The sequence below is a fragment of the Acinetobacter sp. ANC 3832 genome, assembly GCF_002135415.1.
In the GTDB taxonomy this organism is placed as follows: domain Bacteria; phylum Pseudomonadota; class Gammaproteobacteria; order Pseudomonadales; family Moraxellaceae; genus Acinetobacter.
Genome location: NZ_NEGJ01000012.1, coordinates 1 through 101896, shown reverse-complemented (window position 1 = coordinate 101896; position 101896 = coordinate 1). Strand labels below are relative to the sequence as shown.

Sequence of the window (101896 nt, the reverse complement as noted above, 5' to 3'; positions counted from 1 at the left end):
CTGAACCCATATCCAACCAGTGATATTACTGGAGGAGTAGGTGATGAAGATACCGACATTACGGGCAATATTGGTGGTAAAGATAGCGGAAACACATCTGATCCGAGTAAGGATGTTATTTATGAAGTAACAGAACAACCGAAGCACGGAACTGTAGAAGTAAATCCAGATGGTAGTTATACGTATAAACCGAACCCAGATTACAACGGTGAGGACAAGTTTACAGTAACGATAACGGATAAGGATGGAGCAACAACAGTTGTAGAAATTCCTGTAACTATCGATCCAGTAAATGATGATCCGACAGCGGTTGATGATGTAGCAATCGCACAAGAAGGCCAACCGTTTACTTCGACTGAATCTGTATTGAAAAATGACACAGATAAAGATTGGGCATTACAGCCGGAAGGTGAAAAAGACCAATTAACTGTGACTACTGGGGCTGTTACGACAACTGGAGGTGGCACAATTACCTTTAATCCAGATGGTAGCTATACTTACACACCTGCAGAAGGTTTTAGTGGTACAGATACAGTTAAATATGAAATTTCAGATGGTCAAGGTGGTACAGCGACAGGTACATTGACAATAAAAGTTAATCCAAAACCAATTGCTGAAAATGATGAACTTGTTGTTAAAGATTTAAGTTCGACAGGTAATATCTTAAGCAATGACAGTGATAAAGATGAAAATGGTGCAGATAAGAAATCTGAACTTAAGATTATTATTAACGGTCAAGAGGTGCCAGTAGGCGAAAATGGTTATACATTTACGACTGCACAAGGCGGTACGGTTACTGTTAAAGCAGATGGTTCATATATCTATACACGCCCAAATACAGATAAAGCGAAACAATGGACATCTGACAGCTTTACTTACCAAGTAAAGGATGGCTCAGGTCTATTATCAGATTCTGCGACAGTAGATATTAAACTGAACCCATATCCAACCAGTGATATTACTGGAGGAGTAGGTGATGAAGATACCGACATTACGGGCAATATTGGTGGTAAAGATAGCGGAAACACATCTGATCCGAGTAAGGATGTTATTTATGAAGTAACAGAACAACCGAAGCACGGAACTGTAGAAGTAAATCCAGATGGTAGTTATACGTATAAACCGAACCCAGATTACAACGGTGAGGACAAGTTTACAGTAACGATAACGGATAAGGATGGAGCAACAACAGTTGTAGAAATTCCTGTAACTATAAATCCAGTCGACGATCCACTCGAAGCAGACTTAGATCAACCCTTGATTACAGACTCTGGTAAATCCGTTACAAGTTTCATTGCGGTGAAAGATGTTGATGGTGATGATTTAACATTTAAATTCAATACAGCTGGCTCAAAACATATCATTACTGAAGGTGGCGCTATTCAAACAGTGGCATTGAAAGATGATGCTGGTCAAGATATTGGCACATTAATCTTAGATACAAAAACGGGCGTGTATACCTTCACACCAGATGCCAATTACAAAGGTGATGGCTTCAATGGTAAAGTGCAAGACTTCTTTAATGTGACCGTTTCAGATGGTGTAAATACAGCTAATGATCTCATTGTTAAAGTTGATATTTGGGTAAATGATAAACCAGTCTTTGTTGAAGGTTCTGAAATTATCTTAAATACATTTGATGAAGATACATACGATAAAGACTCTCCGCTGACAGGTAAAGTAACAGGTAAAGATGAAGATAACTTCGCGACTGAGTTGACTTATTCTGTAAGTAAGCAACCTACACAAGGTCGTGTTGAAGTTGATCCAAAAACGGGTGAATATAAATTCTATCCAAATGACAATGCAAATGGCGCTTATGAATTCACGATTAAAGTGAGTGACCCACGAGGTTTATCTTCTGAGATCGTGATCAAAGGTGAAATTACACCTGTAGATGATCCATTAACTGCTGAAGCTGATCAGCCAATTGCAATTCAGGAAAATGAAACCCAAACAGGCAAGATTGAAGTTATGGACGTTGATGGTGATACATTAACGTACACTGTAAAAGGCTTGACACCTGTGACTGGTGAAGACAATACATTCACAACGCCTAAAGGCGGTAAAGTGACTGTTGATCCTAATACAGGCGACTACACTTATACGCCACCTAAGGACTATTATGGTGATGATGACTCATTCACTGTAAGTGTAAGTGATGGACATGGTAGTACTGTTGATGTAACAGTTAAAGTCGATATTAATGAAGCACCAACGTTGACGGCAGAAGATACTGTAACCAATGCCAATACTTCTGTTACAGGTACTTATACAGGTGCAGACAGAGATGGAGATACCTTAAACTATTCTGTTTCAGAGCCACCGAAGAATGGTACTGTTGTGTTAAATACAGACGGTACTTATACCTACACACCAAATGAAGGCTTCGACGGGCCAGATAATTTTGTGATTACTGTGAGTGATGGTAAAGGTGGAACCACGACTACAGAAGTAAATGTGAAAGTGAATGCCTTACCTGAGGTTGAGCTTGCAGTCGGTTTTGATGAATTACATGTCACAGAAGATAAGCCATTAACCATCAAAATTGATGATTTAATTAAAATTTCTGACAAAGAGACAAACGCTGAAGATATTTTAATTGATATTGCGAACCAACCATCTAATGGTACTGTTCGTTACGATGAAGCGTCAAAATCATTTATTTACACCCCGAATAAAGATTATTTTGGGAAAGATAATTTTGTTATCCGTGTCAAAGATGAGCATGGCGGTATTGTCGAAGTCATCATTCCTGTAGAAGTTGCACCAGTCAATGATGCACCGATTGGAGAGGATGATGAGCGTAATACCACTGAAGGCCAAGCCGTTTATGGTGAGGTAGTTGCCACTGATGTAGACAGTAATAAATTCACATTCAAACCTGCTGATGTTAAAAATATCACAGAAAATGATGGTCGTTATATTACGGTTACAACAGATAAAGGTGTATTAAAACTTGATACGTTGACAGGTAAATACTCGTACAAGCCTAAAGCAGGGGCGCATGGTGAAGATGTGATCCAAATCATTGTTACAGATGATGAGGGTGCAAACTCACTCCCAGATACGTTAAATATTACGATTAATATTGATTACTTATTAACAGCATCTGCGGAAGCGAAAACCACTAAAGAAAATGTGGCTATAGACGGAACTGTTGATGGTCGCCAGTTAGACGATATTTCTTATAACTATACTGAAAAAACTGGCCCTGCTCATGGTTCAATTGTTTTAGATCCTTTGACAGGTAAATATACGTATACACCAGATGCTGATTTTTATGGTCAAGATAGCTTTGTTGTTACGGTCACAGATCGAGATAATCCAGGTAAAACAATTGATGTTGTGGTCAATATCACTGTTACGGCTGCGGGTGTAACAGGTGGTGAAGACATCAAAGATGGAACAGAAATTCCAGATGATTCACCTGTAGATCCAGATAAAAAGCCAACTTATGAGCTTGATCCAAATAATCCAGGGCAAGGTACGGTTGTCGTAGATCCTGATACTGGTGATTACACATATACACCAAAACCAGGTGCAGAAGATCAAGGTGATGATTTCACAATTATTGTGAAAGATACGGATGGTAATGAAAGTAAAATTGATATTACTATTGCGCCAACTGTAAAAGATGAAACTGAAGAAGATACAGCGATTACAGATGGTCAGATTGATTTCAATGGTGGTACGTTCAGCTCTGTAACAAACCCATCATACGGTAAAGTGACAGTTGATGCTGATGGTAAATATCAGTACACACCGAATGAGAACTTCAATGGTAAAGATAGTTTCTATGTCACAGTAAAAAATGCTGATGGCTCGATCACTAAAATTCCAGTGCTCATTGATGTTACACCTGTAAATGATGCACCAGATGTAGTGAATGAAACAATCGAAACCAATACGGATGTGATGGTTTCAGGCCAACTTAAAGCAACTGATGTGGATGGTGATAAGTTAACTTATAGTTTCAATGATCCGTCAAAAGGTGGTGTATTAGAAACTGAGTTTACAACTGAAAACGGCGGTAAATTGGTGATTGATTCTGTAACAGGTCAATATACTTATACACCACCTACAATGGATACCGAGTCAACATCTGTGACTGTGTATGTGAATGATGGCCAAGGTGGCGTCACACCGTTAGTGATTGATATTCATGTCACTGGTGTGCCAGATGCAGTAGCTGAGTTGATTACTGTTGATGAGGATAATTCGATACTTGATATTTCGACTTATATCAAACTCAATGGTGCGATTGCGGATGACTTTGTTATCAAGACTCAACCGAAGAACGGTACATTGACGCAAGTTGATGGCAAATGGGTATATACACCAAATGCGAACTATTTTGGTAAAGACAACTTTATCGTTGAAGTGAGCGATGGTAAAGGTGGCACGATTAAAGTGATGGTGCCTGTAGAAGTTAACTCTATAAATGATTTACCAGTTGGTCATGATTCTTCTATTACAGTACTTGAAGATCGTAGTTATAAAGGCAATGTCACAGCGTCTGATGTGGACAGTAACCGTTTAACCTTTAGTGCTGGAACAGCGCCTAAGCACGGTACAGTCACTGTAAATGCTGATGGTACTTATGTTTATAAGCCAAGTGAGAATTATAGTGGTGCTGACGAATTTACCATTACAGTGACAGATGAGCAGGATGGTTCTTCTTCTATCAAAGTGACCGTAAATGTCCTTGAGGTGAATGATGCACCAGAAGTTGAAGTCATTAAAAATGTTGAAGCAGTTGAAGAAGCATCTATTAGCTTTAAGTTAAGTGATCACTTGAAAGTTACGGATATTGATACACCATTAGAACAACTGATTTATAGCGTGAGTGCTGGGCATGGCGTTGTCTCAATTGATAAGAATGGTAACATTACGTATACAGGCAATAAAGACTACTTCGGTGTAGATAAAATTACAGTCACCATCAATGATGGTCAGGGTGGAATTACCAAAGTTGATTTACCTGTTCATGTTGAAAACGTGAATGATGTACCAACAGCAACACAACCAGTGATTAATAACACTGTTATGCAATCTGGTTCTGTGACGGGTTCATTGGGTGTAACTGATGTGGATGGTGATATATTAAATTACCCATCAACTGTCACATCGAAAAATGGTTTGACAGTTAAAATTGATAAAGATGGTAACTATAATTACGAGCCTGGAACGAGCTATAAATATCAATCAGATAGTTTTGTCGTGACAGTAAATGATGGTCATGGTGGCTCAGTCGAGGTAACTGTTAATATGGCGATTGAACCTAAGCCACTTGAACAATCTACTGCAAAAATGAGTACATTTATGACAGATGATTTGGTAGATGACATTTTAATCAATGATCAGTTAATGAAAACTAAGTCTGTACAAACCAGTGATATCATTTTTAATGTATTAAATGACGACAACCTTGGTGGTCATCTCACAACAACTGAAAATGATTTTATTGTTGGTTCAGCGCAGAAAATTAACTTATCACATCTTCTTGATTCGACAGCAACTACATTGAACATTCACGATTATTTAGATGTTCAATATGATGAAAGCACTCAAACTGCAACACTAACGATTGATCGTGATGGACAAGGTACGCATTATCAAACTGAAAATTTATTGTTATTAACTCAGCAAAACACTAAGTTTGATTTAGATGAGCTACTTAAAAATAATCAAATTATTTTTTAATGATTTGATTTAAAATTTACACAGTAAAAAAGCTCCTTCGGGAGCTTTTTTGTAGTCAAAATTAATGTGAATATTCTACATAAATATTCACAAGCTCTTTATTTTAGCTTATAAGAAGCAATAGAAATGAGTTATGCAAAATCACTTTAGATAATCTACTGCTTGAGTTCTTTTAAAATTGGACAACTATTTTCTGAAGTGGTTTTACATTCATCAACCCAAGTGCTTAACCGAGATTTTAAGGCATTTAATTCATGAATACGTTGATCTATTTTTTCTAAGCGTTGTTCAATTACATGACGAACTTGCTCACGATCATTCAGTTGCAAATTGAGCAACTCTTGTACTTCGCTCAGTTGTAAGCCTGCATCCTTGGCTTTTTGAATAAAGCTTAATGTTTCAATATCTTGTTCATTATAATAACGATAACTGGTATGACTTTCTGGGATACGCATTAAACCAATCCGTTGGTAATAACGAATCGTTTCAACATTCACATGACACTGTTTTGCCAATTTTCCAATCGTGATCATAAAAACCTCATAAAAAACTTGACACTGTACCTGGGTACGGACTTTATTCTAACACAATCAAAAAAGAAAATAGGTGAATTGGATGAATGAGCAACATAAGTCTTCCTGCTGTTCAGGGCAAGATTCAACAATTGAAGTGGTTAAGCTAGATCCTGTTTGTGGTATGACCGTGGCTGAAGATTCATCACATTCTTTTGAATATGATGGGAAAAAATATCTATTCTGTTGTGATGGTTGTAAGCAAAAATTTGCACAAAATCCAGAACATTATTTACAGAATAAAGAAGTATCTAAAAAGGGATGTGGCTGTGGTAGTAAAGCCATATATGAAAATCGAACGCAGATTAAAGCAGAAGAAAAAGCATCTTCTTGCTGTGGTAGCAAAGAGAAACAACCTGAAGTTAAAAGTTCTAGCTGTTGTGGAAGTGAGCATTCACATATCACGGAAGATTCTATCCTTGTTGCACAAACAGTGATTGATCCAGTTTGTGGTATGCAGGTAAAAACCGATTCTAAACATCGCAGTATTTATAAAGGAAAAGAATATTATTTTTGTTCAGAAAGTTGCGTGAATAAATTTAATGCTGAACCTGAAAAATATTTGCAAATTGAGCCACAAACATCGTCATGTTGTGGTTCAAAACCTGAGGTGAAAGCTGAAGTTAAAAAGTCATCTTGCTGTGGTTCGGATCATAAAGACCATCCACATGTGCATCATCATTCCATGCCTATGGATGCTGATACTGCTATAGATCCTGTATGTGGTATGTCGGTCAAAACTAGTACGAATTTAAAAACAGATTATCAAGGTCAAACTTATTATTTTTGCAATCCATCTTGTGTGGATAAATTTAAAAATGACCCTGAACCCTATCTGATTCCAATGGATCAACGTGTTGCGCCCGAAGGTATGGATGATGTGCTGTTCACTTGCCCAATGGATCCTGAAATTGTACAGAAAGGACCGGGAACATGCCCAATTTGTGGCATGGCTTTAGAGCCGATGCAACCGAGTTTGGATGAAGGTCCAAATCCTGAATTGGTTGATTTTACCAATCGTTTTTGGAAAACACTGCCATTCACACTCATCGTTTTTGTTTTAGCCATGGGTTCACATATTCATGCCTTTATTCCACAACATATTCAACCATGGATTGAGTTGGTTTTATCTTTACCTGTGGTGCTGTGGGCAGGGTGGCCATTCTTAGAGCGCTGTTGGATTTCTTACAAAACTTGGCATTTAAATATGTGGAGTTTAATTGGTGTCGGAATTTTAGCTGCATTTATTTACAGTGTGATTGCTACGATTTTTCCATCTCTCATTCCAATGGAAGCGAAAACAGGACATGGCGTCGCTGTTTATTTTGAAGCCGCTTGTATGATCGTCACGCTCAGTTTACTTGGGCAAATGATGGAGTTGAAAGCACGTTCAAAAACAGCAGATTCATTGCGATCATTATTGAAATTACAGCCGAGTACAGCCAAACGGATTGAAAATGGTCAAGCTGTGGAAGTTGAAATTAGTCAGATCAAACAAGGCGATATATTACAAATTTCATCAGGTGAACAAATTCCATTAGATGGTGTTGTTATTGATGGAAAAACCTATGTTGATGAATCAATGATGACAGGTGAGCCTGCGCCTGTGAAAAAGGAAAAAGATGATCAAGTCATTGGTGGTACAGTCAACCAACAAGGCAGTATTCGAATAGAAACGACGGCTGTTGGTACACAAACCACACTGGCAAAAATGATTCAAACTGTGGCGGATGCACAACGTTCAAAAGCACCATTGCAAAGAATGGCAGATGTGGTTGCTAAATATTTTGTGATGATTGTACTTGCGATTAGTGTGCTTACTTTTGCTGCTTGGATGTTCTTCGGTCAAGGAAATTTTGACCTCGCATTAATGTGTGCAGTTGCTGTTTTAATTATTGCTTGCCCATGTGCTTTGGGTTTAGCAACGCCGATGTCTGTGATGGCAACCACAGGGCGTGCTGCACAAAAAGGCGTATTATTTAAAAATGCTGAAGCCATTGAAGCTTTAAGTAAAGTGAATGTGGTGATTGTTGATAAAACAGGAACATTGACTGAAGGTAAACCTAGCCTAAAAGAAATTAAAGTACTGTCTAGCAATATCAATCAAACACAAGCTGAGCTTTGGATTGCATCTTTAGAGCAATATTCAACTCATCCAATTGCGCAAACTTTGACGAAGCTTGTACCGAGAGCGCAATTATTACAGATTCAAGATTTTGAAGATGTGACGGGATTTGGCGTAAAAGGTTTACTTGATGGTCAGATGGTTTATGTCGGCAGTCAAAAGTTATTGAGTAATATTGGTATTCATATTGATTCAGCTTTAGAGCAACATTTAAGCCAATTGCGTGAAGAAAGTAATGCATCACTCAGCTTTCTCGCAAATGACCAAGAAGTATTGGCATATATTGCTATTCACGATGCCATTAAATCCAATGCTAAACAATTGATTAATCAGCTACATGCTGATGGGATCGAAGTGATTATGGCAACTGGTGATCATGAGCAAAATGCGAAAATTGTGGCGAAAGAATTAGGCATTCAACATGTTTATGGCAATTGTGATCCAACTGAAAAGTTAAATATTGTGAAGCAATATCAAGCTCAAGGTAAATTCGTTGCCATGGCAGGTGATGGTATTAATGATGCACCTGCACTCGCTCAAGCCGATGTGGGTATTGCCATGGGCAATGGAACCGATATTGCGAAACAAACAGCTCAAGTGACGTTGGTGAAAGGTGATATTCGTGGTGTGGCGGATGCTTTACATTTAGCAAAAGCAGGTGTGAAAAACATGAAGCAAAATCTCGCATTTTCATTTTTATATAATGGCTTAGGTGTTCCTATTGCTGCGGGTATTTTCTTTCCATTTACAGGATGGTTACTCACACCGATGGTCGCAGCCATTGCCATGTCATTAAGTTCATTATCGGTCGTGTTAAATGCACTACGTTTAAGTAAATCTTAAATTTTTATTGGTTAGATAAATAGGCTACTTTCAAGTAGCCTATTTATCTTTTAAGTCTTTGATAAAAATAAATGTACATTATGCAAAGCATCAATGGCTTAAGTTAAAAAATTAAACAGCCAAATCAGCTAAAATTTAAAGGAATCAACTCAAAGCTATCTTTTCTGACAAAAGTTGGATTTTAATAAGTCAATTTATTGTGTCTAAAAAATGAGTAATGTAGTACTAAGTTCACGTGAGTGATACATAGGAATAATTGGATTATCCTTTGGATAAGATTGTGGGATTAAATAATCAGGGAATAATAATGTTAAATATTAAAAAAAATGAACCACATAAACAGGTAAAACGAGGCTTTCAATCATCTTTACTTGTGATTTCAATGTTAGGAATGATGGGTTTAGCACAGATGACACAGGCTGCACCTGTAGCACCAAAACTTGATTTAACCTTATCAGAACATTCTAAAAAGAAAATTAGGACGTTGATGGATGATCCTAAAATTTGGCAACAGATTCCAAAAGTGGTGACTCTATGTGTTTATTCACCAGATGGTGCAAGTGGTGAAGCATTTGAGCAAGCAACTACTTATATCAGTGAATTACCACGAATTGCACAAGTAGCCAAAGAATTTGGCGTGGACATGAAAATTACTCGTCCATCCAAATTACAAATGAATATTGATTTGAATTATCCGAAACTTAAAAAATCAGCTTCAACAACACTGAATTTGCGTGTGTATACCGATGAACGTGTGCTGACTGAAGACTTCCGTAGTAAAAAATGTGATGGTGCAGGCATTAGTAACCTACGTGCTCGTCAATTTAACTCATTCGTCGGAAGTATTGATGCGATTGGCGCACTGCAAAACTATAAACAACTTTCAGCTGTTATCCAACTACTTACTCGTCCAGAATTCGATGCCAAAATGGTCAATAATGACTATGAAGTTGTGGGGATTGTGCCATTAGGTGCAGCTTATATTATGGTGACAGATCGTCGAATTGATACTTTAGCCAAAGCAGCAGGTAAGAAAGTTGCGGTGATGAATTTTGATGGTACGCAGAAAAAATTGGTGCAAAATGTGGGTGCCCAACCTGTATCTGTTGATCTACTCAGTGTCGGGGGTAAGTTCAATAATAAAGAAGTGGATATTATGGCAGGTCCCGCTTTACTTTATAAACCGTTGGAACTTTATAAAGGAATGACGGATAAATCAGGTAAAGTTGTAGGTGGAATCATTAAATTCCCACTAATTCAAGTCACAGGAACACTCATCATGCACCGCAATAAATTCCCTGTGGGAATGGGGTCGATTGCACGTGAAATGATTTCTAAACAATTAAGTCCAGCATTCCAATTTGTAGATAAAATGGAAAATGAAATCCCTGATAAATATTGGATGGAAATGCGCGAAGCAGATAAACCTGGTTATATCAAGATTATGCGTGAAGCCCGTATTCAGATGACCAAAGAAGGTTTTTATGATCCTGCAATGATGAAAATTTTGAAAAAAGTTCGTTGTGGTCAAAATCCAAGTAGCTTTGAATGTGCATTGACGGATGAATAAATAGTTGGGTTTAAGCTTTATATTGTGTGGACGTGTATTGATAAAGTACCGTTCATAAAAATGAATTCAATAACTTATTTTAATTTGATAGGGGGTAAGTTTTATAAGTAGGTGATTTAGAAAACTATCTAACTGAATTAACGCAAAAATTAATGTTAGTATTGATTTACTTTGATCAAGTTAATAATTGAAATGATGAAAAAAATATTACCAATTCTAACATTAGCAATTTGTACACAAGGTTTTGCAAGTACAAATGTGCTACCTACCTCGATAGATGTGGTTAAGTTTGTAGAAAAAGTAACAAAGGCTAAACAAGATCCTGATTTTTTAGATTTTGATGTTCAACGTTTTGAAGCGGAGAGTACGGAATATATTCAAGCAACATTTCGTGAGAAATCTTTTGATGGCAAAAGTGCTCAAATCAATAAAGTAGGGGCTGTTGGTTACTTGGTTTCTAGAAATATAAAAACGGGTAATGCTTCATATGCCTATATAGAATATATGTTTGAATGTGAAACACCTACATTTGTCACGATTGAAAAGAATTTTGATACAAATGGAAACTATAAGAGGGCCAGTATTACGTCGCGTTTAATCAGCATTTTTAAGTTTGAAAAAGGAATTAAGCAAAAAGCTTGTTCTATGGTTTTAGATAATATAGCTAAAAAAACGACTTAAAAGATTTTAAGAGTAAAGCATTTAATACTAATTTTTATTGAGTATTGAATACTTTAAGTGCGTTCTATAAAAATTAATCTGATGAAATAGTATTAATTCTCTGCTTTCTAAATTTTTAGGATCGCTAGTCTTATATCCAAATGAGACTAGCTTTTTTTGTTCTAGCACTGTCATTTTAAGCTTAAAAACCCACTGGTTTATATATTTTTTAAAATCAGTGTCTTGTATATTTTTAATTTTGAACTATAAATTCATTTAGCTTATTACTTGTAATCTATTTAATTTTTATTCAGCAAAGTTCAATTTATTTACAGTAAAATATTTGACATAAGATATAAACATATATATGATTATATGTATATCGAGACGCTGTAGTTTCTTTTTTATTCTCTCTCTAGTTTTTAGTCCTCATGCAACCTTTTTGCATGAGGTTTTTTTTGCCTTTCATTTAGAGTTTTTTTGTATAAGAGAAATTTTCTGTAAGATAACCTAAAATTACAAGGAGATCCGTATCATCTAAGTTATACCAATGGTTAAAAAAGAAAATACATATTGGTTGATATAAAAAAGTAATATAAAGCGTGATTCACTAAATTTTATTGTTGAAAAATGTGAAATAAGTCATATAATTCAAATCAAGGGAGCATTAGAACTTCTTTTAAAATAAAATAATAAAAAAACACCAAATGTTGTAATTTAGAATCTTGTTATTTATTCCCCAAATAACAAGATTTTTTTTGTCTAAAATTTCACTCTAAATCGACTAACAAATGATGATTATGAGCAAAATAAAAGACGAATTATTTACATCACTCGTCTTTTATAAAAGGATAGCTTTATCTCTGAACTTAGATTGACGTTATAAGAGAAATTCTAGCAAGATACTGATGATCAGAATGATGATGCATCCTAGAACAAGAATTTTCATTTTATTTGCAAAATAAGTTAAAGCATAGGCAACGACTAAAGCAACCAAGGTTAAAGCACCGATCCAATAGCTCATTCCAATGCTGACATTACTTTGCCAGATACATGCAATTAAGCTAAGAATCAAACATGACCAACCGATTACGAGAGCAATACGTGTCTTCTGCGTATTAAGTTCATAACCAAAAATTTGTTTTTGATGTTTAGACATACTGCTTGCTAGGGCAATAAAGCCTAAGCTACTTAGAGACCAAATGAGTAAAAACCAAATCATGTTTCAATCTCCTTAGCTACCACATTAGAAGTAATTGTTGTTGATTTGCCTTTTTTAGTTGCTAAGCCCTGATGCTTTTTCACTTTATAAAAGGAATAAAGGAATAAAATTGCCAGCAACCATGACATTAAATCAAAAGTTGCAATCATCCATTGATCATTTGCAATACTGTTCCAAATGGCTTGACCACCTGTCATAAAGTTGATGATCGGTAACAGTGCAAAGGCAATAGAAGCAAACATGAGTTGTTCAAGCCATGCCTGTTTATGAACTCTAAAACTTGCATGAATAATACTGAGTAACCATACGATAAAGAAAATACGAATTTCCCAATTCAGACGCATATCCATTTCAGCAGGAATAAAACGGTTCGCATAAAAATATGCTGCACAGGCAATCGGTAAGCCAATAATAGCTGCAATATTGGTGACTTCAACCAAACGATATCCGAAAGATTTATAGCCTTGTTTCTGCTGTTGAGGTGCACGTTTTACACACCATAAAATAAGCCCAGTTGCGACCATAAGGGTGCCAAAGACACCTGAGACAAACAACAACCAGCGTAAAGCCAAATCTACACCACGTGCTTCATGAAGAACAGTCACAACATTATAAATGCCCATTGGAACTGACGTTTGCTGTGAAACATTGTCCTTTCTCTCTATTTGCCCTGTTACGCCATTAAATTTAAAGCTTGGCATAATATTGCGTGTGACTAAACTTTCAGAATAGAGCGCTTTGAGCTCTACTGTGGCTTTATTTGTATTGGGAGCAATAATATTGATGGATGCAATTGGATTGTCTTTCCATTGCGATTGAGCATAGGTCAGCATGGGTGCTAAATCAGTAAGTGGGGCAGCTTGTATCTGCTTCTGATCGCCTTGTCGCTCTCGTCCCTCACCATGTTGATTTTTTTGCCCTTCATGATTTGAACCACGATTTCCTTGGCGTGTAGATTGTTCTCCCTGAGCCTGATTGTCACGACCTTCGGATCGTTGTTTATTTTGCTGAGCCGTTGTCGTTCTTTGATCTTGTAAAAACTCTTGACGACTTTCATACACTTGGTTGATTCCCCAAGGCATGAGAGTAAACATAAGCAATAGTAAGCCGCTAAAAGTGATCATAATATGAAAGGGCAGTGCGAAAACAGCTGTGGCATTATGTGCATCTAACCAAGAACGCTGACCTTTACCTGAGCGAAATGTAAAGAAATCTTTAAAGATTTTTTTATGTGTAATCACACCACTAATAATGGCAACAAGCATTAACATGGTGGCTAAGCCAACAATCCAACGTGCCCAAATACGTGGTAAACCATAAAGTTCGAAGTGAAAGCGATACAAGAAACTACCACCGCGTGTTTCACGTGCTTTAAGTACTGCCCCTGTAGCACTGTCTAATGTAATTCGCTCTCCACCACGTCGCGCATTTAAATCTTCGCCTTGTTTTCGAATATTAATTTCGGTTGTGGTTTGTCTTGAATTGGGGAGTTGAATATTCCAACTCCCAGCATTTGGATAATTTTTTTGAAGATAATTCAACGCAACTTGAGTTTGCTGAACTTGTGACTGACTTGGAATTGATTGATGAAGCTCAGGCTTCATCCACACAGAGATTTCATTTTGAAAAAAACTAAGGGTTCCTGTTAGGAAAATAGCATAAAGTAACCATCCTAGAATTAAACTCGCCCATGTATGTAGCCAAGACATGGACTGACGAGGACCCTCAACTTTACTATCGACTCTCATTCTATTTTCCTAAAACTTGGGAGATCATAAATAAAACAATGCTCGGAATAATGATTCCTAAACTTGCTTTTAATGTTTTATTCACCATAAACACCCAAATAAAGGCGCAACAATGTACTGTAAATGCGAGTAAAGTTGCTGTCATGACTGCACTAGCGCGGTAGTCAGCAAAAACTTGAGCTGTGACAATTGCCACTAATGTAGAGAGTATATATCCGCCAAAAATTGCTAAAATGAAGCGATATAAAATCATCAATCGATAAGTCATGAGCGAAGCCCGTGATTTAATCTTGTTTGATACAGTCGGATTTGAAACTATCGCATCAAGCGTAGGCAGTTCAGTCTGGCTATTCATAGGCGTGGCGTCTAAATAGAGTAAAAGTAAATCAATAATATAAATGATAACAATTATTATTAACTTTTAAAACCTAGCTGATTAAAATTTAAGACTTTATTTTTAGAGTTTTTGCATATAAATGTTTAGGAAAGGGTTTTGACGTTATATTATTTGAAATTTTTAAGAGTTTATTTTTTGTTTTTATAACAATTTGTTTAACTTCTTAAGCCTTAATTATTATATAAAACTCCCTGTACCAAAATGAAAATACAAGGAGGTTTGATCAACTTATTTACTCAACGTCTTATCGATTAATCTTGTTCCAGTCATCGTCTGTAACTCTTCAAAACTTAACCCTTCAACTTTTTCAATGACTTGTAAACCTTCAGTTGTTACATCGATTACACATAAATCAGTATAAATACGGTCTACACATTTCAAGCCCGTTGCAGGATAGGTTAATTCCGCGACAATCTTAGGTTCACCATTTTTAGTGACATGGTCTGTAGTTACAAAAACTTTTTTAGCACCAATTGCCAAGTCCATTGCTCCGCCGACTGCAGGAATTGCATCAGTAGCACCCGTATGCCAATTTGCTAGATCGCCATTTTCTGCAACTTGAAATGCACCAAGTACGCAAATATCTAAGTGTCCGCCACGCATGATGGCAAATGAATCGCCATGATGAAAATAAGCGCCACCTTTCAGTAACGTCACAAATTCTTTACCTGCATTAATTAATTCAGAATCTTCATCTTCTTTTTTAGGAGGGGGGCCAAAAGCTAAAATTCCATTTTCAGAATGTAAAAATACATCTTTATCGGCAGGTAAATATTTTGAAATTTTGGTGGGTAAACCAATGCCTAAATTGACGTAAGCACCATCTGGAATATCTTGTGCCACACGTTCAGCAATTTGGTCACGACTTAATTTTGTATAGCTCATTTTAAAATCTCCAATGCTGATGATTGTTCAGGTGTAACTTGAATAACGTGTTGAACAAAAATACCTGGGGTAATGATGTGTTCAGGATCTAACTGACCAAGTTCAATCACTTCAGAGACTTGTGCAATTGTACAATCAGCCGCCATTGCCATAATTGGACCGAAGTTACGAGCAGCTTTTCGATAGACCAAATTTCCCCAACGATCACCTTGTTGCGCTTTAATTAATGCAAAGTCAGCATGGATAGGATTTTCTAAAACAAAATCTTTACCCTCATAATTCAGTGTCGGTTTACCTTCGGCTAATAATGTTCCAAAACCCGTGGGTGTATAAATAGGACCGAGTCCCATCCCCGTAGCTTGAATGCGACAAGCAAGATTACCTTGAGGAACGAGTTCTAATTCAATTTTTCCTGCACGATATAATTCATCAAAAATATAAGAATCAGCTTGACGTGGGAAAGAACAAATGAGTTTTCGAACAGCACCTGCTTTAAGCAGTTGGGCCAGCCCATATTCACCATTACTGGCATTGTTATTAATAATGACCAAGTCTTTCAGACCTAATTCGACTAAACCATAAATGAGTTCGGCTGGCTGACCTGCTGTACCAAACCCACTGATCATGATTGTTGAGCCATCTTTAATTTGGGACAGTGCTTCCATTAATAAAGCTGAGGTTTTATCAATCACAAAAACAACTCCATTTGTATAATGTATAAATAGTAGATTTCTTACATAAAGCTTTTGAGTTTCACTGCTCAATAGAAAATCAAAGAGGTTGTAGATACTGATGCAAGATGTCTAGCGAAATGAATAAAGATAGATATGATTGAGGAATCATGATGTATTCTACTTTTCCAAAAATAATTCAAATTATCTTGATCCAATTGTTCTAAAAATCATGTTTTAGCTGTTTAGCTAAGATATAAGTGAATCGATGCTTTTTTTTGTCTTTGTGTCATCTTAATTTGTCTTTAGGTCACTAATTCTTATTTATTTTTTGTGTTTTATATACATGTATTTCTAATGAGTTTGATCAATTAAAGTTTGAAATATTGAAGCTTTAACCATCAATCAAATATAAAAATATCACTTAGATTCTCGCTTTATTTATTCAGGATTCATGGTATAGGGTGAATATATCCCTACTTAATTTATTTCATATTTTTCATTTTAATACTTTGATTTTTAAATATATTAAAAAATTTACTCTTCCTATTCTGAATTTTATTTTCATGCGGGATTTATCTTTTTATTCAAATTTTTATGCCATATTCGTTTATAAAAAAAACCTCTATGACAAGTCAAAAAGTACTTAAGCTATTTATTTTATTATTAATTCTTCTTATTAAGTAGTAATCAAAATATGAGTCATTAAAAAAAAGAATAAGTAATAGTGACCTAAAGACAAATTTGGATGACTTAAGGACAAAAACCTATATCTATCCGTCTGTAATTTATAGGTAGAAGCAATGGATGACATTTAACACAGTGCCACCCAAAACAATACTGTTGTCGTTAAAGGATAAGTATGCGTCGTCATATGTAAAGTGGCGTATATCCAGAGTGTTGTAGTTTGGGTTATTGCGCTTGCAAGCACTGAATAAAAACCAAAAGATGGATTTAAAAATGACTTTGACTAAAGCTGTACGTTTCTATGAAACAGGAACACCTGACGTAATGCGTTATGAAGATGTAGAAGTGGGTAACCCTGGATTGGGAGAAGTACGTCTACGTCATGTCGCAGTTGGTTTAAATTATGCTGATACTTATTTCCGTAATGGTACTTATCAAATTCCGCTACCAAATGGTATGGGTGTGGAAGCTTCAGGTGTAGTAGAAGCTGTGGGTGAGGGTATTACTGATCTTGTTGTCGGTGATCGTGTGACTTATACAGGTTTTATCAATACTTTGGGTGCATATAGCGAAGAACGTTTAGTTCCTGCCAATGCCTTAATTAAATTACCTGAAGGCATTTCTTGTGAAACAGCGGCTGCGATGACAATGCGTGGGCTAACTGCATCTTATTTGATGCGACGCATTTATGACTTTAAAGCAGGCGATACGATTCTATTACATGCCGCTGCAGGTGGTGTTGGATTGATCGTTTCACAATGGGCGAAATTACTGGGTTTAACAGTGATTGGTACAACTTCATCAGAAGAAAAAGCGGCTGTCGCACGGGCACATGGTTGTGATCATGTGATTAATTATAGCCATGAAAATGTTGCTGAACGTGTCCGTGAATTGACCAAAGGTGTCGGTGTGAATGTGGTGTTTGATAGTGTGGGTAAAGATACTTTTATGGGTTCTTTAGACTCATTAAAACGTCGTGGTTTATTGGTTTGTGTCGGTACTGCTTCAGGTCCGATTCCTGCTTTTGATCCTGTTTTACTGGCGTTGAAAGGCTCACTTTATGTTACCCGTCCCGCTTTAGCCGATTATATTGCTGACCCTGCTGAGAAGAAAGCATTGGCAAATGAGCTGTTTGATCATGTGAGTAGTGGACGTATCAAAATTGAAATTAATCAACGTTATGCATTAGCAGATGCAGTCCAAGCACATCGTGATTTAGAAGCACGTAAAACAATAGGTTCATCAATTTTTGTTATTTAATCTCATTATTTAAGTTTGTACTTGGAAAGGATTTCTTATGCAAATTGAACAGTTAACTTGCAATATAGGCGCAGAGCTACATGGCGTAAATATAGCAGATGCCATTCAGGATGATGGTCTGTTTTCTGAAATTCGGACGCAATTGTTAAAACATCGTGTTTTATTTTTACGAGATCAGAACTTAACTCGAGCTGAGCATGTCGCATTTGCAGAACGTTTTGGACAGTTAGAAGATCATCCCGCAGTAGGTAGCCATCCAGATCACCCAGGATTGGTGCAGATTTATAAAAGCCCCGATAGTCCAATTGATCGTTATGAAAATGCTTGGCATAGCGATGCAAGCTGGCGAAAAATTCCGCCAATGGGAGCTGTACTTCGCTGTGTTGAGTGTCCAACAGTGGGTGGCGACACCATGTGGACGAACATGGTGATGGCATATGAAAACTTGCCTGAAGACATCAAAGTAAAGATTGCAGATTTACGTGCTTATCACAGCATAGAAGCAAGCTTTGGTGCAGCAATGCCCATCGAAAAACGTTTGGCATTAAAAGAGAAATTTCCTGATGCAGAACATCCAGTGGTTCGGACTCATCCTGAAACAGGTGAGAAAATTCTGTATGTAAATTCATTTACCACTCATTTTAGTAATTACCATACTAAAGACCGCGTACGGTTTGGACAAGATGCTAATCCAGGAGCGGCAGATTTACTGCGCTATTTAATTACTCAAGCAGCAATTCCAGAATTTCAAGTGCGTTGGAGCTGGCAACCGAACAGTATTGCTATTTGGGATAATCGCTGTACGCAACATTACGCAGTTATGGATTACCCAGCCTGTCATCGAAAAATGGAACGAGCAGGCATTATTGGTGATTTGACTTACTAGATGTGTAAGTTAAATCACACGATCTCATCAATAACTTAAGAAAATAGAATAGGAAATCAATATGCAATTCTTTGATGATTCTTTGCATCCAGAAAATATGGATAAAGTGGTTATTACTGTTGCGCCTTATGGTCCAGAATGGATGCCGGAAGATTTTCCTGAAGACATTCCAGTGACCATGGATGAGCAAATTCAAAAGGCAGTGGAATGCTACGAAGCAGGTGCAACTGTACTGCATTTACATGTGCGTGAGCTTGATGGTAAAGGTTCTAAGCGTTTATCCAAGTTTAATGAACTGATTGCAGGTGTACGTGCAGAAGTTCCTGACATGATTATTCAAGTGGGTGGTTCAATTTCATTTGCACCTGAAAGTGACGGTGAAGCTGCGGTATGGCTGAGTGATGATACTCGCCATAAATTGGCAGAATTAGATCCTAAACCAGACCAAGTAACAGTTGCGGTCAATACGACGCAAATGAATATTATGGAATTATTATATCCAGAATATTTAAAAGGGACTTCGCTTGAGCATCCTGCAATTCAAGCCGCTTATGCAGAAATGACGGTTCCCGCAGGTCCAGAATGGCTGATTGAGCATTTGAAACGTTTAACAGCAAATGGTATCCAACCACATTTCCAATTGACAGGGATGCACGGTTTGGAAACGCTTGAGCGTATGGTGCGTAAAGGTCAATACATGGGTCCAATGAACTTAACTTGGATTGGGATTGGCGGTGGTTTTGATGGTCCAAATCCATTTAACTTCTTTAATTTCCTGAACCGTGTTCCAGATGGTTGCACTTTAACCTCTGAGTCATTGTTAAAAAATGTCTTACCGTTTAACACCATGTCTATGGCAATGGGTATGCATGCGCGCGTGGGTAATGAAGATACAATCATTGACCATAAAGGTGAGCGTTTCGGTTCTGTTGATCAGATCAAACAAACAGTGCGTATCGCGCATGAGTTAGGTCGTGAAATTGCATCAGGTCAAGAAGCACGTGAAATTTACCGTATTGGTGTACAGTACGACAGCATTGAAGAAACCTTGCTTGAAAATGGTATGGCACCAAATCGCCAAGCTGGACAAAAGGGTGTTCCTTTACGTAAGTAAGGGATCAAGTCAAAAGGAATTTAGACTTGAATCAGTATTAAAAGCGTAAATAGCGAAGATCACGTTTCTGAGAGGAAATGGGCCTTCGCTGACTAGATAAAATTATAAAAACACAAGGAGGTCGTATGAATGCTCATCATTATACAGCTCATACGAGCAGTGTAGATACATCATTAAGTGTACCCCGTCGCTATGCATGGCTAGTTTTTGCCCTCACATTTGGTTTGCTTATCTCCGACTATATGTCGCGCCAAGTGTTAAATGCAGTTTTCCCTTTACTGAAAAGTGAATGGGCACTCAGTGATAGCCAATTGGGTTTATTAAGTGGCATTGTGGCACTCATGGTCGGTTTATTAACCGTTCCATTGTCATTATTGGCAGACCGTTTTGGTCGAGTCAAAAGCTTAACTATCATGGCGATATTGTGGAGCGTAGCAACATTAGGTTGCGCGCTCGCAGAAAACTATCAACAGATGTTTATCGCTCGCTTCATGGTTGGTGTTGGCGAAGCTGCGTATGGCAGTGTCGGTATTGCGGTGGTCATGGCTGTTTTTCCAAAAGAAATGCGCGCAACACTAGCCAGTGCTTTTATGGCTGGCGGAATGTGTGGCTCTTTTTTAGGTATGGCATTGGGTGGCGTACTTGCAGAACATTTTGGCTGGCGTTGGGCATTTGGTGGGATGGCGATTTTTGGTCTGGCTTTAGCATTTTTATATCCCATTATTGTCAAAGAAAATAGAATTGCTTCATCTGGCCTCACAGATTCGGCTGGGCAAAAAATTATTCAAATCAAAAATCCTCTTAGAACTTTGTACTCTAGTCCTTCAGTGATTGCCACGTATATTGGAAGTGGTTTACAGTTGTTTGTTGGCGGTGCCGTTATTGTCTGGATGCCGAGTTATCTGAACCGATATTATGCAATGAGTACTGATTCTGCAGGAATGATGGCTGCGATTATTGTTCTGTGTGGAGCAGTCGGGACGATTTTATGTGGCATGTTGTGTGACCGTATGGGGCGTGATCGCCCAGAGCGGAAAGCAATTTTAGCGATCACATATTGTTTAGGTAGTTGTCTGCTGCTATCAATTGCATTTGCCTTACCTGCAGGTTCTACTCAATTGGTTGTGATTTGTCTCGGTGTCTTTATTGTCATTGGTACCAATGGACCATCTATGGCGATGGTTGCCAATCTTACTCATAACTCAGTACATAGCTCAGCTTTTGCAACCTTAACGTTAGCCAATAATCTACTTGGATTAGCACTTGGACCACTGGTGGTTGGCAAGGTGTCTGATGCGATTGGTTTACACAATGCATTTCAATTAATGCCATTGGTGAGTATCGCTTCAGCAGCCGTATTTTTCTATGCAAAATCTCACTATAACCGAGATATAGCACGATTAAACGAGCAAGCGTTGGCACAGTTGAATGAACATAACGTGGATAATAAATGATGACCCATCAATTGCATATAGACGTGTTTTTTGACTTTATTTGCCCTTGGTGTCTGATTGGAAAACGTCAGTTACAGATTGCGATAAAGCAACTACAGCGAACTCATCCTAATGTTGAAGTGAAATTGCTTTGGCATGGGGTGCAGTTAATACCGCAGTTAGCTGCCGAAGGTGTTCCTTTTAATGAGTTTTATCTTAACAGATTAGGCAGTGCTTCTGCGGTACGTGCGCGTCAGGCTCAAGTGCATCAGGCAGCAGAAGCGGTAGGTGTTGAGATTAATTTTGATCGTATTGAGCGCATGCCGAATACTGCTAAAGCACACTATTTGTTTGAAACTGCCTTAAACGTGGGTAGTGCAGAGCAGTGTGATCTGTTGTTAGAACGACTCTTTTCTGCTTATTTTCATCACTCTGAAGATATTGGCGATACAGCGGTCTTAGTTAAAATTTCAGAAGCTTGTGGCTTTACGGATGATGCTTTAAAAAATAGCTTGGCTAAGCATGAACCTTTTGAATCTGCGAATACAGGAGGTAATGGTGTGCCTTACTTCATTTTTAATGAACGTTTGGCATTAGCGGGCGCACATCCAGCAGATGTACTTTATAAAGCGATGCTAGAAGCACTTGCAACACAAGGATAAGTGAAAATGACAGGTCGTTTTGAAGTACCACAAGAAAAAATACCTACTTCGGGTGCACGTGCATTTATTAAAGTGGGAGATAAATTTCTTGTACTGTTTAATATAGATAGCCAATTTTATGCGATTGATGATAGTTGTCCGCATCAGGGGGCTTCATTATTCAATGGGAAATTGGAAGGTCAAGTTATTCAGTGCTGTGCACATGGTTTACGTTTTGATTTAGCCAGTGGTTATTTATTAAATTCCACTCATCTTAAAGTTGCTTCATATCCAGTAGAAGTGATTGGAGAGCAAGTATTTATTGTGATAGAGAAAGTCATGGAGCAAGGAGTGCGACATGAATAGCTTACGATTTTTAGATTTGAGTCAACGCACACGTGAGTTGATGCCAGGTTTTATTGTTAGTGTTGTTGTTGCCGCCGCTGCTTGTTTTTTATCGGAGCACTATGGTGCTCCAGTGATGCTATTTGCACTACTTTTAGGTATGGCACTTAATTTCCTTGCTGCAGACAGCAAATGTAAGGCAGGGATTGAGTTTACGGCACGCACAGTATTACGTGTTGGTATTGCCTTACTTGGGATGCGGATTACGTTAGGTCAGATTACAGCATTGGGGTGGCAACCTGTTGCATTGGTTATAACGCTCGTTGTAGTTACGATTTCAGTTTCGGTTATCGCAGCTAAAATGTTGGGCTTTCAGAAACTATTTGGCATGTTGACTGGCGGTGCGACTGCGATTTGTGGTGCATCAGCAGCATTGGCATTATCAGCAGCATTTCCAAATCATCCACAAAAAGAAAAAGCCACTTTATTTACAGTGATTGGTGTTTCTGCACTTTCGACTTTAGCAATGATTGTTTATCCAATGATTGCAAGATGGTTAGAATTGTCTCCACAACTTGCGGGGGTATTTTTAGGTGCAACAATTCATGATGTCGCACAAGTGGTCGGTGCTGGTTACAGCATGTCAACAGAAACTGGTGATACAGCAACAGTTGTAAAACTAATGCGCGTTGCGATGCTACTTCCAGTGATTGTCTGTGCAGCAATGATCACACGTATGCAAGGTGCAGATTCAGGTGGTGAACGACCACCATTATTGCCTTGGTTTGCCGTTGGTTTTTTAATTCTTGCTTGTATTAATAGTACAGGTTGGGTACCCACCGTTGTGCAAGGTGGTGTCAATGAAATGTCTCGTTGGGCTTTAATTATTGCGATCAGCGCATTGGGCATGAAGACTCAAATTAAAGAGCTTGCATCTGTAGGAATAAAGCCAATTCTGTTGATGATCGGGGAAAGTGTTTTTCTTGTGGTATTGGTCTTATTATTAATGCATTGGTGGTTTTAGTCTTTAAAATTATTTTACAGAGGTTTTGCTGTGATGAATATAAATATAAAACTTTCAACAGCAAAATCGATTAATGAACTTCTTGCATTACATCTTTTAATTTCTCAGAGAAAGAAACTAAAAAAAGTTGGATGCAAGAAATCAATTCTTTTATCTTAGCTCATCAATCGAGCAAAGCTTTATTCGAATTACGCCAAGTCGTTGGTGCCATTTTAAATTGACTAATAAACCATCGTGTAAATGAACTTGGGGTAGAGTAACCCAAAATATCAGAAACTTGCCCAAGTGAATAATTCAGGTTATTCAAATAGCGAAACACCAGATTTCGCCGTACATCATTCATTAAATCACTAAAACTGGTTTGAGATGCTTCAAGACGTCGTTGCAATGTTCGTACGTTAATACCATGGGTATGTGCGATTTGATCAATCGTGGCACGGCCCATCGGTAAAAGGAGATAGATACTTTTACGGATATCAAAAATAATCGAAGATTCACTATCATTCTGTAAAATATCAAGATAACGCTGAGCATGATCAGCCATCGCCGTATTGGCTTGAGGATTGGTCGTATCCAGATCTGTCGCTGTACAGACGATACCATTGAACTCACTGCCAAATTCCAATGAGCATCCAAAAAAGCGCTTATGAGCAGCGAGATCACTCGGTGCGCTATGTGTAAAGTGTATGCTCAACGGTTTCCATTTTTGAGACAATAAAGCAGCACATAAACGATGTGTAATTCCCAGTGCCAGCTCAGTTGATTGGCGACTATACACAGAAGCAGTGGTCACCACTTCTTCTCGAATGATGACGGTATTGCCAACTTCTTCAATATAAATCGCAAGGGCATTATTCAATAAATTACGGTAGCGAACGATCGTTTGCAATGCGTCACGTAGAGTATGCTGATAACTCAACAATAAACTAATTTCTCCAAAATCTGAGAGTTGGCGTTGTTCAGCCATGCGTAAACCAAATACTTCACAACCGCTGATTTGAGCTGACTGTTCTAGTAAATCAATGGCTTTATCTACTGGAATACGTTGTTTGGTGTCATTTAATTGAGTGAGGTTAAGGCCAACACTGGATAATAAATGGTGGGCATTAACGTCTAATTGTTGGCTCACATCCAAATAGTTCTTTAGAACGGCAGCATGCGCAAGAGGTACCATTTTATTATCTCCATATTTTTAAATTAACCATCCTGATTAACCTTGATTTTTAAACAAAATACTCAGCCTTGTATAGTACTTACTTTCGGCATAAAGCAATGCTGTGTATTTGTTCGTTTTGAGTTTTTTAGCCGTTGTTAGGAAGTTGATGACTCAATATAAAACACTTTAAAACGATTTGTCATCAAATGAAAAGAGAGTGACACCTAAAGTACATCATTTAAAAAGCTAACTCTTTAATCTGAATAAAAATTTAGATCACACATTATTTTTAGAAGACTATTCAGGTGAAAGGTGTAGAGATGGAAAAAATACTGACTAAGGCGACTGTTTTAATCATTCCTGGCTTACGTGATCATGTTGCCGAACATTGGCAAACCTTACTTGAGGCTCGTTTGCTTAAAGTACGTTCTGTGCCACCTCTACAAGTAGACAAACTTAATTGTGCAAAACGCGTTGTAGCGATTCAAGAACAACTAGAACAAATAGAAGGTCCCGTTATTTTGGTTGCACACAGTGCAGGTGTTTTGATGACGATTCATTGGGCAGCTCAGCATCAACATAATATTAAAGGTGCATTGCTTGTTACTCCACCTGATTTGTCTGAAAGTTGGCCTGAAAACTACCCAAGTCCAGATACGCTTCGGCTAGAAGGTTGGAGTCCACTACCGAATCAAGTCTTGCCTTTTCCAAGTATCGTTATTGCCAGTACCAATGATCCTTTAGCTCAGCATGATGCAGTTGCTGAAATGGCAAAAACATGGGGCAGTCGGTTAGTGAACTTAGGCGCTGTGGGGCATCTTAACCCAGCTGCTGGTTTTGGTCCTTGGCCACAGGCTGAAGAATTTATTCAGCAACTTGATGATTGAGTTGATCATTAAGGCTGATTTAGGCTATCAGGAAAAAAGATGAAATGAATGAGAAATAATGACTAAAAGACTAATTTAGATGACCTAAAGACAAAAGAGAGTGTCTTGAAACAGGTAGTTTACATTTCAAGCCAAAGGATGGCTTCGAAAAATAAAGATTGAATATGTAGAAAAAAATATGTGTTTTTGGATGATTACTTTTCTTGGTTCCCAGGAAAAGCCTGTCATTTAAATTGATCATATAGTGATGAAGAACAAACCCATCAAACAATAAATCATATCTAAATGGAGCTGGTATGGTACATAAATCTGTATGTGTAAATGGAATTAGAAATAATATATTGATCATCCAAAAGTTTGGTGTCTTGTGTGGTTTGGTTTTTTCAATATCAGAAGTTTCAGCGGCTAGTTTTGAGCTTAATCAGGATTGGAAATTGGAAACCAATACCAGTTTAAGCATTGGGCAAAGTTGGAGTACAGCCAACCCTGATGCTGCATTGCTCTATAGACCTGATGCACTCAGCATTGGCAAAGAAGGTTCGAGTATTGATATTAATGGTGATAATGGTCGTGCCAATTTTGAAAAAGGGGATGCAATTTCGCAAATTATTAAAGGTTTTACTGAATTTAAATTAAATGGTAAACAACAAGGTGCTGTACTGAGTGCCAAATATTGGTATGACCATGCCTATGAAACAAGTAAAGGTGATTTTACAGCATTTGATGATTCGGCATGGCCACGTTTGGTTAAATTCAAAGGTGTTGATCTTTGGGATGCTTATATTTGGAAAAATTTTAATTTTGAAAATTCAAAAAGTTTAGAATTGAAATTGGGTAAACATGCTTTGAATTGGGGTAAATCACAATTCTTTCAAAATGGTTTAAATTCAGTCAGTGCTTTTGATTATGCTGCAATGAACCGTCCGGGTGGTGATGTAAAAGAACGGATCATTCCTGTGGAAATGTTCTCTTTTGTTGCAGGCTTGAATGATAAATTGAAGGTTGAGGGTTTTTACCAATTTAAATTTAGACCTTCAGTCATTGATGGTTGCGGTACATTCTTTGAAGTTTCTGATGTTTTTGCAGAAAATTGTGGTCCTCTTTTAATCAGTGGTCCAGGGTTTACCTCAGATCAAGCGATGAATGGTCCAGTAGATTTTACAGTCGCGCGATTACCTAGTGAATATGCCAAAAATAGTGGGCAATATGGTGTGGCGATTAAGCAAATTATTCCAAGTCTAAATAATGCTGAGCTTGGGGCATATTATGCAAATTATCACAGCCGTATTTTACATTTTGATGGTGTTGTTGTTTCTGAGCCAGGTGTTGCAAATTACCATACCGCTCGAATTGTATCGGTCTATCCTGAAGACATCCAAATGTATGGTTTGAGCTTAACAGCTAAGGTGGGAAAGACTGCAATTTTCAGTGAGTTAAATTATAAGCCTAATATGCCATTACACTTTAACAGTACTGATATGGTGTATGCACAAGCTTTATATAACGATACACCACTGACTGCTCCCAACGAAACTTTAAAACTGGGTGAACGTATTCAGGGTTTTGCAGAAGTTCCTGTAACGCAGTTTACACTTGGTGCAGCAAGTTCGATTCCAAATGTATTGGGCGCAAGTGCTTTATCTTTGGTTGGTGAAATGGGGATTAACCATATTGGCGATACTGATCAATATCATTTTGGTCGTAGTGGTGCATTTGGTCGTAGTGGTTTATCAACAGGGGCGTATGATCCATCAAAATTAGAAACCTATTGTATTACCCCAAAAACTGGACAACTGTCTGATCAGGAAGTTCGGGATCTGAATGCAAAATATTGTAATAGTGAAGGTTTCTTTGAAGAGTGGTCAATGGGTTATCGTTTACGTGGTGCATTGAGTTATAACGACTTACTAGCAGGAACAGTCATTTCACCCAGCTTAATGTTTCGTCATGATCTCAAAGGTTATGGTCTAAACTTTCAGGAAGGGCAAATGGCGATCAGTGCAGGAGTATCAGCCACTTACCAGAAAAAATATGTGACTGAACTTTCATATACCAATTTTTTTGGTTCGAATGAATTCAGTGTTTTAGATGATCGGGATTTTGCATCTTTAGTTTTTAAAGTTAATTTTTAGCGATAAAAATAAGCTTTTGATTTTAATTAACTCATCATGGTCAGCTATTGGCAATGGTGGGTTAAGTCGTTATAAATACCAATTTAGAATTTTAAAAATAGCTGGGTATATTATATTTTTGCATAAAGCACTTTTCTTTATTCGGAGGAAAATAAAGAGAGCTATTCAGTAACTTTTTATAACTTAACTATAAATATTTTATTTCACGCTGATTTTGAATAGGCGCTGACTTATTATTTATGGTGATTAAAAAAATATAAAAAATAAATAAAAGATAATGACGAAAAGACAAATATGAGTGTTTTAAAGACAAAAAAGTAAATCTGTTTGCTTGTATTTTATACTGAGAGTCAAAGGATGGCTCTAAAAATAAAGATTAAATACGGAGAAAATAAATGTACTTTTTAGACGATAGTCTTTTACCTGAAAATCAAGAAAAATTAGTCATTCAAGTCGCACCTTACGGACCACAATGGATTCCAAGTGACTCAAATGATATTCCCGTGACTTTTGATGAGCAAGTTCAAAAGGCTGTAGATTGTTATAATGCAGGTGCAACTGTCCTACATTTGCATGTTCGTGAAACAGATGGTAAAGGCTCAAAAAAAATGAGTCAGTTCAATAAAATGATTGAATCACTGCAACAAGCTGTACCTGAAATGATTATTCAAGTAGGCGGTTCTATTTCTTTTGCCCCAGAAGACGAAGGCGCTGCTGCAAGCTGGTTAGATTATGACACACGTCATATGCTTGCTGAATTAAATCCAAAACCAGATCAAGTCACCATTGCTATTAATAGTTCTCAAATGAATCTCTGCGAAATAATGTCTGCCGATGACATAGCAGGAACGATATTAGAAAAACCAGAATATCATCAAGCATACTCAGAAATGGTTGTAGATGCTAAGCCATCATTTTTTATAGAACATCTAAAACGTTTGCAAGCTAACGATATTCAACCACATTTCATGTTAGGAAATATTCATCAATTAGAAACAGTCGATCGTTTAATCCGGAAGGGTATATATACAGGTCCTTTAAATCTTAATTATGTTGCTATTGCAGGAGGATCAGCAGGGATAGATCCTTCTGACTTAATTCAATTTACTAAGCGTTGCCCAGCAGGTTCTATTTTAACGTATGAATGTTTAATGCGCTCAGTATTACCAATGAATACGATGGCAATCGCATTAGGTATGCATGTCCGAGTAGGCATTGAAGATAATTTATGGGGGCGTAAGAGTGAGCGAATGTCTTCAGTTCAACAAGTTGAAAAAACTGTTCGAGTTGCTCGTGAATTATATCGTGATGTTGCTACAGCTAAAGAAGCACGAGAAATTTATAAAATTGGAAAAAAATATAAGAGTGCTGAAGAAACAATTCATCAATTAGGTATGGCACCTAATCGTAAGCTAGGACAACGTGGATTTACAGTTCCAGGTCATTAATCATTTAAAAATTGCCGATGTTTATTGAATAGATAGTCATTGGTATCAACATTTAAAAATGGAAGTAATGACATGGAATTTCAAAACAAAGTTGTGTTGGTAACAGGTGTAGGTCCAGGCTTAGGAAAAGCATGTGCCGAAGCTTTTGCTAAATATGGAGCGAAGTTGGTAATTTGCGATGTAGATCCAATAACTTTATTAGCAACGCAAAAAATCGTTGAACAACATGGCGCAGAATGTTTGGCAGTAAAGTGTGATGTTTCTTCAAGTACTCAAGTCTCTGCAATGTTTGAAAAAATTGTTGAGCGTTATGGCACTTTAGATGTCCTTATTAATAATGCAGCAATAACACCCACTTCAGAACTAGATACGCAACGACGTACAGCCTTGTATGACTATAACGCAATGCCAGAGGCTAGACGTTCACTCAGTTTTACACGTTGGATTACCGATGAGGAATGGGAACGTTTCTGGGGCGTTAATGTTAACGGTGTATTTTATTGTACGCGTGAAGCTTTAAAACTTATGGAACCTCAACGTTCAGGGAAAATTGTGAATGTTGCATCTATAGCTGGAATGTCGAGTAAAAGTGCACATAGTCCACCTTATAGCGCAACAAAAGGAGCAGTTATTGCATTTACTAAATCAGTAGCTTATGAGGTCGCGGGCGCCAATATTTTTGTAAATGCATTAGCACCAGGTGGTGTTGCAACTGAACAGTTTAATGCGTACTTAGATGCCGTTGGTGAGGAAGCATGTAATCGACTTTGGCAAAGCGTACCTGCAGGGCGGTTTGGTACATTGGAAGAATATGCAGGAACTGTATTGTATTTAAGTGGTGAACATTATTTGGTCGGACAGGTCATTAGTCCAAATGGTGGGATTGTCATTTAATTCATAAAGGGAATAGGAATATGAAAAATACACCTAATTATGATGCTTTAAGAGCAGCAGGCTTATTCGATGCATCATTTGATGTCATGGCTGAATGGGATGGGAAGTGGACTGAATGTTTTATGACGTTAGTGCAAGATTGTCAGATGAATAATATTTTAGAACCAAAGCTTTTGTCATTGATTCGATTGATGATTGATGTAACAGCGACTCATTTATATAGGCCAGGCGTACAACGTCATGTTCGTGATGCTTTACGAATTGGTGTGAGTCGTTCTGAAATTTTAGAAGTTTTTAAATTGGCCAGTGTAGTCGGAATACATGCATGTGCACTTGGTGTTCCAATTCTAGAAAAGGAATTGGTTACAGCAGGCCTCATTGAAGAAGATGTGGTTGCTGTAGAAACGCCAGTGTGTGACGAAATACGTGCTCAAGGAATGTTTAATCCACTTTGGGAAACCCTTTATCGTTGGGATCCAGATTATTTGGAAAATTTTTTAAAAATGGCAACAAGTGCTTGGAAGAGTGGAGTATTACCAACACTTTGGGTTGAATTTTTATGTATTGCCGGAGATGCCGCAATCACCCATATGTGGTCACACGGTACACAAAGACATATTCAGGCTGCATTACAGTTAGGTGCAAATAAAGATCAAATTTTAGAAATTCTAAAAATTGTAAGTCTACAAGGGATTGAAGCTTGTGAAGTAGGCATTCCTATACTTGTGAAGGCTTTAAAAGACAATTACAAGGCATAAGTCAAAACGATCTTGATATATATAGCTTCAAGTTACACAAGAGCGATAGCGATAGGGACATTCAAAATATAAATATGAGGAGATTCATGTGGGTTTAGATCAAGAGCATTTGTCTTTAGAGAGTCATAACATCACTGCTGAAGAGCAGAATCAAACGTTTAAGAAAGTAATATTCAGAATAGTGCCTTTTATTTTTATTGCTTATTTCCTAAATATTATAGATCGAATCAATATTTCATTTGCAAAACTGCGTATGGCTGAAGATCTTTTACTAAGTGATGCAGCTTATGGAATAGGCACATCTATATTTTTTATTGGTTACCTACTTTTTGAAATTCCAAGCAATATGTATATGAAAAGAGTGGGAGCTCGAGCAACCCTAACTCGGATTATGTTGTTGTGGGGGATTCTCACAATCTTAATGAGTACTGTAGAAAGTACAACAAGCTTTTATGTTTTTCGCTTCTTGATTGGCGTGGCAGAAGCAGGTTTTGTACCGGGCATTATTTTATATTTAACCTATTGGTTTCCTGGGTTTTTAAGAGGGCGTGTAACGTCTATTTTTCTCATGTCGGCACTCGTTGCAGGGATTATTAATGGCCCTTTGGCGACTTGGATCATGTCTACATTTGATGGTTGGATGGGATTAAGAGATTGGCAAGCTCTATTTGTTATTGAAGGTGTTCCAGCGGTCATATTGGGTGTTTTTACTTGGTTTTGGCTTGTTGATAATCCAGAACAAGCAAAATGGCTCACCGTTCGTGAAAAACTTATCATCAAAATAAGCTTGTTGAGTGAGAGAGTTCCTGTTGAAAATGAAAAGAGTTCTTTAAAACAAGTATTCCTAGATCCACGAGTACATTTAATGGGTCTCGTATTTTTATGTATTTATTCAGGTACAAATACTATTACCTATTGGGTACCGACTTTAATTCGTGAATTCGGTGTACAAGATCTACATCAAATTGGATTAATTTCAAGCCTACCTTATTTATTTGCATTGATTGCAATGTATTTCGTATGCCGTAGTTCAGATAAACATCTTGAGCGTCGTTGGCATTTGGCATTAACCATGGCAGTTGGTGCATTAAGCTTTATGTTACTCGGATTTGCTCAACATGATCTGACAATTTTTATTTTATTACTTACAGTGGGCTGTGGTGCTTGCTTTTCTGCAGGTACTTTATTTTGGACGATTCCACCTACTTATTTATCTGTTACAGCAGCGGCACTCGGTATTGCATGGATTAACGTCTTAGGTAGCCTTGCTGCTGTTATTAGTCCAGCTGTGGTTGGCGCGATTAAAACACAAACAGGAAGCATTTATCTGGCATTTAGTGTGATTGGCGTATTACTTGTTATAGGAGCAATTACGATATTGCTTGCTATACCTGCACGTTTGTTAAAAGAACAAAAAAGTATCAATACACTTTAACTCTTAAGACCATAAGCACCTCCTTGTGATAGGAGGTAATCTGAAATAAATCATATCTACATGGAGATGGTATGGTGAATAAATATTTATGTCTCAATGGAACTGAAAATAATATTTCGTCAATACAAGTAGTTAGTGTTTTTTTGGGTTTGATTTTTTCAATATCTAATGTTTCAGCAACAAGTTTTGATATTAATGAAAATTGGAAATTGGAAACCAATACCAATTTAAGTGTAGGGGGGAGTTGGAGTACTCAAGATCCATCAGCTTCACTGCTTTATAAGCCTGATGCAAATAAAATAGGAAAAGATGGATATAGTCTAGATGTAAATGCTGACGATGGGCGAATTAATTTTAGTAAGAATGATCCTATTTCACAGGTTCTTAAGGGTTATACAGAGTTTCGTTTAAACGATGGTCAGCAGGGTATTGTAGCAAGTGCAAAGTATTGGTATGACTATGCCTATGAAACAGGTCATGGGGATTTAAAAGCTTTTGATGATTCTAAATTAACTAGACTTGCAAAGTTCAAAGGTGTTGATCTTTGGGATGCGTATGTATGGAAAAATTTTGAGCTTAATAATAGACGCAGTATTAATACTAAACTAGGTAAGCATGCGTTGAATTGGGGGGAATCACAGTTCTTCCAAAACGGTTTAAATTCAGTCAGTGCTTTTGATTTTGCTGCAATGAATAGACCTGGTGTTGATGTAAAAGAAATGATTATTCCTGTTGAAATGTTTTCCTTTGCAGCAGAAATAAATAAAAATCTTACCATTGAAGGTTTTTATCAATTTAAGTTTAGACCAAGTGTTGCGGATGGTTGCGGTACTTTTTTTGAAATTTCAGATGTTGTCCCTAAAAATTGTGGACCTATGCTCATGGCTGGACTTGGCGATAAATTATCAGAGACAGCATTAAATGCGAAGAGTTATATACCACGTACTGAAGATCATATGCCTAAAGATAGTGGACAATATGGTGTCGCAATTAAACAGATATTACCAAGTTTGAATAATGCTGAACTAGGTGTTTATTATGCAAATTATCATAATCGAGTTGCGAACTTTGATGCAACTACAGTAAAAGCGCGGGGAGCCGAAAATTTTAACACAGCAGCTTTTTTTGCTGTATATCCTGAAGACATTGAAATGTTTGGATTGAGTTTGACAGGTAAAATAGGAACGACAAAAGTTTTTAGTGAATTAAATTATAAACCCAATCATCCATTGCAATTAAATGGACCAGATGTTGTCTATTATCAAATTTTATCAAATGAAACACCTTTTACGCCAGTTGGGATCGCTCCTGAATTAGATGAATATATAGAAGGATATGTACGTTTACCTGTTACACAATTTTCTATAGGCGCTACAGATAATAGTATTTCTAATATTCTGGGAGCAAATACATTGACATGGGCTACAGAGTTTGGAGTCAATCATATCTCAGATATTGGTAATAGTCGTATTGGTAGAAGTAGTGCTTTTGGTCGAAGCAAGCTTTCTACAGGCGCTTATAATCCTGAGACTGGTGCATTTAAATGCACGCCGTATGGCACTGCAAATCTTTCAAAAGAAGTCATTGATAATATGAATGCTCGATTTTGTAATAAAGATGGTTTTTTTAGTGAGTGGTCTCTAGGTTATCGAGTACGTGGAATATTAAATTATACTGATATTTTCCCTGCAACGGTGATTAGACCAAGCCTTAGCTTTCGCCATGATATACACGGCTATAGTCAAAACTTTCAAGAAGGCCAAATGAGTATTGGCGCAGCATTGTCAGTAACGTATCAAAAAAAATATACAGCTGAGGTTGCCTATTATAATTTTTTTGGTTCGAATGAATTCAGTGTGATTGATGATCGAGATTTTGCATCTTTAGTTTTTAAAGTTAATTTTTAGCGATAAAATAAGCTGCTGATTTTAATTAACCTATCATGGTCATCTATTGGCGATGGTGGGTTAAGTCGTTCTAGATACGAGTTTAGAAACTTTTAAAGATGCTTAATGAGAAGATAGAATAAATTATTCCAACTTTTTTCTTTATTAGGGATTGTGTAGGAGAATTATAAATATCAGTTATCAAAAAAACTTGAATAGTATTTTAAAATTAAGGTTTGAAAATTAAAATTTATACGATATGGTCTATATGATAAATTGAGAATGAAGGCTTATTATTTCTCATTAAATAGAAATAATGATGAGCTATTAATAAATTTATAGATGCTATGCAATGAAGTTGCTTGGGAATTTTATCAAAAGGAATTTGGTACAGTGAATATGTTTTGGTTAAGAGAAATACAGGCTTTATTTACAAAGTGACGCCATCTAGTTAGGTGAGTATTTTTCTAAATTTTAATCTGACAGATTAAATCTAAAACATACCTGTTACCTCAGTAAAGCAGAGGTGAAGATGCAACATATTGATTCTAAAATCCAAGAGAAGTCTAATCCTATTGGTATCCTCAGTTTTATTGCACATTTTTTAGAAGAACAAGGTCTTGATCCACAAATCATATTTGATCAATTTGAAATTAAATTAGAAGATTTAAAAAATAATTTAATGCCCGTATCTCTACAAACACAAGGTAATATTTTTAAAGCCGTTGAAGAATTAACAGGTTGTGATCATTTAGGATTACTCATTGGCAAAGATGCAAAACTTTCAAATATAGGGCCATTACGTTTTTTAGTGTTGAATGCAGCAACAATGCGTGATGCTTTAGAAAGTTTATTTTCTTATGGCAGTATGTGGTACAGAGGGCAGAAACTCGATTTACAAGAAGATCAAGGTTATGCACGAATATGCATGCTTATTGATGGTGAAATTCCACGTAAAGAACAATATCAAACTGCATATTTAGCAGCGATTGTTTCTATTATAGAGTTGGTTCTAGCTAAGCCTTGGCGACCTACTTTAGTACGGATTTCATATCCGAAACCAAAGTCTGCGCATCTCTATGAAAAGTTTTTCCGTTGCCCAGTATGGTTTGGGCAGACACAGCATGAAATCCTATTTCCTCAGGAACAATTAGATCAAGCACGTACAGGTCATGACAATCAATTAGATGATTTTTTACGTCAACATTTATCAGAATTACAAAGTAATGATAGCGTAGATGTCATTGCTCAAGTCTGTAAAATTATTGAAGAATTATTGCCTTATCACATTTGTAACATTGAGCGAGTTGCGGAATATTTCTCTATACATCGATTCACCCTATATCGTTATTTAAATAAGCATCACACTACTTTTGAAGCCTTACTAGAAATAACAAGAAAGAAAATTGCGATTAAATTGCTTAAAAATCCAAAATTAATGATTATCGAAGTAGCCAATCAACTTGGTTATGACGATCAAGCAAATTTTACTCGCGCATTTAAACGTTGGTACGGTATTACACCAGGGCGTTGGAGACGAGCGGGCATGCAAGCTTGAAGTGAAAAATATAAGTCGGAGGATATTTAGAAATAAATGAATAGGTTTAGATGTCCATATTTTTGAAAGGAATAGGTGTGTTACTAATTATCTTTTTGTATAAAAATAATCATAAAGTTTAGAAAAATTATTTACTTAGATTCGATATCTTGCATAAATATTCCTAATCTTTTTTCGACTAGTCTCATCGAGACTTATGCATAAATACAGAAATTTTTAATAAGAATTCTACTGTCGAATTAAATTTATTTGATGTAAGTACATTAAAAAATAAATAATTAAAGCAATTTAAAATAAGCGAACGTATTTTTCTGGTTCATTGTGACTAAATGACAAATATATAAGACTAAATGACAAAATTAAAAGAGAAAATTATTGTATTTTCTAAAGCAAGAAAAGAAGTCATTGTGTACGGATATTAAAGAATAAATCCATCAAGGTTGTAAATAAGGATATTAAAATGCACGGAAATATGATGTTTCAACCCTTGTTGATTAGTAATTTAATCGAACATGCTGAAATGTATCATGCAGATACAGCCATTATCTCAAAAAATACAGATGGCACAATGACGGAGAGTTGTTGGGCTCAAATTGCTAAAAATTCAAAACGATTTGCCAATGTTTTACAATCCTTCAGTTTATCTCCTAGTGATCGAGTGGCAACCATTGCTTGGAATAATCATCGACATTTAGAATCTTGGTATGCGATATCAGGCAGTGGGTTTATTTGTCATACTATTAATCCACGTCTTTTCCCTGAACAATTGACTTACATTATTAACAATGCTGAAGATAAAGTCCTGATTTTTGATAAAACATTTCTAAATTTAATTCTTTCTATTCAAGAATCTTTAACTCATGTTGAACATTTTATTTGTCTTGATGCTTATGATGAAAACATCAAAACAGCATTCCCCGAAGTTCAGTTTTATGATGATTTAATTGCTTCACAATCTGAGTATTTTGAATGGCCACAACTTGAAGAACAAACGGCAAGTTCACTGTGCTATACCTCTGGAACGACAGGCAATCCTAAAGGGGTATTGTATAGCCATCGCTCAACAGTCTTGCATAGTTATGCAAGTAGCTTAGCTGATTCATTAAATCTCTCTGCGAAAGACCGAATTTTACCTGTAGTGCCCATGTTCCATGTGAATGCTTGGGGAACACCGTATGCGGCGGCAATGGTGGGTTGTAGTATGGTTTTACCTGGTCCAATGTTAGATGGAACCAGTTTGGTTCAGCTCATTGATCAATACAAAGTAACCAATGCGTTGGGTGTACCGACGATTTGGCAAGGTTTATTAACTGCGGCTCAGCAATTAGGAAGTCAGCTTCCAAGTTTGAAACGTAATGTTGTCGGTGGTGCAGCATGTCCACCTTCTATGATTAAAACGTTTAAAGATGTTTATCAATGCGAAACGATTCATGCTTGGGGGATGACAGAAACAAGTCCTGTTGGAGCAGTAAATCAACTCAAAGCGAAGCACTTTGATTTATCTGAAACTGAACAATCCAAACTTCGTTTATCACAAGGTCGTCCACCTTTTGGTGTACAACTGCGTGTGACTGATGCAGAAAATGGCGCGAATGAAGTTCAAAGAGATGGTCAAACTACAGGTAATTTGCAAATAAAAGGGCATTGGATTGTTGATTCTTATTTTGGTACTGATAAATCTGCACTGACTGTTGATGGTTGGTTTGATACAGGGGATATCGCAACCCTTGATCAAGATGGTTATATGAATATTAGTGACCGCTCTAAAGATTTAATTAAATCCGGTGGAGAATGGATTTCTTCTGTGGAATTAGAAAATATCGCAATTGCCCATCCTGAAATTGATAACGTTGCTGTGATTGCTGCAACGCATCTTAAATGGGATGAACGCCCCATCCTCATTGCGAAAAAATCGGCTGAAAGCCAAATTACAGCTGAAGATATTCTAGATTACTACACGGATAAAATTGCGAAATGGCAAATTCCAGACAAGGTCATTTTTGTTGATTCAATCCCTGTCGGTGGAACAGGTAAAATTTTGAAAAAGGATTTACGTGAAATATATGGATCAGTTTTATTAGAAAGCTAATCAAATTTCATACTAAATCGTGTGTGAAAATATTGAAGAGATATATCAACTTCAATGGATAACGAAGTGCTAAGGAAGGGAATATGACAGAACAAACGTCTGCAGGTTTAAGATTTAGACAAGCGCTAGAAGTGGAAAAACCATTACAGATCATAGGTACAGTCAATGCTTATGCAGCAATGATGGCGAAACAAGTCGGCTACAAGGCGATTTACGTTTCGGGTGCAGGGGTTGCGAACTATTCTTATGGCTTACCTGATTTAGGGATGACCAGTCTTGATAACGTATTAGAAGACGTCCGCCGTATTACCGAACGAGTCGATACTCCATTACTTGTTGATATTGATACAGGTTGGGGTGGTGCATTCAATATTGCCCGTACTGTGAAACAAATGATTGCGGCAGGCGCAGCGGCTGTTCACATTGAAGACCAAGTGGCACAAAAACGTTGTGGACATCGTCCAAACAAAGAAATCGTCACTCAACAAGAAATGGTCGATCGCATCAAAGCAGCGGTTGATGCGAAAACAGATTCAAACTTTGTGGTGATGGCACGTACCGATGCCCTACAAAAAGAAGGTCTACAAGCGGTGATTGACCGTGCCTGTGCCTGTGTAGAAGCGGGTGCAGACGCCATCTTTGCCGAAGCAATGACCGACATCACCATGTACAAAACCGTTTGCGATGCAGTTGGTGTACCCGTTTTGGCGAATATTACCGAATTTGGTGATACCCCGTACTACACCACAGAAGAATTGGGTGAGCAGGGGATTTCAATGGTGCTTTATCCATTGTCTGCAACCCGAGCAATGCAAAAAGCAGCACTTGAAGTCTTCCAAGCGATTCGTAAAGACGGCACACAAGTAAATGTTCTCGACAAGATGCAACAACGCAAAGAACTCTACGAATTTCTGGATTACCATACATTTGAAAACACCTTAGACAAACTATTCACTCAAGAGAAATAAAAAATGGCTGAAGGAAAAGTACTCACAGGCGCAGGATTGCGTGGACAAGTTGCAGGAAAAACTGCACTCTCGACTGTTGGAAAAAGTGGCGCAGGCTTAACCTACCGTGGTTATGATGTACAAGATCTGGCAGAAAACTGCCAATTCGAAGAAGTGGCTTACTTGATCTTCTTTGGTGAACTGCCAACAACAGAGCAGTTAGCCACTTATAAAGCAAAACTCAAATCATTACGTCAATTGCCACAAGCACTCAAAGAAGTACTTGAACGCATTCCTGCAGATTCACATCCAATGGATGTGATGCGTACAGGGGTTTCAATGCTAGGTAACCTAGAAACAGAACAAACATTTGCACAACAGCAAGATGTAGCAGATCGCATCCTCGCAACATTGCCTGCGATCATTTGCTACTGGTACCGTTTCAGCCATGATGGTGTACGTATTGAAGAGAATACCGATGATGATTCAATCGGTGCACAATTCTTACATCTACTTCGTGGTGAAAAACCAAACGAATTACATGAACAAGTGATGAACGTTTCATTGATTCTCTATGCAGAGCATGAATTCAATGCATCAACATTCACAGCACGTGTCTGTGCATCAACACTGTCAGATATGCATTCATGTATTACAGGTGCAATTGGTTCACTTCGTGGTCCATTACATGGTGGTGCCAATGAAGCTGCGATGGAAATGATTGAAAATTGGACTTCACCAGAAGAAGCAGAACGTGAAATGCTGGGCAAGCTTGAACGTAAAGAAAAGATCATGGGCTTTGGGCATGCAATCTACAAAGACAATGACCCGCGTAATGGTATCATTAAAATTTGGTCTGAGAAATTAGCCAAAGATGTGGGTGATACAGTACTTTACCCAGTATCAGTACGCTGTGAAGAAGTGATGTGGCGTGAGAAGAAACTATTCTGTAATGCAGACTTCTTCCATGCATCGGCGTATCACTTCATGGATATTGCAACCAAACTGTTTACACCGATCTTTGTGATGAGTCGTGTGACAGGTTGGGCAGCACATGTGATGGAACAACGTGCAGACAATCGTATTATTCGCCCGAGTGCGGATTATACGGGACCTGAGTTGCGTAAAGTCGTACCGATTGAAGCGCGTTCGATGGCTGCTTAATTACTAAGTATTCTTAAGTAAAATGGTTTAAAAATGAGAGCTCGGCTCTCATTTTTTTATATATTAAAAATCGTAAAGCCCATGAATAGGAGTTTTAAATAACTGTTAACATTTTTTCTTTTTCAATGCGAAATAAAAAATTCATGAAAAAGCTTAGAAGATATTTTTAATAATTACAAATCTAATCAATATAAAATTAGTGTGGTTAAAATTGAATAAATTAAGTGGTTTCTGATTTTATGAACAAACATAGCTGGTAATTGAGATAAAGCAAAACTTTTAACGCCTATCGTGTGCCTAAATTTAGATTTTGAGTAAAATTAACGTAAATTTATTGGCTTGATGTGTGATGTTAAATTATTATTTTTATATTAAATAAAACACTCCGAAGATGCCGCTGCATGGTCGTTACCCTGAACCCGATGAGTTCAAGGTGGACGAGACGTACACTTAATAGGTTTCCCACTCGGGGTGGGCATACACTCAAAGCATACAGAACACATCCGTAAGTTTAAGTATCGGCAGGGGAATAGACTCGCTGGCGAACATCTCAGAGATGTACTCAGTATACCCATTTTAGAGCCATAGGCAAATATTCCATGTTATAGTTGTGCAAAAATCAGCTTTAAATCACTATTGTTTGCACAAAGAAAAAGCGGTTTATACCGCTTTTTCAACATCTTCCAACATGGCGCTTAATAATCGTTCGCAATGTGAATATTCCTGTAACGATTTGTTCATGGTCAAAACTTCTTGCATCAGTTCCAATGCAACCATAATCATTAACTTATTATGTTCCATATTTGGTGCTTTACGACGAAACTCTTGGAATTTATCATTTAAAAGCTGCCCAGCACGCTCTAAATCTGCTCTTTGCTCAACAGTAGTAGAAAGACGGAAAATTTGTTCAATCAAACGCAATTCAACGGTCACGACTTCAGCCATGGTTATGCCTCCTCATTGGTTTCAGTAGGATGAGCAAGTTGCTGAATTTCTTGCGCATGCTGATCTTGTTCAGTCCCCAAAATAGACAGGCGTTGAATAATGGCTTCAACTTTAGCTTTTGCATGATCATTCTTTTGAATTAAACGTTCACGTTCTTTTTGTAAATCTTGGATTTCCTGTTGAGCATGGCGTTGTTCATTCTGCATCTTTTCTTTCACCAAACGTAACTCATTACGTTCAGCTAAGATTTCCTGAAAGCGAGTTTTTAAATCAGTACAACTTTTTTCTAAACGACCATAGCGCTCAGCAAGTGATGTTGCATCTGTATTTAAACCTTGAAACTGAGTTTGCAGTAATGAAAGTTGTTCCGTCAGCTTTTCGATTTCATCTTGTTTTTGGGTGATTATGCCGTTTTTATGCATAATTTGAGTATGAGATTGCTCCTCACTGCTATCTTTTTCTTTCAGCAATGACTTGTTTTCATTCTCTACATGTTCAAGGCGTGTTTTTAAAGCGCCCATGTGCGTCTGTAGACGCTGTAATTGTTCTAACATAACGAGGTCGCACAGATCTGCAATCAAAGGTAATATATACTGAAGTATAGAGATTGGATAAGCGAATGCAAGACGATATTTCAGGTTGGTCAGATTGGAACCATAATTTTGATGGAATTGAAGAAATTTCAAGCCCGAGTGAGTTACATGGCATATTGACAGGTATAGTTTGTGTTACCACAGCGCCTACACGTGATGAATGGTTACAAATTTTATCAACACTCACTGTTCCAAAAGTAAGCGATGAAGCATTGGCTTTGCTTGAAGAAGAAGCAAATGATGTATCACATGCCTTATCTGAAGATGAATTAGACTATTTACCGATGCTTCCAGATGATGAACACGTACTTTCTGAACGTGTGCAAGCCTTGGCAGATTGGTGTGCAGGCGTTGTTTTAGGTTTTGGATTGGCTTCGGGTCATATTCGTGCAGATGAACAAGAACTTATTGAAAGCTTACAAGATGTGGCTGCGGTAGAGTTTGACGAATCTGATGATGACGAAGAAGGTGAAGAAAGCTATCAGGAACTTTACGAATTTGTACGCTTAATTCCTGTGTCATTGTCTACAGGACGTGCGAAAATTTCTGTAGCAGATAGTTCTTTATTGAAACATTTCCAAAGTAAAGAGAAACAAGTGAAAGATACATCGGATGAGCCAAGCCTTGTCGAAATGTATACACCTGACCGTCCAAGCTAATAATGAGAGAAGCGATTTGATTCAATTGGGTTGAATCGCTTTTCTATTGATGATTTTGCGTTAATATAAAATCAATAATATTTCGCTTTTTATATGTTCACCTTTGTTGGATGAAATAGATATATTGCATATAAGTATTTATCTTTTTTTATTTTTTCTCAGAAGAAATAAAAAGCTTGTTGCAAAAAAGTCCATTGAAAGAATAAAGAGATATTCATATAAAAAGCTAAATCCACCACTGAAATAATAGCTGGAAAGAATGAAACTTACTCAAGCCAATTTTCGGGAACGTCGAGACCGCCTGATTGAACAAATGGGTCCAAACAGTATCGCAATTATTGCAACAAGTCCTGTTGCAATGCGTAACCGAGATGCAGATTATAAATTTCGTACCGACAGTAGTTTTTTCTGGCTCACAGGTTTTGCTGAACCTGAAGCCGTTGCTGTGTTTGAGACAGGTGATGTTGGTGAAGAATATAGCTATAGTCTCTTTTGCCGTGAACGTGACCGCGAGATGGAAATCTGGAATGGTTATCGTGCAGGGGTAGATGGTGCTGTTGAAGATTATGATGCAGATGAAGCGTATGCAATTGATTTGCTTGATGAGGAAATCATTGAGAAATTAGCCAATAAAGAAAAACTATATTACCGCATTGGGCAACGTGCGGATTTTGATGCACGTGTTTGTGCTTGGATTAAACAAGTCGATGAACAACAACGTCGTGGAAATGGTGCGCCATCCCAAATAGTTCAATTGGATCAAATTTTAGATGAAATGCGTTTGCATAAATCAGCTCAAGAAATTGAGTTGATGCAAATTGCTTCGAACATTAGTGCAGAAGCTCATACACGTGCCATGCAAAAAGTTCGCCCGGGAATGATGGAGTATGCGTTAGAAGCAGAGCTCAATTACATTTTCGGTCAAAATGGTTGTTTGCCATCTTATAACAGTATTGTGGGTGGTGGTGAAAATGGCTGTATTCTGCATTATGTAGAAAATAACAAACCATTGAAAGATGGTGATTTGGTTCTGATTGATGCTGCATGTGAGTATGAATACTATGCATCTGATATTACTCGTACTTTCCCAGTTAACGGTAAATTCAGCCCTGAACAAAAAGCATTGTATGAAGTGATTTTGAATGCGCAACTTGCAGCGATCGATGCTGTTCGTGTCGGAAATTCTTATAAAGAACCGCATCACATTGCCGTTCGAATTATGGTGCAAGGCTTATTAGATTTAGGTTTGATGAAGGGTGATATTGAACAGATCATCGAGACTGAGGCTTATCAGCAATTTTATATGCATGGTACTGGGCATTGGCTCGGTATGGATGTACATGATGTTGGTTCTTATAAAGCTGAAGGTGATTGGCGTGCCTATAAAGAGGGGATGGTCGTAACCGTAGAACCTGGTTTATATATTGCACCTGATGATGAAACTGTAGATGCTAAATGGCGCGGTATTGGTATTCGTATTGAAGATGATGTGGTTGCAACAGCCAATGGTCCATTGGTATTAACGAAAAATGTGGTTAAGTCAGTTGCTGATATTGAAGCGTTGATGGCGCAGTCATAATCATTAGATGAGATAAAAAGCCGATTAGAGAATCGGCTTTTCTAATTTAGATACTAAATGAAAAATGATTTGGCTTTTTATATATTAGTGATGTCAATGACGACTTTACCTAAAGCTTTACCATCAGCCAAATAATTATGTGCTTCAACCACTTGGTGAATACTAAATTCTTTAGGATCAATGAGGGGTTTAAGTTGATTACTTTCTGCAAGCTGAGTTGCAATTTTTAAAATATCACCATGATGTTGTCTGCGATCATTTTCAAGCATTGGCCATAAAACGAATACACCTGAAATTGTGACATTGCGTAGAGAGCTCGGCGCTAAGTTAATTTCAGTGAAAGCATTGCTACTGACAATATGACCATAAGGGACAGTGGCTTCAAGTACTTGCTCTAATTGTGTTCCACCATTGGTGTTATAAATCACATCAAAGCCTTTTCCATCTGTAAATTCAGAAACACATTCATCAATGCTTTGTGTTTTATAGTCAGAGAAAGCTGCGCCATAGCTTTCAATAATGTCTTTTTTAGCTTGAGAAGCAATAGCGACCACTTTAGCACCATGTGCTACAGCAATTTGTACGGCCATGTGCCCAACACCGCCTGCACCACCTTGTACGAGGACAGTATGTTCTGGTTTTAAATTTGCTCTATCAATGAGACCTTCCCAAGCGGTTAAGAATGTTAAAGGGATTGCTGCCGCTTCTCTCATGCTTAAATTTTTAGGTTTGAGTGCAATTAAACGAACATCAGCCAATACATATTCAGCTAATGTCCCTGCTAAACCGCGTACACCACCCACCAAACCATAAACGTCATCACCCACTGCAAAGTTTTCAACGTCATTTGCAACAGCAACGATGGTTCCTGCCATATCTGTTCCAATAATTGCAGGAAGCTCAGGCATCGCATAAGGTGCTTGACCTGTACGGATTTTATAGTCGATCGGATTCGTACCACTTGTAGCGATTTTGACTAAAACATGACCTTGAATGATTTTAGGGATATCAACAGTTTCTAACGTGAGTATGCCTGTTGCGTAGTCTTTTAATACGAGGGCTTTCATTTTTTCAGTGTTCATTAAAATACAGTTTTAAAAAAAGATAGGCTATTTTTTATTAGAATGCTAAAATTAGCAACTAGTTACCTTTTTGTATAGTAGTCACTAAAAAGTGACCATTAGTGGATTTTTATTATATATGTTATTGATTCTTCTTGAAAACTGTCCTAGACGCAGAATACATAAAATTTTGGATCATAAGTGGAATTCAATGATTTTATACTTACTTTCACAAAACCCATTAAGAACTGGCGAGCTACAACGTTGTATGCCGGGTATATCAAAAAAAATGTTGATACAAAGCTTAAAGGAACTTGAGAGTTATGGTTTGATCAATCGTAAAGTGTACGAAGTTATACCACCTCATGTGAGCTATTCTTTAACTGATATTGGTAAAAAAGTCGTTGAACCTTTATTTATGCTGTATGAATGGGCAGATCAAAATGAAGAAATTTTAGATACCATTGAAAAGAATATGCAAAAGACAAAATAAACCTAAGGTTTAAAGAGGGTTTTATTTTAAGCGCTTCTGCGACTAACAGAATCTTACTTAGGGTGAGATCAATTATTAGAGCCGATTTTAGAGTATCTTAACCTTTTATTATTTGATTGAATATTATTCTGAAACTAATTTTTAGTTACGAAAAAAGCATCACTACAATAAGAATAAAATACACATCACTTTCAATATAAAAATCACTGACCTTGATGTAATATAAAATCAATCAAGATTATAACGATTCAGTCAGTAAGCTGAATGATGTATAGAAAGGATCAAAGCATGCAACAAGAAGTCATCATCGTTGGCGGTGGAATGGTCGGTTTAAGTCTGGCTTTGATGTTAGCAAAAGCAAAGATTGGGGTAAAACTTTTAGAAGCTATTAAATATCCAAATTATGATGATGCCAATCTTACACCTTATCATTCCAGTTTTGATGCACGAAATACTGCGTTGTCTCGTCGTAGTGTACAAATTTATCAAAAACTCGGTCTTTGGGATGCATTACAACAATATGCGACACCAATTTTAGAAGTTCATATTACAGAACAAGGCAGTTTTGGTAAGGCACGATTGGTTGCAGAACAAGAAAAAGTCGAAAGCTTTGGTCAGGTGATTGAAAATGCTTGGTTAGGACGTGTGTTACTCACCCAAGTTCGCCAACAACCATTGATTGAGCTGATTGATGGTGTTCAAGTGTCATCCTTAAAACAAGATGCTGATCAAGTCTATGTGGAAGCAACACGGGGTGGCGAATTTATCCATCCGCTTAAATCTAAACTAGTGATTGCAGCAGATGGTCGCGATTCATTCTGTCGCCAAGCTTTAGGTGTGGGTGTGGATGTACATGATTATGATCAGATTGCGATTGTGACTGCGGTACAAACCTCTAAGCCACATAAGCAAGTAGGCTTTGAACGCTTTAGCCCACTTGGGCCATTAGCATTGTTACCATTGCCGGGTGAATGTCGCCGTTCAGTGGTTTGGCCTGTCAAAAAAGGTACTGAGCATGAATGGCTAGGTGAAGAAAATGATCAACATTTCTTAGATGCCTTACAGCAAACCTATGGGGATCGCGCAGGGAAATTTATTAAAACAGGCAAGCGTTTTAGTTTTCCATTGTCACAGGTTCTTGCAGAAAAGCAGGCCATTGGTCGTGTGATTTTGATGGGGAATGCGGCACATACGATTCATCCTGTTGCAGGTCAGGGTTTTAATCTTTGCTTACGTGATGCTGATGTATTGGTTCGCTTTATGACAGAGCAACTTGCCCAATCGGATGATATTGGTCAGCCTGAAATGCTAAAAGCCTATGAGCAGTCACGTTTAACCGATCAACAACGTGTGATTAAATTTTGTGATTCGGTGGTGCGCGGTTTTAGTAATCAAAATCCATTATTAAAACTAATTCGTAATACAGGTTTGGTCGCTTTTGATGTGATTCCAGGTATTAAGCCTTTGGTTGCCAATTATGCAATGGGGTTAAAAGCATGAGCCAAATCAGTCAAACTCAAACAGATATTTTAGATGTTGTGATCGTCGGTGGTGGATTAGTCGGTGGATTAACGGCTCTTTTACTCGCTCAAGGTGGCGTTCAAGCAACAGTATTAGATGCTGCTCCGATTTTAGATGAGCAAAAAGTTTTAGCTGTGACCAATCCTCGTGTATTGGCATTGAGCCAAGCGACAATTCATTTACTTAAAACTGTGAATGTTTGGGATCACATCGCTCGACAAATGCCATATACAGGCATGCAGGTGTGGAATAAAAATGGTTATGGTGAAATAAACTTTGGTCAAGCTTCAGAAAATTTTCCGCCCGCAGAGCAAAGACTGGGTTCAATGGTTGAACCCAGTCTTTTGAATTTAGCCATTCAACAAAGAATGCTTGAGCAATTACAAGATTATCGTACTCAAGTGCAAGTCATTCGAGTCGAGCAAGCTGTAGGTTGTTGGATTATTCGTTTGGCAGATGGCACAGAACTTAAAACCAAGCTTGTGATTGGTGCAGATGGTGCAAACTCCTTTGTTCGAGAGCAAGCTTTTATTGATTTAGATATCTTGGATTATCAGCAAGCAGGTTTAACTTGTGCCATTAGAACGGCTCAACCGCATCAGCATATTGCACGCCAAATTTTCTTACCGACAGGTCCATTGGCATTTTTACCCATGGCAAGTTTAAAAGCTGAAGACAACCAAAACTGGATTTCTATTGTTTGGACATTGCCAGATGATTATGCAGATGAATACGCTGCATTAAATGATGAAGAATTTACTCAATTGCTTACACGCGAAAGTCATCATATGTTAGGCGAAGTATTAGAAGCGACTCCAAGGGCTAAATTTCCCTTGAAAGCACGAGCGGCTCAGCGATATATCAAAGAAGGCTTAGCACTAATTGGTGATGCTGCACATGTGATTCATCCACTTGCAGGGCAAGGTGTGAATATTGGTTGCTTAGATGCGGCTATTTTATGTGACGTATTATTACATGATAAAAAACGGGGTGTATGGGCACATGAGCAGACCTTAAAACGATATGAACATCAACGTAAAGGTCAAAATGATGCCATGATGCATGGTATGTCTGCGATTGGTTTCTTGGAAAGTTCTGAGTTGTTTCCCTTGGTTTGGGCGAGAAATTTTGGTTTGAAGCAGGTAGAAAAGCAGACTTTTTTAAAGGATCAATTCATGGCTCAAGCCAACGGATTATCTGTTCTAAAAAATACCCAATACGCAGTTTAAATCGGATTGTGATAAATTTTAAACACTCATTTAAAATTTATTACGAATTTGATTAAAAAAAATACAGTTTTTTTGAAATTGCCCCTAGTAGAAATGATAAGAGCTTGGTACATTTCTCGGAATGAGATCGCCATTTTTCGGATGGTAATTTGACGTCGTTGATGGGGAGTTAAAGATGACTGATACGAATGATTATGATGATAATACAGAAGACAATGCTGTAGATGATGATGAAGCCAAAGCTGCGGAAAAAGGTGCAACTGCGAGCGATTCAACAGTATCTGATTCAGACTTAGCGGAAGCGGAAACTTTAACTGTGACTGCAAAGTTAAAACAGCGTCAAGCTTTAGAAGATGAAGTTGCAGCATTTCTTGCACGTGGTGGAAGAATTACTGAAGTTCCACCAGATGCATCAGCTGAAGAGTAATGAATTAAGCATCACAATTGTGATGCTTTTTTATTGGCTGATGAAAAGAGCATGATGAAAATAGGATAACCAATGCTTAAAATTTTAGGGCGTGCTGATTCACTCAATGTTAGAAAAGTACTTTGGCTGTGTGATGAGTTGAATTTGGCCTATGCGCGTGAAGATTGGGGGAGAGGCTTTCAATCACCTCAGTTACCTGAATTTATCAGTTTAAATCCGAATGCAACAATTCCTATTTTGATTGATAAGGACTTTGTGTTGTGGCAATCCAATAGCATTATTCGATATTTGGCGAATCAATATAATGGAAGCACATTATATTCACAGCACCCTCAGACCAGAGCGCTCATTGATCAATGGATTGATTGGCAAGGAATTGAGCTGAATAATAGTTGGGCTTATGCTGTGATGCATTTGGTACGTCATTCACCTGTGCATCAAGATCTAACTTTAGTCGAAAAAAGTATTCAAGCATGGACGAAAACCATGGAAATTTTGGATGCTCAATTGGCAAAGACACAAGCCTTTATCACAGGGCAGGAGTTTACACTGGCTGATATTTCGATTGGCTTGTCAGTGCAACGTTGGATGCTAACACCTTTTGAACATCCACATTTAGAACATGTGCAAAATTATTATCATTTACTCAGTCAACGTGAAGTATACTTGCGTTGGGGAAATAATGGGCAGAATTGATAGAGCATTGCTTTGGATGAATTAAATGAGGCATCAAAGCTCTTGCGAAAGCAGAGAAATGAACAAAATTTTATAATCGAGAATGCGATTTCATGAAGATAAAATGTTTCTTCTTTCTTTTGGGAAAGATTAGGATGAGGAAAAATCCTAAAGATAGTCCTGTCACTAACCCTCTCCTTAAGAAGGATAGAGGGTATCGATTATGAACAAATGTTGATAAAAAGCTCACTTAGCAAGAAGTCTATTGATTCATTTATTTAGAGCGTTTTAATCGTCTTTTTGAGTCAGTTCTAAAGCACGTTGATAGGCAACTTTTTTCTTAATGTTAAATAAATCGGCTGCCATTTGTGAGGCTGCTTTAACCGATAAATCTTCAAGTAAGCGAATTAACAGCTTGTCTAACTTTTCTTGCTCTACATCTAAATCATTTTGGTTTGGCGCACCGCCTATGATCAATACAATTTCACCTTTTTGCTGATTACGATCACTCTCAATGAATGTTACCAGTTCAGACAGTGTCATCTTTTTAATCGTTTCAAAGGTTTTGGTAATTTCACGTGCAAAGCCGACAGGACGATCTTCGCCAAAAACACTCGCCATATCTTTGACACTGTCTAAAATACGATGTGGTGCTTCATAAATAATTAACGTTTGAGTTTCATGCTTTAATTTTTCAAGTTGAAGTAGGCGTTGTGATTGTTTTGATGGTAAAAAGCCTTCAAAACTAAAACGATCACTGGGTAGACCTACTGCACTTAAAGCAGCAATAGCGGCACATGCACCGGGTACAGGAATCACACGGATGCCATTTTCTTGCGCTGCACGAACCAATTTAAAACCAGGGTCACTAATTAAAGGTGTACCTGCATCGCTCACCAAGGCAATATCTGCTCCATTTTTGAGCTTTTCGATAAGTATATCAATTTTGTTACTTTCGTTATGATCATGACAAGCAGTCAATGGAGTTGCTATATTATAATGCTTTAATAATTGAGCAGATTGGCGTGTGTCCTCTGCCGCAATAACAGAAACTGACTTTAAAACTTCAATAGAACGAAAAGTCATATCATCTAAGTGCCCAATTGGGGTCGCTACGACAAATAATTGAGCACTCATAAGGTTTCTCCATGATTAAGAATTTAAAAATTAGTGGTATAAAAAAATTGCTAGGTCTTGCGCTAATGAGCGTAATGATGAACGTTCAAGCAGAGGTATTGGTTATCTTACCTGAATCTGGACCTATGGCGCGAGCAGGTTTGAGCATTAAGCAAGGAATTGTGAATGCATATCAAGCATCGGGCTCAAGTATTCCATTGAAATTTGTGAATGCTGATCAAAAAACAATGAAAGTCATCTTAAAGCAAAATGTAAATAAGAAGACGCAGATGATTATTGGTCCTTTGGCGCGTAAAGATGTAGAAGCTTTGCTGGATTTAAAACCTAAAGTCCCTGTGCTTGCATTAAATGAAGTACTGCAAAAAAACAACAATGTTTGGCAGTTTAGCTTATCAAAGAATGATGATGCACTGGCGTTATTGAATTCTGTAGATCGTGACCAAATCAAAAAATTGTATGTGATCCGAGAAAGTGGCACTGAGGCCGATTCAATTAACTTTGTAAACTCATTATTGGCAAATTTTAATGGTGAGGTTGATCCTGTAGATTCAATCCCGCCCGCATTATATCAAGGGGAAGGGATTTTATATTTGGGTAGCCATAAGTGGTTATTAAATTTAAAAGCGATTCAGAAACAATATATTTATACACATGCAATCGCCGTGGAAGACAGTCAACCGATGCCAAAAGGAATTAAGTTTTGTGATGTCCCTGCATTATATTTTCCAGAATGGCCAGACGTGTTGAAAGCTTATAAAGAGAATCCTGTCAGTATGCCTTATCAGCGTTTATATGCCTTTGGTGGTGATGCTTGGCAAATTACGGAACAATTGTTATTACATCCAACTGACCGAACTTTAAATATTAATGGCAGAACGGGAAAAATTAAAATTGAGGGTAATCGAATCGAACGTAATCCAATTTGTTTTGAAAAGCGTAAAAATAAATTGGTGGTTTTATAAGTGGCAACCAAACCCTCTAAAATATCATCCAAATTGCTTGGGCAATGGGCTGAACAAGAAGCAATGAGAATATTAGAATGTTCGGGTTTTAATATTCAGCATCAAAACTATCACAGTCGATTTGGTGAAGTTGATATTATTGCTGATAAAGATCAAGAATTAATTTTTGTTGAAGTCAAAGCCCGATCTCCGACCAAATATGGTTTGGCAACTGAAGTGGTTACAGAAGCGAAGCAAATCAAGATAATTAAAACAGCAATGTGCTTTTTGGAAAAAAATCCTCAATTTCAGGAGTTTTATTGTCGTTTTGATATTATTTGTTTTGATTTTCATCAAGAAATTGCAAAAAATGTACAGCAAGACTTTTCTAAATACCCGTATGATCAGCAATGGATAGAAAATGCATTTACTTTAGATGCAGAGTTATTTAATCTGTGAATAGAATTTAAGCGCAGTAGTTTAAAAATATAGCAATTAGAATTCAATGAGGAGTCTTGCTGAGTGTTTAACCGAATTGTTTTGACGATGCTTTGTGTGGCAAGTTTATCGGGTTGTGCAAGTTTTATTTCTGGTGGCACAGGTACAACACCTGTTGGGACAGAAAGTGGAGCAAGATCTTTGGGTCAAGTGTTTATTGACTCGTCAATTGAACGAACTGCAAAAATTAATTTATATAAATTAGATGCTCGTTTTAAGCAATCACGTGTCAACTTGAGTAGTTTTCATAGCAATGTCTTATTAACTGGACAGGTTCCAGATGCTCATTTAAAACAATTGGCTGAAGACAATGTACGTTCTATGAGTGATGTAAAAACAGTGCATAACTATATTACGATCGGTCCCCAAATTGGCTACAGTACCATTATGCAAGATGCATCAGTAACTGCAAATACACGTGGCTTGATTATGAAAGCTCCTGTGGTTTCTGATAATAAAGTCATGGTACATACTGAAGATGGTATTTTATATGTGATGGGACGTTTGAATACTGCCGAATTGGCAGATTTAAATGACGTTTTACAGAAAGTTGGTAATGTGACTAAAATTGTGACCTTGATTGATAATATTGATCAGCCAAGTAATACGCCTCAAGCTTCGTCATTTACTGCACCTGTGGTTGGAAATATTCAACCTGATGTGCAAACTCCCGTTGCTATAGACCCAGATGCTACAGAGCCAAATAATGTTGTTCAGAAATAAAATTCAATCTGCACAGAAAAACCTGCTTAAAAAATATAAATTTGTAAGATCAATTTATCGTGATTTTCGCTTATATGATTTAGGCAGTATTACGCTAAATCGCTTAACACCTAAAAAAGGCTATGTGATACGTCAAAATGTCGCTTATGGTTTGAAAGCAAGGCAACGTCTAGATCTTTATATTTCTAGTCAAGTTGAAGCCAAACCCTTGATTGTCTTTGTACATGGTGGTGCTTGGAGTCATGGGGATAAAAGTGCCTACAAGTTTGTCGGTGAGGCTTTTGCACGTTTTGGTTATGATGTGGCTGTCATGAATTACCATTTGGCACCAGAGCATAAATTTCCAAGTTATATTGATGATCTAGCCGTTGCATTGGGTTTTTTAGATCAACAACAAATTAAACTGGGTATCTCAACTCAAAAAATTGCTTTGATGGGGCATTCTGCAGGTGCATTTAATATCGTATCATTGGTCTATCATCCACGGCACTATCAGTTAGCGGTCAAACAGAATATTAAAGCGATTATTGGTATTGCTGGTCCTTATCATTTTGATTATAAGGGTGACCCATTGGCAGAAAATGCTTTTGATCAAGCCGTGCCGTATCAACAAGTGATGCCTTACTATTTTGTTGAAAAAAATGATATCCAACATTATTTATTTTTGGCAGAGAATGATCAAATTGTTAAAGATAAAAATACTTTAGATTTACAAGCAAAGTTGCAAGAACGGGGCAATCATTGTGAAATCAAAGTGATTCCAAAAACGGGGCATATTTCCATTATGGGAAGTGTATCGAGTTTGTTTAGTCGATTCTTTGTCACTAGATCTGCAATTATTCAAGTCTTAGACCAATCCTTAAAAAAAGATGGCTATCATTAAAAAAAAGATGCCTAAGGCATCTTTTTTTAAATATTTTTATTGAGGCATTTGAGTATTGTGAATGACATGCTCAATCATGGCATGTGCAATACTGCCTGAAAAAGGTGTTTCTGGAAGTTGATCAAATTTGAAAAATTGAGCATCGCTGATTTCATCTTCTTGCAAGACGATTTCACCTGACTCATATTCAGCTTTGAATGCAAGCATCAGATTACTTGGAAAAGGCCACGGTTGGCTGGCTAAATATTGAATATTTTTAACCTTTAAACCGACTTCTTCTTCAGTTTCACGTTGCACAGCTTCTTCAAGCGTTTCACCAACTTCAACAAAACCTGCAATTAATCCATACATTTCACTGCTGTTCTTCGCATTTTTTGCTAAGAGAATTTCATCATCACCACGTGTGATAACCGTGATAATACAGGGTTGAACACGTGGATATTGATGATAACGGCAAGCAGGGCAAACCATTGCATATTCAGTCGGATGAACTTCAGTTTCATGACCACAATGGCTGCAAAATTTATGGTTTCTACGCCATTCCAATAATTGTAAAGCACGACTGGCTTGTTCAAACTGGACTTTTGTCCATTGTGAAATCAGCTGACGGATGGAAATCAGTTGATAACCATCTGGAATGGTTTCTTCAATAAATAAGTCTCGGGCGATGATTTGATCACCCGAGCTAAAGCTGATGTCACTTGCTAATTTTTCAACTTGAGGTAACTGAAAATTTTCATCGACTAGAAGTTGATGGTGATGAAAAATATAGGCAAGTGAGAGTTCTGACATTAGGCAATCGCTTTTAAATTTTGGCTACTTTTTAAAGCTACATTAAACATGGACTGGAGTACAGGCTGTTTATTTTGTAAATTGTCAATCATCATATCAGCACTTGCCAATACATCGAGTAAACCATCCACTTGTGCTGTATTGAATTTATGTTCTTTATTTAACTCAGACTGAATAAATTCAGCACTTTGTAATAAAGCTTTTTGTCCATCTTTCGCACCAAGGAATAACATTGCTCCACCAATTTCTTTAAATTGCGAAGGAAGGGCGTCTAAGTTGGTTGTTTCGCTGTCTTGTAAGTATTGAATGAGTGTTTGACAACTTAAATCAATCATTGCTTTTGATTCAGTTAACAGAACTTCATGCGCTTCATCTAGGCGGTCGAGTGAAATATTCATGTTATTCACACGTAATTGTAAACGGCTAGACGTATAGTTTCTTTCCAAAATACCAATTGAATTCATCGCAGATAAAATGCTGTTCATCAATTGTTGAGCATAGTTATCATCAAGCATATTTTGTTTGGTTAACAAATCCGCTTGTTGTTTTAATTCGACATATGCTTCATTCAAATTCAATACTTTAAATACGTTTGAAAGATCAGTCAGTTTTGTTTTCAACTCACGTGTTTTCTCTTCAGACATATTTTTGTAGTTGTATTCAATGTCATTACGGATTTGCGTCATTTCATCGGTAACAAGCTTACTTACACTATGTACAGTTTCAAAATCTGGACCATACAAGTGACGACTAAATACTTGAAGCTGTGTATCTGTCAGTAAGTCTTCACCGACATTAATCTGGTCACGAATATGTTGAGCCGTTTCATCTTCTTGACTAATACATAGACTGAGCACATTGGCTAAGTCCACCAATGATGCATTAAAGCTATGTGTGTCTTTAAAGAATTGAGCGATATTGGTTTCAATCGCAATCAACGTTCTTAAACGTGCATCGTTTAAAATTAAATCATCAATTTGATTAAACGCCACAAAAACTAAATTCCAATATTGAGCACTTAGCGTATTATTGGATAAGTTGGCTAAATAAGTACCGACCAATTTAATACCTTGCAAATCAAAAGCGGTTTCACTTTGATTTAATAATTTATTTAAGCAAATTTTATACAGCTTATGCACATAAACTGATTTTTCTAATTCTGGCGCTTGTTCTAACTTAAAGTTTGGTGACACACAATCAAGCAGTGAAACAATAGGTTGACCTTCAGGCGTTAATGGTTTGCCTAAAGCCAATTCTAAGTGATTTAAAGTGTCCAATAAGAATTGTGGAACTTTCACTTCACGTAAGCAAATAAAGTCAATATAACGTCTGAGCATGGTCGTCCCTTCACTGAGGGCAATCACGTCTTGGGTATTAATTTGACGAGGATCTTGCATGATTTTACGCATCAGCTCAGCAGAATATTCTGTGATTTGAGCGATATGAGGCATATCAATTAGCATGAGCACATGAGCACATTGTTCAAATTGATTGAGCGCATCATCAATACCAAAAGGCAAAGTTTGATCTTCAACTAAGCTACTGACTGCTGACTCAACCAGTTGTATTGAATTATCGACTTCTTTTTTTATTATTAATAATGCTGTTGGGTCAAAATGAATAGAGGTTTGGTAAGACATTGATCTGCACCTTTCCTAGGTATTTAAATGTTCTGTTTTTTAGCCCCGAAAGAGGCTAATTTTTCTAAGTTTTAATATAGCGCAAGTATAAAATCTTTACAGAGAAATTATCAATTTAAATCCGATTTTATTTTGCAAAAAGGCAAGCTTCACCGTGTTTTTCTTGAAATTGTTTGACCCAGTTCTCATGTGCTTCTAATTCTTCATCGGAAGCAATGATAACTGGAAGCTCAACCTCAATTTTTGCACGAATACTTTGTCCTGTCACTTGGTCAAAAGATGAAGAAAGTGTATCCATATCAAAGGAAACCTGACCACCTGTCATCGCTAGATAAACGTCAGATAGAATCTCTGCATCCAGTAAGGCACCATGGAAAGTACGATCACGTTGCGCAATTTCATAACGTCGAACTAAGGCATCCAAAGAGTTTTTTTGTCCTGGATGCTTACTTTTAGCCATAGCCAAAGTATCGGTAACATCACAAACCTCAGAAAGTGCCTGAAAGCCACTTCGTTTAAACTCCATATTCAAGAAGTTCATATCGAAGTTTGCATTATGGGCAATGATTTCACTGCCTTTTAAGTAGTCAAATAAGACTTGTGCAATTTCAGCATATTTAGGTTTGTCTTTTAGAAAATCATCACTGATACCATGGATGTTTTCAGAATCACCTACCAGTTTTTCAGGGTTGATATAGATGTGTATTGAACTACCTGTGAGTTTGCGATTGATCATTTCAATCGCACCAACCTCGATAATTCGGTCTGTGTCTTGAAAATAAAATCCTGTTGTTTCGGTATCCAAAATCAGTTGTCTTGGACCTTGCAAGTGGACTGTAGCAGGTGTAATCACAATATGTGGATGCGTGCTTTGAACTGTCGATGTAGAACTTATTTCGGATGATTGAGTTTCAGCAACTTGTTGTACTTCAGGTTCATCAGCGCGATGTACTTCTAGAGTGTCTTTTGGCGTTACAGAATCTTCTAGACCATTCACTTCATCTTCTTCATCAGATTCTATGAAATCAAAGCCAAAAGGATCATCTAAGAGCCAGTCTTTTTCAATTTTTTTTTTATCAACAGTATCAGTTTGTTCAATGTCTGTTTTAGACGTAGGGGTATAAGTACCGTTATTGATTTGCTCTAAGGTTTTTTCTACACCTAAGTTTGCCAATTGATCCGCCATTTCATTGCCTTCGTGACCTGCATGACCTTTAATCCAATGCCAATCAATGTCACGATTTTTACAGGTTGCATCCAATCTTTTCCAAAGATCAGGATTTTTAACATCTTTCCAATTTTTCTTTTTCCAGTTTTCAATCCACTCTGTAATACCGCGTTTTACATAATTGGAATCTGTCCATAAAACCAATTTTGCATCCATTGGGCAAAAAGCAATGCCTTCAATAGCCGCCATCAATTCCATACGATTATTGGTCGTATCTGGTTCACCGCCACACAATTTATGTTCTTCAGTTTCAGTAATGATATATGCACCCCATCCACCTAAACCGGGATTGCCTTTGCATGCACCATCAACATAAAGTGTGATTGTTTGAGACATAGTTTGAACCAATGAAATTGAATTTAGAGTTGAACATCGCGTTTGAAGAATTTATTGTATACGGAAATTGGTGATTTCAGTGCTGAAACCTGATATTTTTTAATTTCTTGTAACATTTATATGCAAATAGCACTCAATTATTAGCTTGTGTGAGTCAAATGCTCCACTAAAATGGCATTTATAAAATAAATCGACTATGCGTTGTTCGGAACCTTGTATGTATAAACCAACCACAGCAGTGTGGCAGCCCTCTGCATCTATTCTATTTAAATTTTCTATACTGACTTCAGCGATAGCGGCGATTGGTTTAACAACAGGTTGTTCCTCAACGCCAAGTACAACATCAGCACATACATCAAAGCAATTGGGAATGCTTGATGCAAGCAGTTTAGACTCACTTGAAGATCTACTGTCTGCAACAGATATGCGTGCAGTGGAAGGTGATCGTCTGCTTATTTTGAAACATGGTGATGTGTGGAAGCGCATGACCGTTGGTTTTAAAATGGATGAAGGTCATTGGGATCCCCGTATTGATGCACAGCGGAGCTGGTTTGTATCTCGTCAACCGTACATCGACCGTTTAAGTGCACGTGCTTCACGTTATCTTTATCACACGGTCAAAGAAGCAGAACGTCGTGGAGTTCCTACAGAGTTGGCATTGCTGCCGATTATTGAAAGTTCTTATGACCCAGCTGCAACCAGTAGTGCAGCAGCAGCGGGAATGTGGCAGTTTATTCCAAGTACAGGAAAAATTTACGGTTTAAGACAAACCAGTTTATATGATGGTCGCCGTGATGTGGTTGAGTCGACTCGTGCTGCTTATGAGTTTTTAGGCAGTTTGTATAATCAATTCGGTTCTTGGGAATTGGCTTTGGCTGCATATAATGCAGGCCCTGGGCGTATTCAACAGGCAATTAACCGTAACCAAGCAGCAGGTTTGCCAACAGATTATTGGTCATTGAAATTACCGCAAGAAACCATGAATTATGTGCCACGTTTCTTGGCAGTTGCACAAATTATTAAAAGCCCACAAAAATATGGTGTGAGTTTGCCACCAATTGCAAATAGACCGCATTTTAGAGAAGTTGCTGTACCTCCAGGTGTTCAGCTCAATCAAATTGCATCGACCATTGGGTTAAGTCGTGCCGAGCTTTATCAGTTGAATCCGGGACATCGTGGGGAAATGATTGATCCTGCAAGCCCAATGCGTATTTTGATTCCTGCTGATATTAATCCAACTTTTGATGCGAAATTAAGAAATTTAAAACCTACTTCTGGTGAATATTCGGCAAGTACAGCGCCTACTTATATTCCACCACAGCCTTATACAACAGCATCATCTTCAAAAACATTATCAAGTTCTTCAGGTTCTGTGTTTAATTCGCCGTCACCACTTTCACAGTTACCAAAACCAGTCACGACAGTAACTCAAACGATTACACCTACCAAGACGAATCCACCCGTGTTGACGGCAGGTACAACAAGTTCAGTTGCGTTGAAAAATACTCCGCAAGGTTCAAATGCTTTAGCTGCTTTTGCAGCAAATGCCGATGTCCCAAGTGCACCACGTATTCCTGTTGCAGTGACGCAAGCCAGCAATGTGAAACCAGTTGCTGTAGAGCCGCCAATTTCAGCACACGAAAAGGCACAGATTTTAGCGGGTGTAAAAGCTGAAGGCGAAAAAGAAACCGTTAAGCAAGTATTAGAACCACAAGCAAGCAAAGCAGAAACAGACGAAGTTGTTAAAGAAATTAAAGCCATTGCACCACAAGGGACTGAAATTGTAGATCCTTATGATGGCAAAATTAAACTGACTGCAATTCAAACCAGTCGTTCAGTGGCAGATCAGCAAGGGACTGATGTTTCAGTCGGTTTTGCATATCCAAAAGGTGTTGCAGACAATACAACAGCTAATTCTGCTGAGGCAAAACTAAATCAAAATAAATCATTTACTAAAACTGATAGCGAAGTTGTGGTTGTTCCACCGAAAGGTAAACGGAGTACATATACGGTTTTAGCAGGGGATACACTTGCAACCATCGCTTTGAAAAATGGGGTAAATTGGCGAGATATTGCCAATTGGAATCAGGTTGATCCAACTGGCACATTGTATGTCGGTGCGACTCTTTATCTATATGATGCGAAACCACAAGTCGATGCGCCAATTGTTGACAAAAAAGTAGATGATAAGCCATTAACTTATATGGTTAAGCCGAATGATAGCTTAACCAGTGTGGCAGATCAGTTTGATTTATCGGTATCTCAGCTTGCAGGTTATAACAATCTAAATGTCAGCAGTAATTTATTGGTTGGGCAAAAATTAAAGCTGAAAGATGTCCGTGATGACAAACTTGCAGAAATTAATAAAACGGTTGTTCGTGCAGATACCACTAAGCCTGTTGCTAAAATTAAGACTAAAACCTATGTGGTTAAGCGTGGCGAATATCTCAAAGTCATTGCAGATCGTTATGCTTTTTCTGTTCAGGAATTGGCAGATTTAACCCCAGGTTTGGAAACTGGGCATAGTTTGTATGTGGGACAAAAAATTAATGTTCCTTTAAAAGAAGCGAAAGATGAAGATTCAAAACTTGAATCAAAAGTCATAGATCAAACCAAATTTAAAAATGTGAAAGTTGAACCTGCTTATAAAGTTGAGAGTTATAAAGTACAAAGTGGTGATACCTTATCAAGTATTGCGACGCAGTCGAAAATCACTTTATCTGAATTGGCTGATTTAAATCATCTTTCTACATCTAAGGGATTGATGGCTGGGCAAGTGATTAAGATTCCTGCGGGAAGTTCAGTACCAGACAGCTATACCGTACAATCTGGAGACAGCTTAACGGCTGTGGCAAATAAATATAATCTACAAGTCAGTCAAATTGCGGACTTAAATGGTTTAAATACAACGTCAGGAATCAATGTTGGGCAAAAACTGAGGTTGACAGGTGAAGTTGATTCATCAGCAAAATCTAAAAATAGTAACTCTCCAAGTTCATCGCAAAGTAGTAATGAAAAAGATATCCATGTTGTAAAATCAGGTGAGACTTTAGCCAGTATTGCGAAAAAATATAAATTACAGGTTAAATATTTAACGGATTTAAATGGTTTGTCTAGAGCTTCCGATGTACAGGTTGGTCAACGCCTAAAAATTGATGGGGAATTACCCAGTAAATCCTCGCTATCTAAAGATAAAGACGAAGATCTGAAAGTAGCTTCAAAATCAAAAGGATCTACTGTTTCAACTAAGAATACTGAAAAGTATGCGGTGAAATCAGGTGAGTCTTTAAATGTGATTGCGAGCCGTGTTGGAATGTCTGTGCAGGATTTGGCTGAGTTGAATAATTTAAGTGCTAAAGCAGGTTTGCAACGTGGTCAAAGCATTATCATTCCGAAAACAGTCACTGAATATAAAGTAAAAAGTGGTGATTCATTGATTCGTTTAGCGAGTAAATATGGTTTAGAAACCAATGAATTGGCTGAGATGAATGATATAAAAGCAAATACCCAGCTGAAAATTGGTGATGTGATTAAAGTGCCCAACTAAAGCGAACATTATAGTTGTATAAAATAGACAGACTTTCATCATCTATTTGGGTGATGAAAGTTGGAGATTGAGCTGTATTGATTAGGGAATATTGATTTGATGCAACAGAGATTTGCATATGCGAAACCAACGGTTTTTGCTTTGGGGTTCAGTCTGATCAGTTTGAGTGCGTGGTCAGCAGTACAAACCACGCCTTATATTGCAATTCATACCACGCCTAAGTACGCCACTGCACAAGTGATGCCTTATGCAAATCCGAATGCACCAAAGGGTGGTTACATTAGCAATGCAAGCAATGGAACATTTGATAACTTAAACAGTATGAACGGTAAAGGGAGTGGAGTAGCGGGTGTGGACTATCTGTTTGATAGTCTCATGAGTAACTCTTTAGATGAGCCGAGTGTGATGTATCCTCTACTGGCTGAAAAGGTAACGTTTGATCCTGATCAGAGTAGTTTTATTATTTATCATTTGAATCCAAAGGCTCGATTTAGTGATGGTTCTGAACTAACCGCTGAAGATATTAAATTTACTTTTGATACCTATCAGACCAAAGCAAATTTAGGTTTACAGATGTATATTTCAGATTTAGCCAAAACTGAAGTATTGTCAAAATATCAGGTCAAAATGACCTTTAAATCAAATAATAATGCTGAAATGCCTTTAATCTTATCGAGTTTGCCTATTTATTCAAAGGCAGATTGGAAGAATAAAGACTTTACCAAAGTGACGATACAACCGATTCTGGGTTCTGGTCCTTATTTAATTGATCGGATTGATGCTGGTCGAAGTATTACCTATAAGCGGAATCCAAATTATTGGGCAAAAGATTTACCCATTAATCGTGGTCGATATAATTTTAATCAAATGAAATATGTCTATTATCGAAATATGGATATTGCTTTTGAAGGCTTTAAATCGGGTCAATATACATTACACGAAGAAAAGAAAGCACGGACTTGGGTAACGGAATATGATTTTCCTGCATTCAAAGCAGGCATGGTAAAAAAATATAGCTTTAAAGCAGAAAATCCATCAGTAACACAAAGTTTTGAATTTAATAACCGCCGTGCGCCATTTAATGATATCCATATGCGGCAAGCCTTAAGCTATGCCTATGATTTTGAATGGCTAAATAAAGCGTTATTTTATGGGCAATATCAACGCTTGCAAGGGCATTTTCAAAATAGTGAATTGGCAGCAACAGGTAAACCCAGTCAAGCGGAATTGGAAATTTTAAAACCGTATTTGAATCAACTTGATCCTATTCAGCGACAGGGTGTTCTAGTAGATTGGAAGTATCCTGTGACTGATGCGAGTGGCTTTAATCGCAAAGGATTGTTAACGGCACGGCAGATTTTAATTGATGCAGGTTATCGATATAAAAATGGTGTATTGCTGGATAAAAAAGGTAAACCAATCAGTATTGAGTTTTTAATTCATCAAGATGGTTTACAACGCACCATGATGCCTTTTGTTCGTAACCTGAAAAAATTAGGTATTCGCGTTAATATTCGTCAGGTGGATGTGCCTCAATATTTAGAGCGCATGCGTAAATATGATTTTGATATGACCACATTAGCAATGCCTCAGTCGTTAACGCCGGGCAATGAACAAGCGCAGATGTGGGGCAGTAAAGCCGCGAAAGAAATGGGAAATTACAACTATGCAGGAATTCAAAATCCTGTGATTGATGATGTGGTTCAACAAATTATTCGTGCGCCTAATCGTGAGCAATTGGTGATTCGTACCAAAGTGTTAGATCGCTTATTACGTTCAGGTTATTATCAAATTTTAACCTATTCAAAAGATAAAACGTGGATGGCTTACTGGAATATGTACCAGCAACCAAAAATTAAACCCAAGTTATCTTCAGGTATTGATTATTGGTGGGTAGATGTGCAACAAGCACAGAAAGTTACCCAATATTTACGACAACAATAGATGCTTTACTCTCTAAGTATTTGAAGTCACAAGGAACGTCGTTTCGATGGGCACATATATATTAAAAAGACTTCTTCTGATTATTCCCACATTGTTTTTTATTTTATTAATTAACTTTGTTGTGGTTCAGATTGCACCAGGTGGACCTGTTGAACAAGCGATTCAACAGGCGCAAAGTTTTCAGGGTATAGGTGCAACTGGCGGTGCTGAAGTTGTAAGCAACTCAACCAATGCAACACAATATCAAGGTGCAAAAGGCTTAAGCGAAGAAATGGTTGAAAAAATTAAAGTGCAATATGGCTTTGATAAACCTGCTTATGAACGTTTTTGGCTGATGTTAAAAGGCTATGTGCATTTTGATTTCGGAATCAGTTTTTTTAAAGATAAACCTGTGACTCAATTACTTTGGGAAAAAATGCCCGTAACAATATCATTGGGGCTTTGGAGTACTTTGCTGATTTATTTGGTGTCTATTCCTCTAGGCATAAAAAAAGCCAAACAACATGGTATGTTCATTGATAAATCAACATCCTTATTATTGGCTGTTGGTTATGCAGTGCCAGCTTTTGTATTTGCAATCTTACTCATTGTATTTTTTGCAGGTGGATCATACTTTCAATGGTTTCCTCTACAAGGTTTAGTCTCAGATGATTTTCATACGTTAAGTACTTTTGGCAAAATTAAAGATTATTTTTGGCACATGACTTTGCCTTTAGTAACCATGGTTTTAGGTGGTTTCGCAGGGCTGACCTATCTCACCAAATATTCTTTTATGGAAGAATTAAATAAACAATATGTATTGGCTGCCCGAGCAAAGGGTTTAACTGAAAATCGTGTTTTATATGGTCATGTGTTTCGTAATGCCATGTTGATTGTGATTGCGGGATTGCCTGAAGCTTTGGTGGGGATATTCCTTGTGGGTAATTTGTTTATTGAAATTATTTTTAACTTGGATGGTTTAGGCTTGCTGGGTTTTGAAGCGATTCAACAACGTGATTATCCTGTTATTTTTGGTACATTATTTTTATTTACCTTGCTAGGTTTAGTACTGAGGTTGATTAGTGATGTGTTGTATCAAATGATTGATCCGAGAATTAATTTTGATTCAAGAGGTGCTAAATAATGTCACCCTTGATGCGAGCACGGATTCAACGTTTTAAACACAATGGTTTAGGATTTTTCTGTTTTATTGTCTTTAGTATTATTTTTGTTTTAGCATTGGCTTCTGAATTTATTGCCAATGATAAACCGATCTTGGTTAAATATGATCAGTCTTTTTATTTTCCTGCCATAAAAGAATATCCTGAAACAACATTTGGCGGTGTTTTTGAAACAGAAGCAGATTATAAAGATCCAGTTGTTAAAGAATTAATTAATGCCAAAGGTTGGGCAGTTTGGCCTCTTATTCCTTATGCCTATCAAACGCCAAACTTAGATTTAGCTGTACCCGTACCATCACCACCAAGTAAGCAAAATTGGTTGGGCACGGATGATCAAGGACGAGATGTGCTGGCCCGTATTTTGTATGGTTTACGGGTTTCATTATTGTTTGGTTTAGCTTTAACACTCTTTGCTTCTGTGATTGGTATTTTTGTAGGTGCAATACAGGGATATTATGGCGGATGGATTGATTTAATCGGTCAGCGTATTTTAGAAGTCTGGGGCGGTTTACCTACTTTATTTATGGTGATGATTCTGGTCAGCATGTTTACACCCAGTGTTTATTGGTTGTTTTTAATTATGCTGTTATTCGGCTGGCCTGCCTTGGTAGGTTTGGTACGTGCGGAATTTTTACGTGCTCGCAACTTAGATTATGTACGTGCGGCACGGGCATTGGGGGTAAGAGATACCACCATTATGTTCCGTCATATTTTACCAAATGCCATGAGTTCAAGCCTGTCACAAATGCCTTTTATGCTGACAGCTAATATTACTGCACTCACAGCGTTGGATTTTTTAGGTTATGGCCTACCACCCGATGCTGCTTCAATTGGTGAGCTTTTATTGCAAGGTAAAAATAATTTAAATGCACCGTGGTTGGCATTGTCAGGATTTTTCACATTGGCTTTGGTTTTATCTTTATTGATTTATATTGGGGAGGCGACACGTGATGCATTCGATCCAAGACGTCAATAATGAAGCAAAATTATTGCTTTCTGTTCAACATTTGCAGATTAAAAGTGCGCATCAAGAGTTGGTGCAAAATTTAAATTTTGATTTGCATATTGGTGAAACTGTTGCAATTGTTGGAGAAAGTGGCTCAGGTAAATCAATCAGCAGTTTAGCTATACTTGGTTTACTGCCGAAAAGTCTGAATATTACAGGTCAGGTGTTTTTTGAAGGTCAAGATCTCCTGAAAGCCAATGAAGACCAATTACAGATTGTCCGTGGTCGAAAAATTGCCATGATTTTTCAAGAACCGATGACGGCTTTGAATCCATTACATCGTGTTGAAAAAATTATTGGTGAGCCTTTATTATTGCAAGGCTGGTCGAAAGAAAGGGTACATAAAAAAACCATCGATCTATTGCAAGATGTTGGCATTACCGAAGCTGAAGAAAAGTTAAGACGTTATCCGCATGAGCTTTCAGGTGGGCAACGTCAGCGAGTGATGATTGCCGCAGCCTTGGCATTAGAACCTGATATTATTATTGCGGATGAGCCAACAACCGCTTTGGATGTGACCTTACAAGCGCAGGTGCTTAATCTTTTACAATTACTGATTCAAAACAGAAAAATGGCCATGATTTTGGTCAGTCATGATTTGAATTTAGTGAAACGCTATGCAGATCAAGTCATTGTAATGAATAAAGGGCGTGTAGAAGAACAAGGGCAGGTTAAAGATATTTTCCAAAGTCCAAAAACTGAATATACCAAGCATTTACTGAATCATGATTTTGGAACAGCGAACCCTTTAAGTGATGATGCCGACCTAATTTTATTTTTACATAAAATTGGTGTGAAATTTCCAATCAAGCAGGGTTTACTGAATCGTGTTAAAGATTATTTTGTTGCAGTAGAACCTTTAGATTTAAAGCTACATCAAGCTGAATCGATTGGGATTGTTGGAGAAAGTGGTTCAGGCAAAACCTCACTTGCATTGGCTATTGCACGTTTGATTGAAAGTGATGGCAATATTTTTTTATTGAACCAAGATATTAATAAACTGACAGAAGGAAAACTTAGACCTCTACGTTCTGAGTTTCAAATTGTATTTCAAGATCCTTTCTCAAGTTTAAATCCACGAATGACAGTGGAACAAATTATTGGTGAGGGCTTGGCATTAAAAAAATTGAAAAAAGCTGAAATTTCTGGACATATTGATGAAGCTTTGCAAAAAGTAGAATTACCAATTGAATTTAAAAATCGTTATCCACATGAGCTTTCAGGTGGTCAACGTCAGCGTATTGCACTGGCACGGGTTTTAGTCCTTCGTCCAAAATTAATTATTTTAGATGAGCCGACATCTGCTTTAGATCGAACAACACAACGTGCGATTGTTAAATTATTGCGTCAATTACAAGCTGAATTTAAGATTAGCTATTTATTTATTAGTCATGACTTGCAAGTCGTCAAAGCATTATGTCAAAAAGTATTGGTATTAAGGCATGCCGAAGTGATCGAGTTTCAAGAGACAAATGCTTTATTTAACAACCCTCAGAGCGATTATACCAAGAAATTAATTGCAGCAAGTCGCTATTGATTCCATGTATTTATAAATTTGACAAAGTAGATTGTCAAAATTACACTTAAAGATCAAAATTTTTAGAGTTCTTACTCTAATTAAAACAAGAGATGACCGTTATGAGCCAAATTGCAGCATCATTAAAGATTAAGAACACTGTATTCAAAAACCGTATTATCAAAGGTGCGATGAGTGAGGCATTGGCAAACTATGAAGGTCAGCCCAATCATTTGCATTTAGGTTTATATAAAGCATGGGCAGATGGTGGATTAGGTTGTGCCATTACTGGAAATGTAATGGTGGATTTCCGTGCGAAGAATGAACCAGGTGTCGTTGTTGTTGAAACTGAACGTGACTTGGGCAAATTAACTGAATGGGCAAATGTAGGCAAAAAGCAGGGAATGGTACAATTGATTCAATTGTCTCATCCAGGTCGTCAGTGTCCAAAAGGTTTAAACAAAGAAACTGTTTCAGCTTCTGCTGTACCATTTAGTGCAATGTTAGCAACAACTTTTGGTACACCGCGTGAATTACGTGAAGATGAAATTTTAGATATCATTCAACGTTTTGCGGAATCAGCGCGTATTTGTGAAAAAGCAGGCTTTGAAGGTGTGCAATTACATGGTGCACATGGTTATCTGATCAGTCAATTTCTTTCACCATTGACCAATAAACGTCAAGATCAATGGGGCGGTTCAATTGAAAATCGTATGCGTTTTTTATTGGAAATTTATAAAGCCGTACGTGCATCAACATCTGAAAACTTCATTATCTCTGTGAAATTAAACTCTGCGGATTTCCAACGTGGTGGCATTACAGAAGAAGAAGTGGTTGCTGTATTTAAAGCAATTGATACAGCAGGTATTGATCTGATTGAAATTTCAGGCGGAACCTATGAAGCTCCTGCAATGGCAGGTGCAAAAGCTGATAAACGTAAGGTCAGCACCATTGCACGTGAAGCTTACTTTTTAGATTTTGCTGAAAAAATTCGCAAAGAAGTGAAATGTCATTTAATGGTGACAGGTGGTTTCCGTACAGCTCAAGGCATGAATGCTGCATTAGAAAGTGGTGCATGTGAGTTTATTGGTATTGCACGTCCTTTGGCTGTAGAAACAGATGTGACGAATAGCTTAATTGCAGGACGTGATGTTAAATATGCAGTAGACCCAATTAAAACAGGTATTCCGTTTGTCGACAAAATGGCGATTATGGAAATCTTATGGTATGCGGCACAATTTAAAGCGATTGGAGAAGGCAAAAAGCCAAATCCTAAATTATCACCTTTAAAAGTATTCTTTAACTATGCAAAGAATAATGTAAAAGCCGTGATTAAAGGTCGCGTAAATTCTCGTAAAAGTGCATAAATTAAAAATGTTATAAGCTGAATGGATTACCAAGCGGTTGTCCAATAGGTTTTAAAATCTGAAGCAGACCATTGTCCTTTCTGTAAAGCAGTTTGAAAGGCAGGTCTGCTTTCTATTTGTGCCAAGTAACGTGAGATATTGCTAAGTCGCTGAAAATTTGAATTCGATAAATAACATGCTGATGTTGGAAACCATAATAAAATATCAGCGTTACTAAATTCAGAACCTGAAACCCAAAGCTTATTTTCTAAATGAGTATCGAGCATTTGCATGTATTGATCTAAGTTGGCATTTAAATAGCCATGATCAAAACCATATTTTAGCAATTGAGGCATAAAGCGGACAGGAAAAGGTGTTCTTTTCACAATCTGAGTGAAAATTTGTTTAAGCGCTAAACTGGGGATAAAGCTCGCTTCAGCAAAATTTTTCCAATAATAAAAATCAAGAGATTCTTCTAAGTTAAAGTTTTGAGTATTTAATTGCTGTGTCTGTTGACATAGGAAATCGCTAATGGCACTGGTTTCAGCAATAGTGAATCTTTTTGTATTTTCACTTTCTTGGAATAAAAGCGTGGGAAATTTAACCAGAGAATGGAATTTCTTGAGTTCTTTATAAGCCTCATCATCTTGATGATCATGGCAGATTTTAATTTCATAATTTAAATTTAATTCTTCCAATAACCATAGGATTCTTTGTGAACGTGAATTTTTTAGATGAAATAATGTAATGAGCATAGGAAGGCATTCAAAAAATACAAAGACTTATGAATATTAAATAGCCTATTCAATATGCTATTGTCAAAGTATAAGTTTTAAAGAAAGTCACATAAGAATGAACATTCAATTTTTAAATTTTTTTTATCGGATCTGTTTTCTTTTTTTCTATGCCCGTTTTCGCACAGCAGTTTGAAACTGGCGATATTATTTTCCAAACTTCAAAGTCTGCGCAGAGTGTTGTCATTCAAAAAGCCACACATTCACCTTATAGTCATATGGGAATGATTGTGAAGAAACAAGGGAAGTTGTGGGTATTGGAGGCGATTCAACCCGTCAAATATACGGCATTAAAGCAATGAATTAACCGTGGTGAGAAAAAGGGCAGTACGTTGTAAAACGCTACTACAAAGCTTTATCTGTGGCTCAACAGAATCAATTGGTCAAATCCGCTGAAAAATATTTAGGTAAGCCTTATGATCTTTATTTTGAGTGGGATGATCAGGCAATTTATTGTTCTGAAATAGTTTGGAAGGCATATACCAATGCATTGGGAATAGAACTTTCACCATTACAACATTTAAAAGACTTTGATTTAAAAGATGCCCAAGTGAAGTCTTTAATGAAGACACGTTATGGAGCACACATAGCTTTGCAAGAAACGGTGATTGCACCGAAAGCTATTTTTGATTCTAATCTGCTAATCACTGTAAAATAATAAAATATCATGAGTAGAGTGTAAAAAATTTCTGTTAATAGTTATGATATTTTTAATAAGCGTATGACTTATATTAATAATAAAATTTAAAAATCTTTTTTGATGATAAATATGATTCTCATTATGCAAAATACATCACGTTCAAGAGGTTTTTTGGTCATTGCTTTGTTCTGATTAAATTTTATACTCGGTATAAATACGACTTATGTTGGATATTGTATGAGTAGCTCAGACCTAGATTCAAAAACACAAGAGAGTAACTTGCTGACCTCATCCTTTAAGCGCCTTAAAGCCAAAGGTATTACGGTACGGCGCCCTAAAATCAATACTAAGCAGATTCCTCGATATTTTATTGGGAAATCACCCTTAATCAGTTACTTTTTTACAGCACTGTCACTGACTTTTCCAGATGGCGAGCAGTTTTTTGTACACTCTGTACGTAATGTCAGAGATCGAATTCAAGATAATGAACAACTTCAAGCGCGCATTTCTGCTTTTATTGGGCAAGAAGCGATGCATGCACAATTACATGATACGTTTAATCAAGATTGGCGAAGGGATGATTATCATTTAGATGCTTATACTCGATTTATTAGTGAAGGCATTAAGTACATGAAATCACAACCTAAAATAGCACAACTCGCTTTAACTTGTGCTTTTGAACATTTTACTGCAATTTTTGCAACGAATATATTAAATAATTCGAAGCTTATTGAGCAGAGTGATCCTGAAGCGATTAAGTTTTGGTTATGGCATGCCATTGAAGAAATTGAGCATAAGAGTGTAGCTTTTGAAACCTATAAAGCAGTTTATGATAATGAAACCGTACGTTTGAGAACCATGCGTTATGCGATGGCATCATTTGTGATGGCATCATTATATGGTGGAGGGCACTTGTATCTGAAAGATTTTAAGAACAATTGGAAATATCCAATTCAGAATGCTAAGGGGTTATTTTTTATTATAGGTATGTTCACGCAATCTATACCAGAATTAAAAGATTATTTCCGTGCAGACTTTCATCCAGATGATCACAATCAGGATGAATTGATTCAGTATTGGAAACATAAATTAGCCACTGAATATGGTATGACTGAATTTGCCCAAGTCACGCAAGCTGCTTAATTCATATTAAAGTTTTACTCATAAAAAAACCGCCCAATCAGGCGGTTTTTTTATTCAGAGCAAAAATTATTTACTTTTGTCTTTTAACTGAGGAACAGCTGAACCTGTACCCACTGCAAGTAAACCAGTATTTGTATAAATACTTAATTTTGCACGCGTATCTGTAATATCCAAGTTACGCATGGTCAATTGACCAATACGATCCATTGGAGAGAACATTGAATCACCTTTTTCCATCGTTAAACGCTCAGCTTCATACGTGAGGTTTTCAGATTCGGTGTTCATAATCGTGTAATCATTACCACGACGAAGTTCTAGTGTTACTGTGCCAGAAATTGCTTTTGCAACCCAACGTTGAGCAGTTTCACGAAGCATAAGCGCTTGCGAATCGAACCAACGACCTTGGTACAACAAACGACCTAAACGTAAACCGTTAATACGGTATTGTTCAATCGTATCTTCGTTATGAATACCAGTGACAAGACGTTCATAAGCGATATGAAGAAGTGCCATACCTGGAGCTTCATAAATACCACGAGATTTCGCTTCAATGATACGGTTTTCGATTTGATCTGACATACCTAGACCATGACGACCACCAATACGGTTGGCTTCAAGGATGAACTCAACTGGATCTTCAATACGTTTACCATTTAAAGCAACAGGGAAGCCTTCTTCAAAAGTCACAGTCACTTCTTCTGCTTCAACTTTTACGTCATCTTTCCAGAACGCAACGCCCATGATTGGCTCAACGATTTTGATGCCTGCATTCAGGTATTCAAGATCTTTCGCTTCATGTGTCGCACCCAACATATTTGAATCTGTTGAGTAAGCTTTTTCTTTTGACATTTTGTAGTCAAAGCCATTGTCGATGAGGAACTGTGACATTTCTGCACGACCGCCAAGCTCATCAATAAAAGTTTGGTCTAACCAAGGTTTATAGATTTTAAGCGCAGGATTGGTCAATAAACCGTAACGGTAGAAACGTTCAATGTCGTTTCCTTTGTAAGTCGAACCGTCACCCCAAATGTTGACATCATCTTCTTTCATTGCAGTAACAAGCATAGTGCCTGTAACTGCACGACCTAATGGAGTCGTGTTGAAATAAGGAACGCCACCTGTACTGATATGGAATGCACCACATTGAATTGCAGCAATACCTTCAAGTGCAAGCTGTAAACGGCAGTCTACCAATCGGGCTTTTACTGCGCCGTATGCTTCAGCTTTCTTTGGAATGGCATCATAGTCATCTTCATCAGGCTGACCTAAGTTTGCTGTATAAGCATAAGGTTCAGCGCCTTTTTGTTTCATCCACAATAAAGCAGCTGAAGTGTCTAGACCACCAGAAAAGGCGATACCGACTTTTTTGCCCACTGGTACATGCTGCAAGATGGTTGCATTATCAGTCATTGCTTGTCCTAACTATTTCAAATATAGGCACCATATAGGTATTGGTAGCCAAGTAGAATTTTATAAACGCATTATTGTAGCACTTTTAATTCTTGATGTTTTCGTAAAACGGGTTGAATAAATAAAAATATTGTTTGGTATTTAGAATGCGATTGAGGAGCCAAGTAAAAAAAAGCTTGTTTAAAAATTTAAAGCGTCATTTAACCCGATAAATTGCTTTTCAATTGGAGTGAAAACATGCTCATTTCGAGCAATGAGATATAAGCCAATATTTCGATATTGTTCAGGAATATCCATATAATATTGCACATTAAATTTTTTAATTAGTGATTTAGCCACGACAGCAATGCCCATCCCCAATTGAGTAAAATGAATCAATGCTTCATGGTCATGAATATGGGTTAATTCACCTTTGGTCAGTTGGTAATCTGAATAAATTTGTTCCAATATTGTCGCATAACAACAATTATCCGAAGTGCGTAATATATTTTGATGGTTTAAGCAGTCAGTAAAATGATGATGGTTAATTACATTTTTCCCAATAATCACAAGCTCATCTTCACCCTTTTGAATATACTGAATATTCTTTTGGGTGGGGTGCCCTAGAACATACGCAATATCGAGATTTCCCTGTAAAATTTCATCTTCAATATAGCCCGTTTCGCCCGTTTTAAGGGTCACTGAAAGCTCAGGATAGGTTTCATAGAGTTTGCTAAAAGACGGATAGAAACGCATACCGCCTAAACTAGCATTGGTGCCAAAGCGTAAACACATCTCTTGCTGATAAATTTTATTTTCAGTTTCTTCCCAAGTAAAAATCAGTTTTTTATATTGAGAATACAGGTTCATCCCTGATTCAGTTAGTTCAACACCTTTAGGTTTTCGAATAAACAATTGACGTTTATAGTGGTTTTCTATTTTTTTAATTTTCGCTGTCATATTCGACTGTAAATAGTTCAGCTTATGTGCAGCCGCAGAAATACTTTTCAGTTCTGCAACAGTTACAAATGACCGAATGTCATTGATATCAATATTCATCTACAGTTACTCAGTTAGCGTTATGATCCGTATAACCTAGGTATCAAAAAATAAGATGCATATATTAAAACATAACATTATTCATGATGTCATTTCTTATTTACACTACAAAGACTTTCCAGTTGTTGAGCGCAATAAGTGAATATTAAAGTACTCAGTGCAATATGCTTACTTTGTTTAATTTGGAGTTCTTTATGGGGACTGATTAAATATAGTTTGCATATTTTTCCACCATTTTTATTCATTTCTTCACGGCTGATTTTAGGCGCAGTGACGTTAATTATTGTGCAATTTCTTTTAAGAAAGTCTATTTTACCTGAACGAAGTGAATGGAAACAATTAACGATCCTGAGCTTAATGCTGTGTGTTGGATTTTATGCAACGCAGACCTTTGCAATGCAATTTGTAGATTCAGGATTATCTGCAGTATTGGTTTTTACAATGCCGATTATGATTGGTGTCTTGGCACATTACTTTTTAAATGAACGGTTAAATATCCAAAAAATTGCAGGTTTATTATTTGGAGCATGTGGGTTAATCGCTATTCTATGGACGCAGTTGCAGAATATTCATCTCAATTTAACGTTGTTTGGAGAGTTACTGTTACTTGTCGCTGCATTTTTTTGGGCAAGCTCTACAATTTATATCAAAAAATATTTTTCAAATTATAACAAAATCAAATTAACAATTTGGCAGATGCTCATTGGTGGCATTTTTATCCTTAGTTTTGCAGTTTGGTTTGAGCCGATTCAACTCAATATTTGGCTGAATCCGATGAATTTTTCATTGTTGTTTTATATTGCAGTTGTAGGAACAAGTTTAGCCTTTTTACTGTGGAACTGGATTGTGAGTCAGGTTGATGCATTTGTGGCGTCAATCTCGATCATGAGCATACCTATACTTGGGCTATTTTTCGGATATTGGTGGTGGAATGAACCTTTGACTGCGAACATTTTGATTGGTGCTGTGCTAATTTGTTTAGGTATTATTTTTAGTTCATTAAAAATTAGTGCGAAACGCGTAGACAAATTAGCAATACAGAACAATCAACAATAGCAATGAATCAAAAATATATTTGAATAAACATCTTACGCACGTATGTAAGATGTTTTTTGTATATTTAAAGCCGAAAGGATAGAAGTATCTTTTAAATAAATCATTTTTAGCAAAGGGAAAGTAAATGCTGATTATTTTTGGGGGTTTACCTGCAACAGGTAAAACCACTATTGCCAAGCGACTTGCTCAAAAACTAGAAGCAACTTATTTGCGTATCGATTCGATCGAGCAAGCGATTTTAAAAGATCAAATTGTGCAGTCTATGGTAGAGGTGGGTGCAAAAGGCTATCTAGTCGCATATGCCGTGGCTTTAGATAATTTGAAACTGGGGAAAGTGGTCGTTGCAGATTCCGTGAACCCAATTGAAATTACTCGTCAATCATGGAGAAATACAGCACTTAACGCACAAGTCGATTTTCTTGAAATTGAAATGATCTGTTCAGATCAAGTACTTCATCAGCAGAGAGTTCAAACAAGATGTGCTGATATTACAGGGCATCTCTTACCGAATTGGCAAGATATTCAAAATCGTGAATATGAACAATGGGATACAGCATCATTAATAATAGATACAGCAGATATAAGTGTAGATAAAGCAATATCAATGATTATGATGAGATTAAATACCGAAAAATCCGAAGAAAATTAAAATATTAGACTAAAGTCTTATGATGAAAATTAAAAATAAATAATTCTATAAAAAGTTAAATAAAAACAAATGAGTTGATTTATTTGAATCATTCACTCTCTTTAGACAGAGAGAATTAGTGCACATAATTATCATTAATATTGGTCATACCAATAATTATTTATCAGACCAATATTGATCTTTTAATCAGCAGAAACTACCATTAGATTGAATATAAAGTTTAATTTTATAAATTAGGTAATATTGGTCATACCAATAATGGTATTTTATGATTATCCATCAGACCAGATTTAACCTTCCTGAAAGCATTTCAAGGAGATGACAATGCTTCAACATTGGCAACAGATTTATGATCCGATGGGTAATATTTGGATTTCCAGTATTATTGCACTGATTCCGATTATCTTTTTCTTCCTCGCACTTGCCGTATTTCGTATGAAAGGCAGTGTGGCAGGTACAATTACGGTTGTACTAGCGATGTTAGTTTCGCTATTTGCTTATAAAATGCCAGTTGCAATGGCTTTTGCATCGATGGTTTATGGTTTCTTATATGGTTTATGGCCGATTGCTTGGATCATCATTGGTGCGGTATTCCTCTACAAAATTTCAGTCAAAACAGGTCAGTTTGATGTCATTCGTGCATCGATTCTTTCGATTACTGAAGATCAACGCTTACAAATGTTATTGGTTGGCTTTGCCTTTGGCACGTTCCTAGAGGGTGCGGCAGGTTTTGGTGCGCCAGTAGCAATTACCGCAGCATTATTGGTAGGCCTTGGTTTTAAACCACTTTATGCAGCAGGACTTTGTCTTATTGTAAATACTGCACCTGTGGCATTTGGTGCAATGGGTATTCCTATTATTGTGGCAGGTCAGGTATCTGGTGTAGATACGATGGAAATTAGCCAAATGGTGGGTCGTCAATTACCGTTTATGGTGCCAATCGTTCTGTTCTGGATTATGGGGATTATGGATGGATGGCGTGGGATTAAAGAAACTTGGCCAGCAGTGATTGTGGCGGGTGGTTCATTCTCGCTTGCACAGTATTTAACATCTAACTTTGTTGGCCCTGAACTTCCAGATATTACGGCTGCAATTGCATCTTTAGTAACATTGACCATTTTACTTAAATATTGGAAACCAAAACATATCTTCCGCTTTGCAGATCAAGATTCAAATATTGATGAGAACTTAGTGGCTCAGAAGCAACAGAAATATACAATTGGGCAAATTGCAAAAGCATGGTCTCCATTCATGATTTTAACTGTTATGGTGACCATCTGGAGTGTTAAACCATTTAAAGATTTGTTCACGAAAGATGGTGCATTACATGATTGGGTTATTTCAATCAAAGTGCCATATTTGCACCAATTGGTACAAAAATTACCGCCTGTTGTTCCTGAAATTAAAGATTATGATGCGATTTTTAAATTTGATTGGTTCTCTGCAACAGGGACAGCCATCATTTTTGCAGCAATCATCACCATCATTTATTTAAAAATGAAACCGAAAGATGCGTTGTTAACCTTTGCTGAAACCGTGAATGAATTAAAAATTCCTATTTATTCAATTGGTATGGTCTTAGCATTTGCTTTTATTGCGAACTATTCGGGTATGTCGGCAACATTGGCTTTGGCTCTGGCGCATACGGGTAAAGCCTTTACATTCTTCTCGCCATTTTTGGGTTGGATTGGTGTATTCCTGACAGGTTCAGACACATCAGCAAATGCATTGTTTTCTGCTTTACAAGCGACCACTGCACAGCAAATTGGTGTACCCGAAGTTTTATTGGTTGCTGCTAATACCAGTGGCGGGGTTACAGGAAAAATGATTTCGCCTCAGTCTATTGCAATTGCATGTGCCGCTGTAGGTCTTGTGGGTAAAGAATCAGATCTGTTCCGTTTTACCGTTAAACACAGTATAACGTTCACAGTAATGATCGGTATTATTATTACCTTACAAGCCTATGTGTTCCCATGGATGATTCCATAACACACTTATTTCAGAATAGCGTGCTGAGGAAAGCAGATGAAAGTCTCCGACAAAGTGGTACAAAACCTTCGTGTATTGATTGAACAAACCAATATGCAAGTCGGAGATCGTTTACCTGCTGAACGTAAATTATGCGAACAACTTGGCGTATCTCGTTCTTCGTTGCGTGAAGCCATTCAACAATTGACCAGTACAGGAATGCTGATTAGTAAAGTTGGTGCAGGTACTTTTTTGCAACAACTGCCAACAAATTGGTCTCAATTACAAATTGTTCAACCCTTGAGTAATTTAATTGATGAAGATCCTGCCTATCGTTTTGATGTACAGGAAGCACGTAGCATTTTAGAGGGTGGTACTGCATGGTATGCAGCTCAAAGGGCGACCAAAGAAGATTTGGTTTATATTCGCCAATGCTATGACCAAATTTCATATTTCCAGTCACTGGGTGATGATGATCAAGCCTCTATTGCAGATGCAAATTTTCACTTAGCCATTGCTGAGGCATCTCACAATCTTGTCTTGATTCAGATGATGCGTGGTTTATTTGATTTGTTGCGATTCAACGTGGTTTTGGGACGTCGTAAAGTTTATTCAGAAGCACACCGTTTTGATCAATTGCATGATCAGCATTTTCAAGTAATGGATGCAATTGAACGTCAGGATCCAGAAGCTGCCCGTCAAGCAGTCTGTGGACATATAGAATTTGTAGTTCAACAAGTACGACTGATTGATGAGGAAGAAGCTCGTCGTCAGCGTTCAAGTCGATTAAATAGGATATAAACCATGATTATTTCTTCTGCTAATGATTATCGTGAAGCAGCGAGACGTCGTTTACCGCCATTTTTATTTCAATACATCGATGGTGGTGCTTACGCTGAATATACGCTCAAGCGTAATGTGGAAGATTTATCAAAAATTGCCTTAAGACAACGCGTCTTAAATGATATGTCTGAATTAAGTCTTGAAACAAAATTGTTTGATGAAACTTTATCGATGCCCGTTGCATTATCACCTGTCGGTTTAACAGGAATGTATGCACGTCGTGGTGAAGTTCAGGCTGCGGTTGCCGCTGATAAAAAGGGTATTCCTTTTACTTTATCAACTGTTTCTGTTTGCCCTATTGAAGAAGTTGCACCTGCACTTAATCGCCCAATGTGGTTTCAGCTTTATGTATTACGTGACCGTGGCTTTATGCGTAATGCCTTGGAACGTGCCAAAGCAGCAGGTTGTTCAACCTTAGTCTTTACCGTTGATATGCCAGTCCCCGGTGCACGTTATCGTGATGCACATTCAGGAATGAGTGGTCCAAATGCAGCAATGCGCCGTTATATGCAATCCTGTTTTCATCCACATTGGGCATGGAATGTTGGATTATTGGGTCGCCCACATGATTTAGGCAATATTTCAAAATACTTAGGTAAACCAACAGGTCTTGAAGATTATATTGGGTGGTTAGGAAATAACTTTGATCCGTCTATTTCATGGAAAGATTTAGAGTGGATTCGTGAATTCTGGGATGGCCCAATGGTCATTAAAGGGATTTTAGATCCTGAAGATGCCAAAGATGCAGTACGTTTTGGCGCAGATGGTATTGTGGTTTCAAACCATGGTGGTCGTCAGCTAGATGGCGTTTTATCTTCAGCACGTGCACTTCCTCCCATTGCAGATGCAGTCAAAGGGGATATTAAAATCCTTGCAGATTCTGGCATTCGCAATGGCTTAGATGTAGTTCGTATGTTAGCTATGGGTGCAGATACGTGTATGCTCGGTCGTGCATTTGTATATGCTTTAGGTGCGGCAGGCGGTGAAGGTGTTTCAAATTTATTAGATTTAATTGATAAAGAAATGCGTGTTGCAATGACTTTAACAGGTGCAAAAACCATTGCAGATATTAGCTCTGATTGTTTAGTGCGATTAGATAGAGAATTGGCTGAGTAATTTTAATTATTAAGGAATGATTTTAAAATTTAACCTGATACGCGAGAGTGTCATCCACAACTTTTTGAGGCAAAGCAATATTTAAAACTGAATGTTTTTGCGAAGAAAATGTTAAATGGTGGTATTTGCCGAGTTTTGTGGATGACGATGCCTTTGGTTACTTTGGGCTTAACCAAAGTAATAGATGAGCTCCTTACATTAAATATAAAGCGGTATGACACCGTCGTGTAAGGCTCATATGTTTTGAGCACTCTAAATAATATGTTGCCCTTTAAATTAAAATACAAGTCAGGGTTTAACATGCAAACTCAATTAGATTCAGGAAAAACCATCCAACAATTAATAAAAATTGTGGGTAAACAACATGTCATGACCAGTGAAAGCGAAACACGATTATATCGCCAAGGTCGTCGTTATGGTGCAGGTCAAGTCTTAGCTGTGGTCGCTCCGGGTTCTCTTGTTGAACAATGGCATGTTTTAAAAACAGCCGTTGATGCAGATTGCATTGTGATTATGCAGGCAGCCAATACGGGTCTGACAGGTGGTTCAACCCCTTTTGGTGATGATTATGATCGTCCTGTGATTCTCATTAGTACCCGTCGTTTAGCAGGCATCCAAGTGATTAATGAGGGTAAGCAAGTGATTTGTTTACCGGGAGCAACTTTAGATCGGCTTGAAAAAGAACTGGTGCAATTTAATCGTGAACCACATTCTGTGATTGGTTCATCGTGTATTGGTGCGTCAGTTTTAGGGGGTGTTTGTAATAATTCGGGCGGTGCATTGGTGCGCCGTGGACCAGCTTATACTGAGCTTGCACTCTATGCACGTGTCAATGAATTAGGTGAATTAGAACTGGTCAATCATTTAGGTGTAGATCTTGGTTCATCTGCCGAAGAGATTTTATCTAAACTCGAAACACAGCAATATCAAATCAATGATATTCAAAATAATTCACATTGTTGTGCATCTGATCAGCGCTATTCACATGATGTCAAACAAGTTGATGAGAATACTCCTGCACGTTTTAATGCAGACCCATCTCGTTTATTTGAAGCTTCAGGTTCGGCAGGGAAAGTCTGTGTTTTTGCAGTGCGTCTAGATACATTTGAAAAAATTCCAAATCAGGTGTTTTACATAGGTACAAATTCACAAGAAGATTTAACCGAAATTCGTCGTTTTTTACTCAAAGATTTACCACGCTTGCCGATTGCAGGTGAGTACCTTCATCGCGTTGCCTACGATATTGGTGCGGAATATGGTAAAGATACATTTATGTTTATTGAAAAGTTTGGTACTTCAAAAGTACCCACTGCTTTTGCAATGAAAGATAAAGTAGATGGCTATTTAGAAAAGTTTAATTTACGTGGTTTGTCTGATAAATTTTTGCAACTTGTGACCAAATTCATGCCGAATCATCTGCCCAAACGGATGAATGAATTTCGTGATTTATATCAGCATCATTTAATGCTTCGAATCGAAAATCAGGATGTTGAGCAAGTTGAACAGTTCTTAAAACAATATTTTACTTCTCGTGGGTCAGATACTCATTCAGGTCGTTATTTTTTATGTAATGATGAAGAAGGTCGTAAAGCCTTTTTACATCGTTTTGCTGTTGCAGGTGCTGCAATTCGTTATCGAGATACACATCGTAGTGAAGTTGAAGACATTGTAGCTTTAGATATTGCTTTACGCCGTAATGACCGTGAATGGGTTGAAACTTTACCCGGTGAAATGGATGAAAAAATCATTCATAAACTATATTACGGACATTTCTTATGTCATGTATTTCATCAGGATTATATTGTTAAAAAAGGTGTCGATCCTTTAAAAATGGAACATGAAATGTGGCATTTACTCGATGATCGTGGTGCAGAATATCCAGCAGAACACAATGTTGGGCATTTATATATTGCTAAACCTGCGCTGAAAAATCATTATCAAAAATTAGATCCGACCAATAGTTTTAATGTGGGTATTGGGCAAACGGCTAAATTGAAGTATTGGAAATAAGCAGACGTTTTATATCCGTATTTAGGGCCCTTTGAATTTTTTTGAAAAGAGGAATAAAAGGGCTTTATACAAGGTGTTTACTGAACTATTTTTTGTGTTTTTCATGAAAATTTCTACTTGTATATTTGATGACCAAAAAGCTGAGTGCCGCAGCTAAAATGATAAAAGTAATTAATGCATAGAATACTGAATGTGTTTTAAACCAAACAAAGACAGTAGGAACTCCAACCAGAATCCCTAAAACCCAATAGATAGAATCGGATAAATCTTTAATAACTGCTTTGTTCTCGACATAATTTGGATTTTCTACATATTCTTGTTGATCAATTCCTTGCCCTGAGTAGCTTGTACCTTGTAGAAAATAATTCAGATCTTTATATCGTTGCATTTCAGTTCTTACATTTTCCCAATAGTTATGATCTTGTTCACAATGTTGATGTTCTAATAGTTCAAAAGCACTCAGTCCATCTCTAAAATTTTGCTCAGATTTTTCTACTAAATCGAGTCCGTTGGTTCTAAGTAAAATATAATTTGGATAATGTCGCTGAATTATTTCTTGAAAATGATTATATTGTTTAAGTAAGTCTTGCCCAAAAATATTGAGAAAAACTGACTTTCTTTTTTGCAAATTTTCTAAAGCTTGGGCTTGAGCAACAATAAAATAAGGGAAGGTACTTTCACCAAAATCATCGAAGCATTCTTGTCGATCAATTTCCGTTTCCACATTATCTATATCAAAATCATCGATAAATCGTGCAGATTTAATATCTTCTTGTTTAAACGTTAATAGCCAAAATAATGGGAAAAAGGCATTAGCTTCACGTGAATATGGATGAAGGCTATAATTTTTCCATTCATTATCACTGCCATTCGGCATGTGGTCATAAATACAGTTGTCTAAAAATACAGGCATGCTCATTTTTATTTTCCCTATCTCATCATAAAAAAGATAATTTTTTGATACATTAACCTGACTAAGTTGAATGAAATATTATACAAATGTAAGAGTATAAAGGTTTCTCTAATATGGGTTGATGATTTTAGAAAGAGCCTAGATTTTATAAATTGACTATAACAACGATGAAAATATCAAGAATAGCCATCCCATAAATTTTAAAATTCGATAAAGTAGTATGCAACAAGTTGCAAAGCCAAATATAAAAGGATTCATCATGACAACTAGCTATGCACATATTCTAAAACCGCTTCATTTAGGCTTTACGACCATTAAAAATCGTGTCGTGATGGGTTCTATGCACACAGGTTTGGAAGATCGTTTTTATAACTATCCGAAACTTGCTGCATATTTCGGGGAAAGAGCGAAAGGTGGTGTGGGCTTAATTATTACTGGCGGCATTTCTCCAAACCGTCAAGGTTGGTTGTTGCCTGCTGGTGGTACGATGAATACCTTAGGCGATGTCGCACCGCATCGTTTGGTCACCCATGCAGTTCATAAGCATGGTGCTAAAATTTTAATGCAAATATTGCATGCAGGACGCTATGGCTATCAGCCTTTTGTTGTGTCATCAAGTCCAATTAAATCACCTATTTCACCATTTAAACCGCGTCAAATGAGTGATAAACAGATTTTAGACACCATTGATGATTATGCGAAAACAGCAAGTATTGCGAAAAAAGCAGGTTATGATGGTGTTGAAATTATGGGTTCAGAAGGTTATTTACTGAATCAATTTTTAAGTCGCCATGTCAATCAACGTGATGATCGTTGGGGGGGAGATATTCACAATCGTATGCGCTTTCCTGTAGAGATTGTCAAAGCGATTCGTGCTGAAGTCGGTGAAAAATTTATTATTTGTTTCCGTTTATCATTATTGGACTTGGTTCATGATGGTAATACGATGGATGAAGTGGTCACTGTTGCACAGGCTTTAGAAAAAGCAGGCATCACATTGTTAAATACAGGGATTGGTTGGCATGAAGCTCGAGTACCAACGATTGTAACGTCAGTCCCGCGTGCGGCATTTGTCGATTACACCGCTGAAGTGAAAAAGCATGTCTCTGTACCTGTGATTGCATCGAATCGAATTAATATGCCTGACACTGCAGAAGGAATTTTAGCTGCAGGTAAAGCGGATATGGTGCAAATGGCACGTCCTTTATTGGCAGATGCCTTCTGGGTGAATAAGACTGCAACCAATCGTGTAGATGAAATTAATACTTGTATCGCTTGTAACCAAGCATGTCTTGATCATAGTTTTCAAAATAAACGTGCAAGTTGTTTGGTGAACCCTCGTGCTGCATACGAAACAGAATTGGTGTATATCAAAACTAAAAAGCCAAAGAAAATTGCTGTCGTCGGTGGTGGTGTAGCAGGGATGTCTGCTGCGACCGTTGCAGCAAGTCGTGGTCATAATGTCACTTTATTTGAAGCTGCAAAAGAAGTCGGTGGTCAGTTTAACTTGGCAAAAGTTGTGCCTGGTAAAGAAGAGTTTCACGAAACCATTCGTTATTTCAAAGTTCAAATTGAAAAGACAGGCGTGGAATTACGTTTAAATACGCGAGTGAACCGTGAGCAATTAGAACGTGAAGGCTATGATGAAGTGATCGTAGCAACAGGTGTTCTGCCGCGTGGTTTAAGAATTGAAGGCAGTGATGCGCCTCAAGTACTTTCTTATGCAGAAGTTTTACGTGGTGCGCCTGTTGGAAATAATGTTGCTGTGATTGGTGCAGGTGGGATTGGTTTTGATGTATCTGAGTTTTTATTAAAACCTGAAAATCAGCCACAACCGCAACCTTTAGCAGACTGGAAACGTGAATGGGGCATTGATCCAAACCCAAATTATATGACGGAAGGCGGTTCTGTTCCTGCCGAGGTTGATGCACCGATTCGTCAAATTTACCTAATGCAACGCAAAACAACACCATTAGGGATTGGTTTAGGTAAGACTTCTGGTTGGGTACATCGTGCACAACTAAAAAAGCATGCCGTCAGAATGATGCGTGGTGTGCAATACAAGTCAGTCACCGATGAAGGCTTATGGGTTGAAACGAATGGGCATGACCAATTATTACGTGTAGATACGATTGTAGTTTGTGCAGGGCAGGAATCTGTTAAAGATTTAATGCCTAAAGAAGGTGAAAATACTTTAGCAAATTATCATATTATTGGTGGTGCGAAATTGGCTGCTGAGCTTGATGCAAAGCGTGCAATCCGTGAAGGTGCTGAATTAGCAGCTAAACTTTAATCAAAAGTGATGCTTTTGATGAAACAATATGCACTTGAATACTTTAAGCCTATATTTCCCTTGTTATAAGTAGAAAAGATGAGTATTCTTGCGCACATGGAAGCGTGGCAGAGCGGTTGAATGCACCGGTCTTGAAAACCGACGAGGGTGTGAGTCCTCCGTGAGTTCGAATCTCACCGCTTCCGCCACATTGAAGTTTCTGACACTGTTTAACACTATATAAGTAATTGACTTATAAGGTTAAAGTTGGAAATAGGCGGTATGTCAAGCTATGACACAGTACGTCAATGAGCGGTTATAAAGTAGTAAAAAATGCAGTAAGATAATCTCTTACTGCATTTTTTTTGGTTTATACGTTATGACTGTACGTGGTATCAATAAGCTGACGGCTTTACAGGTTAAAAAAGCAAAAGCTAATCCTGAAAAAATGTATAAGCTTCCTGATGGAGGTAATCTATATCTGCGTATTGATTCTAGTGGTAGCAAATACTGGATATTCAACTACACACGTCCATATATTGCTAAACGCAACGATTTATCCTTAAGAACATATCCTGAAGTGACTTTGGAAGAAGCACGAGCAGTCCGTGATGATTATAAAAAATTAATCAAGCAGGGGATTGATCCAGCAACCGTCCGTTTAGAGACAAAAAATCAAAAACAAAAAGAAGCAGAACACACCTTTCGTATCGTGAGTGCAGAATGGCTTAAAAAAAGAGAATTAGAAGGTAAGCAAGATGAAGAAACTTTACGCCGTTTAAACCATGATGCTTATCCTTACATCGGTGATATGAGTTTTCCTCAATTGACTGTAGAGGTCTTAGAAGCAAAAGTATTTAAACGAATTGTTGATCGTGAAGCATTGTCTGTTGCTAAACGCTTAAAATCAGATTTAAACCAAATCTTTAAATCAGCACGTAAAAAAAAGCTGATTCAATATAACCCTATAGAGGATATTGAGTTACCCAATCCGCAAGGAGGTAACTTTGCAGCAGTCACCGAAGAACAAGACCACCTTGCACCGATGCTGAATAAAATTTGGAATTACTCAAAATTGCATGCACGTTGCTTGATCACTACACAGGTAGCATTAAAGCTCTCAGTCTTAACCTTTCAGCGACCAGGAGAGATCCGCAAGCTTAAAAAGACTTACTACTACCCTGAAGAGCGATGCTTTAAATTTATCGCCAGTAAAACTAAACAGCAACATGTAGTTCCATTATCAAATCAAGCATTTGAATTGGTCGAGTTAATTATTGATCTATACCCACACAGTGAATATTTATTTGTTGGGCGTGATGCAAAAACATATCTTTCAGATAACACCATTAATACAGCATTAAAGCGTTTAGGTTAATGCAGTATATGGAACAGATTTCAGGTGTGGTGAATTATGTAAATCAGACTTTTTCGTTGTTTGGTGAAGTGGAAAAAGTACGACCTACGAAATTAATGAAATCAAAATAAAGATATGGATTAAAATTAAATGAATCAAACATTATTAAAACAAAACCTCAAAGTGATTTTTTTATTACATTTAAGTTTAGGGCTACTTGCATGTATTAATAATGAAGAGTTGGAAAAACAAGACTTGCTTGAGTTTAATCAAAGAAATGCACCAGAGCTTAAAATAGTAGATCGAGTTTTATATGTAGATTCACTTGGGGATATTGAAAACAATGCTCCACGTTTAAAACTAAAAGTACCAATGAATTATTTACAAGGGGGAATTAATGCTGATGGATTGGTAGGACAAATATTATCAACGGGGGGGGGGCCATTTGGTTATTCTCGGCCTAAAGATCCAAAGGAAAAGCCACAGTTAGCTACGATCAGTTTTGAAATCACTGAAAGTGGTCAGCCTGTAACATTAGATAAAGATGGGCGTCCTTCAAACAAAGAAGATATCTATGGATTTTCAATATCACTGTATTCAGGGAAAAGGCATCCAGTCAATAAACTTGGAGCAAGTCAGTCTGATCTCTTTAGAGCTAAGGATGTGTATGGTTTACAAAATTATAAAAATTTGAGTTGCCGTGATGTAGAAAAGCTAAAAGAAAATGTACGACTAAAGGGAATGGGTTATAAAGCATCGGAGGTAACATTGGACAAGCTCGCCAATAAGGCACCAGATGATCCAACGCCTAAAAACTGTCTATCAAATGAACGTCTTCAAATTTGGATTTCACCGCCTGAGGTTCCTGATGATGAAGCTGTAAGGATTTATTGTGGTAGCCTGCTGCTTTGTGAGATTGCTTTTAGATATAAGTCACGCGGGGTCGTAATCTATACACGTAAAAATAGATTGCATGTGTTGCCTAAGTGGCAAGTGTATCGCCAACAAGTGATTAAAACCATCCAACAATTCGAAACACAATAAACAAAATCAAAAAGGAATCAAACATGAATAGCAATTCAAATATTACGACATCAGGTCAATTGAAATTAACGCAGGGTGAAATAGATTATTTACAACAGTTTTTAAAAGCCAATGACCGAGGTGGCTATTATTTTGCTTTATACAATATGACAGGGGTGACGCAGGTTTTAGTACAAGGAGAAATTTCAACTTTTAGTGGATTCGGTGGTGGTGGTGCCTATGTTTCAAATATGCTGATGTATGAATATAAAGAAGATTACAAAGTAAAACGGCTTTGTTGCATAAAGGCTTTAGAGATAGATCTTCCCTAAGTTACCCACATTCAAGTGACAACTTGGGTATGAGGTCGACCTAATTCCGTGAATTTATTTAACACGGCTACACGTGCATGAATTTCATTCACCTGACTAGGAAAGCACCTTGCCGTTAATTTATCGCCTAATAGTTTGATGCAGTGCATCTTGGTTTCCACCAAGCTTCGCCGATGATAACCAGACCACTTTTTCCAAACGGCTCTGCCTAGACGTTTGACTGTTTTTAATAATTCATTTCTCTCTAAAGATCCCAATTTCTTATCTTTTCATGGCCTTGCATTTTTTCTTGGAGGAATTACGGGATGTGCATGACGATCTGAAATCACTTGTCTGCACCATTTCGTGTCATATGCTCCATCGGTATAGACAGAATCAATGCGTTCATCAGATGGGATTTGATTCAGTAGATCACCCAAGACTTGTGAGTCACTGACATTATTTGTTGTGAGCTGTACAGCTCGTATTTGCAAGGTTTTAGCATCTATACCAATATGCAGTTTACGCCATTGCCGACGATATTCAGACTGATGTTTCTTGCGTTTCCATTCACCTTCGCCTAAAAACTTAAGGCCAGTTGAGTCTACCAATAGATGTAGTCCTTCATGACTTTTTTGATAGCTGATCGCAATATCAATCTGTTTTTGTCGTCTGCAAAGTGTGGAATAATCCGGTGCTGTCCAATCTAATCCACAGAGTTTAATCAGACTTTGAACAAAGCTGGTAACCATACGCAAAGAAAGGCGAAAAAGAGATTTGATCATCAAACAGCATTGAATTGCTGTGTCGGAATAGGTTTGATTTCGCCCATGCCTACCTTGTGGCTGAGCATACCATTGAGTCGTTGGATCAAACCAAATGGTGATATTTCCTCTATTTATTAACGCTCGGTTATACGATGCCCAATTGGTGGTGCGATAGATTTTAGGGGTAGGCTTATTCATTTTGAAATTATATGGCTGAATAAACCTTCTAGGTTAGGTTTATGCAACAAAGCCAATACAAACCATAAAAGACTGGCAAGGTGAAGATTGGGATGTACATGAAGAACGAAAGATTTCGGACAAGATTACCCTGCAATATGGTTGGCTTTATGGTTCACCACGACAAGGTTCAAAATCACTGATTGTTAGCTCTGAATTGGCTGAAGCTTTTAAGTATTATTCTTGGCGTGAGATGATTAATGAGTTCGGTATTTCAAGTTCGACAGCATCAAAAATCAGACGAGAATTAAATCTAAGTAAGATAACTCATCGGCGAGATCGAGATTGGATCATTCAGCATCAAAATGAAATATTGTACTCAAGCTTTCTCATGTTGCTGGACAAATATGGTTTACACAAAGGTATAGTCAAAAGCTATTCAAACTATTTGATCAGTGATGTCGGTATTAAACGAAAAACAACACGTCATCACGAAAGCCAGTTTGCTGTAGAAAAAACATACCAAATGCATAAAGTCGCAATTGCTCAATGTAAAAGCTTTAGAGAACTCAACGCTATTTTACATACGGATGACTATACAGCTCGAAAATTTCACGAATTGGCATGTGCAGAGTTGAATCTGCCTTCTATGAGCGAAAGACATTTAAAAAACTTGAGTGACACATGGACGTGGCGTTACCAACATCGCAATACCATTTTAAATGCTGAAATGACCATTATTCAGATTGCAACACAGCTCAATACCTCTAGTGACGAAATCTATAATGCACGCAAAGCATTACGACGTAGATTAAAGATCAAAGAAACCATTGGTGTCGTGAGAGTGATCAGTTTAGATCAATGGGTATTACAGCACGCAATTGAATTGAAAACTTTAAAGATCAGCCAATTACAACAGAAGTTTCAAATCAGTTCAGCGCAGATTAAATATCGACGAAAGCTACTCAAACAACTGCAAAAAAAAGAGACACAAAGTGTCGCTTAAATAAAAAACAATTATGGACGAATTTTACATTTTTTTGTAGAATAGATCACAAATTTAGAATTATTAATAAAGAAAACAAATGCCCAATAATATTTACGCTGCATTAGAGTCGCTTGGACTTACCGCACAAAAACGCGCTATTCATGTCCAATTTTCAAATAGCTCGCTCAACGAACAAGTGTTCCTTCAGCGAATTGACGGAACACATGAGCTTAATGTCGGGGTAAATTTACAACTCATCTGTCTTTCAACATCAGCAAATATTCCTTTAAAGCAGTTTATTGGCGCACAAACAGCAATTGATATTGTCAACGATAAATCAGAACTCAATCGAATTACAGGCATCGTCACCAAAGCTGATATAGGTGCTAGTGACGGCTCTCTTACAATTTATCGTCTTACTGTCGAAGACCCAACCGCACTGTGGAAACACCGCAGAAACAGTCGTGTATTCATGGCAAAATCTGTCGTTGATGTGATCCAACTGATCTTCTCCGAGTGGCAACAAAAAAGTCCCTTGTTTGCTTCAAGCCTGACTTTGGATAAAAGTGGACTAAGCAAAGACTACGATATCCGTCCATTCATTATGCAGAATAATGAGCGAGATATAGACTTTGTTCAAAGATTGCTGGCCTCGGAAGGGATTAGCACTTTAATCGATGAAGCACAACTGAAAGTTTCTAGTTCAAGCGAACAAATCCAAGCACAAAAACTCCGCCTCATTGATGACAATACACAATACAAAGCCCTAGATCGACGCAACATTCGCTTCCATCGTAGCAGTGCCGTAGAACAAACCGATTCAATGACCAACTTTATTGGACAACGCTCACTACAACCAACTTCAGTCCATATCCAATGCTGGCAAGCCGATGCATTGGAAACCGAAGAAGGTGCAGGCTCAGTCCAAAGTAAACATAGCCACAGTGACAATCAAGACAATGCCAGTCTCGGTTTAGAACAAGCATGGCATTTCAGTCCTGCATGGATACAAGACCTCAACGGAGAGGATGGTGCAACCAAGTCAGGCAACAGCCAAATTGAAAAGTTTAATGAAAACTTAAGCAACTACTACGACTCACAATCCAAAAAATTCACTGCAACAACTACAGTACGAGATGCACAAGTCGGTTACTGGTTTCAACTCAACGAGCACCCTGAAATAGATGAACATTCAGGTGCCGACAAAGAATTTTTGATTACCTCAAAAGCATTCTATAACCAAAATAACTTACCCAAAGATCTGACAGATCAAGTCACTGCATTACTACAACAAAGCAATTGGCAACAACCCCAAATTCAAACCAATAACAAAGACGAACGCCAAGCCAATCACCTGACACTACAACGACGCAATATTACCACCGTTCCTGAATACAATCCGCTCACCCAAAAACCGACCGCACATCCGATGCGTGCCAAAGTGGTCGGACAATCAGGCGAAGAAATTCATGTGGATGAATGGGGTCGCATCAAAGTCCGCTTCCTCTTCACTCGAAATGAAGACAATGGCCATGATGGTGGAGCAGGCTCAAACGACAATGACACCGATTCAGCTTGGGTGGATGTACTGACACCCTGGGCAGGCGAAGGCTATGGCGCAAGATTCTTACCTCGAATTGGTGAGATCGTGGTCATCGACTTCTTTGATGGCAACATCGACCGACCATTTGTAGTGGGACGCATCCACGAAGCACAACGACACCCCACCAAATTCGACAACAAAGGCAAACTGCCTGATACCAAAAAACTGGCAGGCATCCGATCAAAAGAAGTCCAAGGCGAAGGCTTTGGACAACTCAGATTTGATGACACGACTGGACAAATCAGTACCCAACTACAAAGCAGTCATGGGGCAACCCAACTCAATCTTGGAAAGCTCAGTCATCCCAAAGACAAAGAGACCAGTGAAGACCGTGGCGAAGGCTTTGAACTACGTACTGACCAATGGGGTGCAGTACGTGCAGGGCAAGGGTTATTGCTTTCCACCTATAAACAAGATCAAGCCAAAGGCGAACACCTTGATGCTGAAATTGCCAAGAAACAACTTGAAGGCAGCCAAACCAACAGTAAAGCTTTAAGTGATATTGCCAAAAATCAAAAGACCGATGAAATTGAGTCTTTAGAGCAACTGACTCAATTTGCCAATGAAATCGAAAAAGATATTGCTAAGTTTAAAAAAGCCATCATGGTGCTCAACGCAGTCGATGGTATTGCTTTAAGCACGCCTGAAGATATCCATCTTTCTGCCACAGGGATCATTAACCAAGTGGCTGGGGATAGCATTAACCTGAGTACTCAAAAAAATCTATTGGGACAAGCTTTAGGAAAAGTCAGCCTATTTGCAGCACAAGGTGGTATTAAAGCGATTGCAGCACAAAGCAAAATTGAAATCCAAGCGCAATCGGATGCTTTAGATGTTTTAGCCAAAAAAGGCATTACCATTTCTTCAACTGATGACAAAATTGTCATCAGTAGCCCAAAAGAAATTGTGATCACGGGCGCAAGTTCACAAATCACTTTAAATGGTTCAGGGATTTTTCCGAAGACGGGTGGTAAATTCCAAGTCAATGCAGGACAACATATTTTCCAAGGTGGGGCGAGTGCCAGTGCTTCAGCACAACTGCCTGCATCGAGCCCAATGAAAGGCGCACTAGACTTGCTTAAAAGTTATGGTGGACAGAACTTCTTTAAAGACACTGGGTTTAAAGTCATCGATTCATTGGGTAAACAAGTCTCAGGTAAATTGAATGCCAATGGCTTTGCACAAGTGAACGGTATTGCCCCTGGGCCTGCGAAAGTGGAATTTGAAACCGATCCAAGCAGTTCATGGGTGCAAGGTAGTCACTTTAATCGTGACTATACATGGTCACAAGAAGTGGTTGGTGGTGTGACAGGATTTGCCCAAAATGCACTGAATTCATTGGGACAGAATCTGACTTCTCAGCTGAAAGACAATCTATTTTCATTGAATGGGGATAGTTTAAAAAATATAGGCAAAAATGCGCTCAAAGACTTAGGTAATCAAACACTCGGTCAGTTTAAAGAACAATTCACATCGAGTGCATTGGGTTCTGTATCATCGGCGTTAAACCTAAATTTATCCCCTTCGCAGATGATGAATGTTGGGCAGTTGATTGCGAACCCTAGCCAATCCATCCAAGCAATCAAAGACAATGGCATTGATTTCTTTAAAGACCAAGCTTCGGCAATGGTTGCTCAAAAAACGGGTGGATTATTGTCAGGTGCTAGTTCTGCTATTACGCCAACAGGCTTTGCGGGTGCATTGGGTTCGAGTAATCCAACAGGCTCATTCACAGCAGGGAGAAACATCAGAAGTTTTTCTGCTGTTCAAAGTGATGATGACTAAGACATTTATAGTATTTGTTGAAGTAGCTAGATTTATTTTTAAATTAATTAAAAAATTAGAACAGATTAAGGTTAAACAAGATGGCATTTATTGATCAGTCCAAACAAACAACAGTCGCCAACACAGAACAAAATACGGCGAAGGAAACAACGCCAAGCAAACCTGCTGTTGAATTGGCAGTGTTTAACCTTGCCAGTGTGACGCATACCGAAGATCATAAATTTATTGCGCATCAAATCCAAAAGTATCTTAAAGTATGTGGCAATACCCGTCTTGAACAGATTCAAGGCAGTGCAAATCTACCCACGGTTGCCAATATCTTTGCTTTATCAGGTGGTATTTTAGATCTAATTTTATTTGCAACAGAACAAAAAAAAGCTGAGGCTGGGGTGCAGCAGTCGGCACTCCTTAGCATGAACTTAATTGGTTTATTTCTAGAACCGAATGCTGAAGCTCATGTACGTATGGCATTGCGCCCAATATTGGGCTTAATGGCCGAATGCTTATATCCGCAAGATGGTAAAATCAAAGAAGCCGATATTCGTCGCATGACTTTGCATCTGAATGCGCAGATGGCAGGAGATTTAGAAAAATTCCTCAAAGAAACCCAAGCTAAGTTGCCTGCTTTGTTATCGAGTGCAACGACCCTTGGTACTTCAATTTTAACGGTCTTTAGTAAACCAGTGAGCTTAGGTGTAGCTCTACCGAGCATGGGTTCAGCAGGCGCAACAGCAGAAAAACGTGATCCAGCCAAGCAATTTAGTAATTGGGCAAAGCCTTTAATTGACCTGATTGGTGTGCCTGCGCAAGCCAATATGATGCCTAAACTAGAGATACCAGAAGCATCACTTAGTCGATTACAGACCGAAGCCTCAACTGCATTAGCCTTATTCGCCACAGCGATTCAACAACAAGGCAATGCAGGTACTCAATATACGTTGGCGTGGTTGATTCAAGAAACCCTGAAGGCGATCCAAAAACAAGGTAAAAAAGCCAGTGCTAGTGTGCCGATCAACCAAACGGGTGAACACGAACAGCATGTGAATGGTGATATTTTAGAGTTTGTGACTTTACAGCCAGATGCTTTAAACGATCCCATTTGTACATCATTAAAACAATCGGACTCTTCAACCAAAGATAGCATTAGCTATGCAATTGGTGCAGAACGCGTCAATCATTCTGACTTCTATCTACCGAAAGTTGGTTTTGCCTTTAGTCGTCAATACAATTCACAAATGAATGAGTTTGATCACAGCATGATCGGCGCACGTTGGATGATGCCATTTTCCAATGTAATCATACAAAATCAAAATGGTTATTTATTTATTGACAGCAATGGGCGTAAACATCAACTGCCTGACTCGATCAACTACGAAACTTATATTGTTCCATACGAAGGTTTTAGTGTTACACCACATGAGCAAGGTGATTTAATGCTGAACTTTGGTTCAGAATGGAATTTCCATTTCCATAGTTTTAATGGTGGAAAACACTATCATCTCATACAACAGTTCAATGAAAAGACCAGTGAAAAAGTTGTTTTAAGCTATTTGTTGTTTGAACAATTTGCTTATTTACAAGCAATTGATTTCCAACTCAAACGAGGCAAGCATCAGCTTAAATTTGCCTTCAATGAACATGCCAAGATCATCGCAGCCTTTGTCGGCGAACAGCCTGAGCCACTCGCACGCTATGAATATGATCTACAAGGTAACTTGATTCAAGCCATTGATCAGAATGGACATACGCGTAGTTATGAATATAACGATACCCACCAACTGACACGCTATACCGACCGTACAGGACGTGGGCAGAACATCCGTTATGACTCCACAGAAGCAAAGGCAAAAGCGGTTGCAGAGTGGGCAGATGATGGAAGCTTTAAAACCCGTTTAGAATGGCATCCACGCCTACGTCAAGTAGCTGTTTATGATGCTTATGATGTACCGACCTATTACTACTTTGACCTCGATGGCTTTACCTACCGCACTCGCCTTGCAGATGGACGAGAAAAATGGTTAAGCCGTGACAGTCAAAAACGCATCACCCGTCAAATTGACTTTGCAGGACTAGAAATCGAACAAGTCTATAATGACCAAGACCAACTGATTAAAATCGTACAACCGAATGGTGGCATCATCCGCTTTGCCTACGATGAAGCAGGCAATCTGACCGAAACCAAAGACCCAGAAGGCAATATTTGGAAAAAACAATACGATGCTGATGGTAATGTGACCAAGGAAATCAATCCACTTGGTCATACGACCCAATACAAATATAACAATGACAATCAAATTGTCGAAATCACCGATGCCAAAGGTGGATCTAAGAAAATCCAATACAACGACTTAGGACAAATGACGTCATATAGCGATTGTTCAGGCAAAGAAAGCGCATGGGAATATGATGACGAAGGCACACTATTGGCTCAAGCCTCCGCCGATGCACAACAAATACAATACCTTTACAGCACCCAAGGGAAAGATAAAGGGCAATTGCAAAGTATTATTTATCCTGATGGATTAAAAGAACGATTTGAACATGATGAAGAAGGACGTTTACTTAAACATATCGATACCCAAGGATTAAACACCCAGTACCAATACAATACAGTGGGATTACTGGAAAAACGCATCGATGCGAATAAACACCAAGTTGGCTACCAATGGGACAAACAAGGCCGTATCGAAAAGCTCATTAACCAAAATCATGCTGAATACTTATTCAACTACAACCACTTTGGACAACTTACCCATGAACAAAGCTTTGATGGCGAAGAAAAACACTACAGTTACATGGATAATGGACAACTGTTGCAAATACGCCAACCGAACATCCTGACTCAGTTTGGCTACCACCAAGATGGTTCAATCGCCTCAAAAAGCTATACCCATTTGCAAACACGTCATACACAGACTGAAGAATTTGAATATAACCTGAACAATCAACTCAGTCGAGCTACTAACAAAGAAAGTCAAATTGATTTCTACCGTAATGCCCTCGGACAACTGGTACGAGAACACCAACACTACAAAATACCACAACACCCAGCAGTAACAGCGGTACTCCGCTACGAATACGATGAACTTGGCAACCTCAGCAAAACCATTCGACCAGACGGGCAAGTGCAAAGTAATCTGACCTACGGTTCAGGTCATATCTACGGCATTGCCTTTAACAAACAAGACATAGTGGCATTTCAACGCGATGACCTACACCGTGAAACAGCGCGCATGCTGGCGAATGGCTTGATTCAAACTAAAAATTACAATGATGTGGGCTTACTCAGTTCACAGATCATTCGCCCTGAGCAAGAAACCGCAAACCAACTACACCAAGCAGAACGTCACTACCAATACGACAACAACTATTTACTGACGCAAATAGATGATAGTCGTTTAGGCAAACTCAATTACCAATATGATGCGATTGGACGTTTGACCAAAAGCCAAAGCCCACATACACATGAAAGCTTTACCTTCGATCCTGCGGGTAACTTAATTGATGCTATTGCGACACAAACAAGCCAAATTAAAAACAATCTGATTCAACAATACCAAGGCAAGACATACAAATACGATGCACAAGGCAATGTGATTGAAAGCACGCAAGCAGGAAAGACCTTAAAGCTGAAATGGGACAACCTCAATAGACTGATTCAAAGTGACAACAATAGTCAAATCACAGACTATGGCTATGATGTATTTGGACGACGTTTATTTAAGAACAATCAAAAAGAAAAGCACCTGACTTTATTTGGTTGGGATGGTGACTTGATGATTTGGGAGTCGCAACAAAATACCCAAAGCAATCATACAGAGCAAAATCAATACACTCATAAAAACTACACCAAACACTATGTCTATGAACCGAATAGCTTTGTACCTTTATTTCAAACGGGATATACCGGCTTTATCAAACTGATCGAAACGCCTGACTATAGTCGATTCCAAAATGAACCGTACTCAATTTATAAAGATCCAGTGTGGAGTACAAAAACACGTAAAAATAAAGCTGAGTTAGAGCGAGTTGCATTTTATCACTGTGATCAAGTGGGCACACCACAAACCTTGAGCAATGAGTTAGGTGAGTGTATTTGGGAAATTAAACAAGATACATGGGGGACAGCTTTAGAAATTAAGACCATTAATGAATCCAATCCGTTTGAACAGAGTAATATAAGATTCCAAGGTCAATATTACGACCACGAAACAGGACTACATTATAACCGTTACCGTTATTATGAACCGTTTAGTGCAAGATATGTGAGCAAAGATCCGATTGGGTTGTTTGGTGGAGAGCATTTATTTTCTTATGTTAGAAATCCATTAAAGCAAATAGATGTTTTAGGACTGAGTTCAAATGATGGTTCGAAAAGTAATGAATGGATTACTCAAAGTGAAAAAGATGCTTTAATTAAACCCATTAAACAAGCGCAAAATAATATTACAATGGCTGTAGTTGGTTCAGTTGTTTTGGCTAATCAGATTAAACAGGCGGGTAATGATGTTATTAATGGTGCGCAAATAGCGGGTAATGATGTTATTAATGGTGCGCAAGTAATAGGCAGTAATATAAAAAAAGGTGCTGATTTTGTATATCCTTATATAAAAGGAGGGGCTAAAATTTTTTATGATGATGCTAAGGAACTTGGAAAAAAAGCATATCAAAAAACCCAAGGTGCAGTAGTCTTATCAGTCTTATTATGTCAATCTGTTGGCGGGTGTAGGCGACCTGATTATATGGTTTGCTCTGGTTCTGCTACGACTTTAACTGGAGCAATTACAATTAATTTATATAATGGTCAAACTTATTTAGGAAAAGGATTAGATTCATCTCCATTTGTTCCATCTAAAAAACATAATGGCGTTGATAATAGTCAAGAAAGTATTAAAAAATGGTCTGATGTTCTCGGAGGTAGCTGTAGTCTAGGATATATATTTAATAAAACTAAAGGTCTATCAACTGGTGATGCTACGGACTCATTTCTGGATGGCTTAGGTGGAGGGTCTGGGGTAACTTTGCGTAATGTTAGAGTTGGAGTAGCACAACCTTTAAATGCTGAAGCATGGAATATTACAGCTCCTAGAGCGATTGAAATAGGATTGAGTACTCAGAAGACTGGGTGGGATGGAGGAATATCGGTGAATGAAAAATCAGTTAATATATCAAACGAGTATAATGAAGTTAAAACCAAATTGAGTAAATAACATGAAAATTAAGATTATTAGTATGTCAATTATAAGTTGTTGTATAGTGGCATGTACAAATGTGGCTGAAACTGAAAAAAAATCTGAAATGATAAACTTTAATGAGATCTCTAATACATATTTTAAATCGTATGCCCCAGTATTTGAGCCATCAATTAACCGCATTGGAAACAAGTCTGGAACAATTTTAATTAAAAAGAAAAATTTATCAAAGAAAGAAATGAATACAGTTACAGATAAAATGAAAACAGATGGATGGGTTGAATTTGAACATTCAACTAATTATGCTTTATATTGCTTAAATAAATATCAACTGATTGGAATTCTATATCCTAATAATTTAATCGAAAGAAATAAAAATGGAGAAGAAATAATATATGAGGATATAAACTCATGGAACATTGGTCTATATTACAATCAAAATGGTATAAATAGTTGTATAAAATAAAAATTATTCAGTACTAGGGCAATAATTTGTATAATTAATATTCGAGCGAATACAAACACTACAAATACGATGCACAGGGCAACGTGATTGAAAGCACGCAAGAAGGAAAGACCTTAAAGCTGAAGTGGGACAACCTCAATAGACTGATTCAAAGTGACAACAATGGTCAAGTCACAACCTATGGCTATGATGTATTTGGGCGTCGTTTATTTAAGAACAATCAACAAGAAAATCACCTGACTTTATTTGGTTGGGATGGTGACTTGATGATTTGGGAATCGCAACAATCCAATAAAGAACCAAACCAAGAAAATAGCTACACCAAACACTATGTGTATGAACCGAGTAGCTTTGTTCCGTTGCTTCAAACAGGCTACGCAGGTTTTATTAAACTTATTGAAATGCCTGATTACAGCAGTGCAAGATTCCAAAATGAACCCTACTCGATTTATAAAGACCCTGTATGGAAAACAGAAACGAGAAAGAATAAAGCAGAATTAGAACGTGTTGCTTTTTATCACTGTGATCAAGTAGGTACACCGCAAACACTGAGTAATGAGTTAGGTGAGTGTGTTTGGGAGATTAAGCAAGATACGTGGGGCATAGCACAAGAAATCAAAACCGCAAACCTAGATAATCCACTTGAGCAAAGCAATATCCGTTTCCAAGGGCAATATTTTGATAGTGAAACAGGCTTACATTATAACCGTTATAGATATTACGAGCCGTTTAGTGCACGGTATGTGAGTAAGGATCCTATAGGGTTGTTTGGGGGATTGAATAATTTAGCTTATGTCAGTGATCCGAATCAGTGGGTTGATCCGATGGGGTTGCAGCAAAAAAGAGATAATAAAGGATTGTCTTGGGTGAGTGATTCTGTTTTGAAAGAAAGCGAAGCAGCTATTAAAAAGATGGAACAGCAAGGTAAAGCCAATACAAAAAGTTATTCTGAGTCGTTAGCGGAAGATGCTATAAGCGGTAAAGCGGTAAAGCGGTAAGAGAAGCAAGAGCTAAGCAATCTGAAATCATTAATAATTCTACTGTTCAGAGGAATGACTTTCCAATAGGTCCTCCTAGACAACCGGCTGCAATTACAGGAATATTAGGTGCATTATTTCCAAATAGCATGGCTGGTTTAGCAAGAGATCCTGAGAACGCAAGTGTTTTGAGTACGATGGGTGCTATCCGAAACACTAATTTGCAAGCAGTAGCAGTTGCTGGCTATGGACCATATATAGTAGCAGGTAGTATAGAGGCAGGTGGTGCTGTAGCGCCGATATTAGGTAGTGTTACTGCTAAAGTTGCTACACCAATTGTGAGTAGAATAGCACCTTATATGCAATCAGGTGCTACATTAGCTAGAGCAGAAGGAGTAGTACTGCAATGGCTAAATCAGCCACTATAAGCTCAGGTCTAGCTGGAGGGATGGATGTTGGAATGCAAATGTTAGAATGTCAGTGTGCTGATTATAACAGGTGGAATTGGAAGCGAACAGGTGGTGTAGCTGCAGTAAGTGGTGTAGTAGGAGCATGGGGGGCAGGCACGTCTTATGCAGCTGGTTTCGGTCAAGTTGGTTGGTTAGGTATAGCTAGAAATTCACCAAATACTGGACAATTCATTAAAAATAATGCTTCTGGATTAGTTGTCTGGGGGCATGAACAAGTTTTTGGTCAACTTGGTTCACGGGCTGTTAAGGCTACAACAGATTCAAAAGAGAACAAATCTGAAACAGATTCAAAAGAGAAAAAGTGATGTTAACTGTATTTGTAGAGATAATCATGAGTGTTTTTATTGCCAATTTTAAAGCCTCTGATCATCCAATTATTAATTTTGTTGTACGTGGTATTTTAATAGGATTAATTTTGTTTTTTTTAGGTTTATTTTCATCGATTTTAAGTGGTTCAAATTTTTCTTTAATTTTTGCTTTAAAAGTTTGTTCAATTGCAGGACTTGGAGGAACTTTATGGATATCCCTTATAGAGTATATCTTTGGTAAAAAAAAGTAATAAATAAGACTTTGTACACGACAAAAAAGATAACCCATTGAGATAATTAATCCAATCCGCTTGAACAGAGTAATATAAGATTCCAAGGTCAATATTACGACCACGAAACAGGACTACATTATAACCGTTACCGTTATTATGAACCGTTTAGTGCAAGATATGTGAGTAAGGATCCGATAGGGTTATTGGGCGGAGTTAATAATTCGGCTTATGTAAGCAACCCGAATCAGTGGGTGGATACGATGGGGTTAGATGACATATTGAATGACTCTGATTTAGTCTGTAGAAGTGGAGCTTGTAGCGCAGATAGTCTCGCCAAGGGAAGTGGGGTAGTAACAGGCGCTGGTGGAAAGCTTAGTGGTATTTCTACTCAAGCTAAACCAGGTGCAGATTTGACAACACTTTCCCAACCTTTTTGCATAATCAAGTTGGTGTGGCAACCGTGGGTGATATTGAAAAAGCTGGTGGGAAGATGACACTTGATGGTAAATTAAATTCCAATGGGAATATGGTAATGAATCATGCAACAATAGATGGGTTAACTGCAGAACAATCAGAAAAGCTTATTATGAGGCATTACAAGCAAGCACAGGTCGTACTGATTCTGAACCATTTATCGAATTCATTTTACAGGTGATTTTAGATGTAATCCTCAGCTCAAATCACACCGCTCAAGATAGCGGCTATGTTACCGCTCAAGATAGCGGCTATGTTACCGCTCAAGATAACGTACATGCTCATCAAGAAATGAGCGACCAAGTTCAGCGTTTAGTTTCAGTAATGAAGCAAGAAGATTATACGCTAGCAGAATTGATGCAATAGAAGCTGGATCAAACGTACTATTCCTGATAAGCCGAAAAGTCCTAAGAAAAAATATCATTTGAATTGATCAAGTTTAGGTGTAGAGTTGAGAGGAAATGAGCAAAATGATACAGTATTGATCAATAAGTAAGCGGTTAAAATTAAAATAATAGCACAGTGAAATTGGACAAAATGTGGACGTTATTTGCGCCTATTTTACGCCTAAATTGTAAAAAAAATCCAATAAGTTTTTGATTTAAATTATAAATAAAGTTTTACTTGTCCAATCCATCATTCCAGCAATTAAATTAATTCTTAAACCAAATCGTTTCCGTCTATTTCTGTAGCGTTCTGCAAATATCCTCAAATGTTTCAGTTGGCAGTTGATATGTTCAATGACTATCCTACGCTGGCTAATTTCTTTGTTGATCTGTTTCGCTATCTTGGGTAATGAGGAATTCGTTGGTTTCTTTATGAGGATCAATAATTTATGCTTAATCTGATGGAATCCTTTATAGGCTAAATCAACCATAATGCAAGGATAAATCACCAATTTCTTCAAATACTTACGTGCAATCGTCAGATCATGTTTTCTGCCACTGTCGATCTGAATACTGACAATTTTTTTAATTTTGGGTTAAAAATGACTTGTGTTTTTAGCGTATTTTTCTTCTTTTTACTGCTATAGAATTTTATTTTTTTTGGGGGGACGCTCAATTTGCGACTCAGTAACATCAACGATCACATACATGTCAATTTAGATGAATCAGATGAATTCGGAACCTTCATCTTTAGAATCACAGGCTTTAACAGTATCCGTACTTTGGCAGGTCGATGGCTTTGTTCAGGAGATTCAGCAGGGTTTACAAAAGAGTGTGAGGGCGGTGAATTGATCAATGGAGAGTCTGAGGGCTCTCCAATAATTAAACCTTCTTTTTAATTTTTTTGAATGACTTAAAATAAATATTTAAAATGTGATACGGTTGGATTAATATTTAATTAATATTAATTGTTTCAAGTTTATATGCTCAGGCTTTCCCCAAAGCATGAGCATTTTTTTATGTTTGATTATCTATTTACTTGCGTGAAGATGATGTAATAATCTGATGCAAATATTCTTAAAAAGTACTTCAAGTTTTAAGCTGAACTTGATAAAACAACTGCACTGAATGCACCTAATCAAATCTGTAGCGCATGGCACGAAAATATATTCTCTACCCAATACAAACCATAAAAGACTGGCAAGGTGAAGATTGGGATGTACATGAAGAACGAAAAATTTCGGACAAGATTACCCTGCAATATGGTTGGCTTTATGGTTCACCACGACAAGGTTCAAAATCACTGATTGTTAGCTCTGAATTGGCTGAAGCTTTTAAGTATTATTCTTGGCGTGAGATGATTAATGAGTTCGGTATTTCAAGTTCGACAGCATCAAAAATCAGACGAGAATTAAATCTAAGTAAGATAACTCATCGGCGAGATCGAGATTGGATCATTCAGCATCAAAATGAAATATTGTACTCAAGCTTTCTCATGTTGCTGG

Annotated in this window: 79 protein-coding genes, 1 tRNA gene, 1 other RNA gene and 7 pseudogenes; 67 read left to right on the top strand and 21 right to left on the bottom strand. The window is 37.6% G+C overall.

All coding sequences use genetic code 11. The features are described 5' to 3' along the window. Window positions 1-5706, top strand: a 5706-nt coding sequence (locus B9T35_RS14865) for an Ig-like domain-containing protein (RefSeq protein WP_139842042.1), incomplete at its 5' end; no start/stop codon positions are given. A gap of 155 nt (window positions 5707-5861) precedes the next feature. Here B9T35_RS14865 and B9T35_RS14860 read toward each other — a convergent pair. Then, on the bottom strand, window positions 5862-6239 hold the full coding sequence (locus B9T35_RS14860; protein ID WP_086191876.1) for a MerR family transcriptional regulator: 378 nt from the start codon (window positions 6237-6239) through the stop codon (window positions 5862-5864). Between the two features lie 82 nt (window positions 6240-6321). Here B9T35_RS14860 and B9T35_RS14855 point away from each other — a divergent pair, with 82 nt between their 5' ends. The 3 genes from B9T35_RS14855 (at window position 6322) to B9T35_RS14845 (ending at window position 11497) form a co-directional block, all read left to right on the top strand. Then, window positions 6322-9246, top strand: a complete 2925-nt coding sequence (locus B9T35_RS14855) for a heavy metal translocating P-type ATPase (protein WP_086191875.1) — start codon at window positions 6322-6324, stop codon at window positions 9244-9246. Between the two features lie 382 nt (window positions 9247-9628). Continuing rightward, a complete protein-coding gene (locus B9T35_RS14850; protein WP_416202450.1) occupies window positions 9629-10816 on the top strand; it encodes a putative solute-binding protein in 1188 nt (395 codons plus the stop codon). Window positions 10817-11011: 195 nt separating this feature from the next. Next, a complete protein-coding gene (locus B9T35_RS14845) occupies window positions 11012-11497 on the top strand; it encodes a hypothetical protein (protein ID WP_213033371.1) in 486 nt (161 codons plus the stop codon). A gap of 859 nt (window positions 11498-12356) precedes the next feature. Here B9T35_RS14845 and B9T35_RS14840 read toward each other — a convergent pair. From B9T35_RS14840 to B9T35_RS14820, 5 genes are all read right to left on the bottom strand, one after another. Then, window positions 12357-12698, bottom strand: coding sequence for a DUF3325 domain-containing protein (locus tag B9T35_RS14840; RefSeq protein WP_086191873.1), 342 nt, complete (start codon window positions 12696-12698; stop codon window positions 12357-12359). Continuing rightward, window positions 12695-14446, bottom strand: a complete 1752-nt coding sequence (locus tag B9T35_RS14835; protein ID WP_086191872.1) for a PepSY-associated TM helix domain-containing protein — start codon at window positions 14444-14446, stop codon at window positions 12695-12697. Before B9T35_RS14835 ends, B9T35_RS14840 begins: the two co-directional genes overlap by 4 nt. Before the next feature lies 1 nt (window position 14447). After that, entirely contained in the window at window positions 14448-14801 is a 354-nt protein-coding gene (locus B9T35_RS14830; protein ID WP_086191871.1) for a hypothetical protein, read from the bottom strand. Between the two features lie 270 nt (window positions 14802-15071). Further along, window positions 15072-15728, bottom strand: a complete 657-nt coding sequence (locus B9T35_RS14825) for a 3-oxoacid CoA-transferase subunit B (protein ID WP_086191870.1) — start codon at window positions 15726-15728, stop codon at window positions 15072-15074. Next, a complete protein-coding gene (locus B9T35_RS14820) occupies window positions 15725-16420 on the bottom strand; it encodes a 3-oxoacid CoA-transferase subunit A (RefSeq protein ID WP_086191869.1) in 696 nt (231 codons plus the stop codon). The genes B9T35_RS14825 and B9T35_RS14820 overlap by 4 nt, the downstream gene beginning before the upstream one ends. Window positions 16421-17359: 939 nt before the next feature. Between B9T35_RS14820 and B9T35_RS14815 the strand changes: the two genes are divergently transcribed. The 7 genes from B9T35_RS14815 (at window position 17360) to B9T35_RS14785 (ending at window position 23789) form a co-directional block, all read left to right on the top strand. Beyond that, on the top strand, window positions 17360-18346 hold the full coding sequence (locus B9T35_RS14815; protein ID WP_086191879.1) for a quinone oxidoreductase family protein: 987 nt from the start codon (window positions 17360-17362) through the stop codon (window positions 18344-18346). A 37-nt stretch (window positions 18347-18383) separates the two neighbouring features. After that, entirely contained in the window at window positions 18384-19232 is an 849-nt protein-coding gene (locus B9T35_RS14810; RefSeq protein ID WP_086191868.1) for a TauD/TfdA dioxygenase family protein, read from the top strand. Between the two features lie 61 nt (window positions 19233-19293). Next, entirely contained in the window at window positions 19294-20346 is a 1053-nt protein-coding gene (locus B9T35_RS14805) for a 3-keto-5-aminohexanoate cleavage protein (RefSeq protein WP_086191867.1), read from the top strand. A 125-nt stretch (window positions 20347-20471) separates the two neighbouring features. After that, window positions 20472-21800 (top strand): MFS transporter, encoded by a 1329-nt coding sequence (locus tag B9T35_RS14800; protein WP_086191866.1) that lies wholly within the window; start codon window positions 20472-20474, stop codon window positions 21798-21800. Next, window positions 21797-22441 (top strand): DsbA family oxidoreductase, encoded by a 645-nt coding sequence (locus B9T35_RS14795; RefSeq protein ID WP_086191865.1) that lies wholly within the window; start codon window positions 21797-21799, stop codon window positions 22439-22441. Before B9T35_RS14800 ends, B9T35_RS14795 begins: the two co-directional genes overlap by 4 nt. Window positions 22442-22447: 6 nt before the next feature. Next, a complete protein-coding gene (locus B9T35_RS14790; protein ID WP_086191864.1) occupies window positions 22448-22786 on the top strand; it encodes a Rieske (2Fe-2S) protein in 339 nt (112 codons plus the stop codon). Next, the gene (locus tag B9T35_RS14785) at window positions 22779-23789 is read left to right on the top strand and encodes a YeiH family protein (protein WP_086191863.1); all 1011 of its coding nucleotides are present in this window, start codon (window positions 22779-22781) and stop codon (window positions 23787-23789) included. The genes B9T35_RS14790 and B9T35_RS14785 overlap by 8 nt, the downstream gene beginning before the upstream one ends. 163 nt (window positions 23790-23952) lie before the next feature. Here B9T35_RS14785 and B9T35_RS14780 read toward each other — a convergent pair whose 3' ends face one another. Continuing rightward, window positions 23953-24963 (bottom strand): AraC family transcriptional regulator, encoded by a 1011-nt coding sequence (locus B9T35_RS14780; RefSeq protein ID WP_086191862.1) that lies wholly within the window; start codon window positions 24961-24963, stop codon window positions 23953-23955. Window positions 24964-25265: 302 nt separating this feature from the next. On the opposite strand from B9T35_RS14780, the gene B9T35_RS14775 reads away from it, so the two are divergent. The 11 genes from B9T35_RS14775 to prpC all read left to right on the top strand — a co-directional run bounded on the left by B9T35_RS14775 (window position 25266) and on the right by prpC (window position 40143). After that, window positions 25266-25832, top strand: coding sequence for an RBBP9/YdeN family alpha/beta hydrolase (locus B9T35_RS14775; RefSeq protein ID WP_086191861.1), 567 nt, complete (start codon window positions 25266-25268; stop codon window positions 25830-25832). A 296-nt stretch (window positions 25833-26128) separates the two neighbouring features. Further along, complete coding sequence (locus B9T35_RS14770) at window positions 26129-27964, top strand: DUF1302 domain-containing protein (RefSeq protein WP_086191860.1); 1836 nt, start codon at window positions 26129-26131, stop codon at window positions 27962-27964. 395 nt (window positions 27965-28359) lie between these two features. Continuing rightward, window positions 28360-29412 (top strand): 3-keto-5-aminohexanoate cleavage protein, encoded by a 1053-nt coding sequence (locus B9T35_RS14765; RefSeq protein ID WP_086191859.1) that lies wholly within the window; start codon window positions 28360-28362, stop codon window positions 29410-29412. A 39-nt stretch (window positions 29413-29451) separates the two neighbouring features. Beyond that, on the top strand, window positions 29452-30306 hold the full coding sequence (locus tag B9T35_RS14760; RefSeq protein ID WP_322853545.1) for an SDR family NAD(P)-dependent oxidoreductase: 855 nt from the start codon (window positions 29452-29454) through the stop codon (window positions 30304-30306). A gap of 20 nt (window positions 30307-30326) precedes the next feature. Continuing rightward, on the top strand, window positions 30327-31064 hold the full coding sequence (locus B9T35_RS14755; protein ID WP_086191857.1) for a gamma-carboxymuconolactone decarboxylase: 738 nt from the start codon (window positions 30327-30329) through the stop codon (window positions 31062-31064). Between the two features lie 88 nt (window positions 31065-31152). Beyond that, window positions 31153-32499, top strand: coding sequence for an MFS transporter (locus B9T35_RS14750; RefSeq protein WP_086191856.1), 1347 nt, complete (start codon window positions 31153-31155; stop codon window positions 32497-32499). A gap of 71 nt (window positions 32500-32570) precedes the next feature. Continuing rightward, window positions 32571-34406, top strand: coding sequence for a DUF1302 domain-containing protein (locus B9T35_RS14745; protein ID WP_086191855.1), 1836 nt, complete (start codon window positions 32571-32573; stop codon window positions 34404-34406). A gap of 511 nt (window positions 34407-34917) precedes the next feature. Then, window positions 34918-35943 carry an AraC family transcriptional regulator gene (locus B9T35_RS14740; RefSeq protein WP_086191854.1) on the top strand — a complete coding sequence of 342 codons (1026 nt, stop codon included), beginning with the start codon at window positions 34918-34920 and terminating at the stop codon, window positions 35941-35943. 460 nt (window positions 35944-36403) lie between these two features. Continuing rightward, window positions 36404-38032 (top strand): long-chain fatty acid--CoA ligase, encoded by a 1629-nt coding sequence (locus tag B9T35_RS14735; protein ID WP_086191853.1) that lies wholly within the window; start codon window positions 36404-36406, stop codon window positions 38030-38032. Window positions 38033-38115: 83 nt separating this feature from the next. Further along, complete coding sequence (prpB, locus tag B9T35_RS14730; RefSeq protein ID WP_086191852.1) at window positions 38116-39000, top strand: methylisocitrate lyase; 885 nt, start codon at window positions 38116-38118, stop codon at window positions 38998-39000. Window positions 39001-39003: 3 nt separating this feature from the next. Then, complete coding sequence (gene prpC, locus B9T35_RS14725) at window positions 39004-40143, top strand: 2-methylcitrate synthase (RefSeq protein WP_086191851.1); 1140 nt, start codon at window positions 39004-39006, stop codon at window positions 40141-40143. 379 nt (window positions 40144-40522) lie between these two features. Here prpC and ssrS read toward each other — a convergent pair. The 3 genes from ssrS to B9T35_RS14710 form a co-directional block, all read right to left on the bottom strand. Continuing rightward, window positions 40523-40703: non-coding RNA, 6S RNA (ssrS, locus tag B9T35_RS14720), on the bottom strand. 100 nt (window positions 40704-40803) lie between these two features. Further along, window positions 40804-41088, bottom strand: a complete 285-nt coding sequence (locus B9T35_RS14715) for a cell division protein ZapA (RefSeq protein WP_086191850.1) — start codon at window positions 41086-41088, stop codon at window positions 40804-40806. 2 nt (window positions 41089-41090) lie between these two features. Next, window positions 41091-41642, bottom strand: a complete 552-nt coding sequence (locus tag B9T35_RS14710; RefSeq protein WP_086191849.1) for a hypothetical protein — start codon at window positions 41640-41642, stop codon at window positions 41091-41093. A 65-nt stretch (window positions 41643-41707) separates the two neighbouring features. On the opposite strand from B9T35_RS14710, the gene B9T35_RS14705 reads away from it, so the two are divergent. After that, on the top strand, window positions 41708-42340 hold the full coding sequence (locus tag B9T35_RS14705) for a UPF0149 family protein (protein ID WP_086191848.1): 633 nt from the start codon (window positions 41708-41710) through the stop codon (window positions 42338-42340). A gap of 259 nt (window positions 42341-42599) precedes the next feature. Continuing rightward, entirely contained in the window at window positions 42600-43919 is a 1320-nt protein-coding gene (pepP, locus tag B9T35_RS14700) for a Xaa-Pro aminopeptidase (protein WP_086191847.1), read from the top strand. Window positions 43920-43996: 77 nt separating this feature from the next. Here pepP and B9T35_RS14695 read toward each other — a convergent pair whose 3' ends face one another. Beyond that, entirely contained in the window at window positions 43997-44986 is a 990-nt protein-coding gene (locus B9T35_RS14695) for a zinc-dependent alcohol dehydrogenase family protein (RefSeq protein ID WP_416202448.1), read from the bottom strand. A gap of 133 nt (window positions 44987-45119) precedes the next feature. On the opposite strand from B9T35_RS14695, the gene B9T35_RS14690 reads away from it, so the two are divergent. From B9T35_RS14690 to B9T35_RS14670, 5 genes are all read left to right on the top strand, one after another. Beyond that, window positions 45120-45473: a winged helix-turn-helix transcriptional regulator gene (locus B9T35_RS14690; protein WP_086191845.1), complete on the top strand. Its 354-nt coding sequence runs from the start codon at window positions 45120-45122 to the stop codon at window positions 45471-45473. A 288-nt stretch (window positions 45474-45761) separates the two neighbouring features. After that, window positions 45762-46973: a 2-octaprenyl-6-methoxyphenyl hydroxylase gene (ubiH, locus tag B9T35_RS14685; protein ID WP_086191844.1), complete on the top strand. Its 1212-nt coding sequence runs from the start codon at window positions 45762-45764 to the stop codon at window positions 46971-46973. Continuing rightward, the gene (locus B9T35_RS14680; protein WP_086191843.1) at window positions 46970-48223 is read left to right on the top strand and encodes an FAD-dependent monooxygenase; all 1254 of its coding nucleotides are present in this window, start codon (window positions 46970-46972) and stop codon (window positions 48221-48223) included. Before ubiH ends, B9T35_RS14680 begins: the two co-directional genes overlap by 4 nt. 175 nt (window positions 48224-48398) lie before the next feature. After that, a complete protein-coding gene (locus B9T35_RS14675) occupies window positions 48399-48650 on the top strand; it encodes a hypothetical protein (RefSeq protein WP_086191842.1) in 252 nt (83 codons plus the stop codon). A gap of 72 nt (window positions 48651-48722) precedes the next feature. Then, entirely contained in the window at window positions 48723-49346 is a 624-nt protein-coding gene (locus B9T35_RS14670) for a glutathione S-transferase (RefSeq protein ID WP_086191841.1), read from the top strand. 267 nt (window positions 49347-49613) lie between these two features. On the opposite strand, the gene rsmI is transcribed toward B9T35_RS14670, so the two are convergent. After that, on the bottom strand, window positions 49614-50462 hold the full coding sequence (gene rsmI / locus B9T35_RS14665) for a 16S rRNA (cytidine(1402)-2'-O)-methyltransferase (RefSeq protein WP_086191840.1): 849 nt from the start codon (window positions 50460-50462) through the stop codon (window positions 49614-49616). Between the two features lie 77 nt (window positions 50463-50539). Between rsmI and B9T35_RS14660 the strand changes: the two genes are divergently transcribed. From B9T35_RS14660 to B9T35_RS14645, 4 genes are all read left to right on the top strand, one after another. After that, window positions 50540-51424: a penicillin-binding protein activator gene (locus B9T35_RS14660; RefSeq protein ID WP_228147165.1), complete on the top strand. Its 885-nt coding sequence runs from the start codon at window positions 50540-50542 to the stop codon at window positions 51422-51424. A 21-nt stretch (window positions 51425-51445) separates the two neighbouring features. Further along, window positions 51446-51862, top strand: a complete 417-nt coding sequence (locus B9T35_RS14655; RefSeq protein ID WP_086191878.1) for a YraN family protein — start codon at window positions 51446-51448, stop codon at window positions 51860-51862. A gap of 63 nt (window positions 51863-51925) precedes the next feature. Then, the gene (locus B9T35_RS14650; RefSeq protein WP_086191838.1) at window positions 51926-52624 is read left to right on the top strand and encodes a BON domain-containing protein; all 699 of its coding nucleotides are present in this window, start codon (window positions 51926-51928) and stop codon (window positions 52622-52624) included. Further along, window positions 52608-53507: an alpha/beta hydrolase gene (locus B9T35_RS14645; RefSeq protein WP_086191837.1), complete on the top strand. Its 900-nt coding sequence runs from the start codon at window positions 52608-52610 to the stop codon at window positions 53505-53507. The genes B9T35_RS14650 and B9T35_RS14645 overlap by 17 nt, the downstream gene beginning before the upstream one ends. A 36-nt stretch (window positions 53508-53543) precedes the next feature. Here B9T35_RS14645 and nudC read toward each other — a convergent pair whose 3' ends face one another. From nudC to dnaQ, 3 genes are all read right to left on the bottom strand, one after another. After that, on the bottom strand, window positions 53544-54299 hold the full coding sequence (gene nudC / locus B9T35_RS14640; RefSeq protein ID WP_086191836.1) for an NAD(+) diphosphatase: 756 nt from the start codon (window positions 54297-54299) through the stop codon (window positions 53544-53546). Continuing rightward, window positions 54299-55939 carry a chemotaxis protein gene (locus B9T35_RS14635; protein WP_086191835.1) on the bottom strand — a complete coding sequence of 547 codons (1641 nt, stop codon included), beginning with the start codon at window positions 55937-55939 and terminating at the stop codon, window positions 54299-54301. The genes nudC and B9T35_RS14635 overlap by 1 nt, the downstream gene beginning before the upstream one ends. A gap of 127 nt (window positions 55940-56066) precedes the next feature. Next, entirely contained in the window at window positions 56067-57503 is a 1437-nt protein-coding gene (dnaQ, locus tag B9T35_RS14630; protein ID WP_086191834.1) for a DNA polymerase III subunit epsilon, read from the bottom strand. Between the two features lie 217 nt (window positions 57504-57720). Between dnaQ and B9T35_RS14625 the strand changes: the two genes are divergently transcribed. From B9T35_RS14625 to B9T35_RS14600, 6 genes are all read left to right on the top strand, one after another. Continuing rightward, window positions 57721-61050 carry a LysM peptidoglycan-binding domain-containing protein gene (locus tag B9T35_RS14625; protein WP_086191833.1) on the top strand — a complete coding sequence of 1110 codons (3330 nt, stop codon included), beginning with the start codon at window positions 57721-57723 and terminating at the stop codon, window positions 61048-61050. 99 nt (window positions 61051-61149) lie between these two features. After that, a complete protein-coding gene (locus tag B9T35_RS14620) occupies window positions 61150-62994 on the top strand; it encodes an extracellular solute-binding protein (RefSeq protein WP_086191832.1) in 1845 nt (614 codons plus the stop codon). Window positions 62995-63040: 46 nt separating this feature from the next. Beyond that, window positions 63041-64117 (top strand): microcin C ABC transporter permease YejB, encoded by a 1077-nt coding sequence (locus B9T35_RS14615; protein WP_086191831.1) that lies wholly within the window; start codon window positions 63041-63043, stop codon window positions 64115-64117. Beyond that, on the top strand, window positions 64117-65130 hold the full coding sequence (locus B9T35_RS14610; RefSeq protein WP_086191830.1) for an ABC transporter permease: 1014 nt from the start codon (window positions 64117-64119) through the stop codon (window positions 65128-65130). The genes B9T35_RS14615 and B9T35_RS14610 overlap by 1 nt, the downstream gene beginning before the upstream one ends. Next, on the top strand, window positions 65105-66697 hold the full coding sequence (locus B9T35_RS14605; RefSeq protein WP_086191829.1) for an ABC transporter ATP-binding protein: 1593 nt from the start codon (window positions 65105-65107) through the stop codon (window positions 66695-66697). The genes B9T35_RS14610 and B9T35_RS14605 overlap by 26 nt, the downstream gene beginning before the upstream one ends. 101 nt (window positions 66698-66798) lie before the next feature. After that, window positions 66799-68043 carry an NADH:flavin oxidoreductase/NADH oxidase family protein gene (locus B9T35_RS14600; protein WP_086191828.1) on the top strand — a complete coding sequence of 415 codons (1245 nt, stop codon included), beginning with the start codon at window positions 66799-66801 and terminating at the stop codon, window positions 68041-68043. A 26-nt stretch (window positions 68044-68069) separates the two neighbouring features. Here the strand turns inward: B9T35_RS14600 and B9T35_RS14595 are convergent, their stop codons facing one another. Then, window positions 68070-68777, bottom strand: a complete 708-nt coding sequence (locus tag B9T35_RS14595) for a glutathione S-transferase N-terminal domain-containing protein (RefSeq protein WP_086191827.1) — start codon at window positions 68775-68777, stop codon at window positions 68070-68072. A gap of 149 nt (window positions 68778-68926) precedes the next feature. Between B9T35_RS14595 and B9T35_RS18800 the strand changes: the two genes are divergently transcribed. From B9T35_RS18800 to B9T35_RS14585, 3 genes are all read left to right on the top strand, one after another. After that, window positions 68927-69118 (top strand): YiiX/YebB-like N1pC/P60 family cysteine hydrolase, encoded by a 192-nt coding sequence (locus B9T35_RS18800; RefSeq protein WP_265733451.1) that lies wholly within the window; start codon window positions 68927-68929, stop codon window positions 69116-69118. A gap of 59 nt (window positions 69119-69177) precedes the next feature. Further along, a complete protein-coding gene (locus B9T35_RS18795) occupies window positions 69178-69474 on the top strand; it encodes a YiiX/YebB-like N1pC/P60 family cysteine hydrolase (protein ID WP_265733450.1) in 297 nt (98 codons plus the stop codon). Window positions 69475-69693: 219 nt separating this feature from the next. After that, window positions 69694-70599 carry a metal-dependent hydrolase gene (locus B9T35_RS14585; RefSeq protein ID WP_086191826.1) on the top strand — a complete coding sequence of 302 codons (906 nt, stop codon included), beginning with the start codon at window positions 69694-69696 and terminating at the stop codon, window positions 70597-70599. Window positions 70600-70665: 66 nt separating this feature from the next. Here B9T35_RS14585 and argG read toward each other — a convergent pair whose 3' ends face one another. Together argG and B9T35_RS14575 are read right to left on the bottom strand one after the other, a co-directional pair. Further along, window positions 70666-72009, bottom strand: a complete 1344-nt coding sequence (argG, locus tag B9T35_RS14580; RefSeq protein ID WP_086191825.1) for an argininosuccinate synthase — start codon at window positions 72007-72009, stop codon at window positions 70666-70668. Window positions 72010-72189: 180 nt separating this feature from the next. Continuing rightward, window positions 72190-73047, bottom strand: coding sequence for a LysR family transcriptional regulator (locus B9T35_RS14575; protein ID WP_086191824.1), 858 nt, complete (start codon window positions 73045-73047; stop codon window positions 72190-72192). A 138-nt stretch (window positions 73048-73185) separates the two neighbouring features. Between B9T35_RS14575 and B9T35_RS14570 the strand changes: the two genes are divergently transcribed. The 6 genes from B9T35_RS14570 (at window position 73186) to dld (ending at window position 80689) form a co-directional block, all read left to right on the top strand. Further along, window positions 73186-74103, top strand: coding sequence for a DMT family transporter (locus B9T35_RS14570; protein ID WP_086191823.1), 918 nt, complete (start codon window positions 73186-73188; stop codon window positions 74101-74103). Between the two features lie 124 nt (window positions 74104-74227). Beyond that, window positions 74228-74752: an AAA family ATPase gene (locus tag B9T35_RS14565; protein ID WP_086191822.1), complete on the top strand. Its 525-nt coding sequence runs from the start codon at window positions 74228-74230 to the stop codon at window positions 74750-74752. A 318-nt stretch (window positions 74753-75070) separates the two neighbouring features. Beyond that, window positions 75071-76741, top strand: a complete 1671-nt coding sequence (lldP, locus tag B9T35_RS14560; protein WP_171264294.1) for an L-lactate permease — start codon at window positions 75071-75073, stop codon at window positions 76739-76741. 36 nt (window positions 76742-76777) lie between these two features. Then, the gene (lldR, locus tag B9T35_RS14555; protein WP_086191820.1) at window positions 76778-77521 is read left to right on the top strand and encodes a transcriptional regulator LldR; all 744 of its coding nucleotides are present in this window, start codon (window positions 76778-76780) and stop codon (window positions 77519-77521) included. A 3-nt stretch (window positions 77522-77524) separates the two neighbouring features. Then, complete coding sequence (gene lldD / locus B9T35_RS14550) at window positions 77525-78679, top strand: FMN-dependent L-lactate dehydrogenase LldD (RefSeq protein WP_086191819.1); 1155 nt, start codon at window positions 77525-77527, stop codon at window positions 78677-78679. A 300-nt stretch (window positions 78680-78979) separates the two neighbouring features. Continuing rightward, the gene (gene dld / locus B9T35_RS14545; RefSeq protein ID WP_086191818.1) at window positions 78980-80689 is read left to right on the top strand and encodes a D-lactate dehydrogenase; all 1710 of its coding nucleotides are present in this window, start codon (window positions 78980-78982) and stop codon (window positions 80687-80689) included. Window positions 80690-80774: 85 nt separating this feature from the next. Here the strand turns inward: dld and B9T35_RS14540 are convergent, their stop codons facing one another. After that, window positions 80775-81608: a hypothetical protein gene (locus B9T35_RS14540; RefSeq protein ID WP_086191817.1), complete on the bottom strand. Its 834-nt coding sequence runs from the start codon at window positions 81606-81608 to the stop codon at window positions 80775-80777. 253 nt (window positions 81609-81861) lie between these two features. Here B9T35_RS14540 and B9T35_RS14535 point away from each other — a divergent pair, with 253 nt between their 5' ends. The 5 genes and pseudogenes from B9T35_RS14535 (at window position 81862) to B9T35_RS14515 (ending at window position 86586) form a co-directional block, all read left to right on the top strand. Beyond that, complete coding sequence (locus B9T35_RS14535) at window positions 81862-83895, top strand: NADPH-dependent 2,4-dienoyl-CoA reductase (RefSeq protein WP_086191816.1); 2034 nt, start codon at window positions 81862-81864, stop codon at window positions 83893-83895. A gap of 98 nt (window positions 83896-83993) precedes the next feature. After that, a tRNA-Ser gene (locus B9T35_RS14530) sits at window positions 83994-84083 on the top strand. Window positions 84084-84253: 170 nt separating this feature from the next. Continuing rightward, a pseudogene (locus tag B9T35_RS14525) lies at window positions 84254-85249 on the top strand (tyrosine-type recombinase/integrase); the annotation flags it as partial. A 132-nt stretch (window positions 85250-85381) separates the two neighbouring features. Continuing rightward, window positions 85382-86275, top strand: coding sequence for a hypothetical protein (locus B9T35_RS14520; protein WP_086191815.1), 894 nt, complete (start codon window positions 85382-85384; stop codon window positions 86273-86275). Window positions 86276-86298: 23 nt separating this feature from the next. After that, the gene (locus B9T35_RS14515; protein WP_086191814.1) at window positions 86299-86586 is read left to right on the top strand and encodes a hypothetical protein; all 288 of its coding nucleotides are present in this window, start codon (window positions 86299-86301) and stop codon (window positions 86584-86586) included. 11 nt (window positions 86587-86597) lie between these two features. Here B9T35_RS14515 and B9T35_RS14510 read toward each other — a convergent pair. Further along, window positions 86598-87530, bottom strand: a pseudogene (locus B9T35_RS14510) (IS5 family transposase). Window positions 87531-87762: 232 nt separating this feature from the next. On the opposite strand from B9T35_RS14510, the gene B9T35_RS14505 reads away from it, so the two are divergent. The 12 genes and pseudogenes from B9T35_RS14505 to B9T35_RS18865 all read left to right on the top strand — a co-directional run bounded on the left by B9T35_RS14505 (window position 87763) and on the right by B9T35_RS18865 (window position 100438). After that, window positions 87763-88515: a hypothetical protein gene (locus B9T35_RS14505; protein ID WP_139842040.1), complete on the top strand. Its 753-nt coding sequence runs from the start codon at window positions 87763-87765 to the stop codon at window positions 88513-88515. Between the two features lie 79 nt (window positions 88516-88594). Beyond that, window positions 88595-91885, top strand: a complete 3291-nt coding sequence (locus B9T35_RS14500) for a type VI secretion system Vgr family protein (protein WP_086191812.1) — start codon at window positions 88595-88597, stop codon at window positions 91883-91885. A gap of 80 nt (window positions 91886-91965) precedes the next feature. Then, window positions 91966-97095 (top strand): RHS repeat-associated core domain-containing protein, encoded by a 5130-nt coding sequence (locus tag B9T35_RS14495; protein ID WP_086191811.1) that lies wholly within the window; start codon window positions 91966-91968, stop codon window positions 97093-97095. A 61-nt stretch (window positions 97096-97156) separates the two neighbouring features. Further along, complete coding sequence (locus B9T35_RS14490) at window positions 97157-97543, top strand: hypothetical protein (RefSeq protein WP_228147164.1); 387 nt, start codon at window positions 97157-97159, stop codon at window positions 97541-97543. Window positions 97544-97596: 53 nt separating this feature from the next. Further along, window positions 97597-98386: pseudogene (locus tag B9T35_RS14485) on the top strand (RHS repeat domain-containing protein); the annotation flags it as partial. Between the two features lie 331 nt (window positions 98387-98717). Further along, on the top strand, window positions 98718-98948 hold the full coding sequence (locus tag B9T35_RS14480; RefSeq protein ID WP_139842039.1) for a hypothetical protein: 231 nt from the start codon (window positions 98718-98720) through the stop codon (window positions 98946-98948). Continuing rightward, window positions 98927-99295, top strand: a complete 369-nt coding sequence (locus tag B9T35_RS14475) for a hypothetical protein (protein ID WP_086191809.1) — start codon at window positions 98927-98929, stop codon at window positions 99293-99295. The genes B9T35_RS14480 and B9T35_RS14475 overlap by 22 nt, the downstream gene beginning before the upstream one ends. 26 nt (window positions 99296-99321) lie before the next feature. After that, window positions 99322-99549, top strand: a complete 228-nt coding sequence (locus B9T35_RS14470) for a hypothetical protein (RefSeq protein WP_228147163.1) — start codon at window positions 99322-99324, stop codon at window positions 99547-99549. Window positions 99550-99602: 53 nt separating this feature from the next. After that, window positions 99603-99800 (top strand): annotated as a pseudogene (locus tag B9T35_RS18870) (RHS repeat-associated core domain-containing protein); the annotation flags it as partial. 191 nt (window positions 99801-99991) lie between these two features. After that, window positions 99992-100186 (top strand): hypothetical protein, encoded by a 195-nt coding sequence (locus B9T35_RS18320; RefSeq protein WP_139842038.1) that lies wholly within the window; start codon window positions 99992-99994, stop codon window positions 100184-100186. Then, window positions 100105-100365 (top strand): annotated as a pseudogene (locus B9T35_RS18720) (cell filamentation protein Fic); the annotation flags it as partial. The gene B9T35_RS18320 and the pseudogene B9T35_RS18720, both read left to right, overlap by 82 nt. A gap of 13 nt (window positions 100366-100378) precedes the next feature. Beyond that, window positions 100379-100438, top strand: a complete 60-nt coding sequence (locus B9T35_RS18865; RefSeq protein WP_416202449.1) for a hypothetical protein — start codon at window positions 100379-100381, stop codon at window positions 100436-100438. Between the two features lie 168 nt (window positions 100439-100606). On the opposite strand, the pseudogene B9T35_RS18315 reads toward B9T35_RS18865, so the two are convergent. Then, window positions 100607-101098: pseudogene (locus B9T35_RS18315) on the bottom strand (transposase family protein); the annotation flags it as partial. Window positions 101099-101120: 22 nt separating this feature from the next. Here B9T35_RS18315 and B9T35_RS18785 point away from each other — a divergent pair. Further along, on the top strand, window positions 101121-101243 hold the full coding sequence (locus tag B9T35_RS18785; protein WP_265733452.1) for a hypothetical protein: 123 nt from the start codon (window positions 101121-101123) through the stop codon (window positions 101241-101243). A gap of 301 nt (window positions 101244-101544) precedes the next feature. Beyond that, window positions 101545-101896: pseudogene (locus tag B9T35_RS14445) on the top strand (hypothetical protein); the annotation flags it as partial.

Coding starts and splice junctions, on each gene's coding strand:
- B9T35_RS14705 (WP_086191848.1), top strand. CDS start 41,708: ATGCAAGACGATATTTCAGGTTGGTCAGATTGGAACCATAATTTTGAT.
- B9T35_RS14710 (WP_086191849.1), bottom strand. CDS start 41,642: ATGTTAGAACAATTACAGCGTCTACAGACGCACATGGGCGCTTTAAAA.
- B9T35_RS14620 (WP_086191832.1), top strand. CDS start 61,150: ATGCAACAGAGATTTGCATATGCGAAACCAACGGTTTTTGCTTTGGGG.
- B9T35_RS14835 (WP_086191872.1), bottom strand. CDS start 14,446: ATGAGAGTCGATAGTAAAGTTGAGGGTCCTCGTCAGTCCATGTCTTGG.
- B9T35_RS14675 (WP_086191842.1), top strand. CDS start 48,399: ATGACTGATACGAATGATTATGATGATAATACAGAAGACAATGCTGTA.
- pepP (WP_086191847.1), top strand. CDS start 42,600: ATGAAACTTACTCAAGCCAATTTTCGGGAACGTCGAGACCGCCTGATT.
- B9T35_RS18785 (WP_265733452.1), top strand. CDS start 101,121: ATGAATTCGGAACCTTCATCTTTAGAATCACAGGCTTTAACAGTATCC.
- B9T35_RS14805 (WP_086191867.1), top strand. CDS start 19,294: ATGCAATTCTTTGATGATTCTTTGCATCCAGAAAATATGGATAAAGTG.
- B9T35_RS14785 (WP_086191863.1), top strand. CDS start 22,779: ATGAATAGCTTACGATTTTTAGATTTGAGTCAACGCACACGTGAGTTG.
- argG (WP_086191825.1), bottom strand. CDS start 72,009: ATGACTGATAATGCAACCATCTTGCAGCATGTACCAGTGGGCAAAAAA.
- B9T35_RS14535 (WP_086191816.1), top strand. CDS start 81,862: ATGACAACTAGCTATGCACATATTCTAAAACCGCTTCATTTAGGCTTT.
- B9T35_RS14690 (WP_086191845.1), top strand. CDS start 45,120: ATGTTATTGATTCTTCTTGAAAACTGTCCTAGACGCAGAATACATAAA.
- B9T35_RS14660 (WP_228147165.1), top strand. CDS start 50,540: ATGAACGTTCAAGCAGAGGTATTGGTTATCTTACCTGAATCTGGACCT.
- B9T35_RS14615 (WP_086191831.1), top strand. CDS start 63,041: ATGGGCACATATATATTAAAAAGACTTCTTCTGATTATTCCCACATTG.
- lldR (WP_086191820.1), top strand. CDS start 76,778: ATGAAAGTCTCCGACAAAGTGGTACAAAACCTTCGTGTATTGATTGAA.
- B9T35_RS14635 (WP_086191835.1), bottom strand. CDS start 55,939: ATGTCTTACCAAACCTCTATTCATTTTGACCCAACAGCATTATTAATA.
- prpC (WP_086191851.1), top strand. CDS start 39,004: ATGGCTGAAGGAAAAGTACTCACAGGCGCAGGATTGCGTGGACAAGTT.
- B9T35_RS14855 (WP_086191875.1), top strand. CDS start 6,322: ATGAATGAGCAACATAAGTCTTCCTGCTGTTCAGGGCAAGATTCAACA.
- B9T35_RS14850 (WP_416202450.1), top strand. CDS start 9,629: ATGTTAGGAATGATGGGTTTAGCACAGATGACACAGGCTGCACCTGTA.
- nudC (WP_086191836.1), bottom strand. CDS start 54,299: ATGTCAGAACTCTCACTTGCCTATATTTTTCATCACCATCAACTTCTA.
- B9T35_RS14600 (WP_086191828.1), top strand. CDS start 66,799: ATGAGCCAAATTGCAGCATCATTAAAGATTAAGAACACTGTATTCAAA.
- B9T35_RS14475 (WP_086191809.1), top strand. CDS start 98,927: ATGGCTAAATCAGCCACTATAAGCTCAGGTCTAGCTGGAGGGATGGAT.
- B9T35_RS14540 (WP_086191817.1), bottom strand. CDS start 81,608: ATGAGCATGCCTGTATTTTTAGACAACTGTATTTATGACCACATGCCG.
- B9T35_RS14520 (WP_086191815.1), top strand. CDS start 85,382: ATGAATCAAACATTATTAAAACAAAACCTCAAAGTGATTTTTTTATTA.
- B9T35_RS14605 (WP_086191829.1), top strand. CDS start 65,105: ATGCATTCGATCCAAGACGTCAATAATGAAGCAAAATTATTGCTTTCT.
- B9T35_RS14585 (WP_086191826.1), top strand. CDS start 69,694: ATGAGTAGCTCAGACCTAGATTCAAAAACACAAGAGAGTAACTTGCTG.
- B9T35_RS14775 (WP_086191861.1), top strand. CDS start 25,266: ATGGAAAAAATACTGACTAAGGCGACTGTTTTAATCATTCCTGGCTTA.
- B9T35_RS14790 (WP_086191864.1), top strand. CDS start 22,448: ATGACAGGTCGTTTTGAAGTACCACAAGAAAAAATACCTACTTCGGGT.
- B9T35_RS18800 (WP_265733451.1), top strand. CDS start 68,927: ATGCCCGTTTTCGCACAGCAGTTTGAAACTGGCGATATTATTTTCCAA.
- B9T35_RS14770 (WP_086191860.1), top strand. CDS start 26,129: ATGGTACATAAATCTGTATGTGTAAATGGAATTAGAAATAATATATTG.
- dnaQ (WP_086191834.1), bottom strand. CDS start 57,503: ATGTCTCAAACAATCACACTTTATGTTGATGGTGCATGCAAAGGCAAT.
- B9T35_RS14625 (WP_086191833.1), top strand. CDS start 57,721: ATGTATAAACCAACCACAGCAGTGTGGCAGCCCTCTGCATCTATTCTA.
- ubiH (WP_086191844.1), top strand. CDS start 45,762: ATGCAACAAGAAGTCATCATCGTTGGCGGTGGAATGGTCGGTTTAAGT.
- lldP (WP_171264294.1), top strand. CDS start 75,071: ATGACAATGCTTCAACATTGGCAACAGATTTATGATCCGATGGGTAAT.
- rsmI (WP_086191840.1), bottom strand. CDS start 50,462: ATGAGTGCTCAATTATTTGTCGTAGCGACCCCAATTGGGCACTTAGAT.
- B9T35_RS14780 (WP_086191862.1), bottom strand. CDS start 24,963: ATGGTACCTCTTGCGCATGCTGCCGTTCTAAAGAACTATTTGGATGTG.
- B9T35_RS14645 (WP_086191837.1), top strand. CDS start 52,608: ATGTTGTTCAGAAATAAAATTCAATCTGCACAGAAAAACCTGCTTAAA.
- B9T35_RS14745 (WP_086191855.1), top strand. CDS start 32,571: ATGGTGAATAAATATTTATGTCTCAATGGAACTGAAAATAATATTTCG.
- B9T35_RS14470 (WP_228147163.1), top strand. CDS start 99,322: ATGAGTGTTTTTATTGCCAATTTTAAAGCCTCTGATCATCCAATTATT.
- B9T35_RS14505 (WP_139842040.1), top strand. CDS start 87,763: ATGATTAATGAGTTCGGTATTTCAAGTTCGACAGCATCAAAAATCAGA.
- B9T35_RS14480 (WP_139842039.1), top strand. CDS start 98,718: ATGGGTGCTATCCGAAACACTAATTTGCAAGCAGTAGCAGTTGCTGGC.
- B9T35_RS14765 (WP_086191859.1), top strand. CDS start 28,360: ATGTACTTTTTAGACGATAGTCTTTTACCTGAAAATCAAGAAAAATTA.
- lldD (WP_086191819.1), top strand. CDS start 77,525: ATGATTATTTCTTCTGCTAATGATTATCGTGAAGCAGCGAGACGTCGT.
- B9T35_RS14575 (WP_086191824.1), bottom strand. CDS start 73,047: ATGAATATTGATATCAATGACATTCGGTCATTTGTAACTGTTGCAGAA.
- B9T35_RS14755 (WP_086191857.1), top strand. CDS start 30,327: ATGAAAAATACACCTAATTATGATGCTTTAAGAGCAGCAGGCTTATTC.
- B9T35_RS14845 (WP_213033371.1), top strand. CDS start 11,012: ATGAAAAAAATATTACCAATTCTAACATTAGCAATTTGTACACAAGGT.
- B9T35_RS14495 (WP_086191811.1), top strand. CDS start 91,966: ATGGCATTTATTGATCAGTCCAAACAAACAACAGTCGCCAACACAGAA.
- prpB (WP_086191852.1), top strand. CDS start 38,116: ATGACAGAACAAACGTCTGCAGGTTTAAGATTTAGACAAGCGCTAGAA.
- B9T35_RS14830 (WP_086191871.1), bottom strand. CDS start 14,801: ATGAATAGCCAGACTGAACTGCCTACGCTTGATGCGATAGTTTCAAAT.
- B9T35_RS14595 (WP_086191827.1), bottom strand. CDS start 68,777: ATGCTCATTACATTATTTCATCTAAAAAATTCACGTTCACAAAGAATC.
- B9T35_RS14740 (WP_086191854.1), top strand. CDS start 34,918: ATGCAACATATTGATTCTAAAATCCAAGAGAAGTCTAATCCTATTGGT.
- B9T35_RS14515 (WP_086191814.1), top strand. CDS start 86,299: ATGAATAGCAATTCAAATATTACGACATCAGGTCAATTGAAATTAACG.
- B9T35_RS14695 (WP_416202448.1), bottom strand. CDS start 44,986: ATGAAAGCCCTCGTATTAAAAGACTACGCAACAGGCATACTCACGTTA.
- B9T35_RS14715 (WP_086191850.1), bottom strand. CDS start 41,088: ATGGCTGAAGTCGTGACCGTTGAATTGCGTTTGATTGAACAAATTTTC.
- B9T35_RS14815 (WP_086191879.1), top strand. CDS start 17,360: ATGACTTTGACTAAAGCTGTACGTTTCTATGAAACAGGAACACCTGAC.
- B9T35_RS14670 (WP_086191841.1), top strand. CDS start 48,723: ATGCTTAAAATTTTAGGGCGTGCTGATTCACTCAATGTTAGAAAAGTA.
- B9T35_RS14795 (WP_086191865.1), top strand. CDS start 21,797: ATGATGACCCATCAATTGCATATAGACGTGTTTTTTGACTTTATTTGC.
- B9T35_RS14800 (WP_086191866.1), top strand. CDS start 20,472: ATGAATGCTCATCATTATACAGCTCATACGAGCAGTGTAGATACATCA.
- B9T35_RS14565 (WP_086191822.1), top strand. CDS start 74,228: ATGCTGATTATTTTTGGGGGTTTACCTGCAACAGGTAAAACCACTATT.
- B9T35_RS14860 (WP_086191876.1), bottom strand. CDS start 6,239: ATGATCACGATTGGAAAATTGGCAAAACAGTGTCATGTGAATGTTGAA.
- B9T35_RS14810 (WP_086191868.1), top strand. CDS start 18,384: ATGCAAATTGAACAGTTAACTTGCAATATAGGCGCAGAGCTACATGGC.
- B9T35_RS14680 (WP_086191843.1), top strand. CDS start 46,970: ATGAGCCAAATCAGTCAAACTCAAACAGATATTTTAGATGTTGTGATC.
- dld (WP_086191818.1), top strand. CDS start 78,980: ATGCAAACTCAATTAGATTCAGGAAAAACCATCCAACAATTAATAAAA.
- B9T35_RS14735 (WP_086191853.1), top strand. CDS start 36,404: ATGCACGGAAATATGATGTTTCAACCCTTGTTGATTAGTAATTTAATC.
- B9T35_RS14610 (WP_086191830.1), top strand. CDS start 64,117: ATGTCACCCTTGATGCGAGCACGGATTCAACGTTTTAAACACAATGGT.
- B9T35_RS14840 (WP_086191873.1), bottom strand. CDS start 12,698: ATGATTTGGTTTTTACTCATTTGGTCTCTAAGTAGCTTAGGCTTTATT.
- B9T35_RS14825 (WP_086191870.1), bottom strand. CDS start 15,728: ATGAGCTATACAAAATTAAGTCGTGACCAAATTGCTGAACGTGTGGCA.
- B9T35_RS14500 (WP_086191812.1), top strand. CDS start 88,595: ATGCCCAATAATATTTACGCTGCATTAGAGTCGCTTGGACTTACCGCA.